General features: G+C 56.7%; 87 protein-coding genes and 4 pseudogenes (1 of these 91 running past the window's edge). 21 read left to right on the top strand and 70 right to left on the bottom strand.

The annotated features are described in order from the left end of the window. Positions 1-316 carry the start of a carbohydrate ABC transporter permease gene (locus EXY20_RS00445; protein WP_135546499.1) on the bottom strand. Its footprint begins 578 nt before the window's first position, so the window shows 316 of its 894 coding nt (coding positions 1-316); the start codon lies at positions 314-316; its stop codon lies beyond the left edge, outside the window. Between the two features lie 29 nt (positions 317-345). Further along, complete coding sequence (locus EXY20_RS00440) at positions 346-1,245, bottom strand: ABC transporter permease (protein WP_235885297.1); 900 nt, start codon at positions 1,243-1,245, stop codon at positions 346-348. Positions 1,246-1,517: 272 nt separating this feature from the next. Between EXY20_RS00440 and EXY20_RS00435 the strand changes: the two genes are divergently transcribed. Further along, a complete protein-coding gene (locus EXY20_RS00435) occupies positions 1,518-3,377 on the top strand; it encodes a sensor histidine kinase (protein ID WP_167858912.1) in 1,860 nt (619 codons plus the stop codon). After that, positions 3,359-4,999, top strand: a complete 1,641-nt coding sequence (locus EXY20_RS00430; RefSeq protein ID WP_135546493.1) for a response regulator transcription factor — start codon at positions 3,359-3,361, stop codon at positions 4,997-4,999. The genes EXY20_RS00435 and EXY20_RS00430 overlap by 19 nt, the downstream gene beginning before the upstream one ends. Before the next feature lie 1,403 nt (positions 5,000-6,402). Here the strand turns inward: EXY20_RS00430 and EXY20_RS00425 are convergent. The 13 genes from EXY20_RS00425 to EXY20_RS00365 all read right to left on the bottom strand — a co-directional run bounded on the left by EXY20_RS00425 (position 6,403) and on the right by EXY20_RS00365 (position 20,845). Further along, on the bottom strand, positions 6,403-7,215 hold the full coding sequence (locus EXY20_RS00425) for a phytanoyl-CoA dioxygenase family protein (protein WP_135546491.1): 813 nt from the start codon (positions 7,213-7,215) through the stop codon (positions 6,403-6,405). Positions 7,216-7,342: 127 nt separating this feature from the next. Beyond that, positions 7,343-8,290, bottom strand: coding sequence for a sugar phosphate isomerase/epimerase family protein (locus EXY20_RS00420; protein ID WP_135546489.1), 948 nt, complete (start codon positions 8,288-8,290; stop codon positions 7,343-7,345). Between the two features lie 176 nt (positions 8,291-8,466). Then, positions 8,467-9,237: a 3-oxoacyl-ACP reductase FabG gene (fabG, locus tag EXY20_RS00415; RefSeq protein ID WP_135546487.1), complete on the bottom strand. Its 771-nt coding sequence runs from the start codon at positions 9,235-9,237 to the stop codon at positions 8,467-8,469. After that, complete coding sequence (locus tag EXY20_RS00410) at positions 9,225-10,286, bottom strand: NAD(P)-dependent oxidoreductase (RefSeq protein WP_135546485.1); 1,062 nt, start codon at positions 10,284-10,286, stop codon at positions 9,225-9,227. The genes fabG and EXY20_RS00410 overlap by 13 nt, the downstream gene beginning before the upstream one ends. 3 nt (positions 10,287-10,289) lie before the next feature. Further along, positions 10,290-11,798 carry a xylulokinase gene (locus EXY20_RS00405; protein WP_135546483.1) on the bottom strand — a complete coding sequence of 503 codons (1,509 nt, stop codon included), beginning with the start codon at positions 11,796-11,798 and terminating at the stop codon, positions 10,290-10,292. 57 nt (positions 11,799-11,855) lie between these two features. After that, positions 11,856-12,632, bottom strand: coding sequence for a DeoR/GlpR family DNA-binding transcription regulator (locus EXY20_RS00400; RefSeq protein ID WP_135546481.1), 777 nt, complete (start codon positions 12,630-12,632; stop codon positions 11,856-11,858). A 178-nt stretch (positions 12,633-12,810) separates the two neighbouring features. Further along, a complete protein-coding gene (locus EXY20_RS00395) occupies positions 12,811-13,563 on the bottom strand; it encodes an SDR family NAD(P)-dependent oxidoreductase (protein ID WP_167858911.1) in 753 nt (250 codons plus the stop codon). 42 nt (positions 13,564-13,605) lie between these two features. After that, on the bottom strand, positions 13,606-14,733 hold the full coding sequence (locus EXY20_RS00390) for a mandelate racemase/muconate lactonizing enzyme family protein (RefSeq protein ID WP_135546477.1): 1,128 nt from the start codon (positions 14,731-14,733) through the stop codon (positions 13,606-13,608). 321 nt (positions 14,734-15,054) lie between these two features. Further along, positions 15,055-15,921 (bottom strand): alpha/beta hydrolase, encoded by an 867-nt coding sequence (locus EXY20_RS00385; RefSeq protein WP_135546475.1) that lies wholly within the window; start codon positions 15,919-15,921, stop codon positions 15,055-15,057. A gap of 129 nt (positions 15,922-16,050) precedes the next feature. Beyond that, positions 16,051-17,067, bottom strand: coding sequence for an HD-GYP domain-containing protein (locus EXY20_RS00380; RefSeq protein ID WP_135546472.1), 1,017 nt, complete (start codon positions 17,065-17,067; stop codon positions 16,051-16,053). 154 nt (positions 17,068-17,221) lie between these two features. Then, a complete protein-coding gene (locus EXY20_RS00375) occupies positions 17,222-18,106 on the bottom strand; it encodes a carbohydrate ABC transporter permease (protein WP_235885296.1) in 885 nt (294 codons plus the stop codon). Between the two features lie 27 nt (positions 18,107-18,133). After that, entirely contained in the window at positions 18,134-19,033 is a 900-nt protein-coding gene (locus tag EXY20_RS00370) for an ABC transporter permease (RefSeq protein ID WP_135546470.1), read from the bottom strand. Between the two features lie 72 nt (positions 19,034-19,105). Then, complete coding sequence (locus tag EXY20_RS00365; protein WP_167858910.1) at positions 19,106-20,845, bottom strand: type 2 periplasmic-binding domain-containing protein; 1,740 nt, start codon at positions 20,843-20,845, stop codon at positions 19,106-19,108. Between the two features lie 259 nt (positions 20,846-21,104). Here EXY20_RS00365 and EXY20_RS00360 point away from each other — a divergent pair, with 259 nt between their 5' ends. The 3 genes from EXY20_RS00360 to EXY20_RS38745 are packed head-to-tail and all read left to right on the top strand — an operon-like array spanning position 21,105 to position 22,018. Next, complete coding sequence (locus EXY20_RS00360; protein WP_135546466.1) at positions 21,105-21,698, top strand: YdeI/OmpD-associated family protein; 594 nt, start codon at positions 21,105-21,107, stop codon at positions 21,696-21,698. Positions 21,699-21,717: 19 nt separating this feature from the next. Then, on the top strand, positions 21,718-21,846 hold the full coding sequence (locus tag EXY20_RS40220) for a hypothetical protein (protein ID WP_268965865.1): 129 nt from the start codon (positions 21,718-21,720) through the stop codon (positions 21,844-21,846). A 13-nt stretch (positions 21,847-21,859) separates the two neighbouring features. Further along, positions 21,860-22,018 (top strand): hypothetical protein, encoded by a 159-nt coding sequence (locus EXY20_RS38745; protein WP_167858909.1) that lies wholly within the window; start codon positions 21,860-21,862, stop codon positions 22,016-22,018. 148 nt (positions 22,019-22,166) lie between these two features. Here the strand turns inward: EXY20_RS38745 and EXY20_RS00355 are convergent, their stop codons facing one another. Together EXY20_RS00355 and EXY20_RS00350 are read right to left on the bottom strand one after the other, a co-directional pair. Continuing rightward, positions 22,167-22,640, bottom strand: a complete 474-nt coding sequence (locus EXY20_RS00355; RefSeq protein ID WP_135546464.1) for a DinB family protein — start codon at positions 22,638-22,640, stop codon at positions 22,167-22,169. A 25-nt stretch (positions 22,641-22,665) separates the two neighbouring features. Beyond that, entirely contained in the window at positions 22,666-23,472 is an 807-nt protein-coding gene (locus EXY20_RS00350) for an AraC family transcriptional regulator (protein WP_135546462.1), read from the bottom strand. Between the two features lie 144 nt (positions 23,473-23,616). On the opposite strand from EXY20_RS00350, the gene EXY20_RS00345 reads away from it, so the two are divergent. The 3 genes from EXY20_RS00345 to EXY20_RS00335 all read left to right on the top strand — a co-directional run bounded on the left by EXY20_RS00345 (position 23,617) and on the right by EXY20_RS00335 (position 29,405). Then, the gene (locus tag EXY20_RS00345; RefSeq protein WP_235885323.1) at positions 23,617-24,825 is read left to right on the top strand and encodes an MFS transporter; all 1,209 of its coding nucleotides are present in this window, start codon (positions 23,617-23,619) and stop codon (positions 24,823-24,825) included. A 131-nt stretch (positions 24,826-24,956) separates the two neighbouring features. Then, positions 24,957-28,064 carry an S-layer homology domain-containing protein gene (locus EXY20_RS00340; protein WP_167858908.1) on the top strand — a complete coding sequence of 1,036 codons (3,108 nt, stop codon included), beginning with the start codon at positions 24,957-24,959 and terminating at the stop codon, positions 28,062-28,064. 456 nt (positions 28,065-28,520) lie between these two features. Continuing rightward, entirely contained in the window at positions 28,521-29,405 is an 885-nt protein-coding gene (locus tag EXY20_RS00335) for a polysaccharide deacetylase family protein (RefSeq protein WP_135546455.1), read from the top strand. Positions 29,406-29,428: 23 nt separating this feature from the next. Here EXY20_RS00335 and EXY20_RS00330 read toward each other — a convergent pair whose 3' ends face one another. The 4 genes from EXY20_RS00330 to EXY20_RS00315 all read right to left on the bottom strand — a co-directional run bounded on the left by EXY20_RS00330 (position 29,429) and on the right by EXY20_RS00315 (position 35,639). Beyond that, a complete protein-coding gene (locus EXY20_RS00330; protein WP_135546453.1) occupies positions 29,429-31,141 on the bottom strand; it encodes a type 2 periplasmic-binding domain-containing protein in 1,713 nt (570 codons plus the stop codon). A 24-nt stretch (positions 31,142-31,165) separates the two neighbouring features. Next, positions 31,166-32,797 carry a response regulator gene (locus EXY20_RS00325; RefSeq protein WP_167858907.1) on the bottom strand — a complete coding sequence of 544 codons (1,632 nt, stop codon included), beginning with the start codon at positions 32,795-32,797 and terminating at the stop codon, positions 31,166-31,168. A gap of 1 nt (position 32,798) precedes the next feature. Beyond that, positions 32,799-34,562: a sensor histidine kinase gene (locus EXY20_RS00320; RefSeq protein ID WP_135546449.1), complete on the bottom strand. Its 1,764-nt coding sequence runs from the start codon at positions 34,560-34,562 to the stop codon at positions 32,799-32,801. A 150-nt stretch (positions 34,563-34,712) separates the two neighbouring features. Then, a complete protein-coding gene (locus EXY20_RS00315) occupies positions 34,713-35,639 on the bottom strand; it encodes a phosphotransferase family protein (protein WP_235885295.1) in 927 nt (308 codons plus the stop codon). A gap of 177 nt (positions 35,640-35,816) precedes the next feature. Here EXY20_RS00315 and EXY20_RS00310 point away from each other — a divergent pair, with 177 nt between their 5' ends. Next, a complete protein-coding gene (locus tag EXY20_RS00310; RefSeq protein ID WP_135546447.1) occupies positions 35,817-36,275 on the top strand; it encodes an SRPBCC family protein in 459 nt (152 codons plus the stop codon). Positions 36,276-36,382: 107 nt separating this feature from the next. On the opposite strand, the gene EXY20_RS00305 is transcribed toward EXY20_RS00310, so the two are convergent. From EXY20_RS00305 to EXY20_RS40565, 15 genes and pseudogenes are all read right to left on the bottom strand, one after another. Further along, positions 36,383-37,294 carry a carbohydrate ABC transporter permease gene (locus EXY20_RS00305; RefSeq protein WP_235885294.1) on the bottom strand — a complete coding sequence of 304 codons (912 nt, stop codon included), beginning with the start codon at positions 37,292-37,294 and terminating at the stop codon, positions 36,383-36,385. A 2-nt stretch (positions 37,295-37,296) separates the two neighbouring features. Further along, on the bottom strand, positions 37,297-38,202 hold the full coding sequence (locus EXY20_RS00300) for an ABC transporter permease (RefSeq protein ID WP_235885293.1): 906 nt from the start codon (positions 38,200-38,202) through the stop codon (positions 37,297-37,299). A 95-nt stretch (positions 38,203-38,297) separates the two neighbouring features. Further along, positions 38,298-40,031 (bottom strand): type 2 periplasmic-binding domain-containing protein, encoded by a 1,734-nt coding sequence (locus EXY20_RS00295; protein ID WP_135546445.1) that lies wholly within the window; start codon positions 40,029-40,031, stop codon positions 38,298-38,300. A gap of 82 nt (positions 40,032-40,113) precedes the next feature. Then, positions 40,114-42,804, bottom strand: a complete 2,691-nt coding sequence (locus tag EXY20_RS00290) for a cache domain-containing sensor histidine kinase (RefSeq protein ID WP_167858906.1) — start codon at positions 42,802-42,804, stop codon at positions 40,114-40,116. A 35-nt stretch (positions 42,805-42,839) separates the two neighbouring features. Then, the gene (locus EXY20_RS00285) at positions 42,840-44,414 is read right to left on the bottom strand and encodes a response regulator (RefSeq protein ID WP_135546441.1); all 1,575 of its coding nucleotides are present in this window, start codon (positions 44,412-44,414) and stop codon (positions 42,840-42,842) included. A 353-nt stretch (positions 44,415-44,767) separates the two neighbouring features. Beyond that, entirely contained in the window at positions 44,768-45,907 is a 1,140-nt protein-coding gene (locus tag EXY20_RS00280; protein ID WP_135546439.1) for a family 10 glycosylhydrolase, read from the bottom strand. 132 nt (positions 45,908-46,039) lie between these two features. Then, a complete protein-coding gene (locus EXY20_RS00275; protein WP_167858905.1) occupies positions 46,040-50,344 on the bottom strand; it encodes a right-handed parallel beta-helix repeat-containing protein in 4,305 nt (1,434 codons plus the stop codon). Positions 50,345-50,637: 293 nt separating this feature from the next. Beyond that, positions 50,638-51,858, bottom strand: coding sequence for an alpha-L-fucosidase (locus EXY20_RS00270; RefSeq protein WP_135546431.1), 1,221 nt, complete (start codon positions 51,856-51,858; stop codon positions 50,638-50,640). 93 nt (positions 51,859-51,951) lie between these two features. After that, complete coding sequence (locus EXY20_RS00265) at positions 51,952-56,046, bottom strand: carbohydrate binding domain-containing protein (RefSeq protein ID WP_135546429.1); 4,095 nt, start codon at positions 56,044-56,046, stop codon at positions 51,952-51,954. Between the two features lie 266 nt (positions 56,047-56,312). Continuing rightward, the gene (locus tag EXY20_RS00260) at positions 56,313-57,884 is read right to left on the bottom strand and encodes an ABC transporter substrate-binding protein (protein WP_135546427.1); all 1,572 of its coding nucleotides are present in this window, start codon (positions 57,882-57,884) and stop codon (positions 56,313-56,315) included. A 131-nt stretch (positions 57,885-58,015) separates the two neighbouring features. Further along, complete coding sequence (locus EXY20_RS00255) at positions 58,016-58,900, bottom strand: carbohydrate ABC transporter permease (RefSeq protein WP_135546425.1); 885 nt, start codon at positions 58,898-58,900, stop codon at positions 58,016-58,018. An 11-nt stretch (positions 58,901-58,911) separates the two neighbouring features. Next, positions 58,912-59,886: an ABC transporter permease gene (locus tag EXY20_RS00250; RefSeq protein ID WP_135546423.1), complete on the bottom strand. Its 975-nt coding sequence runs from the start codon at positions 59,884-59,886 to the stop codon at positions 58,912-58,914. A gap of 101 nt (positions 59,887-59,987) precedes the next feature. Then, positions 59,988-62,306 (bottom strand): AraC family transcriptional regulator, encoded by a 2,319-nt coding sequence (locus tag EXY20_RS00245; protein WP_167858904.1) that lies wholly within the window; start codon positions 62,304-62,306, stop codon positions 59,988-59,990. A 76-nt stretch (positions 62,307-62,382) separates the two neighbouring features. Then, on the bottom strand, positions 62,383-63,339 hold the full coding sequence (locus tag EXY20_RS00240) for a sulfatase-like hydrolase/transferase (protein WP_135546419.1): 957 nt from the start codon (positions 63,337-63,339) through the stop codon (positions 62,383-62,385). A 16-nt stretch (positions 63,340-63,355) separates the two neighbouring features. Continuing rightward, positions 63,356-63,637: pseudogene (locus EXY20_RS40565) on the bottom strand (hypothetical protein); the annotation flags it as partial. A gap of 219 nt (positions 63,638-63,856) precedes the next feature. Between EXY20_RS40565 and EXY20_RS00230 the strand changes: the two are divergent. Then, positions 63,857-64,186 carry a hypothetical protein gene (locus EXY20_RS00230; protein ID WP_135546417.1) on the top strand — a complete coding sequence of 110 codons (330 nt, stop codon included), beginning with the start codon at positions 63,857-63,859 and terminating at the stop codon, positions 64,184-64,186. Positions 64,187-64,295: 109 nt separating this feature from the next. On the opposite strand, the gene EXY20_RS00225 is transcribed toward EXY20_RS00230, so the two are convergent. The 3 genes from EXY20_RS00225 to EXY20_RS00215 all read right to left on the bottom strand — a co-directional run bounded on the left by EXY20_RS00225 (position 64,296) and on the right by EXY20_RS00215 (position 67,195). Beyond that, positions 64,296-64,508, bottom strand: a complete 213-nt coding sequence (locus tag EXY20_RS00225) for a hypothetical protein (RefSeq protein WP_135546415.1) — start codon at positions 64,506-64,508, stop codon at positions 64,296-64,298. A gap of 133 nt (positions 64,509-64,641) precedes the next feature. Continuing rightward, positions 64,642-65,625: a GNAT family N-acetyltransferase gene (locus EXY20_RS00220; protein ID WP_167858903.1), complete on the bottom strand. Its 984-nt coding sequence runs from the start codon at positions 65,623-65,625 to the stop codon at positions 64,642-64,644. 184 nt (positions 65,626-65,809) lie between these two features. Then, positions 65,810-67,195 (bottom strand): family 4 glycosyl hydrolase, encoded by a 1,386-nt coding sequence (locus EXY20_RS00215; RefSeq protein ID WP_135546411.1) that lies wholly within the window; start codon positions 67,193-67,195, stop codon positions 65,810-65,812. Positions 67,196-67,388: 193 nt separating this feature from the next. On the opposite strand from EXY20_RS00215, the gene EXY20_RS00210 reads away from it, so the two are divergent. Continuing rightward, positions 67,389-68,234 carry a helix-turn-helix transcriptional regulator gene (locus EXY20_RS00210; RefSeq protein WP_135546409.1) on the top strand — a complete coding sequence of 282 codons (846 nt, stop codon included), beginning with the start codon at positions 67,389-67,391 and terminating at the stop codon, positions 68,232-68,234. Between the two features lie 54 nt (positions 68,235-68,288). On the opposite strand, the gene EXY20_RS00205 is transcribed toward EXY20_RS00210, so the two are convergent. Then, positions 68,289-69,290, bottom strand: a complete 1,002-nt coding sequence (locus tag EXY20_RS00205) for a VanW family protein (RefSeq protein WP_135546407.1) — start codon at positions 69,288-69,290, stop codon at positions 68,289-68,291. A gap of 82 nt (positions 69,291-69,372) precedes the next feature. Beyond that, positions 69,373-72,117, bottom strand: a complete 2,745-nt coding sequence (locus EXY20_RS00200; RefSeq protein ID WP_135546405.1) for a glycoside hydrolase family 2 protein — start codon at positions 72,115-72,117, stop codon at positions 69,373-69,375. A 147-nt stretch (positions 72,118-72,264) separates the two neighbouring features. Here EXY20_RS00200 and EXY20_RS00195 point away from each other — a divergent pair, with 147 nt between their 5' ends. Continuing rightward, positions 72,265-73,191, top strand: a complete 927-nt coding sequence (locus EXY20_RS00195; protein ID WP_235885291.1) for an ArsR/SmtB family transcription factor — start codon at positions 72,265-72,267, stop codon at positions 73,189-73,191. Positions 73,192-73,263: 72 nt separating this feature from the next. Here EXY20_RS00195 and EXY20_RS00190 read toward each other — a convergent pair whose 3' ends face one another. The 8 genes from EXY20_RS00190 to EXY20_RS00155 form a co-directional block, all read right to left on the bottom strand. Further along, positions 73,264-74,784: an ABC transporter substrate-binding protein gene (locus tag EXY20_RS00190; RefSeq protein WP_135546403.1), complete on the bottom strand. Its 1,521-nt coding sequence runs from the start codon at positions 74,782-74,784 to the stop codon at positions 73,264-73,266. A gap of 95 nt (positions 74,785-74,879) precedes the next feature. Further along, on the bottom strand, positions 74,880-75,788 hold the full coding sequence (locus EXY20_RS00185) for a carbohydrate ABC transporter permease (protein ID WP_135546401.1): 909 nt from the start codon (positions 75,786-75,788) through the stop codon (positions 74,880-74,882). A gap of 19 nt (positions 75,789-75,807) precedes the next feature. Further along, on the bottom strand, positions 75,808-76,728 hold the full coding sequence (locus EXY20_RS00180) for an ABC transporter permease (protein ID WP_135546399.1): 921 nt from the start codon (positions 76,726-76,728) through the stop codon (positions 75,808-75,810). 879 nt (positions 76,729-77,607) lie between these two features. Continuing rightward, on the bottom strand, positions 77,608-79,977 hold the full coding sequence (locus EXY20_RS00175) for a helix-turn-helix domain-containing protein (RefSeq protein ID WP_167858902.1): 2,370 nt from the start codon (positions 79,975-79,977) through the stop codon (positions 77,608-77,610). Between the two features lie 110 nt (positions 79,978-80,087). Next, on the bottom strand, positions 80,088-80,969 hold the full coding sequence (locus EXY20_RS00170) for a cyclic nucleotide-binding domain-containing protein (RefSeq protein WP_135546395.1): 882 nt from the start codon (positions 80,967-80,969) through the stop codon (positions 80,088-80,090). Positions 80,970-81,002: 33 nt separating this feature from the next. After that, the gene (locus EXY20_RS00165) at positions 81,003-82,580 is read right to left on the bottom strand and encodes a DUF3369 domain-containing protein (RefSeq protein ID WP_135546393.1); all 1,578 of its coding nucleotides are present in this window, start codon (positions 82,578-82,580) and stop codon (positions 81,003-81,005) included. Between the two features lie 37 nt (positions 82,581-82,617). Next, a complete protein-coding gene (locus EXY20_RS00160) occupies positions 82,618-84,156 on the bottom strand; it encodes a HAMP domain-containing sensor histidine kinase (RefSeq protein ID WP_135546391.1) in 1,539 nt (512 codons plus the stop codon). 105 nt (positions 84,157-84,261) lie between these two features. After that, positions 84,262-84,969, bottom strand: a complete 708-nt coding sequence (locus EXY20_RS00155) for a GntR family transcriptional regulator (protein WP_135546389.1) — start codon at positions 84,967-84,969, stop codon at positions 84,262-84,264. Positions 84,970-84,973: 4 nt separating this feature from the next. Here EXY20_RS00155 and EXY20_RS00150 point away from each other — a divergent pair, with 4 nt between their 5' ends. From EXY20_RS00150 to EXY20_RS00140, 3 genes are all read left to right on the top strand, one after another. Continuing rightward, positions 84,974-85,603 (top strand): GntR family transcriptional regulator, encoded by a 630-nt coding sequence (locus EXY20_RS00150; protein WP_167858901.1) that lies wholly within the window; start codon positions 84,974-84,976, stop codon positions 85,601-85,603. Positions 85,604-85,680: 77 nt separating this feature from the next. After that, complete coding sequence (locus EXY20_RS00145) at positions 85,681-86,829, top strand: mandelate racemase/muconate lactonizing enzyme family protein (protein WP_135546385.1); 1,149 nt, start codon at positions 85,681-85,683, stop codon at positions 86,827-86,829. A gap of 17 nt (positions 86,830-86,846) precedes the next feature. Further along, positions 86,847-87,614 (top strand): SDR family NAD(P)-dependent oxidoreductase, encoded by a 768-nt coding sequence (locus tag EXY20_RS00140; protein ID WP_135546383.1) that lies wholly within the window; start codon positions 86,847-86,849, stop codon positions 87,612-87,614. Between the two features lie 222 nt (positions 87,615-87,836). On the opposite strand, the pseudogene EXY20_RS00135 reads toward EXY20_RS00140, so the two are convergent. Next, a pseudogene (locus EXY20_RS00135) lies at positions 87,837-88,073 on the bottom strand (sigma factor); the annotation flags it as partial. A 59-nt stretch (positions 88,074-88,132) separates the two neighbouring features. Here EXY20_RS00135 and EXY20_RS00130 point away from each other — a divergent pair. Together EXY20_RS00130 and EXY20_RS00125 are read left to right on the top strand one after the other, a co-directional pair. Next, the gene (locus EXY20_RS00130; RefSeq protein WP_135546381.1) at positions 88,133-90,175 is read left to right on the top strand and encodes a transglycosylase domain-containing protein; all 2,043 of its coding nucleotides are present in this window, start codon (positions 88,133-88,135) and stop codon (positions 90,173-90,175) included. 88 nt (positions 90,176-90,263) lie between these two features. Then, positions 90,264-91,166 (top strand): hypothetical protein, encoded by a 903-nt coding sequence (locus EXY20_RS00125; protein WP_135546379.1) that lies wholly within the window; start codon positions 90,264-90,266, stop codon positions 91,164-91,166. A 151-nt stretch (positions 91,167-91,317) separates the two neighbouring features. Here the strand turns inward: EXY20_RS00125 and EXY20_RS00120 are convergent. Together EXY20_RS00120 and EXY20_RS00115 are read right to left on the bottom strand one after the other, a co-directional pair. After that, a pseudogene (locus tag EXY20_RS00120) lies at positions 91,318-91,737 on the bottom strand (group II intron reverse transcriptase/maturase); the annotation flags it as partial. Then, positions 91,724-92,072: pseudogene (locus EXY20_RS00115) on the bottom strand (L-dopachrome tautomerase-related protein); the annotation flags it as partial. The pseudogenes EXY20_RS00120 and EXY20_RS00115, both read right to left, overlap by 14 nt. Before the next feature lie 152 nt (positions 92,073-92,224). Between EXY20_RS00115 and EXY20_RS00110 the strand changes: the two are divergent. After that, the gene (locus EXY20_RS00110; RefSeq protein ID WP_135546377.1) at positions 92,225-92,782 is read left to right on the top strand and encodes a dihydrofolate reductase family protein; all 558 of its coding nucleotides are present in this window, start codon (positions 92,225-92,227) and stop codon (positions 92,780-92,782) included. Positions 92,783-92,950: 168 nt separating this feature from the next. Here the strand turns inward: EXY20_RS00110 and EXY20_RS00105 are convergent, their stop codons facing one another. From EXY20_RS00105 to sigK, 12 genes are all read right to left on the bottom strand, one after another. After that, positions 92,951-93,682 carry an amino acid ABC transporter permease gene (locus tag EXY20_RS00105; RefSeq protein ID WP_135546375.1) on the bottom strand — a complete coding sequence of 244 codons (732 nt, stop codon included), beginning with the start codon at positions 93,680-93,682 and terminating at the stop codon, positions 92,951-92,953. 14 nt (positions 93,683-93,696) lie between these two features. Further along, the gene (locus EXY20_RS00100) at positions 93,697-94,398 is read right to left on the bottom strand and encodes an amino acid ABC transporter permease (protein ID WP_135546373.1); all 702 of its coding nucleotides are present in this window, start codon (positions 94,396-94,398) and stop codon (positions 93,697-93,699) included. Beyond that, a complete protein-coding gene (locus EXY20_RS00095) occupies positions 94,395-95,300 on the bottom strand; it encodes a transporter substrate-binding domain-containing protein (RefSeq protein WP_167858900.1) in 906 nt (301 codons plus the stop codon). The genes EXY20_RS00100 and EXY20_RS00095 overlap by 4 nt, the downstream gene beginning before the upstream one ends. Before the next feature lie 2 nt (positions 95,301-95,302). Continuing rightward, positions 95,303-96,055: an amino acid ABC transporter ATP-binding protein gene (locus tag EXY20_RS00090; protein WP_135546368.1), complete on the bottom strand. Its 753-nt coding sequence runs from the start codon at positions 96,053-96,055 to the stop codon at positions 95,303-95,305. A gap of 47 nt (positions 96,056-96,102) precedes the next feature. After that, the gene (locus EXY20_RS00085) at positions 96,103-97,425 is read right to left on the bottom strand and encodes an LLM class flavin-dependent oxidoreductase (protein WP_135546366.1); all 1,323 of its coding nucleotides are present in this window, start codon (positions 97,423-97,425) and stop codon (positions 96,103-96,105) included. Next, entirely contained in the window at positions 97,409-98,422 is a 1,014-nt protein-coding gene (locus tag EXY20_RS00080) for an MBL fold metallo-hydrolase (protein WP_135546364.1), read from the bottom strand. The genes EXY20_RS00085 and EXY20_RS00080 overlap by 17 nt, the downstream gene beginning before the upstream one ends. A gap of 61 nt (positions 98,423-98,483) precedes the next feature. After that, entirely contained in the window at positions 98,484-99,674 is a 1,191-nt protein-coding gene (locus EXY20_RS00075) for an aminotransferase-like domain-containing protein (RefSeq protein WP_135546362.1), read from the bottom strand. Positions 99,675-99,686: 12 nt separating this feature from the next. Then, entirely contained in the window at positions 99,687-99,959 is a 273-nt protein-coding gene (locus tag EXY20_RS00070; protein WP_167858899.1) for a YciI family protein, read from the bottom strand. 5 nt (positions 99,960-99,964) lie between these two features. Continuing rightward, entirely contained in the window at positions 99,965-100,201 is a 237-nt protein-coding gene (locus tag EXY20_RS00065; protein WP_135546358.1) for a hypothetical protein, read from the bottom strand. Positions 100,202-100,366: 165 nt separating this feature from the next. Then, positions 100,367-101,407, bottom strand: coding sequence for an NADH:flavin oxidoreductase (locus EXY20_RS00060; protein ID WP_135546356.1), 1,041 nt, complete (start codon positions 101,405-101,407; stop codon positions 100,367-100,369). Between the two features lie 395 nt (positions 101,408-101,802). Then, the gene (locus EXY20_RS00055; RefSeq protein ID WP_135546354.1) at positions 101,803-102,396 is read right to left on the bottom strand and encodes a TetR/AcrR family transcriptional regulator; all 594 of its coding nucleotides are present in this window, start codon (positions 102,394-102,396) and stop codon (positions 101,803-101,805) included. A gap of 441 nt (positions 102,397-102,837) precedes the next feature. Beyond that, the gene (sigK, locus tag EXY20_RS00050) at positions 102,838-103,539 is read right to left on the bottom strand and encodes an RNA polymerase sporulation sigma factor SigK (RefSeq protein WP_135546351.1); all 702 of its coding nucleotides are present in this window, start codon (positions 103,537-103,539) and stop codon (positions 102,838-102,840) included. A 448-nt stretch (positions 103,540-103,987) separates the two neighbouring features. On the opposite strand from sigK, the gene EXY20_RS00045 reads away from it, so the two are divergent. The 3 genes from EXY20_RS00045 to EXY20_RS00035 all read left to right on the top strand — a co-directional run bounded on the left by EXY20_RS00045 (position 103,988) and on the right by EXY20_RS00035 (position 105,792). Continuing rightward, positions 103,988-104,788 carry an HAD family hydrolase gene (locus tag EXY20_RS00045; RefSeq protein WP_135546349.1) on the top strand — a complete coding sequence of 267 codons (801 nt, stop codon included), beginning with the start codon at positions 103,988-103,990 and terminating at the stop codon, positions 104,786-104,788. Between the two features lie 169 nt (positions 104,789-104,957). Continuing rightward, positions 104,958-105,488, top strand: a complete 531-nt coding sequence (locus EXY20_RS00040) for a hypothetical protein (protein WP_135546347.1) — start codon at positions 104,958-104,960, stop codon at positions 105,486-105,488. Between the two features lie 82 nt (positions 105,489-105,570). Further along, positions 105,571-105,792, top strand: a complete 222-nt coding sequence (locus EXY20_RS00035) for a hypothetical protein (RefSeq protein WP_135546345.1) — start codon at positions 105,571-105,573, stop codon at positions 105,790-105,792. Positions 105,793-105,817: 25 nt separating this feature from the next. Here EXY20_RS00035 and EXY20_RS00030 read toward each other — a convergent pair whose 3' ends face one another. From EXY20_RS00030 to EXY20_RS00005, 6 genes are all read right to left on the bottom strand, one after another. Next, positions 105,818-106,531 (bottom strand): response regulator transcription factor, encoded by a 714-nt coding sequence (locus EXY20_RS00030; protein WP_135546343.1) that lies wholly within the window; start codon positions 106,529-106,531, stop codon positions 105,818-105,820. A 159-nt stretch (positions 106,532-106,690) separates the two neighbouring features. After that, positions 106,691-110,137, bottom strand: coding sequence for a response regulator (locus EXY20_RS00025; protein WP_135546340.1), 3,447 nt, complete (start codon positions 110,135-110,137; stop codon positions 106,691-106,693). A gap of 60 nt (positions 110,138-110,197) precedes the next feature. Continuing rightward, on the bottom strand, positions 110,198-111,214 hold the full coding sequence (locus EXY20_RS00020; protein WP_135546338.1) for an aldose 1-epimerase family protein: 1,017 nt from the start codon (positions 111,212-111,214) through the stop codon (positions 110,198-110,200). 110 nt (positions 111,215-111,324) lie between these two features. Beyond that, positions 111,325-111,864 carry a chromate transporter gene (locus EXY20_RS00015; protein WP_135546336.1) on the bottom strand — a complete coding sequence of 180 codons (540 nt, stop codon included), beginning with the start codon at positions 111,862-111,864 and terminating at the stop codon, positions 111,325-111,327. A 53-nt stretch (positions 111,865-111,917) separates the two neighbouring features. Next, positions 111,918-112,592, bottom strand: a complete 675-nt coding sequence (locus EXY20_RS00010; protein WP_235885290.1) for a chromate transporter — start codon at positions 112,590-112,592, stop codon at positions 111,918-111,920. 163 nt (positions 112,593-112,755) lie between these two features. Next, the gene (locus EXY20_RS00005) at positions 112,756-114,567 is read right to left on the bottom strand and encodes a peptidoglycan D,D-transpeptidase FtsI family protein (RefSeq protein WP_167858898.1); all 1,812 of its coding nucleotides are present in this window, start codon (positions 114,565-114,567) and stop codon (positions 112,756-112,758) included. Between the last annotated feature and the right edge of the window lie 776 nt (positions 114,568-115,343).

Here is a 115,343-nt window from a genome sequence, read left to right as displayed (position 1 = left end):
CGATCAGGTCGCGCCGGGACAAAGCGTAGGCGGCGGCAAGCGTGATGATCAGGTTGATGGCGGTGCCGAGCAGCGCATAAAAAATCGTGTTGCGATAGCCGGTCCAGATCGGCTTGAATTCGAATATGCGTTCATATCCTTCGAGCGTAAAGCCCTTCGGCCACAGCCACACTTCGCCAAGCCCCACCTTGACCGGATCGCTGACCGACGCCGCCAAGATGTATACCAGCGGATACAGCACCATAACGGTCACCAGCAGCAGCAGCGCGTTGTTGATCGAATTGAACCATTTGTCTTTTCCCGTATCTTGCAGCATTTCGGACGTCCTCCCGGCGGTTGTTTTCGTTACCACAAGCTGTTCTGCTTCAAGCCGCGCGCAATGCGGTTGACCGTCAGCAGCAAGATGAAATTGATCGCCGAGTTGAACAACCCGACGGCTGCGGCGAAGCTGTATTGCGCTTCCTGAATGCCCCGCTTGTAGACGTATGTGGCGATAATGTTCGAGGAATCCAGATTAAGCGGGTTTTGCATCAGATATACTTTTTCGAAGCCGACGGCCATCAGGTTGCCGACGTCCAGAATGAGCAGAATGACGATCGTCGGGAAAATGCCGGGAATGTTGATGTGCAGGATGCGCTGGAAGCGGGAAGCGCCGTCGATAACCGCCGCTTCGTGCGTCTGCGGATCGATGCCGGCCAGCGCCGCCAAATAGATGATCGAGCTCCAGCCCGCGTGCTGCCATACGCCGGACAGCACGTACACCGTCTTGAACCAGGCCGGACTGGACAGAAACGGAACGGGGTCCTTCCCGAACGCGGCGACGATTTGGCCTACGAGCCCGGTCTGCGGCGACAGGAAAAATACGATCATCGACACGATGACGACGGTCGAAATAAAATGCGGCGCGTAAGTGACCGTCTGCACCGTCTTCTTGAACCGCGCGCCGCGCACTTCGTTCATCATCAGTGCCAGCACGATCGGCACCGGAAAGCCGACGGCCAGCGAGTACAGGCTGAGTTCGAGCGTATTGCGCATCAACTGCCAGAACAAATACGAGTCAAAAAATTCGCTGAAGTGCTTGAAGCCTACCCAGGGACTGTCCAGAATGCCGCGGCTCGGCAAAAAATCCTTGAAGGCAATTTGCAGCCCGTACATCGGCCAGTAATGAAAAAGCAGGAAGTACGCCAGCGCCGGAAGCAGAAACAGATACAGCTCGTAATTTTTGGCAATCGCTTTCCAATTCATCGCGTCAGAGGCTCCTTTGCGCGACAACGTCCTGCCGCCCCGGAGTGCCGCGCCTGCCTTCTCCCGGTTCGGCATCCGTTCGCCGCGTTGTGTCTATGGTCATTGTAAGCGCAGTCATTCGCGCGAAAAGTGCAAATATATGCACAACGATTCCACATATTCGCACTGGGGAGATTCATGGGGAAGCCCGATTGACGGCGGGAGGGAATGTGATTACAATAGGGTCACTCGGCTGTAAGGCCCTGATCATCCGCTTTCCGGGAGGCGCTTTCATGAGTGTGCGCAACGCCGTCGACGGGAGCTTCCGGTTCGCAAGAAGCCTGCTGCATTACCCGGGCAGCATCCAGGCCAAAATATTCGTCACGTTCGCCGTCGTCGTGCTGCTTTCGATAACGGCCGTTTCGCTGACGATGTACTTGCGCTTCTCGCGCACCATCGAGACGAACGCCGTAACCTACGTTTCCGACTCGGTTACGCATGCCAATGAAAACTTCGAAATGATTTTCGGCGATATCGTAAAAATCAGCACGGTCCTCGTCACGAGCAACGAATCCGTAATCGATCCGGTAGTCAGCCGCAAGGACCCGGTTTCCTACGAAGGCTTCCGCGAGCGGCAGAACGCCGAAAGCTTTCTTGCCTCCCTTCTCGCTTACAAAACATACATTTCCCGCATTTCCGTCATCGGCTTGAACGGCAACATCTTTTCCGCCGGCGGCAACATGCTGTTTCGCTCCGTCGTCGACCAGCCGTGGTTTGCCCAGGCGGCCGCTTCCAAGGACAAGCAGATTCTGATCGACGCGCCCGAACGCGGCAGCATCTCGTTCACGCGGATCATCCGCCGAAACAACCAGCCGGTCGGAGTGGCGATGATCGATTTCGACAAAACGTTCATCGGCAAAATATTCGACATCAAGCCGGTAGCCGAAAGCTTGTTTTATGTCGCGGACCCGCTCGGCAACATCATTTTTCGGCCGGAGCGGGTCGATGCCGCGGCCGGGCTGCAGGAATCGGAGCTTGCGTCTTACTTCGAAGCCCCGCACGAAGCGGAACCCAGGCTGCGGCACCAGGTCATTGCGCTCAATGGCGACAAATACATGGCCGTGCAGTACGTGTCGGAAACGACAGGCTGGCTGACGCTCGGGCTGATTCCTTACCATACCCTGCTGAAGGAGGCCGCGGATACCCGCCGCATGATCATACAGTTGGCGCTGGTCGTCTTCATCCTCGTTTTACTCGTTTCCATCGCCCTGTCCAACCGGATGACGCACGGGCTCAAGCATCTCAGCCTGACGATGAGGAAGGTGCGCGAAGGCAATCTGCGCGCCCGTCCGCGCGTGCGCTCGCGGGACGAAATCGGCGAGCTCAGCGAAGGCTTCAACCGGATGATGAACAATATCGATGCGCTGATGCACGATATCGTGGTCAGCGAAAAGGGCAAACGGGACGCGGAGCTGGCGGCGCTGCAAGCGCAGATCAAACCGCATTTCATCTACAACACGCTCGGGACGATCCATAATCTCGCCCGGATGCAAGGCGTGCGCAATATCGAGGAATTGACCGGTTCGTTCGTCGACTTGCTGCGCATGACGCTCGGCCACACGCGGGAAGTCGTTACGATTCGCGAGGAGCTGCGGCATCTGCAAGCCTATATCGGGGTTCAGCGGTACAAATATTTGGATCGGATCGAGTTTGCGTTCGAGGTGGAGGAGGACGTGCTCGAATTTCTGACGATCAAACTGGTGCTGCAGCCGATCGTGGAGAACGCGCTTATTCACGGCGCCGGCGATACGGACAAACCGCTGCGCGTGACGGTGCGGATATACGGGGAATTCGGACGAATCAAGCTCGAAGTGACCGACAACGGCATCGGCATGAACGCCGGCCAGATCGAACGGGCCATGGAAACGGGCGGTGGCGAAAGAAGCTTCAGCGGCATGGGGATCCGCAACGTACATGAACGCATCCGCATGACATATGGCGACGAATACGGGCTCAAGCTGATCAGCGAACCCGGCATGTATACGACCGTCGAGCTTGCTATTCCTATTGTGCGCCGGCAGCCTGCGCAGATCGGAGACCGAAACAAACCGGATGCAGAAATGGAGGCGCCGCCATGTTCAGACGGGTGCTGATCGTAGACGACGAATTGCTCGCCCGCAATGCGCTGCGGTCGGCGATCGATTGGGAAGCGTTCGGCTTTGCGCTGTGCGGAGAAGCCGAGGACGGTATCAAGGCGATTCGCCTGATCGGCGAACTGAACCCGCATATCGCGCTGGTTGACATCGACATGCCCCATATGGACGGCGTTTCGCTCTGCCGGTATATCAGCGAGCATTGCCCGGAAGTGGCGGTCGTCGTGCTGAGCAATTACGACAAGTACGATTACGTGCGCGATACGATGAGCAGCGGAGCGGTCGACTACGTGCTCAAGCACCGGCTCGACGCGGACATGCTGCTCGGCGTGCTGAACCGCGCCTCCGCCCGCGTCAAGCCGGCCGGCTCCGGCGAATCGTGGGCAGGCCGTTCTGGACATGCGGCGGCGATTGTCGACCGGCTGCTGCAAGAAGACGGCGCGCCGCTTCCGCCGCCCGGCAGCGAAGCGGCCGCCCTGCTGCGCCCGTTCGCCGGAAACGCCGTCGTGCTGGCGATGCAGCCGCTCCATCCCGTCCAGTTGGCAGGCAGCCCGGCTGGCGATTCCGAGGACGGGAACACCGGGACCGCACTGTTCCTGCGCTCTGTCGTCGAGCTGTGCCGCCAGCTGGCGGGCGACCCGGCTTCCGCTTACGTTTCGTTCGATGCCGGAAGCGGGCGCATCGTTTTTCTGCTTTCCTACGAGGCATATCGCAGCGAAGCGCCAATCCGCCAGTCCGTACAGGCGCTGACCGACAAGATCGGCCGCACGCTGCGGCTCGTATTCAACATGGGCGCCGCCTTCGGCAGCAGCCCGGTATGCCATGGGCCGGCCGGCAAGCTGCGCGCTTACTGCGTGCTGGCTCACGAGGCGCTCGACCGCAGGCTTGCCGAGCTCGGCAGCCATCCCGCGGCGCAAATCGCGGCTGTTTCGCTGTCGGCAGCCGCCCCCGCCACAGGAAGGACGGCCGCGCTGACGATCAAGCAGGAGAAGGAGCTGCTGGCGGCGATCGTCGTCAGCAGCCAGGTGCAGATCGAACGAATCGTCGACGACGCGTTCGACGCATTCGCCAGGAGAGCGGGCTCGTATGCGCAATTCGTCGCGCTGGTCGAGGAGCTTGTGCATTTGGCCCACCGCGTCGGCAAGAAGGGCGGCGCCGATGTCGGCTGGATCGCCGCCGATCTGGCGGACAAACGGCCGAAGCTGGAGCGGTCGGACGAGGTGCGCGCCTGGGTGAAGACGATCTTCGGACGACTGGTCGCCTTGATCGGCGAGCGGCAGATCGAAGGCAAATATTCGAAGCATGTGGAGGAAGCGATGAGCCTGATTCGCGCGCATTATCGCGACGGCGTGACGCTGGAGGAGGCCGCGGCCACGATCGGCATCACACCGTCGTATTTAAGCCGGCTGTTCAAGGAAGAGACAGGCATGAGCTTCACCGAGTCGATCAATCACCACAAGATCGAGCTGAGCAAGCAATATATCGAAAGCGGCGACCACACGATCAAGGAGCTGTACCGCGGACTCGGCTTCAACAACTACAGCTATTTTTTCAAGGTGTTCAAGGACATCGTCGGCGAAACACCGCAATCGTATGCGAAAAAGTACATGCGCGGCAAGTAACTGCTCACGTTAACGGTGAACATCCGGCGAGCTGATGGCGAACAGCACGGAAGCAAACGGCGAACATCCGGCGAAACCTGCTCCCGCCCCTCGCCCAGCTTTTTAACATCCCGCTGCGCACCGCCGCCGGCGCACGGCCTCTCTGGATCGCCGCCCCTTCTTGCGCCGGATGGCAGAGCGCCGTGGCGGCTACCCTTGCAGCCGCCTTAGCCTTCCCCGGCTTGGCCGGCTGCTGCCAAGCCGACCCCCGACCGGCCGATGCACGCGGCCGGCCTCGCGACACTTGCCGCTCGCCAAGCAGGCACGTTGCACAACACGCCGCATTCCCCCCCTCCGCCAACTAACTATTGGCTTTCGTGCCGCTCCGATCCCGCGTCGGATCGAAACCAGGCTGATTTCTAGCCTTGCAGCGACGTCCGGGGCCAGCGACGGATAGCAATGGCAGAATTAGGCCGTGTTTTATGGCCTATTTCGCTAAAAATGGGCCGTCTCTCCGAAATAGCCAGTGAAATCACTGGCTATTTCGGCCAAAAGGCCTGATTTCGGGGCCTGGCGGAGCAAATAGGCCATGTTTTCACTGGCTATTTCCGTAGAGGCACCCGAAATCGGGCAAATAAGCCATTTTTCACTGGCTATTTGGGTCAGTGACCCAGCCTGCATGATGCCGCGGCCGCAATAGAGGTTCGCAGGATAGTGGCTTCTTGAACCCGCACACAAGCAACGGTGTTTCACGCCGAGAGCGGAGCGGAAGGGTTGCTCCGGAGAAGCGCCAGCGTTCGCCTTTGTTTTCGAATGGCTTCCTTGGCCTCGTTAATTCCGGGCATCCGAAAACAACAAGCGATCGGAGAAGCAACCCTTCCACGCAGCGGACCGCGAGTGAAATGCTGCTTTCCTGCCACGCTCGCCAAACGCCGCCCAAGCGTGCAATGTTGCTTTTTTTGCCCCGCGGCCATCGGGGCAAACGCAATGCCGCGCCCAGCAATCTGGCTTGGCCGGCAACTGCCAAGCCTCCATTGGGGCGGGGCCGATGCAAGGGAAGGCTGGCCTTGTGAGGGAGGACTGCCTATCATGGAGCAGACAATTTGCTTCATGCGCTCTATTCACTCCTCCGCCAACTACCCCCTTGCAAAACAAGCCCTATTTTCTTGCCTATTTCTCCAAAAACGGGCAGCCTCTTCAAAATAACCAGCGAAATCACTGGCTATTTCGCTTGAAGTGCCGATTTGTAGGCGATCTGAGGCAAATAACCAGTGTTTTCACTGGTTATTTCCCCGAGCCGGACGATTTGGGGCAAATAGGCCATTTTTCATGGGCTATTTTGGTTTTGGTTGATCGCCTTTGTTTTTACTATCGAGAAAAGGCCGGCCCCCGTACCGGGAGCCGACCCGCGCTGTATGCCGCATTTAGTGATACACGTCGCCTTGGAACTCGATGCCGCACGGTCCGCCGTTCAAGCTCGGTTCCAGATGGTTCGCTTCGGTACCGTCCGCATGGAACAGCGGCCGGTAATATTCGCTGATGCTGGTCGCCGAGTTGTTGGCGTAGTGGCAAATGAACGCCCGGCGGAACCGGTCCTTCGTTTTGTTGCGGTACGAGCCGTGAATCAGGTTGCCGTTGAAGAACAGCACGTCGCCGGCGTCGAGACGAACCGGCACCGCCTTCTGGTCTTTCGGCGGCTTGACGAAATGGTTCGTGAACGATTCGTTCTCGTCCGCAGAATCCGGGCACACGATATCGTAATCGTGCGTCTTCGGCACAACCAGCAAACCGCCGTTCTCCTCGTCGGCCGCGTCAATCGCCGTCCAGGCGGCAATGCAGTTGCCCGGTTCGACCTTCAGGTAGAAATTGTCCTGGTGCAGCGCCTGTCCGCGCGCGCCCGGCGGCTTGAAGTAAAACATGCTCTGCGCCGCAAGCGGCTCCTCTTCGTACAAATCGCCGAGCACGTCCATCACCGGTTTGTGCAGCATGTAGTTTTTGGCCGTCTGGTTGAACCGGTGCGGGTGCATCACGCGCGGATATCGCTTCAACGGATCGGTGTTTTCCGCGGAAAGGTCCGGCACGAAATGGCCGGGAATCACTTCATGGCTGATTTCATCGAATATGTTCACGATTGTCTTGACATCGTCCGGCGTAAACAACCCTTTCACTACCAAATACCCATCGGTTTCAAATTGCCGCTTCTGCTCTTCCGTCAAGGTTTGCAGTGCATAAGTCATTCTGCTCTCCACCTTTTTGCCTGAAATGGTAACAAGCACGCTTCATACGTACATGATACCGATTTGCGCCGGCGGACGGAATCAACGATGATGTCATGTTCCTATACGATTCTGCTATTATCGCGATTTACCCGAGCAGCGTTTCCTCGCGCGCGCGGAAGTAGGCGGCCGACGAGCTGACGAGCTGCTCCAGTTTCTCCGGGTCGGGCTTGCCGTACATCGCCGGATACGGATCGCCGCCGGGTCCGAGCGGCTCCGGCGTGACGAAGCGGCCTTCCCGGTTGTAGCCAAGCAAGTACAGCGCCATAATGATCGTGTCCAGGTCCATCGATCCGTCGCCCAGCGCACACCGGTTGCTGTCTGCCATGTGCAGATTGACCAGTTGGTCGCCCGCGGCGAGCAGCGCTTCGCCGATATGCGTTTCTTCCGCCTGCATGTGGTACACGTCGGCATTGATATGGGCGATGCCCGGATGGTTGACGGCGCGAATATACGCCTGAGCGTCGGCGATCGTATGCACGAAGCTGACTTCGGCCGAACGAATCGGTTCGATCGCCCCTTTCACACGGTGCCGCGTGAACAGGTCGGCGACCAGCTGCAGCGTCTCCACGCTGCGGGCAAACTCCATCGCATCGTACGCCTTCGGCCGGCCGACGGCCCCGGGCACGACCAGGATGTAGCTGCCGCCCATTTCCTCGGTAAACGCCAGCTCGCGCTTCAAATAATCGACAGCCGCCTGCCGGTGCACCGCCCGGTTGCTGGACAAGTCGTTATCGGCCGAAAACATGCCGCAAACGCCGCTGACCCGAATGCCGTTATCTTCCAGAATGCGTTGCGTCTCAGCCGGCTTGTAGCCGAGATCGGCGCCGTAATGGTTGCCGTGCAGCTCGATGTACGTAATGCCGGCGCGCTGCAGACGGGCCGCGCTGGCGGCCAGCGGCTCCATGCCGAAGCCCCAGTTGCTCCAGGATAAATCGAGCCGCCGCTTCAGCCGCTCCGGCGACTTCCGTTTCAGTTCCTCGAAAGCGCTGCGAATGGCGGCGTTCTTCTGCTCGAATCGTTGCAGGGATGCCATAATCAGGTCTCCTTCTATGTATTGTGCACGGGCATTGTAACAGCGCGAAAAGTCCCCGTTTGCGAACGACCGGCTGCCCGCTCCCTTCTGGTTTTATTATAAGGCCAACCCCCGAATCTGCACATCATCCTTCTTGAACTTCGGCTTTCCTTTTTTGTCTTTTTTGCGCATCCCGCTCACCCCATCACCAGGCCGCCGTTCACATGCAGGTTCAGCCCGGTAATATACGACGCTTCGTCCGAAGCGAGAAAGGCAACCGCATGCGCCACTTCGTCCGGCCGGCCGAGCCTGCGCAGCGGCGTTTGCGCGAGCCATTCCTCCATGCGCCCTTCGCTGCGGGCAGCCAGCATGTCGGTATCGATTCGCCCCGGCGACACCGCATTGACCGTAATGCCGGACGGTCCCAGCTCCTTCGCCAGCGAATAAACGAATCCGAGCAGTCCCGCCTTGGCGGCGGCATAATGGGCGTGGCCGCCCGAACCCGTCAGCGCCGCCTGCGACGAAATCGCGACGATCCGGCCGAAGCCGCCTGCGATCATATGCGGGATGACCGACCGGCAACCGTAGAACGCGCTGTCGAGGTTGGTCGCCAGCACGCGTTCCCATTGCTCGTCCGTCGTATGCGCAATTTCGGCGTCGACCATGATCCCGGCGTTCGGGACGAATACGTCGATCCGGCCCCATTTTGCCGCAACTTCCGTCACGATTGGCTCCATCCCGCCGCGGCCGGACACATCCCCCTGCACGAGCATCGTTTGCCCGCCGCTTCGCTCGATCTGCTCCGCCACTTGCGCCGCAGCCGAACCGCTTGTTTGGTAATGCACCGCAACGGCAAAACCGTCCGCCGCCAGCCGGAGCGCAATAGCGGCCCCGATGCCGCGGGACGCTCCGGTCACGAGCGCAACCTTGCCCGGCGGAACATCGATCCCCCGATTTACGGCCGCCATGCTTCCAGCACCTCCGGGTTGGCAATGCGATGCGGCCGTTCCCCTTGCATGAGGCGAAGGATGTCGTCGGCGACCAGCCGCGAATGATGCTTCGGGATATCGTGGCTGGCGCCGGCCAAATGCGGCGTCAGCACCACATTGTCAAGGCGCAGGAACGGATTGTCCGCACCGATCGGCTCCTCGGGATAAACGTCCAGCGCCGCGCCGGCGATCCGCCGTTCCGCAAGCGCCCGGTAAAGCGCATCGTAGTCCATAATCGCCGCCCGCGCGGTATTGACGAGGTAAGCGGAGCGTTTCATCAGCGACAAGGCGCCGCTTCCGATCAGGCCGGTCGTTTCGGGAGTAACCTTGGCATGGAGGCTGACAAAATCGGCTTCGCTCATCAGCTCCTCCAGCGACGATTTTGTCCCTTCGACGGCTGCGGCGATCGTCTCCGCCGTCACATACGGATCGAAAACAAGCGGCTCCATGCCGAACGCCCGGCCCATTCTTGCGACGACGCGGCCGATTGTGCCGAAGCCGACGATGCCTAGCTTCTTGCCGTGCAGCTCCGGTCCGCCGAAACGATTGAACGGCGCCTGCTCGTCAAGCGACCATTCCGAAGGGCCTTTCAGTTGATCGTTGCGGGAATAAGCAATGCCGGTAATCGCGTCCGTATGTTTGAGCAAATAATCCGTCCGGCCGATATGGCGCGCCAGCGAAAGCAGCAGCCCAAAATTGAATTCCGCGACGGAGACGGCATTGCGACCCGCGCCGGTAAGGACCGGGATGCCGCGTTTCGTCGCCGCCGCGATGTCCACGCTCGCTTCCGGCTCGTTGCGGCAGCAAGCGATAAACCGCAGCCTGCCGCCGGCCGCGTCCAGCACGCGTGCGGTAACCGGCTCGAATTCGATCAGCGCGGCGTCGCTTCCGGCGATGGCTTCGGCCATTTGCGTTTCCGTCAGCTTCTTCTTGTCGAACCCCCAGCCGCCATGAACGACAGACGGAAACAGGCCGCGCAGCCGTTCCAGATCGGCCGCCTCCATTCGGGCGGTATTGAGCAGCTTCATCCGTTATTCCTCCCCGATCAAACGCGACAACGCTTTGAACGAAGCCGCATTTTGTTCGTACAGCGATTTGTACAAGGCGAATTTCCGCGCGTAAAATGGTTCCATGTCGCCGCCGGGTACAACCGTCTGCCGGGAACGGCGAACATGCGTCAACACATGCGCCGCATCCGGATACAATCCGACGGCGATTCCCGCCAGCATGGCGGCGCCGAGCGGCGCGCCTTCCGATCCGTCCAGCACTTCGAGCTCGCGATTCAGTATGTCGGCTTTGATCCGGTTCCATAAGGAGCTTTTCGCCGTGCCGCCGAGCAGCCGCAGCGTACCGAGCCGTTCGCCGTCCCGCTCCATGATGTCGATATTATGGCGCAGCGCAAACGCTGTCCCCTCCATCACCGCACGAATCATATCGCCCCGCGTCGTGCCCAGCGACAAGCCGAAAAACACGCCGCGCGCATCCGAATCCCAGATCGGCGACCGCTCGCCCGCCATGTACGGAAGGAAGATCAGATCGTTCCGGCGCGGCGCCGATTCGGCCTCCGCATTCAAAAATGCGTAGCCGTCCGCGGCCGAACGTTCCCGGCACAATTGGTCCCGCAGCCATTTGAGCGAGGCGCCGGCGGTGCTCATCGCCGCCAGCCGGAGCGTTTGCCCCGGCAATGCGTGCGGCATCGAAATGAACGCCGGCGACACCCGGTCTTGGCGGCTGCTCGTCACGAGCACGCTCGAGGTGCCGGACATCTCGGCGGCGACGCCCGGCTGCGTGACGCCGGCTTCAAGCGCCGCGGCCGCGCCGTCGACGGTGCCGGCGACAACCGGCGTGCCGGCCGGCAGTCCCGTTGCCGCCGCCGCTTCCGCGGTGACCGCACCGACGATGGCGCCGCACGGATGCACCGGCGGCAGCATATGCGCGGAGAGACCGAACGCGTCCAGCACATCCCCCGCCCATCCGCCGCGAGGGACGTCGAACAGTTGGGTGATGCCCGCGTGCGCGGCGTCCATGCCGATCGTCCCGGTCAACCGGTAGTTGATGTAGCCGTTCGTCTGCACGACGAAGCGAGTCCGGGCGTACAGCTTGGGCCGATGGCGCTTGAACCAGAGCAGCTTCGCCGCCGTATAGAAGGAATCCGGCCGGTTGAGCGAATATTCGGCGACTCGCCGCTCGCCAAGCGCGGAGCCAATCTCGGCCGCTTCAAGATCGGCGCGGCGGTCCATCCAGATGAGCGCGCGGCACAGCGGCTTGCCGTCCGCACCGAGCGGCACGAGTCCCGGCGCCTGCGAACTGACGCCAACGGCCGCCACCCGGTGGCGGCCGTCCGCAGCGCCGAGCAACTGCCGGAGCAGGCCGGCAAGCGTCAGCCACCAGTCGTCCGGCTCCTGCTCGGCCCGGAACCGCTCTGGGCGATACGTCGGATACTCCGCTTGCGCCGAGGCAAGCGAATGGCCTGCGGCATCGAACAATACGGCTTTAACCGTCGTCGTCCCGATATCGACGCCTAACACGCAAGGCATCATCGTATTGCGCTCCCTTCCGCTCGGGCCTGCCGCAGACTGCGGCAGACCGCGGCCCCGTTAATTCCGCGCCGCTGCCGCTACGATTACCTTTGCCCCCTGCTGCTCGAACGCTTTGGCATACGACTCGGGCGTTTGGTCGTCCGTCACGAGCGTATGCACCTGATCGATGCGCGCGATCGGGTAAAACGCCGTCTGCCCGAATTTGCTGTAATCCAGCAGCAGCATCAGCTCCCTCGCCGCGCGAATGATCGTTTTTTTCATCCGCGCCTCCTGCTCGTTCGGCTCCAGCAGCCCGTTGTCGAGCGTCAATCCGCGAGTGGAAAGAAACGCTTTGCCGATGACGTATTTGCCGATCATCTCCTCCGCCGATTCCCCGACGAAACAGTAAGACGGCGTGCGCAGGATACCGCCCGTGCAGAACACCGCAACGCCGGGCGAATCTTTCAGCACGTGCACGATTTGCAGCGAATTGGTGACGACGGTCAGCTCGCGCCTGTCTTTCAGCCGGGCGGCAAGCTGCAGGCACGTGCTGCTGGCGTCGAGCGCAATGACTTCGCCGTCTGCAACCAGCTTCGCCGCTTCCTCGGCAATGCGCCGCTTCTCCTCCTGGCGGACCGCGTTGCGCACGGCAAACGGCAGCTCCGCTCCGGGATCGCCAACGCCGATCGCCCCGCCGTGTTCGCGCTTCACCCGGCCTTCCGCTTCCAGCTTCTCGAGATCTTTGCGGATCGTTTCTTCCGTTACGTCAAACCGTTTGCTGAGTTCGGCTACCGTGACCGAGCCCCGATCCCGTGCCAGTTCGGCAATGCCATTGCGGCGTTCGATCGCCAACATGCTGCTGCCCCTCTTCTTCGATAACCTGTTTTCCTCAGTATAATACAAAGAAATTCACAATACGATACCTATTTAAATCTTTTTATTTCTTTTATTTTCTTTGTATGAAAGCATGCCGAACAGGGATTGCCTGTGAAACCGGCAACCGGCAACCGATACCCAAACGCAAAAGTACATTTCACCGCATGTACAACCCGCCGCATACGTCAAGCGTAGTGCCCGTGATATGGCCGCTCGCGGCAGAATCGACCAGGAACAAAATGCTCTGCACCACGTCTTCCGGCTCGCCGATCTTGCCGTCCGGCGTATTGCGCGACAGCCGCTCGCGCATGTCCGGCGTAAACGCGTCGGTCATCGCGCTGCGAAACGGGCCCGGCGCTACCGCATTGACGCGTACGCCCGAAGGAGCGGCCTTGGCGGCGAGCCATTTGGTCAGCGTATGCACCGCGCCTTTGGAAGCGCCGTATGCGGGTGTCGTTACCAGCCCGCCGTTGAAGCCGGCGACCGACCCAACGTTGACGATTGCGCCGCTGCCTCGTTCGATCATACCGCCGAGCACGGCCTGGCAGGCAAAAAACACCGCCTTCGCATTTACCGCAAACACTTCGTCCCACATCGTTTCCGTCACGTCGCGCCAATCGTCGAGCGGACATACCCCCGCCGCGTTGACCAGCATATCGATCCGCCCTTCGCGCCGCCGCACGCTGCCAACCCATTCCTGCAGCTCCGCGGTTTGCCGGATATCGACGTACTCCAGCGCTATCCCCGCTTCGGCAGCAAGCGCCGTACGCCCGTTTTGCTCCGCCCGGCTTTGGTCGAACGCGGTTGCGTATACCTTCGCTCCTTCGGCGACCAGCGCCTTGCAAAGAGCCGCCCCCAGTCCCCCGCTGCCGCCGGTCACAATCGCAATCTGCCCGCTGAATCGTGCCATCTTCCGCATCTCCTTTACTTCTTGAAGTCCCCATGGCTTCCTTTACAAAAAACGCAGCCGGCGCACCGCTTCTTCGTCGATGTCAACGCCAAGTCCCGGCTCCTCCGGCTTGTGCACCCAGCCGTCCCGATGTTCGATCGGATTGCGGGCGATGTCGTGCTGCATCGGATTGCGCAGCGGCTTCAGCTCCATGATTGGCGCCAGCGGCGAAGCGATGGACAAGTGCAGGCTGGCCGCCGTCGTCAGCGCCGAACACCAGCAATGCGTATTGAACTTGCGCCCCGCGCTGCCGACAAGTGCGGCGATTTGCCCGAAACCGGTAATGCCGTCGGTGCGCGCCGGATCGATCGCAATGACGTCGGCGACGCCGGAGCGGATCAGCGCGTCGTACTGGTCGAGCGTCGTCAGCCGCTCGCCGGTGACGATCCGCGCGTTCGTCGCCGCCCGCAGCTCGCGGTAATCGGCCAGCCGGTTCGGCGGGAACGGATCCTCGATCCAGTCGACGCCGTATTCGGCGAACGCTTTCGTCATCTTGACGGCATGCGCGACGTCCCACTTGACGTTGGCGCCGATATCGACCATCAGCTCGGCATCCGGCCCGATCAGCTTGCGCACCTCGCGCACGAAGCCAATGTCGTACTCCATTGTTTGCCCGAGCCTGGCATGGCCGTTTTTGCCGAAGCCGACTTTGCACGAGCGATACCCTGCGGCAAAATAGCCGGCGATTTCGCGGGCGTTTTCTTCATGCGTGGCCAGCTTGGCATGAATGCTTGCATTGGCCGGCAGCTTGTCGCGGCAAGCGCCGCCCAGCAGCTTGTAAAGCGGCTGCTCCAGCGCCTTGCCCTTGATGTCCCATAGCGCCATATCGAGCGCGCTGATCGCGAACGACGCGATGCCGCCTTCGAGCCCGTACCACCACGTATGCTCCTTCAGCCGGTGCCAGTGCGCCAGCGTCTCGAGCGGGTCGGCGCCGAGCAGCAATCGGCCGAGCCCATGCTCGACGACGGCGACGGTTGCCGCCACCGCTTCCGGCCACATCGCCATGCCTTCCCCCCAGCCGACGATTCCTTCGTCGGTTTCCACGCGCACGAACATCGTATGCCGCGTGCTGTTGTAATCGTTGGGCTCGATATACCGCAGGCCCATCGGTTCGATTTTGACAATGCGCATCCTGTTCCTCCTTCATCGCAACGTTGGCGCGTTTAGGGTCGCGGAAACGTTTCCCTTCCCATTATCGCTTCATCCGCCGCATCAGACAAGAGGTACTCGTTAGGCGTCACTCGAAATAAGCCATCTTTTTTTGCCTATTCCGTCAAAAATGGTCCGAATCAGAAAAATAGCCAGCGATTTCGCTGACTATTTCGCTGATAAGCGGCCAATTCGGGGCCGTTTGTTCACAATAGCCAGTGTTTTCACTGGCTATTTCGGTCGAGCCGGTTAAAAATGGGCGAATAGACCATTTTTCATAACCTATTTCGTTTAACTGCGCCCTCACCCTTGCGGCGGCAAAAACCCACGCTCCGTCAAAAACGCGTCGATGCCGGCGACGGCTTGCAGCACGTCGCGCTCCGCCGCCGTGTAATCGAACAACACAAACGCATGGGCCAAATGGCCGTACAACACCAGCTGCGCTTCATTGCCGGCGGCAGTGTACGCTTCGTAGAAACGCTCCGCATCCTCGGGCACGACCACCTCGTCCCGCAAGCCGTGCATGAGCAGCATCGGCGGCTGGCCGGCACGTATGCGATAAAGCGGCGACAGCGCTTTGGCATGCTCGTGCCGCGCCAGCCAGGCGCGAACCGCATCGCCGCCCTCGGCATCGGCTTCGGGCACGAACTTCTTCCACCGCCCGGTAAAATCGACAATCCCGTTGCAGTTGACAACCGCATTCGCCGTCGCCGACACCGACAGATCGTCGCCGGGCGAGTCGTAATCGTCGATCGTCGCCAGACTCGCCGCCAGATGGCCGCCGGCGGAATCGCCAACGGCCGCAATCCGCTGCGGATCGACGCCAAGCTCGCGGGCGTGCCGGCGAATGTAGCGCATCGCGGAGCGGCAATCGGCGATACACGTCTCCACGTCTTGTGCCATTCCGCTTGCAGGCGGCTCCTGATGCTGACGCGGAATCAGCCGATATTCGACGCTGAACGCCACCGCGCCGCGCGCCGCAAACATACGGCTGTGGCGCAGGAACATTTCCGGCTGCCCGCCCTGCCAGCCGCCGCCGTGAATGAAGACGACGGCCGCCCGGTCGTCCCCGTCGCTCCACCCTTCCGGACGGCTCACCAGCAGCCGCAGCCTTCTTCCGTCAATCTCCTTATAGATGATCGTTTCATGCCCAAACGCTGTTTCTGCCATTCAGATGCCCCCTATTACCACAATCAACCGCCCTTCGAGGCGGCCGCTGCCAAATGCCGACACCCTATTTTACCATGCGACTGATCATGAAAAAGCACGATTTGCCGCAACCCGGGGCTCCATTTCCCTTCATCCCACCAAAGCGACGATATTGACGTCCGTGTTCTGGCTCAAGTCGACATAGCTGCCGCCATCCATCTCGATCAGCGGATTGACCAGATCGAACGGATTGACCGCTTTGATCGTGCCCTGCCTGCCGTCGGTCAGCATCACGTCGTTGCCGATGGCCAGTTCCATCATCCGCCGAATGAACAAGCTGCAGATCGCCGGATCCAGCTCGCCGAAGCCTCCGCCCTGCATTTGCCGCACGACCAAATAAAACGGCATCGCGTCCTTGTACACCCGCTTCGACGTCATCGCGTGAAAAATATCGGCTACCGCCACGATTTTGCTGTAATAATCGATCTGATCGCCTTTGATGCCGTAAGGATATCCCGAGCCGTCTTCCCGTTCGTGGTGCTGCAGCGCCACCAGCGCCATCCGCGGCGAAACGTTCGGGGAATTCATAATAATTTCGTAGCCGAAAATCGTGTGCTTCTTCATAATTTCGTATTCTTGTTCGGTATATTTGCCGGGCTTGTTCAGGATGTCGTCCGTGATGTGAATTTTGCCGACGTCATGCAGCGTCGCCGCCGTGCTCAGAAGCGACAGGTCGTCCGCGTTCAGCTGCAGCCATTTGCCGATCAGGGTCGAAATGACGCCGACGCCGATGTTATGGCGGTACGTATAGTCGTCCTTGGCCTGCAGGCCGGACAGCACGCTGAACAAATTGGGAAAATCGGTCGCCTGGTAAATCGTCGGCAAAATCGATTGATTGATTTCCTCCAGCGGAATGCGTTTCTCGTCGCGAATGAGCTGGAACATGCCGCGGATCGTTTCGCTGGCTTTCGTGACGAGCGTTTCGTTCGTTTGCACGCGCGGGGGTTCGAACTCGTATGTGTTCCAGTCGACGCCATGGTTGATGAGCAAGTGAAAATGGCCTGCCGCAAGCGGCGTGTTCGCCGGTACGAGGACAAGGCCGTTGCGGTTGATGATATCCCGCTTGCAGGAGTAGCCCGCTAATTGTTCCGGAGTCAGTCCGTTCATTGCTTCATCACCTTTACGGCCACCTTTTCCATCTCATATGCGTACGTGGTCGCCTCCCATTATACAGATGAAAACTTACAAATTTCTGAAAAAAACGACAAAAACCGCCCAGGACCAAAAAAACGGCCGCGTGCGGTTTATGTTGCGGGATGCATTATTCTTTTACGCTCCCCATGACGATACCGGTCAAAAAGTACCGCTGCAGGAACGGATATACACAGAAGATCGGCAGCGCCCCGAGGAAAATTTGCGCCGAGTGCACCGCACGGTCGTCAAGCTGCATAAGCAACGCCAATTCGGTCGGATCCATCTGTGAATAATCGCGCCGGACGACGACGGTTTGCAGGTAGCTTGCAAGCGGATAATGCTTCGGATTGTTCATGTAGATTAACGCGGAGAACCATTCGTTCCAGTGCCCGACAATGACGAACAGCGCAACCGTAGCGATCGCGGGCAGCGACAGCGGCACGACAATCCGCCATAACATGGTCCAGTGCCCCGCTCCGTCGATAAATCCGGCCTCTGTCAACTCCTTCGGCAGCGAGCGAATGAAGTTCAGCAGCAGAATGACGTTGAACACCGGTACGGCGCCGGGCAAGACGAGCGCCCACATCGTATCCATGAGACCCAGTTCCTTGATGACCAAGTACGTCGGTACGAGCCCGCCGGCAAACAGCATCGTAAACACGAACACCCAGGCATAACCTGTGCGAAAATGGAATTGCGACGATTCCTTGGACAGCGGGTAAGCGGTCAGGATGATCATGAACAGGTTGATGACGGTGCCGAGCAGCACCCGCTCCGCCGCTACACCCATGGAACGGAGGAACGCATCGTTGCCGGCGACGAACCGGTACGAGCGGAGCGTCATTTCCACCGGCCACAGCGTCACTTCCATCGACTGAATCGCGCGAATTGAACTGAACGAGATCGAAAGCACATTGATCAGCGGCAAAATGCAGATCAAGGCAAGCAACGACAGAAACACGTAAAGCAGCGTTTGCGACAGCGTGTGTCGCCAAGTTTTTTCGGTAATCAACGGAAATCCTCCCACCCGGCGCTCATGCTAGAAGATGCGGTAATTGGCGACCCGATACGCGATCAGGTAAGATATCGAAATCATAAAGAACGAGATGACCGATTTGAAAATGCTGACTGCCGTCGCTACGCTGAACTGCGCATTAATCATCGCGAGCCGGTACACATACGTGTCGAGGATGTCCCCCGTCGAATAAACCGACGGGCTGTACAGGTTGAACACCTGCTCGAAGCCCGCGTTCAATACGTTGCCGAGACTGAGCGTCGTCATCAGAATGATGATCGGCAGCATGCCGGGCAGCGTCACGTAGCGCGTCTGCTGCAGCCGCGTTGCGCCATCGATGACAGCCGCCTCGTACAGCGCCGGATTGATGCTGGTGAGCGCAGCCAGGTACACGATCGTGCCGAAGCCGAATTCCTTCCACTCGTTCGTAATGACCATTACATACGGAAACCAGTGCTCATTGCCGAGAAAATAAATCGGCTTGATTCCGATCGAGCTTAGCGTCTGGTTCAGAATGCCCGTGTTCGGCGACAGCACGTCCAGGAGAATGCCGGACAAAATGACCCAAGACAAAAAGTGCGGCATATAAATAACGGTTTGAACGGTTCGTTTAAACCAGCGTTTGCGGATTTCATTCAGCAGCAGCGCCGTTCCGATCGGCGCAATGAGACCTGCTGCAATTTTCATCACGGCGATAACCACCGTGTTGCGAATGACCTGCGTCGTTTGCGGCAAGCTGTACACGTACTTGAAATGCTTAAGTCCGACCCACTCGGAGCCGAACAAGCCGCTCGTCGGCTTAAAATCCTGAAACCCGATGGAAAGACCGGCCATGGGGATGTAGCAGAAGATCAGGACCATCACGAGGCCCGGCAAAATCATCAGATGCATGGGCAGCTCAATCCGCCACTTTTTACGAAACATAACCGGTTCCTCCCGTTCCATGTGAAACGGGGGACGAAAGGCGCCGCCCCCCGTCCCCCTCGCAATTGCGCATCATTTGAAGCTTCCGCTTTCGGCCACTTCCTGCAAAATATCGTTGCCGCCCTGGGCCTTCCATTTGGCGACGAATTCGGTGTCGAACGCGTCGGGCGGCAGGGAGCCCATAATGATTTTGGTGAAGGTCGTCGCTTCCAGGTCGCGCAGCGACGGGCCCTTGGAAACCATCGTCGCCGTCGGCTGCCCGTAGTATGCGGACGTGATGACCATGTTCTTCTTCATGTACTGACCGAGGATGTCGTAAGCGCCGCCTTCCGTCCAAGTCACGTATTGCCACCACTGGGTCAGGTCGCCGCCTTGATACAGCTTGATTTTTTCATAGTACGTCTTGGCCGCTGCCGAAAGCTTGGACGTATCGCCCGATTTCAGCGCTTCGCGTACGGCGGTGCCGTCATTGACGTTCGTGTCGGCGAAGCCGGATTTGACGACCGCCTGGTTGAAAATATCGGCATTTTTGCCATTGACGACGACAGCATGGTATTTTTCGTCCGGATTCGGGCCAAGCAGCTTCTCCATGTACAGGTTCAGCATTTTGATGACGGCTTCCGGGTTTTTGCTGTTCTTGCCCACTACGATAAACTTTTTCGGCAAGCCGGACATGCTTTGCACCATCAGCGGCTTGTCGTCGGCCGAAACGAGCGGATACACTTGCCAGTCTACTTTCGGATCGTCCTTCTTCATGTTGTTGATCGGCCAGGAAGGAACGAATGTGGCGCCGAACGTCATGCCGACTTTTCCGGAGGTGGCGACCGTCGCCGATTTGTTGCCGTCGATCGTGCTAAATTCCGGATTGATCGCACCGGCTTTATACAGTTCCGCAAGCTTGCCTAGCGCCGTCTTTACTTCCGGGAGCGTATCGGCGAGCACCGGTTTGCCGTCCGAGCCCTTGAGGAACATGAGCTGCGTGCCGGAGCCTTTGGCCGGATTGTACGGATAGGCGTGGTATGCGTTGAAGAAACCGTCAAGTCCGGACCAGCCGTTCCACAGGTTGTAGTCGAGGCTGAGGCCGAACGTGTCCTTCTTGCCGTTGCCGTCCGGATCGTCGTTGGCGAACGCGATGGCGATTTTGATCACGTCATCGATCGTTTTGGGCGGCTGCAGACCCAGCTTGTCAAGCCAGTCCTTGCGCACGTAAATCATCTGCATGTCGCTTTGGGCGCCGCCGTCCTGCGCCAGTCCCATCAGCTTGCCGTTGAACGTACCGGCTTGTTTCATAATGCCGCCCGATTGGTCCATCGCTTTTTTCGTCAGGTCGGAAGCGTATTTGTTGTACACGTTCGTCAAGTCGGCGATTTGATTGGCGTCGACCAAAATTTTCAACTGCTGGGGGTCGACTTGGAAAATGTCCGGCAAGTCGTTGGCGACCATCGAGACAGTGATTTTGTTCGCATACTGCGGGTCGGTGACGGCCCACTTGTTCGTCACCTTGATGTTCAGCGAATTCTGGTATTCGCGGTACCAGGTGTTGTTGTCGATCGAGTCGCCATCCGGATATACGGCAGACGGATTCGTGCTGCGCACCGTTGTGATGTTGATCGGCGACGCATATTTGCCGAGCGGGCCGTCCGCTGCCGCCGGAGCCGCGGGGCTTGCCGACGCCGAAGCCGCTGTCGATGACGACGGCGATGCGGAAGACGACGCGCCGGGCTCCTCTTTTTTGCTCGAACATGCCGCGAGCGCGGCGGAAAGCGCCATCATTGCCGCCAAAGCCGAAATACTGGCTTTCTTGCTTGCCATTTCCTTCCCCTCCATGATCTATGCATAATGTTCCTACGCCTTCATTATGCGGTCTGCGCTCTGCGGGGGAAATATTGAACATTGGCTACGCCTTATCCTTTGATGCCATGTTGCGGCGGACGGGGCAATGGAGCGAAATTCGCGGGAAATCGAAGCGAATCGGGAACGGCTGACGGCATGAACGGCACCATTTGTGGTACGATGAGGGGGTAAGCTCGAGCCTTGTCCGGCACCGGGCAACGATGAGAGGGGAATCTGGATGACAACCGTTATAAGGAATCCCAAGGTGGACGGGTTTCTAAGAAAGGCACGCAAGTGGAAGGAAGAATTCGAGCTGCTGCGGGAAATCGCGCTTGGCTGCGGGTTGACCGAAGATTTCAAGTGGATGCATCCCTGCTACACGTTCGGGAACAAAAACATCGTGCTGATCCACGGGTTCAACGAATACTGCGCGCTGTTGTTTCACAAGGGCGCCTTGATCCCGGATGCTCGCGGCATCCTGATCCAGCAGACGGAGCATGTGCAGGCGGCGCGCCAAATCCGCTTCACGGGCGTGGAGGAAATCGCGGCGCAGGCGGACATTGTGCAAGCGTATATCCGGGCAGCGATCGAAGTGGAAAAAGCCGGGCTGCAGGTGAGCTTGAAAAAGACGGAGGATTACGCCGTGCCGGAGGAATTTGCGCGGAAATGCGAAGAAATGCCCGCCTTGAAAGCGGCATTCGCCGCGTTGACGGCGGGGCGGCAAAAGGGGTATTTGTTTTACTTTGCCCAGCCGAAACAATCGAAAACCCGCGCCGCCAGAGTGGACAAATACGTGCCGCACATTCTCGAAGGCAAAGGGTTAAACGATTAGGAAGGGGCTTGTGAATGAAATGAACATTCGATCCTGCACGGACGGCGATCTGCCTCTCCTTGCCGCATTGAACAAGCAGCTGATTGAAGATGAGCGGCACGACAACCCGATTGCGGCACTTTTTCATTGGTCGCGACAGCAGAAGTAAGGGCTACGGGAAGTTGGCGTTTGCGAAGCTGCTTGAAACCGTCGGCGCCGAACAAATCGATATCGAGGTGCTGCATTGGAATGAGGCGGGATACTCGTTCTGGAAGTCGACAGCGATTCAAGCCGGTTTTTCCAGCTTATTTGCTTCGTTCCATGCGACGACAGCGATTTAAGTTGGTTTTTCCGCCTTATTTGCTCCGTTCAGTGCGATGGCAGCGATTTAAGTCGGTTTTTCCGCCTTATTTGCTCCGACTGGGGCACCGACGGCGATTTAAGCCGGTTTTTCCGCCTTATTTGCTCCAATCCCGGCGGCCCGCGTTTTCAGATCGACGTCGAACGATAACGCTCCTGCAACAGATGTTTGGCAATGTAGAAAATTTGCCCCATATGCTCGGAGTAGTGAGCCGCGCATTGGTGCAGCATATCGAGGTTCGTGCGCTCACGGCTGCGAACTTGCTGCTTGCCCAGCAGCGTTTCGTCGGTTATCGTGGCCACCGTTTCGATTACGCTGGCGAATCGTTCCTGCACGATGCGCTCGAGTTCCTCTCTGCGCAAGCAAACGGGCAACAACTCCTCCTCCCGGTTCCGCTGCACTTCCTGCCTCAAAATACCCTTCAAGAACCGCTCCTGGATATTGCCTTCGATATGCCGGATCAAGGTCGCAATACTGTGGCTCGTACGATCCGGACGCCAATTCACCTGCTCGTCGTCAAGCTGCCGCAAAGCCAGCAACAGCCGTCTGCGAATTTCCTCGAATTTGCCGGACAGCCAGTCCCGGTGAAAATCGCCGTTCAACGGCCTCTCCCCTTCTCTGCAAAATTCAATGCCGAAGCCCGCTGCGGTACTGCTCCGGCGTGGCGCCGACCATTTTGACGAACGCGCGGTAAAACTGGCTCGTGCTCGCGAAGCCCATGCGGAAGCTGATCTCCGTCACCGTGGCATCCGAGCTGCCGAGCTGCGCCTTCGCCTCTTCCACGCGCAACACAAGCATGTACTGGTACGGCGTCATGCCAAGGGCAGCCTTGAACGAACGAATAAAATGAAACCGGCTTCGCAGCGCAATTGCGGCCAGCTCGTCGAGCTGGATTTTGTCCGTGAAATGCTCGTGCAAATAATCCAGCGCCCGCGCCAAGTGCCGATCGGCGGCGGAAGCGCTGGCAACGGCGGCATCGCGCAGATGCGCCTGATTGCCCTTCAGCACCCGCGACAAATAATAAAGCACCTGCGTCTCCGTCTCTTGCACCGCAAGCGGCTCCGTTTGCTCGTGCAGCAGCAGTGTCGTCGCCCATTTGCGGAACTGGCCGTTCAGCTTCGCGGGATCGATTCGCTGCCGCTGCTCCGGCTCCCACGACCGCTGCCGATTGAACGACGCGAAGCTGTCCCGGTCGACCTGCAGCACAATGACGCCCATTCCGCCGTCGATGTGAAGCTCGTGCGGCTCCGCCGGGTACTGCACATACCCTTCGCCGCAAGCCAGCTCATACGTGCGGTGCCGCGCCGCGAACCGGCAAGTGCCGTAAATCGGCACCGTAATTTGAAACTCCCGCTCGTGGATATGCGTCGAGTGGCTATGCTCCTGCTCGATTCTCCACAGCTTCATCTGCGGCGTATCGAATTTGACGATCATCGCCCTTCCCCCGCCCTCGCGACTGATATCTCCCCAGTATAGCAAAAGTTGCTTTCATTCGCCGCAATTTTCACGGCGACAGACCGGTCCGATTTTTTTACGATAAAGACTAAAAAAACGGATAGGGTGAACGCAATGAACACGATGAGCACTTCCATGGCCGTACAGCAGTCGGCCAAGCGTACGTCGGTGATGCTGCTGGGCGTCAGCTTCGCGCATTTGCTGAACGACGCGATGCAGGCCGCCGTTCCGGCCGGATTTCCGGTTTTCCGGCAGTCGCTCGATTTGAGCTTTGCCCAGATCGGCTGGGTCGCTTTTACGCTGAACATCACCGCATCGATCCTGCAGCCGCTCATCGGCCGGTATACCGACCGCAAGCCGATGCCGCTGCTGCTGCCGCTGGGCATGCTGTTTACGCTGCTCGGCATGGTCGGTTTGGCGTTTGCGAGCAGCTTCATGCTGCTGCTGGGGGCGGTAGCCCTGGTCGGCGTCGGCTCCTCGATCCTGCATCCAGAATCGTCGCGCGTCGCGCATATGGCCGCAGGCCGAAGCAAAGGGCTCGCCCAATCGATTTTCCAGATTGGCGGCAATACCGGCCAGACGCTGGCGCCGCTGCTGATCGCCTTCTTCATCGTTCCGCGGGGACAAGGCGGCTTCATCTGGCTCGCCACGCTCGCCGTTATCGGCATAGTCGTACAGTTGGCGATCGGCAAGTGGTATAAACGGCAAGTGGCGGCCCGCGAGCGCAAGGACCGGACGGCGCCAACCGCCGAGCGGCGTTTCAGCAACCGGTACGTGACGTTCGTGTTTGCCGTGCTTATTTTGCTCCTGTTTTCCAAGTTCGTCTATTTGGCCAGCATGACGGGGTACTACGTATTCTACGCGATGGAACGGTTCGGCCTGTCGCTGGAGCAAGCTCAGGTATGCCTGTTCGTGCTGCAGTTCGGCGGCATGGTCGGCACGCTGCTCGGCGGTCCGCTGGCGGATCGTTTCGGGCGCAAACCGGTCATTTGGCTGTCGATTTTTGGCACGGCGCCGTTTTCGCTGCTGCTGCCTTATGCCGGCCACGCCTGGGCGATCGTGTTGTGCGCCTGCATTGGCCTGATTCTGATGTCGGGGTTTTCGGTCATTATCGTCTACGCCCAAGAAATGTTGCCGGGACACGTCGGCACCGTTGCCGGGCTGTTCTTCGGCCTGTCGTTCGGCCTCGGCGGGATCGGTTCGGTTGCGCTCGGATGGGCGGCCGACGCCGTCAGCATCTCGACGATGATGCACGTTTGCGCCTGGCTGCCGCTGCTTGGTGCCATCGCTTTCCTGCTGCCCAAGGACAAGTCGATTATGGGCCGCGCCTGAAACTGCCACCCGCAAATGCCTCGCCAATAGCAACTTGTATCTGTCGAAAAATGAAACCAAAATTGAAAAAATTGGTACACCCGACTTATCGTTATGATACAATTGACCTATATGAATCGAGGAGGGTGTTTATGCGATCGCGTTTCAACAACATCATTGCCAAGTGCCTGCTTGTTTGTCTGTTCGCAAGTGCAATCATGGCGGGAAGCTACCTGCCCGCGGCACAAGCCAGCGTCGGACCGGAAGTTACGGCAAACAATACGGAGGAACTCGCCGACTACTTGGCCAATCCGGACGTGACTACGATTAATCTGAATGGTTCCACGACGTACGAGCTTGACGGCACCAAAATCGAACGGAATTTGACCATCAAAGGCAATGGCGCCACGATCCAAGCTAGGAATCCTTTGAGCGATAAAATCATACGTACCGACGACAACACCATTGGCCCCTTTAACGGTGTCAGTGTCCTTCTGGCCGTATACAAGGATTTCAAGCTGGAGAACGTGACGCTGAAGGGAGACTCCGATCCGGGGAACGCGGAGGAAAATCACTTTATCTTCGCCGCCATCGCGGTCAAGGACGGCGGGAGCCTGTCACTGGACACCGTGACATTCAGCGGCTTCTACAACAACGACGACAGTCCCGGCGGTGACGCCAGAAGCTACGGCATTTTTGCCGAACCCGGAGCAACGGCGACTACGGTAAAGCATAGCAGCTTCGGCAGCAGCAACGCGTTTCGTGCCGCCATCGCGATCAGCGGCGGAACGACACTGATCGACAATAACACGTTCGTTGGTACGGATTACCCCAATCGCCTGGAAGCCGACGACGGATACGAATACGGCATCTACTTATACGGCGGCACCGGTACGGTAAAGAAAAACACCATCTCCGGTTTCGACAGCACGCATCAGGACGGATACACAAGCAGCGGCATCGCCACGATCGCCTTTATGGCCGCCGATTATGCCATCTACGGAAACACGCTGCAAGGAAACGGAGCCGGCCTGGATATGCAGGGCACGTGGACGGCTTATTATCCTACCCCCAGGCCGATGAAGCTGCGCTCGAGCGACAGCGATCCGGGGCTTTTGCTCGATTCGACCAACAACGCCGTCACCATAGGCGAAGCACTGAAGGCAGTAAACACCTTCTCGGGAAATTTGTTGTACGACGTCAGTGCGATTGTCGATCAGAGCGACGAAGTGGATCTGCAAAAGACTGACCGTATTAATTCCAGTCCTCAAGTTTTCACCCCGCTCGGCGGGTACAAATCCCCATTCCTGTCGGTCACCGGCGTTCATGCCAACGATGCAACCTTGCTGCTGCCGTGGAACGAGAGTACGGACCCCTACGACAAAAGGGACATTCTGGACGCGGCGACAAACGTGACCATCGAGCGGGAAAACGACGGCCAACTGTTTAACGTCACGGAAGCAACTTACCTTTTAACAGGATTAGCCAACGATTCCATCGGCCGTTACAGGCTGAGAATGACACATATTACCGATCAATCCGTGTCCGTCACCACCTACTCGCAGTGGGTATCGGTCAATACGAACATCGCGCCGGATGTGCCGATAATCGCCACGCCGGCCAACAATTCGAGCTATGAGGACACGTTCCCAACCTTCACCGGCACGGCAGAAGCCGGCAGCACCGTGATCGTGCGCATCGACGGCGTCGATCACGAGGTGCCGGCGAACGGCCTTGGACAATGGACGTACACGCCAACATACCTTGGATACTACGGCTCGCACACCGTGCAAGTGACGGCTCGCGACGCGGCAGGCAACGTATCGGCAGCCGCAACGCTGACGTTTGTGTACCAAACGTCGTATGTCCCGACCTCTTCGCCAACGCCGGCACCTTCGACGACACCGAAGCCGCCGACACGCCAGGTGAATGTCGAAGTAGGTCCGAACGGCCAATCGTCGAACGCCGCCAAAGTGGACATCACCCGTACGACCGGCAAAGACGGCACGCAAACGGATACGGTCCAGCTCGGAAAAGCCAAAGTCGACGAAGCGGCCGGCAAAGCGCAGCAGAACGGCAAAAACACGGTTCGCGTCGTCATCGATGAACTTCCTTCCAGCCTGGCCGACGAACAAATCGTTTCGCTCGACAAGGAAGCGTATGCCGAACTGGCCGGCAAAAAACTCGATCTGGAAATTCAAACCGAACAAGTGACAGTGAAGGTTCCTGCCTCGTCGCTCGACGACTGGTCGTCGAATGACGATTTGTTCTTCCGGCTCGTGCCGGTTCGTTCGTCCGAAGACCGCAGCGTTGCCGAGCGGCGCACCTTGAGCGCGGAGCTGGTGCAGCAGTCGGCTGACGGACGCAACGTACAGCTCGTCGGCACGCCGATGACGATCGAAACGAACTTGCAGAACCGCCCGGTTGCGCTGCGGTTCCCGATCAACGCTTCGGCCGTTCCATCCGGCGCGGCGGAACGCGCGTCGTTCCTTGCCGGCTTGGCCGTCTACATTGAACACAGCGACGGCGACAAGGCGCTGGAACGCGGCACGATCGTTTACGATGCTCAAGGCAACCCGGTCGCGATCGAAATCGGCGTCGACAAGTTCAGTACGTTTACGATCGTTTCGATTGCGCCGGAGAAGCTGACGCACCTACCGTACATCAACGGCTACGAAGACGGCACATTCCGGCCGGAGCAGCCGGTAACGCGCGCCGAGCTGGCCGCTATGCTCGACCGGCTCCAGCCGGGCGCGGCAACCGGAGGCGCGGCCGCGTTCCCGGACGTCCCGGCAGCTTATTGGGGAGCGGCCGCCATCGCGCATGTGCAAGCGGCCGGCCTGATGAAGGGCGATCCGGACGGCTCCTTCCGCCCGGCCGACAATGTAACAAGGGCGGAGCTCGCCGTGATCGCCGGCCGGCTGCAGCCGCAGAAGGCAAGCACCGGGGCATCCGTCGGTTCGGCAGCCGAGCCTGACGACGCAGCCGGCCACTGGGCGGAAGCGGCCATAATGCAAGCCATCGCCAGCGGCTCCTTGCCCGCCCTGCCGGACGGCACGTTCCGGCCGGACCGGCCGGTGACGCGCGCCGAAGCCGTTACGGCGCTGAACCGGCTGTATAGCCGCGGCCCGTTGTCCGGCGTGAAGCCGCCGTTCGCGGATGTGCCCGCTTCGAGCGACGCGGCCGCCGCCATCGCGGAAGCGGCTGTCGCCCACGACGCGTTCCGGCAACCGGACGGCAGCGAAACAGCCGTCAACTGATCTTTGTCGAAACCGTTTGCCGTTTTCCTGTTTCGACCAGGCAGCTTTTCAAAATAAGCCCTGTTTTATTGGCTATTGGGCCGAAAATAGACGCACTCAACAAAATAGCCAGTGAAATCGCTGGCTATTTCGTTGAAAAGTTGAATTTTCGAGCTGTCTGAGCAGAATAGCCAGTGTTTTCACTGGCTATTCTCGACGCAACCCATAAAAAGCGGTAAACAAGCCATTTTTCATGGCCTATTTTGACACAGGCACACAGATGGAGACCCGCAGCGCACCTCGGCGCCGGCGGGTCTTTCGTTGTACTCGGCAGTTTGCTCGCTTATTTTACGCCTCATCCGGCATTTCCCAGTTTTACGGCGCATAAACAAGCCTTCCACGCAAAAACTACTAATTCCGGCAGGCCCTTGACCCTTGAGAGGGAAAATATGGTGTTATAACGGGGAGGCGATACGGATGCGGCGAAAAGAGGTCCGTCCACTGTTGCTGCTGCTGACAGCGGCGGCTTGTTTGCTCCTTATGGGAGGCTGCAAGGAGAATGTCGTTCAGGAGGAAACGCGGGCGCCGGCCACCGTCTCCCCGGCTTTAATCCAGCAAGCGGCGCCGGCAGCGACCGCGCCACGCCCGACCCCAACGCCGGCTCCATCGCCGCCCCCGGTTCCCGCTTCAACGATACCGACGACAGGCCGAACCGCATACTTGACGTTCGACGACGGGCCGTCGGATCATACCGACCGCATCCTGGATATCTTGAAACAGGACGATGTGCGCGCCACCTTCTTCGTCAACGGCAACGCAACGCCGGAAGGCATCCGGCTCTACCGCCGAATCGCTGCGGAAGGCCATGCGATCGGCAATCATACCTACAGCCATTCGTACGCGCGGATTTACGCCTCCGTCCAGGCTTACAAGGCGGATACGGAGAAGCTGAACGATCTGCTCGAACGGGCCGTCGGCTTCCGTCCGGATATGCTTCGTTTCCCGGGCGGGTCGAATAACCGGCTGGCGGACAAGGCGGGCGGCAAAGGGATCATGCGCCGGATCATCGGCTCTATGGAGGCGGAGGGCTATTCGTACGTGGATTGGAACGTCAGCTCGACGGATGCGGCGCAAGCGGTTCAGCCGACAGCGGAAATTGTGGGCGCCGTACTCGGTTCCAGCCGCGGCAAACGGCAAATCATCGTGCTGATGCACGACGCGGCGGGCAAAACGACGACTGTAGAAGCACTGCCCGCCATCATCGACGGCCTGAAAAATCAAGGCTTCCGCTTCGACAAGCTGAGCCGGCATTCGTTTGCGTTCCGCTTCGCCGACGCCAGGACGGGCGCAACACCGCCATAAGCGGCCTGTCGCCGGATCAAGCCCTATTTCATCCCGTCAACCCACTCGTTTACTTCTTTCGTGATCTGGTCGCCGCCTTGCGAGCGCCAATCCTTGACGAACTTGTCGAACAAGTCGATCGGCTCACCCATAATCACTTTCGTCATCATGACCGTTTCCAGATCGCGCAGCGTCGAGCCCCGTTCGATGATCGTCGGCGTCGGCGGACCGAAGAAGGCGTTGACCATAAACCGGTCCGACTTTTTGTATTCGCCGAGAATGGAATAAGAGCCCGTTTCGCCGAATACTTTGTTGACCCACCACTGGCTTTTGTCCCCGTCCCTGTACTTGAGGATGTTCGTGTAGTAGCCGGTTTGCTCCAGGTTCAGCTTCGACGGGTCGTGCGCGCGCAGTGCCGCCGCTACCGCTTCCTGCGCGTCCTGGTTGTTCTCCGGCAAACCGCCGCGAATGGCGGCATAACTGAAAATGTTGAAATTGTCCGTGCCTTCCGTGGCGATATGGTAACGTTCGTCCGCGTTCGGGCCGTAAATTTTATCCATGTACAGATTCAGCATGAGAATGACCGCTTCCGGGTTGGCGAACTTCTTGTTCACGACGTAAAAATCGGAGGGCGCCACATTGGCGATAATCGGCAATGCCGGCTTGCTGTCGGCCGATACGAGCGGGAACAAGCTCCAGTCGGCGTTCGAGTCGGTCATCTGCGTATTGATCAGCGGCCAGTTGGCGTTCCAGTTCGCGCCGAAATGCATGCCGATTTTGCCCGCGACTTCCAGCTCCGACGCTTTCGTGCCGTCCTGCACGGCGAATTCCGGATTGATCGTGCCCGCCGCGTACATTTCCTGCAGCTTGCCGAGCGCCGTGCGAACTTCCGGTTGGATGCCGCCGTACACCAGCTTGCCGCTGCCGTCCTTCAGCCACATCGTTTGGGCGCCGCTGCCGTTGGACGGGTTGTAGGGGTAAGCGTGATACCCGGAGAAGAATCCTTCGAGCCCGGCGTAGCCGTCGAACAAATTTTTGCTCAGGTTCATGCCGTAAGTGTCTTTTTTGCCGTTGCCGTCGGGGTCCAGCTCCGTAAACGCCTTGGCGATGGCGATCACGTCGTCCATCGTTTTCGGCGGAGCCAGATGCAGCCGGGCCAGCCAGTCCGTACGAATCCAGATCATCGCCGCATTGTCGTAGCTGCCGCCGCTGACGGGAATGCCCATCAGCCGGCCGTGCGTGGAGGCGCCCTGGCGGAGGATGCCGCCGGCGAGCGATTTTTTGGTCAATTCGGTCGCATACCGGTTGAACGCATCGGTCAGATCGGCGATTTGACCGCCGTTGATCAGCGACTGGAACTGCTGGGAGTTGACCATGAACAAGTCCGGCAAATCCGCCGACACGATCGACACATTCATTTTTTGCTGGTATTGCGTTTCGTCGATGCTCCACTTGTTGCTCAGCGCGATGCCAAGCATGTCGCGGTACGTATCGGTCCAGATGTTGCGCGAAATCGATTCGCCGGCGGGGTATTTCGTGCCGTTGATCGTTTTGCGCACGATCGACATCGTCAGCGGCGGGTCGAACTTGCCCTGTGCGTTCAGCTCGCTGCGCGCAGATGCCGCATAAGGCGCCTGGCTCCCGTCCGGCTGGGCCGGCTTCGACTTGCCTTCGCCGCCGCGGTCGCACGCGGGCGCAAGCGCAATCGCCAGCACGATCGCGCCGCGCGCCGCCCGTCCGCTCCATGTTGCCGCCATCCGTACCCCTCCTTATGCGCTTGCTTACGCCTTGGCCGTATCGCGGTATTCCTGCGGGGTCAGCCGGGTCGCCTTCTTGAAGAAACGGGTAAAATAAGGCGGCGAATGGTAGCCGAGCATGACGCCGATTTCGAGGATGCGCAGATCGGTATCCCGCAGCAGCTGTTTCGCCTTCTGGATGCGTTGCTCGGCGATGTAATCGGTGACGCTGCGGCCGGTTTTCATTTTGTACAGGCGGGAGAAGTAGAACGGGGCCAAATAAACGATTTCGGCCAGCCGGTTGAGCGATAAATCCTTCTCCAGATTGCCGTGGATAAAATCGTGCACGCGGCGGACGATTTCATCCGACTCGTAGTCGTTTTCATCCTGCGTATGCGCGAACGCAAGCTCGGCAAGGCGGCGAAAATAAGCCGTCACCTCGGCCCACGACGTATGCTCGCGGATCGTAAACAACGCGCCGAGATGGATCGTTTCGGCCAGCGGTTCGACCAGCTCGTGCCGGTTCAGGTACGAAAGGAAGATCGCCCCGAGCCAGTGATGAATTTCCAGCGCAAGCCCCGCTTGGCTGGCCAGTTGGACGGCCCCCGTAATCTCGTCGAACAGCTCGAAAAACTTGCCCGCATCCTTCTGGTCCAAATACGTTTCGAGCAGCTGGATTCGTTTGATTTTGCCCGCGTCCTCGCGGCCGCCGCCGCGCTCGAACAAGTGGCGGTCGGACAGCAGCATTTCCTTGTCCAGCCCCAGTCCCCGGACGAACAGCAGCCGCAGCCGGTCGTACTTGTCCGGCAAGCCGTCCCAATCGCACGGCTCGCTGCCGACGACGAAGGAACAGCTCAGCTTCAGAAAGTCGCGGCACGACGCCTGAATCGATTCGACGATGCCGAGCACGCGGTGGTAAAAGTCGGCCGGCTCCGACTCCGTTTCGCCGATTTGTCGCTTCGGCTGCAGCAGCCACACGAACCGGTCCTGCCGTTCGAGCAGCAGGACAACGTCGAACTGCGGCGCCAGAAACTCTTCGGCGATGTTGTGCACGGCGTACAAAAACAAGGCCTTGTCGCCGGGCTGGATATCGTCCCGCCACCCGTCGACGCGCCCGGCGATGACGTTCACCTTCCGTTCGGCCGCAATCGGCACCTCCAGCTCGCGGAAACGGACCGCTCGCGACGCCGCGGTTGACGGTTCGCCCGCCAGCAGCTCGGCCAAATATTCCTTGCGCAGCGTCGGCAGCGCCGCGGCCAGCTGCGACCTGGCTTTGCCGATCAGCCCTTCGTAGCTGCGTTCTTCGGCGATCAGCGTTATCGCCTTGGCCACGGCAGCGACGATCGGCTCGTCGCCTTCCGTTTTGAGCACATAGTCGAGGGCGCCGCCGCGCAGCGAGCTTTGGATATACGTAAAGTTGTTGTAGCCGGTCAGGAAAATCGTTTTGCAAGCCGGCCACAGCCGTTTGACCGCTTCGGCCAGCTCGATGCCGTTCATGCGCGGCATTTCGATATCGGTCAGCAGCACATCGATGCGCAGCCGCGACGCGACGGCAATCGCGCTGGCGGCGTTGTAGGCGCGGTATACTTCCAGCTCGAACGACTCGTGATTGGCGAACAACTCGTACAGACCGTCGACGATAATCGGCTCGTCATCGACGACAAGCAAGCGTTGCATGTCAGATTCCCCCATTCTCCACTTGTGCCGCGGCGATCGCCAGCTCCACCTTCATCCCGCCCCATTCGCCGCGCGACAGCGACACGCCGCACGTTTCGCCGAACATGAGCTGCAGCCGCCGGTGCACATTGAGCAACCCTGTCGTTTCGCGGTCCGCGCAAAACTCGATCAACTGCAGATTTAGCTCCTGCAGTCGCTCTTCGTCCAGTTCTTCCCCGTTGTCCTCCACGGTGATGATGAGATGGCCCTCCTGCTCCCGAAACCGGATCGTTATCCGGCCATCCTCCAGCTTGCCTTCGAGCCCGTATTTGTAAGCGTTTTCCAGCACCGGTTGCACGATCAGCCGCGGAACGGGCGTCAGCTGCCATACCTCCGGCAGTTCCGCAAAATCGACCTGGATACGGTTCGAGAAGCGAATGTGCTGGATTTCCACATACGTGCGGGAGTGGCGAATCTCTTCGCCGAGCGGCACCTCGTCGGCCGCGCTGCGCGTAATGAACTGGAAATATTGGCCGAGATGCTGGCTGAACCGCATGACGCCGTCGTGATCCTGCACTTTGGCCAGCCGGTACAAGATGAAGTATGTGTTGTACAAAAAATGGGGGTTGATCTGCGATTGCAGCTGCTTCAGCTCCGAGCTCTGGGCGCGAATTTTCTGCTCGTACACCTGGTGGATGAGCACCTTCAGCTTGTCGACCATCGCGTTGAAATGATTGAACAGGTAATAAAATTCGTCATGGCCGCGCGGCGCTTGAACCGGCTCCATCTGACCGTCCTCGACCCGGCGGAACGAACGGACCAGCACGTTGAGCGGCCGGTGGATGAGCCGGAATATCCAGTACGAATACACGACGACCACGAGCAGCGAAATCGCGGACAGCAGCCAGAACAGCTGCCGGTTCGTATCCAGCTTGCCGAACACCTGCTGCTTCGGCACGTATACGCTCAGGAAGCTGCCGAACGAAGGCAAATAACGAAACGCGACCAAATAGGAATCGTTGCCGATCGTTTCCGACACGACGCCTTCGGTCCGGCGCTCGTCGTACTCGCGCTGCAGCAGCCGGGAAATCGGTTCGAACGCGGCAGCGTCCGTGTCGCCTGCGATCGTCCAGCCTTGCGACGGGTTCATCAGAATGGCGCTGGCGTTTCTATAGTTGGTCATTTGCGCCAGCGTCTGTTTCAGCTTGTCGACCGACAGCTCGATCGCCAGCACGTAAGCGGGATCGCGGCCGGGCAGCGGCGGGTCGGGAAACGCCAGGCTCAGGTACAGCCGATCCTGCCAATAGATGAACTCCGCGTTGTCCGGGCGTTTGCCTTTGACTGCCGCGTAATCTTCCGCGATGCTGTCGCTCAGCGGCAAATTGCTTGAGATCGTGCGGCCGATCGTCAAAATATGGGCGCTTACGTTCTCGATATAGACGCTGGAGCTGCGAATGAGCTGCAGCTTGTTCTGTATGTTCAGCACCGTGTCCGACCAGCTGTACGGAGCGAGAATGCCGCCGACGAAGCTGATCTGGCGCAAATCCTTGTCGTTGACGTATTCGCGCTGCAGGGCGAGAATATGATCTTTTTCGTTCTCCAGCGTATTGGCGTAAAAAATGACGCGGGATTCGAGCGAATTGGACAACTCTTCGCCGACGCTCGTTTCGTCCTGCTTGTTCATGACCAGGGCGAGCAAATAAAGCGGGGCCAGCACAAGCAGGAATGCGACAACGAGCTTCGGAAATATCGTATAATGAACCGCGAACCGTTGCCACGGCTTCATGCGGATCTCCCTCCGATTGGTTAGCGGTGACTGCCGGTTCCTGCCGTTTTGCGGCGCATGGCAACTCCATTATCGCGTTGTTGCCGCCGTAGCGCCAGCGCATCTTTTTGACCACGGCTTATCTTTTGATGTCTTTTCGTTTCGGAGCCATCAGCCACGTTGTTTGTACCAGAGCGGCTCCACGCTGGCAAACCGGCGATGGTCGTCCAGCACCGTGCGGATGCGGGCGATCATCGATTCGAGCTGGTCCGGCACCGTCTGCAGTGTCCACGTGATCGTGCCGCCCATGAGCAGCGCGGCATACAACGCGTACAAGTCCCAAAAATCGTGCGGAACTCTCCCGGCGAAATATCCGTCGATTTGCCCGATCGAGAACGGAACGCTCACCTCGCGGCTGAAGTAGGCGATTTTGACGAAATCGTGGTAAGGATCGCCCCAATCGAAACGGTTAAAATCGATCGCCGCCGCATAAGCGCCGCCTTGCACAAGCAAATTGGCGGGATGAAAATCGTCGTGCTGGAATCGGTTCGGCCGCCCGTCCATCAACGTCAGCCGCTGTTCGATGAAGGCTGCGATCGCCTCTTCCTCCGGCAGCTTCACCCCGCAGCGCAAGTAGTGGTCCCACTGTCGGCGATGCTTTTCCTTCCGCCGTGCGGACCAGCTCGCCAATTCGGCCGGCGCCTCCATCTCGTGCATCAGCCTCAGCTCGCGGCCGGCTTCGAGGCCGATCCGGTGCTGCTCGTCTTCGCTCAGCAGCGGCAACCGTTCCGCGGCGTCCTCCCCTTCGACGTATCGCAGCACCATGTAGCAGCAGCCCAGCGCTTGTGCCGTTCCGAACGCAACCGGCTGCGACGTCCGCACCCCCAAACCATGGATGCGGCATACGGTTTCGTATTCCCGGCGTTTGCGTTCGATTTGGTCAAGGGCGGCTGTTCGTAGCACATAAACAGGCGTTATGCCGTCCTCATAGATCAAATATTTTCTATCGCTCGAAAAGCCTTTGCTTATCGGCGCCATCGCGGTCGCATGACGCAACGACGGCATATGCGCCCGCATATCGGATAGCTGCATCGACATCACTTTCGCTCCTTTCATCGGCAACCGGGAGAAATACTTCCATTTTATCATGGATATCCCGCGGTCTACATGTTCGCCTACGTATTTGCTCGCGTTTACGATTCGCCAACGTTACATCGACTTGCATTTGGTATATAATGTTGACGAGCCGCCGACACCACCAATGAGGAGGAAATGATGACCATGGAAGATTTGACGTACGTCACTTACGTAGCTGCGAAACCGGAGGAAGTGTGGAACGCATTTCTTTCGCCGGAAGGAACGAAAGCCGTGTTCTTCGGCAGCGTGCTTCGTTCGACATTCGAAATCGGTTCCCGATACGAATATGTCGGCCCCGGCAGCGATGGCGACGAAACGGTTCACGTTTACGGTACCGTGCTCGAGTTCGAGCCGCACCGGTTGATGAGCTTCACCGAACATGCCGGACCGTCCTACCGCGACAACCACGCCGAGATGGAAACGAGAATGACGTTGACGCTCGAGCCGGTTGGCGGCTGCACGAAGCTGACGCTGGTCAACGACAAGTGGCCGGACAACCATCCTTCCTACGAAAGCACGAAACAAAGCTGGCCAATGATACTCAGCAACATGAAAACGTACATCGAAACGGGAAAAACGCTCGATTTCGGCTGGTAATCAGCAACTCCTCGCAGAACCGATCGCCGGCACACGCCGGTGCGAACGATAAAGCGGCTGCCCGGGAACGGAATTTCTTCCGATCCGGCCAGCCGCTTTGTAATGACTCAACCCTTCAACGAACCAAGCATGATCCCTTTGATGAAATACTTCTGTACGTAAGGATAAGCGAAAATAATCGGGCCGATGGAGACGAGCGATATGGCTGCGCGCACATTGCTCAGGGCCAGCTGCGATTCGATCTTGCTGTTGTATTGCACGATATCCCGCGCCTGGTTGTCGACGGACACGAGCATCTCGCGCAAGATGAACTGGATGACCGTCTTATCCCGATCGCGTATATAGATCATCGCGTCGAACCATGCATTCCAGTGGTGGACGGCCGACCATAACGACACCGTAGCGAGCACGGGCGCCGAAAGCGGCAGGATGATGCTCCATAACAGCTGGAAATCGTTCGCCCCGTCGATAAAGGCCGACTCTTCGAAAGCTTTATCGAGCGACATGAAGTAATTCCGCATGATGATCATGTAAAAAAAACTTAACGCCGTCGGCAAAATCAGCACCCAAAAATTGTCGAGCAACCCGATGCGCTTCACAAGCAAATAAGTCGGGACCAATCCGCCCGAAAAAAACATCGGCACCAGCAAATACACCGTGATGATGCCCCGCAGCGGCAGCTCCCGCTTCGACAGCGGATAGGCGGCGATCACAGTGAAGAGCAGCATGACGCCGGTGCCGATTGCCGTTCGCAGGATCGTATTGACATAGGCCCGGGTCACGTCGGCTGTGGAAAACAGAAACCGGTAAGCCTCCATCCGCCAGGCCGCCGGCCAGAAGTGAAAGCCGAGCGTTGTCGCTTCTGCGGCGTCGGAGAACGAGAGGATGACAAGCTGCCAGAAGGGATACAAAATCGTGAGAGAAAGCACCGTCATAAACGCATAATTGCCGTAATCGAACCACCGACCGCGCCAGCCTCCCAAACGCCGGCCTTCCCGCCGCTGCCACGCTGCCTTCATCGTTACCACACTCCGTGATCATTGAACTTTCGAACGATCGTATTCGTTCCGACCAACAATACGACCCCAACGACATTTTTCAACAAACCGACTGCCGTCGCATAATCCATGCGGAATTCCACAAGACCGACCCGGTACACGTAAGTGTCGATAATATCGCCCACCGCGTACACCAGCGGGTTGTACAGATTCAACACTTGATCGAAGCCGCCGTTCAAGATTTGACCGATCTGCAGAATAAACAAAATGGTCACAACCGGCATGAGGCCCGGCAGCGTAATATGCCGCATCTTCTGCAGCCGGCTGGCCCCGTCCACATTGCTCGCTTCGTACAAATCCGGGGAGATCGAGGAGATCGCCGCCAAATAAATAATCGAAGCCCACCCGGCTTCCTTCCATATGTCGCTGACGATCAAGATCGGCACGAACGCCGTTTTGTTCGCAAGAAAATTGATCGGATTGCCGCCAAACAACGAGATCGCATAGTTGATGATCCCCCGCTGCGGCGACAGCACTTCGACGATCATGCCCGATAAAATAACCCAGGACATAAAATGCGGCAAATACGAAACGCTTTGGGTCAGTTTCTTGAAGCGTTGCGGTTTGATTTCGTTCAAGAGCAAAGCGAAAGCGATCGGGACGGCAAAACCGAATATCAGCTTCAAGCCGGAAATGACAATCGTATTTTTCAGCGCCCGGATGAATAACGAATCGTGAAATAAGGTGCGGAAATGCTCGAACTGGTTCCACTGGCTTGGCCGGATGCCAAGACCGGCATGATACTCCTTGAACGCAATCACGATGCCGGGAAGCGGCATATAATGGAAGACGAATACTTGCGCGAGGGGAAACAACAGCATCAAGTACAATAACCTCATCTTCTTCATTCGAGCCAAATATTCAGCCATAATCTCCCTCCCAAGGCGAAGCGCAGCCCGCTCGACGCAAGAGGGAAGCAGCTTGCATGAGCTGCTGCCCCCCTTTCAGCGTCCTCCGTTATGCTTTATTTTTTCAGCAAGTCCGCCACCTTCGGCGATTTGGCCAATTCCGCAAGCAGCTCCGCGCCGCCGCTGTCCTGCCAGTTTTTCACATAGGCATCCCAGGCCTGGTCGATGTTGACTTCGCCGATGATCGCCTTGAACGTCATTTCGTTCGTCAACGTATCGAGCTTGGCGCCGTATTTGTTTTTCAAATCCGCATACTTGGTTTCATTGAAGTAATCGAAGCGGTACGGACGAATGATTTGCTTCAATCCATAATCGGGATGAAAGAAGTAGTCGTTCACGAGCTTCATCGTTTCGGCCGAAGTGAAGTACGTCATAATCGATTTGGTATTCAATTGATGCGTATAGTAGCCGAAACCGTACTGGCCTTCGTTCGTGACGCCGTCGTTAAAGATCGCCGCCGATCGATAAGGTTCGCCCTGCCATTTGAAGTGGGTGTTCACCTCGCCGTAGCGGGTCAACACTTCTCCCTCTTTATCGAAATTGATGTAATCGAACATTTGCAGGATACGAATCAATTTTTCGTCGCTTACATCTTTGCGGACGGCAAAATGTCTTGCGAAAGTGGTTACCGGAAGATAAGCGCCGGCTCCTTGTTTTCCATCCGGACCGATCGAAGGCGGCGTTATCAATATTTTTGCCGACGTATCTTTTGTCAGCAAATTGCCGACCGGCCGGCCAAGATTGCCGTTGTCCATCGAGGCTCCGCTGTACTCGGCAACGGTAAAACCAACTTTCCCTGTCGCATACTTCTCCCAGCTCTTGCTAATATTTAAAGTGGTGAACTCGGGTTCGATGTATCCTTTTTTGTACCAAACGAACATCGCCTTGAGAAAATCCTTGTATTTCGTCGAGATCGTCGCTTCCACCAGCTTGCCGTTTTCCTCGAAGTTGAAGGTCGCCGAGTTCTGGGTGCCAAGGCCGTAGGCGCCCATCAAGGTGCTGGCCCACCAATACATGCTTTGATTGTTCGGCGTAATCGCAAAAGTATCTTTTTTGCCGTTCCCGTCCGGGTCCCCGTTCACGAAAGCATCGAAAATTTTCGCATTTTCTTCCATCGTGAAAGCTTCCTTCGTGAAGAAAATACGCTCTTTGCCGCCGCTTGTCCCAACCGGCGTCAACGTCCCCTTCGGCTTGATGCCCAGCTTCTCCAGCCAGTCCAACCGATACGTCTGCGCCATGATGAGGCCGGCGACATTTTCGCCGATGCCCGTCAGCGCCGTATACTCCTCGGGCTTGCCGGGCACCGTATTGATCAACCATCCCGTTGCGTTATCATCGAGCATCTTGGCGTACTTCGGCGCGTATTTCTGAATCATCGCCTTGGGGATGGTGCGCAGCAAGCCGTCGTTATACGTTTTGGTGAAGCTGTTGACGAAGAATGTCGCTTCCGGCAAATCGCCGGAGGCGAGCATCAAATTCACTTGATCGGGATTGTTAATATCGATCTTCTTGTTGATCAGCTTGACGTTGAATTTTTCTTCCAGCTTTTTTTGGACAAAATTGTTGTCTTCGATTTTGCCGCGAGCCAGGTTGCCGACCCAACTGATTTCCAGCTTCTTGGAAAAATCCCCCGGCGCATTCGGGTCGGTAGCCGGTTTCGCGCTTGCACCGGTTGGCTTGCTCGAGGAAGCCGTTCCTTCATGCCCCGTATTCCGCGAACAACCGCTCAGCACGGCAGTCGCAGCCAGAATGACCGTACATCCCGCTATGAACCACTTTTTCCGCTTCAAGATGCTGCCCCCTTATTCGAAAATTTGGAACATGTTTATTGTAGTAGTTGGGCATTCGCCCATGTAAAACGATCATTGGCTTCTATAACAAAATCTTTGGCAGTTTCGGAATGTTGATCGTCACGACCGTTCCGTTGTGCAGCTCGCTATCGATCGATAACCCGTATTTGTCGCCATAATGCAGTTTAATTCTGCTGCTGACATTGTAAAGGCCGATCCTGTGATGATCGTTGCGCTGCAAGTTTTGCCGGATTTGCGCAAGCTCCGCCGGCGCAATGCCCGCTCCGTCGTCGGCAACGGTAAACCGGATACAATCGTCCTCGCACGAGCCGTGCACCGTTACCGTCACTTTTTCCGCTTTATGCTGCACGTTATGCTGGATCGCATTTTCGATAATCGGCTGCAAAATCAGTTTGATCGTTTCATAGTTGTTTATCCGTTCGTCGACGAGCCATCTCACTTCCATCCGTTCTTTATACCGATAGGCCATAATGTTGATATAGGCGTTGGCGTAATAAAGCTCTTCCCGCACGGTGGTGGTCATTTTGTCCTGATTGATGCTGTATCGAAACAAACGGCTGAGCGCCGTGATCATTTCCATTGCGCTGTCTTTTTCGCCAAATTCAATCAAATAATTAATATTTTCCAGGGTATTGTAAAGAAAGTGCGGGTTGATTTGCGCTTGCAGGGCCATAATCTGCGTTTCCCGCTTCTCCAGCTCCAGGCGAAGCCATTTATTGCGGGAGGTGACCGCCTCCTCGACCAGGTTCTCCATCCGCATCAGCATGCGGTTGAACGTCTGGCTCAGCTGATCGACTTCATAAATGCCGTAATGATGCGTCAATTCGGAACGATCCGACCGTTCGTCGCGAATCCGCATGACGTACAGGTTCAACTGATGCAGCGGCCGGTGCAAATAGTGGGACATCACGTAGGAAAAGACAAGCACCAGCAAAAAAATAATGACGAGGAAATAAATATCGTCATACAGCAGGTTCATCGTTTGTTGATGCACGTTCGTGTACGGGAAACGAAACACGAAATACCACGGAATACCTTCCAATTGTTTGGTATAATAATAAAACTCGCCCCGTTTCTCCATCTGCATCTCGGCAATCGGTTGATCGAACGATTTGCCGAGCAGTTCCGCCTCCTGATGAGCAACAATCGTATGATGCCGATCGACGATCAGCACCTCGCTCCCGCTTTCTTTAAAGTCGGAGAACAGCTCCGATAAATAAATCCGATCCAGGTCCAGCTTCATAAAACCGATCAGGCCGGCGTTTCCGGAAAAATCGAACACTTGCATCCCAAGCGCGATCGAGCTGAAAGTCTTGTCCGTTTCAACCTGGTAATTGACGCTTCTTCTGGTGGATCGCATCTCTTGCGCGAACGTCTCGTTCATGCTCGTTTTTTGCTTGTATCGATTCGACACGAGCAATTGATTGTTCGCATTGTAAATGCTGACCGTATCGTTGCCAAGACCCAAATAAACATTGTCTTGGATGAGATCTTGCATGCTTGTTTCTTTGGCCGGGTCCGGATGGATGAGGAAGTCGCGGACCAATTGATCGAAGGTCAACCGGGCCAGCACCGTTTCCTTCTGATTGACGAACAGGTTCAGCCGGTCCACGGTTTTGGCGAACAAGGTGCCGTAGGATTCTTTCATTTCGCCGGTGACGATTTTGAACGATTGATTGTAGAACACGATAATGAATACGAACAGCGGCAGCAAAATCGTAATGAGAAAATACAGTAAAAACCGGTCGCGCATGGTGAACAGTCGCGACATTCCCGTTTTGACCGCTATAGGCGCGATACGGTTTTGCAAAAAAGCGTTTTTCTCCACCCATTTCATCAACCGGTGCATGGGCAACAATATGGGTCCGGTAACGAGCCGGGAACAGACGAACGCAAGCGCCGAGCAACCGAGAAAGGTAAGCATGATCAAAACGACGGTCAGCCGCAGCTCTTTTTGCTGGAAATCGGGGTGGATCAAATATTGAATCGTAAATCCTTGAAAGGCGATATCTTTCTCGAGCATATGGATCGGATCGGCGCCAATCGTATTTTTTCCTCGATACAAATAATCGCGCTCCTGACTGAACAAAGCGATATCGTCATGATACGGAATCAACTCCCGGAACGAACCCGGATCAAGCAGCAAAAAAGCCGTTCCATATGGAACGCCCCGGTCGTCCAGCAATGCGCTGTACAAATAAACGTGCCGATTCAGCTTGCCGAGCAGCTCCTTATGCGCGAGAGCAGTGGATTCATCGGGCTGCAACGCTTGATTCGTTTTCCCTGCCGCGACGAATCGTATCCCTTCCGCTTCGGTTTTCAGCACCAGGTTTTCCGTCGTGAAGCCCAAATACGTTTGCAGGGCGCTGTACTGCGAATGGTTGGCCATAATGACAATGTCGCGAATAAAGGCATTGTCTTTTTTGAGGTTGAATAAAAACCCTTCCAACTGCTTCGACAACTCCGATTTGCGGTAAGAATTGGGCTGATCGACTTTCAGCGCCTGAAAATATTCGATCAGCCGCGCATTGCTCCGCAAGTTGTCGAGCGTATTGTAAGCGTCGTTCAGGCTTTTGCTGACATCGTATGAAGCCTGCTTCATCTTGATGGAATTGATCTCCGCCACTTTTTCGTCAATATAGGATTTCGTTTTGGCATAAACAATACTGCTGATAATCAGCAGAAGAACGAGGACAACGGCAAGGGAAAAGAGCAGCAGGAAATTGTTGAATTTCATTTCTATTTTTTTCATTCCGTCCCCCATGACTGTTGTCAATGGATTAGTCGTCAATGGCGTCTCGTGACGTCCTCGCGGTAAACCATCGGGTTTACGCCGACGATCTTTTTAAATATTTTGTTGAAGTAAGAGAGGTTGTTGAAGCCCACCCGAATCGAAACTTCAAACACTTTGTAATCGACATTTTTCATCAATTCCATCGCTTTTTTGATGCGCACCTCGTTGATATAATCGATGAAGTTTTGTCCGGTCTCCTTCTTGAAGAAAGAACTCAAATACGTGATATTGACATGAAGCGCGCCCGCTACATCCTCCAATTTTATTTTCTGCCGGTAATGGGCTTCCACATATTGTTTGGCCAGAACAATCGTGCGATTGACATCCCGAACGGGAGCGGCGCGCAGTTCGAGCGCGATCGCTTCCGCCTTCATCTTGAACCATACCTTCAATTCGTACAGGGTGCGCAAGTTATGAATCGCATCCAACGCTTCCTGCTGGTTGAAGGTCGGCATAACGAGCTGCCTCTCTTCCGCCTTCAGGACGATCCGCATGATCATCTCTACGCACTTCACTTGGATGTCGCGTATGCCGAAGCCCGCACGTTCCAATGCTTGAAAGAAGCCATACACGCGATTGCCGATTTCTTCCGCACGAAATTGAAATATGCTGTGCAACAACCGCTCTGCCGCTTCATTCACCGTTTCCCGGGCCGTAGCGTCGGCAACGTTCGAAACAAACAGATCTTGGCGGAAAATAATCGTATCGAGCCCTTTAAAATAACGGTTGCTATGCGCATAGATCGCTTCGGCATACGAAAGCGCGATTGCCGTCACATCCTGAACCATGTTGCCGACGCCAATCGTTATTTCGCCCGTTGCTTGTCCATCCTCCACATGCTCCATCTCGTTCTTGAACGACTCCAGAAACGGCAGCACATCGGATTTGGCAAGCGGCTTCGAATCATGAATGAACAGGACGAGCGTATTGCCATACAAGATGACGGGAATCCCCCGCTGCGAACAAAGCTCGTTCGCCTTCTTCACGATGCGCTGCCGCACGGAAAGGCCGGGTTCTTTCTTCATCAACTGCTCCATGGAGCAGATTGCAATCCGAACGTAGCGGTTCCTCCCGAGCATACTCGTCTGCTCAAGCTGCGCGGCCAACCTTTGCTCATCCGCATCCGCGCCTTTGAGCAGTCGGATAAGCTGCGCTTCCTTCCGGCTCATCTCGCGCTCGTCCAGATCGTCGCGCCGCAATTCGTCCGCCAAACTGCGGCACAGCTCGATGAATTCGCCCCTCGCAATCGGCTTTAACACGTATCCCTTGACGCCGTAACGAATCGCGTCCTGCGCATACTTAAAATCGTCGTAAGCGCTCATAATGACGACTTTCATGTACGGATATTTCTCGCGGATGCGTTTGACGAGCTCGAGCCCGTTCATCTCCGGCATCAGGAGATCGGTCACGACGACGTGCGGTGCTTCCGCTTCGATCAGCTCCCAAGCCTTCAAGCCGTTCTCGGCGCACGCCATCACTTCAAATCCCATTTCGAACCAGGGGAAAGACTGCATGACCCGCTCCCGCACATGAAGTTCGTCATCAACGATCAAAACTTGATACCGCATCGCTCATCGCCCTCCCTTCGATCTGTTCACCATGACCGCAATGCAAATGAAGCTCCCCGCGGCAAGCCGCGGGGTATCTAACCGTTCAAAACCTTCAAAACCTTTACTCGCTTCGCTCGTCTAGAACAACTCGAACTGCTCATAGCTCGGTTTGCTGTGTAGCTCCACATACTCTTCTACTTTACCTGGCTTGCCTACGTAGTTTTTTGTTACTATTCGGGAATTGGGCCCTTAAATGACCTTATTAAAATGTTACGGAGCGGCCCATTACTTGTCAATGATCTGCCTTTCAAAGGGAAAAGGCTCGTCTAATGACGAACCTTGATCTGATGCGGCTGGTGCGTTCGACTTTCTTAAGAGCGTTCAGCCTGCACGAATCGGTGCAGGGCGTAGGCCAACTCGAAATGAAACGGATCGTTGAAAATATGTACGCCATCCGCCCCTTCCGCGAGGAATTGCTCCAATCTGCCCGTATAATCGAGAATCCCCATTTTCGTGCGGGCAGTGATGACCTTGTTCCCTGACGCGATGGCTTTATCTTCATCTGCCGACAAATCGTGCCCCGAACAGACGGCCTCTTCCCCGAAAATCAATTGGCATTTCCCTCGGGTCATCGCGACAAACGGAGCAAGGTCAAACGTATAGCCGCCATATTCAAACTCTTCGGCCACAATCAAATAATCGATGAGTCCTTCATCGGCCCAAGCCGCGATGTCCAGGCCATATTGCCTGTAGTATCTGCGATCGACTCTTGCCGATATGGGGCGGTTGCCTGCAAGCTCGCGCACTTGACGCATGAACGACGTCATTACGCCGCACTTGCAGGCAATCCAGCGTTCATCGTCTTCCGGCACATCGTGCGGGTCGAATCCGTGTTGCTGGCGGAACGCTTCCACCAATGGCGCATCATAACCGACGAAGATCGAGTGACGGACATAATCGAGGCTGATGCCGTCCACCGGGTAGTTCAGCAGCTCCTTGATCAGCAGCAGGATGCGGTCGCGGTATTCCTGGTAAGCATAGCTGCGTTTGTAATGAAACGACCCGTCTCTGTTGCGGATCCGCACATGGGGCGTATCAAAATATAAGGAATCGTTGTAATTATTCGGCACCCAGTCGCCCATCCACCCGGATGGGTAATCCTGATTCATCCTAATGGACGGAAACAGCGAGACGCCAACATCGCGAGCCTTGCGCACGGCGATGCCCAAAGGGTCGATTCCTTTGCGGGCATACGTGTCCAGCGTTTCGGCAATGATTCGATCGCCCCGCCGTGCGGCAGCCAAGTCGACGCGTTCCCCCCTGCCGAACAGCTCGAAATGATCGGAGAGGAAATTTACTTTGCTCCCCATGTTGACGCACCACTCCAAAATATGAACACCGGTGCCGTGAAAAATGGCAATCGACTTTTCGATTCCGTCCGGTTCGGCATACATGCCAAAGTAGAACCCTTCATGTCCGTCATTGTTAAACATGATCGTCGGTTTCCTCATGACTGCTCCTCCCGAATTCAGCTCGCGTGGTTACCAGTATCATAAGGAATAAACGGGCGATGATGTGAAACGATCCTTGGTTTTTCTAACACGATTTATGGCAACGCGCCAGAACCGTCCGTTCTTCAACCATCAGTTCATCGCTTCGGTTATAGTGATGTCGTCCACGTACAGATCGGCGGCAGCGGCGTTTTTATTCATGTAGATGTAGATCCGCATGCCGACCGCCCCCGCCGGAGCGGTAGCGCTCTTGTTGTGCTCGGTATAGGCCGAAGCCGTGATGTTGCCGAACAGCACGATGTCGCCGCCAATCTGCGTTCCCGCCGCATCGTAGAAGCGGGCGCCGATCGTCGAGGCATAACTGGCGCTGCCGTCGCCTCGCTTGGCCCATAGCAACAAGTCGTATGTGCGCTGCGGCTCAACCGGGATCGACGTCAGCATGACGCCGCCATAACCGGTGCCGAGAACATGCAGCGCCTGCGAACCGTCGTGAGCGTCCGCCGTCGCTTCGAGCCCGCCCCAGTTTTGCCATCCGCTCAGCCAGTTCGTTTGCTCGAAATCCAAGCGGACCGGTTCGGGATTCGGTTCGGTACGGCTCGGATCGGTCGTCACGCCGGCCACTTCGACCAGAGACATCTCGTCCAAATACAGATCGGCCGCGCCTCCGGGCAGCCAGATCACCAGCTTGATCATCCGTGTCCCCGGCTTGGTGGTGAAGTCAAACGACTTTACGGTATAAGCGGTTTCGCTCCACTGCAAAGCAATGATCTGCTGACAATCGTTATATTCCGTGGTACCGGGCGTATATTGTTCGCAGCCGAACGGCACGTTAACCCCTTTGTCCGACTGGTAGCCGATCGCGACGAAGCTGTTGCCGGGATCGCCGTCGCCGCGTTTGCCCGCCATCGAAAGCGTATATTTCGTATTCTCATTGACGCCGACGGTAATATACGTATGTCCATAGCCGTATCCAACCCCGCCGCCATTAGTGACGTGCAAGGCCCGTTGCCCGCTGTATACATCGCCATGGCCGTCCTGCGGCTTCTGGATGATCGTGAAGTTTTTCACGGCATCGTAACCGAGCGCGGTGTTGCTCTCCTCGAAGCCCGGATTCGGAATCAGGTTGGCCGCCTCCCGCAACCCTGCTTCGTCGAGGTAGAAGTTGGAGCCGCCATCGTTGTCAAACAGGACGTCCACGGTCGCCGCGCCAGCCGGCAAAAGGAACTTGACCGATTTGCGCGTATAGACGGTTTCCGTCCAAGTCAATATGGCTTCGGGCTGGTTGTTGATATAATCGCCGGCAGCGTTTCTGGCGCGCACTGCCAAATGGCCGGAACCGCCCGCAGCATATTTCCTGCCCCATGCGGACAACAACAGTTCCTTATTAGCCGCAATCCCTGCGCTCACCTGCTGCGCGCCGCTGCCGCCGCCCGCCACATGCATCGCCCGCTCGCCGCGATAAGCCATCATGGTCGACATTTCCGCATGAACCAGCGTGTTCCAAGCGCCGTCTCCGGACTCGAAGCCTGCGTTGCCGAGCAAATTGTCTCCCGGCTTGGGCGGCGGCGGAGCCGGCAACGTATCGCCAAGGTAGACGAGCCCAAAATCGTCCCCATACACATAGCCGCTTGCCGCCGAAGTTTTCGCCAAATAGATGGTAGCTGCCGTATCTGCCGCGCCGGTGCGGAAAACGATGATTTTGCGAACCCAACCCTGCGCAGTATCTCCTAGCACCTCGTAACTGTCGGCGCCGCCGTAATCCTTTACGCCGATCAGCGCTTCTGCGCCGGCATCCGCCTTCACCCAACCGGCGAATTCAAAGTAAGCGCCCGCCTTCAGTCCGCTGACGCGCTGTTCGACGCCGCTCTTCCCGGCGAGTCGCACGCTGCCTTCTCCCGAACGGGTGAAGCCTTTGTCCTGGCTGATGCTTTCCCCTTGGGACAGCTGGCCGACTGCGTCCATGTCTCCCGTTTTTGTCCACCCGCGCAGATCGTTCGCAACGAAGTAGTGATCGATCATGCCTTCGAAGCCGGCGTTCTGAACCAGGTTGCGCCACGGGTTGTCCGAGAAAACCATCGCAGGCTGCACAGGCGGCTGGACGAAATTGTGCCCGGCCGGACCGTTCGGGAAAACGAGCAAGGAGAAATCCGCGGGACTGGTCGAATTGTTCTTGACTTCGGCCGGACCCGAAACGAACAGACCGTCGGTAAACACGTTGTCGTACACCGACAATTTGTACGTATCGTCCTGGAACACCCATCCCCATGTCGACCGCAGCGAGCCATCCACCCGATTGTCGTAAAACTGGATGTAGTTGGCCGGATGATTGATGAGCACCGCTTGCCCGTTGTCGCCCCTCGTGTTGTAAACGTTGTTGTGGTGAATGATCATGTTGTGGCTGGCGTTGTCCAAATAAATGTAGCCGGCCCCGTCCTGCCCGTCATGGAAATTGTTGTAGCGGATCTCCGTATTCTGATAATCGTTTTTCGCCCAGTGCATCGTTCCGTTGTCGAACGACACCATGCCGCAATAACCGAAATCGTTGTATTCAATTAGCGCGCCGAAAGTCATGTTGCCGCCGATGCATCCCGCGCCTGTGCGCGTCAGCGTATTATGGGCGATATAAGCGTTATGTCCGGCGACGGATACAGCGGTCGTGAATGCGCCGGCGTATCCGATGTCGTGAATGTAGTTGTTGAAAATGACGGCATCGTCGCCTTTGATGTTGAGGCCGTAGCCCGAGCTGTTGTATATTTCCGAATTGCGGAATTCGATGCCGTCTCCCGCAAGTACAAGACCGACATCGAGCTGCGAGGCGTATTTTTTGTCGCTGTCCGCATCGAACCCGTAATCGCGTACGGTCAGTCCGTCGAACTTGACATGATTCATGCCGCTGCCCTGGATGGCGGCGCCGACGATCTGCAAACCCTTGATCTCGATGTGCGAGCGATGATCCAGGTTCAGCGCCGTTTGCCGCGACTTCTTCTCTACGGTATGTCTGCTCGGGCTGTCACCTCCCGGAGCGTACAAATACAGCATGGAATTGGCGCTGTCGTAATACCATTCCTTCGCGGTATCCAACGCTTGCAAGCTGTCGTAGATGTAGTACCGGATCGGGCTCGTCAATCCGGCGTAACCCAGCGTTGTCGGCTCGTCCGGCGCATTGTTCGTCACCGTCAGCGCTCCGGTGGCGCTGTCGTAAGCCTGAATGGGACTGGTCCAGCCGAACCAGTTCACGTACATCCAGACTTTCGCGCCGGTCCAGTTCAGCTGCGGCAGCGCCGGGCTGCCTTGCGCGCTGGAAGGATACAGCGTCGTTGCGTTCGACAGCGCGTTGTTCGCTTGCGCCGGAGAGCGCGTCAGCCACGTGTCCGCATTGGGCCAACGGGCCGGGGTCATCAGTTCGCCGTCCAGAAATACGGCGTTTTTGCTGCCGAGCGCAAGCTCCGTACTCGTCCGGTAAATGTTGCCGGCGTAACGCTCCCAGGTCGAGCGGACCGGTTCCAGCCCGCTGATCGTCACCTTCTCGCCCGGATAGGCGGCATAGACGATCGGCTGCTGCGCCGTTCCGGACCGGGTCGGCGTGACTGTCTCGTAGTACGTCCCGGCGCGAATATAGACGGTATCGCCGGACAACGCCTGATCAGCCGCCCGCTGAATCGTACGAAACGGCTTCTTCAGCGTGCCGGGCGCGATATCGCTGCCGTTCGGGGCTACGTAGTACACAGTCGGATTCGGATTGGGAGTCCCTTCGTCTTCCGATCCGGCAGCCGGTACGACGGTCAGCTCCAGGTCGTCCAAATACAAATCGGCGGAATTGGCGTTTACATAAATTTGCAGCTTAAGCGCTTTCGTGCCTTCCGGCGTTGTAAAAGCCGCTTCCCGGAGCGCATACGCGCCGTCCGTCCAACTCAAGGTCGCCAAAGCATTGCCGATCACCGCGCCGCTGTCTCCCTTGGCAAACACGCTGATGCTGGCCGAGCCGCCGCCGTTCCCGCGCTTGCCCCATACCGCGAATGTATAGGCTTTGGCCGGCTCGGCGTCAACTTGTCTTTCCGCATAACCGTTGCCGTGGAACAGTCCCGCCTTCAGCCCGCCGTGCACATGCTCCGGCGCTTCCGTCACTTCGACCACGGGAGGGCTCGGCGGCGGGTTCTGCATTTGCGATGTCCACCAGCCACTGAAATCTTGCTCGAAGCCGGGATTATCAAGTAGATTGACGACCATGGCCGCTTCGAACAAAGCCACCGCCGCCTGCAATTCACTTGTCGCCTCGTCAAGCTGCGCCTGGGTGGGCTTTGCCGCCCCGGCCGCAAGCTTCGCCAGGGCAATCGCCGCCTGCAGGATATCGAACGACGACTGCGGATATTGGCCGACTCGCGTGCCGACGACCGCCGCGTCAAGTTCCGCCTGCGCTGCGGCAATTGCCGCCTGCAACGCCGCCGGGTTGCCGGGTTTTCCGGGTTTCGGCTTTTCGGGTTTTTCTGGTTTTTCTGGTTTTTCTGGTTTTTCTGGTTTTTCGGGTTTGGACTTCTGCGACGCTTCCCCATGCCCGCTCATATCGGATGCGGCGGCCGCCGCTTGTCGGTTGCCAAGCGGCGATACAACCGATACAACGAGCAAGAGGGAAAGCATCATGACGCATAACCGCCTCGAACCAAGGCGCCAACGGATTTTCACTTGTATTACCTCCCCATTCGATGGAATACCCTATCGCGAATCCCGCATCTTCACCAAACCACTTTCACTACATCAACCTGCTCGGTGCGAAAATTGTCGGGAACTTCGATGGTCAACGTCCGATCCGCGAAAGCGACGGCTGCCTCTTGCCGAATCCACAGCAACGTAACCGACTGCGGGCAGGTTATCCCTTGGATGCGGATGACGCCTTCATGGCAAGGAAGCAAATGACAGTACCACGTATTCCCGCTGCGGGTCGCCGGCACGTTGCACGCTTCCGGTACCGGGATGCCCGTCACTCCGTTCACCGCTTCCCCGTTCATCTTCATCCACTCCTTCAGCTCCAGCATTCTCCGGTAGCACAGCTCGGGCAGCTCGCCGTTGCCGTCGGGCGCAACGTTCAGCAGGTAGTTCCCCTCCCAGGCCCGAACCTTGACGTATCGCGCCAAGACGTACCCGGTTGAGCGGTATCGTTCCTCCTTCATATACCCCCAGCTGCCCGCCGAATCGGTCCAATTCTCGCAAAGTTCCCACCAGCCTTCCGGTTTCTCGGGCGGCAGCTTGCATTCCGGCGTCAAATAGTCGCCATAGCCGTGCATGCGGGGATTTACCACAATGCCGGGCTGCCACGCTCGAATCTGTTCGATCGAGATACAGGGAGGACCCCCATCGAAAAACAACAGATCGATGGGTCCGAAGCAAGTCAGCAGCTCTTCGATCTGGCCGCGCAAATAGGCGTGAAAACGCGTCTCCCATCCATCCGGTTTCGGTTTGTCCGGCCGGTCGAAATGAAACGCCATATACTCCCTGTTGAAGTACCAATCGGGCGGCGAATAATAGAGGCCGACTTTCAAGCCGTGCCTGCGGCAAGCCTCCGCGTAAGCAAGCACCAGATTTTTGCCCTGCATGTGGCTCCGCGTGCCGAAGTCTCCGTAGCGGCTCGGCCACAACGCATACCCTTCATGATGCTTGGCGGTCAGCACCGCATACTTGAATCCCGCTTCCGCAGCCGCGGAGAGCCAGCGGTCGGGGTCATACCGCTTCGGGTTGAAACGATCGGCCAAGGCGAAGTAGTCCCGATGACCGAGCTTGTTCGTCCCTGCCAAATGTTGATCCCAGCTTGTGCCCTGCATCATCCCCCAGGACAGATCGATGCCGCCGTGCACGCTGGACAAGCCCCAATGAAGGAACAATCCCAGCCCCGCTTGGCCGAACCATTGTGCATCGGGATGCGGGTTTCGTCTGTAATCGCCCTGTTTCGGTCGGTCCATCCGGATCGTCTCCTTTCTTCGGCAGGAAATGGAAATGCGGTGCAGGCGAGCCGCAACAGGCTCCCCCGCACCGCAGCATAACGAGTTGCCCGATCAGTTGGCGGTCAAGCTGAAATCATCGATATTCAGGCTGGCTCCGCCCGAGTTGACATACACATACACATCGAGCGATACGGTTCCCGCCGGCGTCGTAAACGTGCCGGCATGCTGCGTATAATTCGTTTCCGACCAATAGATCGCGTTCGATTCGCTGATGACGCCGCCGCCGGCGTTCTTGAACTTGACGCCGATGAACGCCGCGCCGCCGGCGCCGCCCCGTTTGCCCCACGCCGACAGCGTATACGTCGTATTGGCGCTTACCCCGGCGGTAACGGCTTGATAACCGCCGCCCGAAGCCGTCACGTTCAGCGCAGTTGTGCCGCCATGCACATTGGCGGGCGTTTGCGTCGTGGCGAAATTGCCCCAGGAGTTCCAGCTTTGCAAGCTGTTTTCAAATCCCGGATTGGCGAGCAAATTCATCGGGTTCGGCGGATCGGGAACATAACGGCTTGCGACTTCTTCCAGAACAAGATCGTCCACAAACCAGTCCGCCGAATTGGAATCCAGCCAGAACACAAGCTTGATGATATTCGTTCCCGGAAGCGTGGTGAACGTCGCTGTCTTCTGGGTGTAACTCGTCTCCTGCCAGACCAGCTGCACAAACTGGTTGCCGGTGTTATCGGCAAGCGCGGGTCCCCCCGGCGTCGCCTGGTATCCGGTCGCGATGAAAGAAGTACCCGCCGTGCCTGCACTGCGCTTGCCCCATCCCGTAAGCGAATACGTCGTATTGGGACTGACGCCGTGAATGAGGTAGGTATGGGCGTAGCCATTATAAGGCACGACGGCGCTCGTCAGCTTCAATGCCCGATTGCCGCTATGCACTTCGGAACCCGCATTCGTAATGTCAAAATTGTGGTCTGCCACAAAGCCGAGCGGTTGGTTGCTTTGTTCGAACCCGGGGTTCGGGATCAAGTTGATCGCCTGCCTGAGCGCGAAGTCATCCAGGTAGAAGGCGCCGCTTGCGCTGTCTTTGCCAAACTTCACTTCGACCGATGCGGCGCCGGCCGGCATCGTGAATTTCACCGTCTTGCGGGTATAGACGGTCTCGCTCCACGACAGCGCCGCATCAACGCCCGAGCCGCTAATATACTGGCCTGCGCTGTTTTTGGCGCGAACGGTCAACTTGGCGCCGGTGACGCCGGCCGCTCCGAGTTTGCCCCATGCGGACACGATATAATCCGCGCCGGCCACGACGCCGCTGTTCGCATCCTGGTTGCCGCTGCCCGCTGCGCCGCTGTTTACCCGGATCGCTTTGGCGCCATCATGCGCGTTCGCCGTGTCCACTGTTACATTCACGCCATTTGACCATGAACCGTAATCCTGTTCGAACCCGGGATTAGCCAGCAAATTGTCGCCGGGCGCCGGCGGCGGAGGCGGCGGCAACGTTGCGCCGAGGTAGACGAGGCCAAAATCGTCGCCATAAACGTATCCCGAACCCGATGTCGTTTTGTTCAAATAAATCGTCGCGCTCGTCGCTTGCGAACTCGTCTTGAACGTCATGATATTTCGTACCCAGCCGCCTTGCGTGTCGGTAACGGTCGCATAGGTGTCACCGCCTGAAGCGTCGTACAGCTTCGCCCCGATTCTCGCCTGCTCGCCTGTACTCACTTTGGCCCAGCCGGCAAATTCATAATACGTGTTCGGCGCAAGGCCCGTGATCGTCTGTTCGATGCCGTCCTGGCCGCCGCCGAGACGCACGCTTCCTTCGCCTGTGCGGGTAAGGCCATGATCCTGGTTGATGCTTTCCACTCCGGACAGCTGCCCCGCCGCATTCATCGCCCCTGTTTTGGTCCAGTAGCGCAAATCGTTCGGAACCTGGTAATGGTTGATCATTCCCTCGAAACCGGCGTTTCGGACCAGGTTGCGATCCGGATGATTGGTGAAAGAAAGCGCCGGCTCCGTTGGCGGAGTAGTGAAATTATGCCCCGGCGTGCCCCCCGGACCGGTTATCATCGCGAACTCGCCCTGCGCGGTGGAATTATTGCTTACTCTCGCAGGTCCGGTGATGCTGTACCCTTCGGTGAAGACGTTGTCGTAGACGGCCATTTTGTAAGTGTCGTCCTGAAAAACTTGCGCCGAGTTGGCAACGAACGAACCGTCGATCATATTGTTGTAAAACTGAATATAATTGGCCGGCTGATTGATCAGCACGGCGCGTTTGCCGCTGACCGACGTGTTGTACACGGTATTGTGATGGATCAGCAAGTTGCTGCTGGCATTGTCGACGTAGATGTGGGCGGCGCCGTCCTGACCATCATGGAAATAATTGTAGCGAATCTCCGTATTCTGATAGTCGTTTTTGGCCCAGTGCATCGTGCCGTTATCATTGGAAATCATGCCGCAATAGCTGAAATCGTTATACTCGATCAAGGCGCCGAACGTCATATTGCCGCCCGTGCAGGTGGAGCCGGCCCGCTTCAGCGTATTGAAGGAAATATGGGCATTTGCGCCTTCTACGGAAAACGCCGAGGTGAAGGCGCCCGCATAACCGATATCATGAATATAGTTGTTGAAGATGACCGCGTCATTGCCGGTAATGTAGATCCCGTAGCCGGAGCTGTTGTATATTTCCGAATTGCGGAGCTCGATGCCGTCGCCTTTCAGGATCAGCCCGATATCCAATTGGGAGCCGTAACGTCCCGTGCTGTCCGCGTCGTAGCTGTAATTTTTCAATTTCAGCCCATCGAGCCGGATGTGGTTGCTGCTGCTTGCCTTGATCGTGGCTCCGTTGATCGTCAGCCCTTTGATATCGATGTAGGAGAGGCCGTCGAGCGTAAAGGCCGATTCGCGAACCTTCTTCTCGATCGTATAGCCGGAAGGACTGCCACCGTTCGGCGCGTACAAATAGAGCGTTTGCGCGGCTGCGTCGTAGTACCACTCCTTGTTCGTGTCGAGCGCCTGCAGCGAGTCGTAAATATAATATTGAATCGGAGCGTAGTTGCCTACATAGCCCAGCTGGGTATTGCCATCCGGCGCATTGTTCGTCAAAGTCAGTTGACCGTTCGACGAAGCGCTGATCGGACTCGTCCAGCCGATCCAGTTGACATATGCCCATACTTTGGCTCCCGCCCAGTTTAGGTTCGGCATTTGCGGGCCGGTCGCAGCTCCTTTCAGAATCGCCGTCGTGCCGGATGTGGAGGAAGTGGCATTGTCCGCGAGCGCCGGCGATTTATCCAGCCACGAACCTACGTTGGGCCATCTTGCCGGCACCATCATCTCGCCATCGGCAAAAACGGCATTTTTGCTGCCCAGATTCAGCGCTGTTGTCGTCTTGTAAACGTTCCCGCTATGCTGCGTCCAGGTTGACGTGACCCGGGCAAGCCCGCTGATCGTAACCGCTTCGCCGTTGTAAGCTTGGAACGTGATCGGATGGCCGCTCGTTCCGGTGTACGCCGGGGTGACCTCTTCATAATAAGTACCCGCGCGAATATTCACCGTGTCGCCGGCAATGGCTACGCTCGCCGCCTTCTGCACCGTGAGGAACGGGCTCGCCAGCGTCCCCGGATTGCTGTCGTTTCCGTTCGTCGCGACGTAATAATTGGTCCCCGAACCGACAGGAGGCTCGCCGCCCGTCAAGGATACATCGTCCAGAAACAAACCCGCCGCGCCCGAATTGACGTACGCGTACAATTGCAGCGATACCGTTCCCGCAGGCGTCGTGAACGTTCCGGAATGCTGCGTATAGGCAAGCTCCGTCCAATAGATCGCGCTCGATTCGCTGATGACGCCGCCGCCGGCGTTTTTGAACTTGACGCCGATGAACGCCGCGCCGCCTGTGCCGGCCCGCTTCCCCCAGGCAGACAACGTGTACGACGTATTGGCGGTGACCCCTGTCGTAATATCTTGGTAGCCGCCGCCCGGCCCCGTAACGCTCAGCGCGCTGGTGCCGCTGTGCACATTGCCTGACACTTGCGTCGTGGCAATATTTCCCCAAGAGCCCCAGCTTTGCAGTCCGTTCTCGAAGCCCGGATTGCTCGCCAGGTTGACAGGATCGGCAGCCAAGCTGCCGCCGCCGGCCGGAAGCCACAAGCATGCTGCCAACAGCACCATAAGCCACCGTACGCCTTTGCCGAAAGTCCGTCGTTTCATGAAATCACTCCTCCTTTTCCATTGTGCCGACACTTTGGTGGAATTCCTTAGCGACACGACACTTCCCCAATCAGCTCAAATGAATGTCATTCACCTCCTTTCCGACACATACCGCGTTATGTACGCGCGTTCATCACGTCGATTGAGGAAACGTGCCGCGCCGCGGCGGGCTGGCCCCGTTCGCGATCTTCGCAGTCTTGCTGGCGTGCGTGCATAGACTGACACCCGCATCGGCCAATGTCCGTCTACGCACGCAGCGTCAACCTCTATTTCTTCTTGCCGTTTGCGGCTGCCCATTTATCGAGCTGCTCCTGATGCGCCTGATGCAGCTTGTCGAGCCCCGCCTTCTTCTCATTGTCGAGCAATTTGGGCAAATAATCCTTGGGGTTGTAGGTCCCCGTTTCCAATCCCGGCATATATTCCTTCTGCACGGCGCGAATAGCGGCAACTTCCGTTTGCAAGGCCGAATCGTCCGGCCGGAAGGCGATAATCGGCGATACTTCCGCATCCGCGTTCATCTTCTTCGTCTGTTCGACAAGATCGCGCGGCTGTCCGGCTTTGGGCAACGCATTGAACGTATTGCCGAATACCCAATTGATATCCGGCGCATAACCGGCGCCATCGATCGGCGTATAATTGCCATCCACCACTTTGTAATGCTTGCCTTCCACGCCGTAGCACAGGAGTTGATACAGCTTCACATCCGTATTGACCAATTCCAGCAGCATCATCGCGCGCTCCGGGTTCGGCGAAGTGGAGCTGATCCCCTCCATCGTGCCGCTTGCGCCCGAGAATACGGGCGGCGTCATCGGAAGCGTAATGATCGGCTGGTTGTTGCTGCGGCCCGAGATCGTAATGTCGCTTCCCGGGAATACCCCTTGTTCCGCCGTCACCGCAATGTTGCCTTTCGCCTGCAATTTGACGAAGTCCTGTGTCGCCGCAATATCCTGATAAATATACCCTTTCTTATACCAATCGTGCATCAGGTCCAAATAAGCGGCATATTCCGGCGTTTGTTCCCGCTCGATCAGTTTGTAAGGGTCTTGCTTGTAATAAAAGCTGCTTCCGATGTTGCGGATATTGTCCGGGAAGAAGGGGCCGTTGCCGATCGTGCTCGGGAAGGCAAGCGGGATAATGTCCGGCTCGTTGTCCTTGATCTGTTTCAGGAACGGCTCCAAATCCGCTACCGTCTTCACCTTGTTGACATCGAATTTGTACTTGTCGACGAACCGCTTTTGGAAAGCGAATCCCTTCTGCGCAGCGGCGATTTGCAAGCTGAAGATCGCGTAGATCTTATGGTCGCCGGACGATGATCGGATCGAGTCCCAGTACGCTTCCGGCATAATCGAATGGCGCGTTTTCGGCGCATGCTTCTCGAGCAGATCGTCAAGCGGCAGCAGGCCGCCCTTGTCAATCAACGGCTGGTACAGATTCAGCCAGGACCCCGTCGTCCACATAATATCGAATTTTTCCCGCGAGGCGATAATCGGCCCCATCTTGTTGTCGTATTCCGCGAAAGGGATCGGCTTCAGGTGCAGCGTCACGTTCAGCTTCGTGTTTTTTGCCAAATAATCGTTCACCGCATTTTCAACCGTTTGCTGGTCGGCTTGTGCGGCATTGATGCCGTAATACCAGGTCAAATCGACACGCGGCAAATCCGCCTGCGGCTTGTTCGTTTCCGCCGCCGGCGATTTCGACACGCTTGCCGCTGCGGAAGGCGACGATTTATCCCCTGCGTTGTCCTTCGTCGATGAACAGCCCGTTGCGGCGATCAAGCCCGCCAAGCTAAGCAACAGGCCGGCTTTCAGTGTCTTCTTGCTCCATGTGTGGCGTTCCACATACAACCCTCCTCGTATTGGTAAACCATGCACGCGCTTTCATTCGTTTCCCTTGAACTGTTTCCGTTCCTTGCGAACCTCTCGGGTTCACCTCCTTTCAAGCGCAAGGTCTGATTAGCTTGCACAAGCTTCTACCCCTTCAGCGAACCGAGCGTCAGCCCCTGGACAAAAAATTTCTGGAAGAAGGGGAACACGACCAGCATCGGACCCGCCGCTACGACAACCATCGCCATACGCGCGGATTGCGACGGAAGGTTCTTGATGTCGAGGTTGGGAACACCGAGCTGGAACAGGTTCATTTGCAAAATCTCCATGCTGTTCATCATGCGCACGAGCAACAGCTGCAACGGCACATACTTCTGGTTATCGATAAACAATAGCGCGTTGAACCATTCGTTCCAATACGTGAACGAAATCAGCAAGCCCATCGTCGCCATCCCCGGCATCGACAAGGGAACAATAATCCCCATGTAAATCCGCCACTCCCTGGCGCCGTCCATTTTGGCCGACTCGATAATTTCGACCGGAATTCTGCCGAGGAATGCTTTGAGAATCATCACATTCCAGGCGCTGAGCAAACCAGGCATAATCAACGCCCACAGCGTATCTTTCAACCCCAATATCTGCGTCATCAAGATGTAGAAGGGAACAAGCCCGCCGTTAAACAGCATCGTAAAAAAAATGTAAAACGTCGTCACTCGTCGAAAAGCGTAATCCCGCCGGGAAATCACGTAAGCTGTCAGCGAAGAAATCGTCAAGCTTAACAAGACGCCGATGCAGGTCACGGTCACGGTCACAAGATAAGCGCGAACTACCACTTGCGGCACCTTGAATATATAGCGGTAAGCGGTCAGGTCCCATTGCGACGGGATCAAGGAATAACCATGCTGTACAATCGATTGTTCGTTGGAAAACGATATGGATACGACGAGCAGAAACGGAATCAACATGACGACGCTGATCGCCATCAACAAGGTATGAACGGCGAACGTGAACAGCTTTCCATGATTGGCCATTGAGCAATCTCCTAAAACAACGAATTTTCGTCGTTGATTTTGCGAATCGTATAATTTGCCGCGATTACCAGCACGAATCCGACAAGCGATTGATAGAAGCCGACGGCCGCCGTCATCCCCAGGTTGCTGAGCTGCTTCAGCGCCCGGTACACGTAAGTATCGATAATATCCGTACTGGACAACACGAGGGAAGAATTGTTCGGCACAAAATAATGCAAACCGAAGTCTCCTCTGAACATGTTGCCGAGCGACAGAATCGTCAAAATCGAAATAAGCGGCATGAGCATGGGAATCGTTATCTTGATCGCCATCTGCAGCTTCGTAGCGCCATCGATCCGCGCCGCCTCGTAATATTCTTGACTAATCCCCATGATGCCGGCAAAATACAGCAAGGTGCTGAAGCCGATCGCCTTCCATTCGTGAGCGATCGTGAGGATATACGGCCAGACTCCCGATTCGAAATACCATTTGTGCGGCTGCAGCCCGAGCAGCTCCAGCAGATGGTTTAAAAAGCCGGATTCATGATCGAGAAACGCCTGGGCAATATAACCGGCGACAACCCAGGACACGAAATAAGGCAAAAACAATATCGTTTGATGGAGCTTGATCCATCTGCGTCGCAATTCCTGCAACAAGATCGCCAAAATCAGAGCAGCCGCGTTTGTAAAAATGAAATAGGCGAGGGAATACAGCACCGTGTTCCTTGTGATTCTCCATGCGACAGGGGTGCCGAACAAAAACTTGAAATTGTCGAATCCGATCCATTTGCTTCCGAAAATGCCCAGATTGAATTGATAATTTTTGAACGCAATCATAATGCCGAACATCGGCAAGTAGCAAAATACAAAAATATACAGTACGCCCGGAATGGATAACGTAAACAACTCGCTGTTTTTGCGAAATAGCCCGCGTACGCTGCGCTTGCGGATTGCGGGTTTCGCCTCTTTGCCGGATTGCCTCTTGTTCGTTGCGGGATCTGGATTCATTTGCCGTGCTCCTTTCGTGCCCTTATTGTGTGGGCAAGAACACGGCAAAAGATAGTACGAAATCTCGATTTTAATGCGAATTCGGGTACGAATGATCGATTTCAGTCCAACATCGACTTTTTCGTGCGATATTCCTTCGGCGTCGTGCCGTATTTGTTCTTGAACAAGCGAAAAAAGTTGCCGCGATTGCCGAAGCCTACCTTTTCGATAATGTCGTTGATCGTATAAGTGCCGCTTTTCAAATAGTGGACGGCATACTGCAATCGTACTTCATTGATATATTCCGCAATCGAAAGACCCTGGCTCCGTTTGAACAGCTTCCCGATATAAGCGGGAGACATCTTCATGACATCGCCGATTTCCTGCAGGCCCAGATTCAGATTCGTGTAGTTTGCCGTGATGACTTCCTTGATCGTTTCGATCAATATTTCGTTGCGATCCTCCTCGGGACGGGCCGGCTTCGCGTGCACCTCGCGGAATACTTCCGTCAGCATGCAGCGGATCGCATGCAGCGATTGGCCTTCGACAATGCGGCTGATCACATGACTGAAATCGATGGGAACCGCGGCGATTTTATTTTCGCTCCGTTCGTTCGCCGCATTGCGGATCAGAATGCAAACGTGAAGCACCATATAAATCATATAATCGTAATTCAGCGATGCGACATGGTCGAAAATATGCCCGAGCAGCTTATCGAACGTTTCCGCCTGATTGGACTTCACGCTTTCGACCAGCTTCTTCTCCAACTCGCCCGGAAGGTGCACCGTCATATTATTCATATTGGCTGCCACCATGGAGGGGACGATAATCGATTCATTGCCGAATGCAAGCGTATACAACAAATTTTGCGAAACGATCTGGTAGTGGGCGTTCATCGCGGAGCTGTGCGGAATTTTATCGCTGATGGAGACGGAGAAGGTAATATGGTACAGCTTTTTGACGACACTCATCGCTTTGGCAAACCGGATTTTCAAATCGTCATGAATGTGCGCTTGCTCCTGCTCGAACGTGCTGATTACCATAAGCAGCAGGTCATTTTTCATTTCGACGGTTTCGCAGGCATATTTCGGGGCGATAAATTCTTGCGAAATGTTCGCGATCGCGAACAGAAACAGTTTTTTTTCCCGGTAGCTCGCGGCAAGCTCCTTCACCCGGTCGATCTTCATGACACACTGCAGGTACGGCCCCGCAGGGGCGATTTTGAATTTATTCGCGCGCGCAATGTCGGCAAATTGCGTCTCTGTGAGCAGCGGGCTGTCTTGCACGAGCCTGCCCATATAGTAGCTTCTCACCGCATCGTGAGTGGACATCTGCTCCTTTTTCAAGGAATTCAGCTGTTCGATGGTCCTTTTGTACATCGTGGACATATAGGTCAATTCGTTCCCGCGGATTTCCGCCGCTTCTCCCGCCTCCGTGTCTCGTTGCATAATCGTGAACAGCTTGCCGACCGGTCGGTACAGACGAAGCGAGGTGACGAAGGAAGTCAGCAAAGCCAGAAGCAGAAATACGGCCGTCAGCACAATCGATATTTGCTGCAGACGATCGACTTTGCCGACCAGCGCTTCGTACGGCTGGATGCTGATAATTTTCCATCCGTCGATGCCGGCATTCATGTAGTTGATCACCTTATTCCCTCGACCGGAGCGGTAAATGAAATACCCCGTATGTTCGCTGTCAATCACCTGCAGCAGCTTCGTTCGCATGTTGTCGTCCAATCGAAACGTGCTGTCCGGCGAGATCACCGCTCCCTGATGGTCCATGATCAAGACGTTTTCGCTCTCCTGTTCGGACAATTTGTTAATGATCGCGATATTGTCGAATAGCCACTGTGTCTTCATATTGACAACCACCACGCTCTGTCCCGCTTTGTAGGTGATGCCGTCGTAATAGATGGCGGAAAACAAGTCGACTTGTCCGTTCTCGTGAAGACTCATCGGGGTCAGCTTCATGTTTTGGATCGATTTCCCGTCGCTCAACAAATGGCGAAGATTCGCATAGTACACTTGCGCCGGGTCCTGCATCGCGGAATCGCCGCCCCAGATGAACTGGTCCTTGACGCCGTTGTAAACGACGATCGAATGAATAAAGGAGGCATATTTGGCGAAGGTGCTGATCTTCTCCCTGCGCTGGCTGATTTCAAAGCTGTCGAGCACGCTGCCGTTCATCATCTGGATCAAGTCGTTGTCGTACAGCAGGGACAACCCGAGATTTTGAATCATGCCGTTCATGTAGGTCATGTTAAAATCGATTTGCGACAGCACTTTTTTGTTGTTGTCATGCTGCATATTGACAATGATGTTCTCCGACGCGCGAAAGAAGACGAAGGAAAAAATCGTCAGCAGGAGAAAGAACAAAAAGGAAACCGTCAAAATAATGCGCACCAGGTACCGTTTCGATTTGTACGCTTGCCACACCCTCATGTCATTGCCCCTTCTGCTTCGCATATTAATTCCAATATGCCATTTATTCACGACGTCTCCAAGTACGTTTTGGCGATTAAAGTATGAAATGTGGAACACAACCATCGCGAGGCACACCGAAGAGGCCCATGAACGAATTGCCTGATTCCGCCGCCATCCGCTGTTCAGGATGGCAGGGAACTGATGCGGCGGCTATGGCAGCCGCGTGGGCAACCTGCCTTGGCCGGCAACTGCCAAGCCGCCAGTCGGGCCGGGCCGATGCAAGAGAAGGCCGGCCTTGTGAGGATAGCCGATCTTGGAGCAGACACTTTGCTTCATGCGCGCCATTCCCCTTCCGCCAACTTTCACCCAGATCAAGCGTTACAAAATAGGCGATGTTTGATTGCCTATTTCGCCTAAAACGGGCAGTCCAAGCGAAATAGCCAGTGAAATAGTCGCCAAGGTGCCCGGCGATGGCATCCTGGGTGCGCGGATACCCCTCCAGCAACTCGTCGCGGATCATCATGTCGCCGTTGTCGAACGGATGCTCCGGCATGTAATTGGCCGGCAGCGGCGGCTTGTTCGCGCCGCGGTACATGCCGGTCCAAGGCTCCGGCGCAGAGCGCGGATCGTGCGGCGAAAGAAAGCCGACATACAGAAACCAGGGACGGTCCCGCGGTGCCCCCCGCAAAAAACGGGCCGCCGCCTCCGCATGCAGCTCCGTGGCGTTCCCGCTGACCCGCTTGCCGTCCTCCTCGAAATGAAGCGTTTGTTTGGTATCGGTGCATACGCCGGTATCGTCGTAAAACCTTTCGTCGAATCCGACCTCGAGCGGCATACGGTCGTTGTGCCACTTGCCGACGATGCCGGTGCGATACCCTTCCCGCCGGAGCGCCTCCGGCAGCAGCTCGAGCGACCGGTGCAGCGGCTTGCCGAACCAGTCGCAGCCGTTGCGAAGCGCGTTGCAGCCGCTGAGCAGCTCGCCCCGCGCAGGAGTGCATACCGCCGGTAATCCGCTCCCCTTCCCTTGCCCAGGACACGTCGATCTTGCCATGACGCGTCCGCACTTCCCCGCGCGCCCAATCGATGCCTTCGCACCGCGGGTCGAACAGAACCACCGTCAAGCCCGGCTGCAGCTGACGAATGCCGACGATATAATGGCTGAGCAGGATGCCGACGCAGGAGCCGCATGCCTGGGCGTGGTTCTGGACGCGCCGCTCCCCCGGGGCAATCCAGGCTTCCGGCCATGTCGTCACTCCCCGCTGCAGCCACGACCCGTGCCAATCGCGCAGCGCCTGGATCGCTTCGCGGTCGCGGCCGGCGATGAACAAGCTGCCGAATATTTTCTCCATCCAGATCGGGCTGAGCATGTTGACGGTCGGCTGCAGCGGATCGAGCGACTTCGCCACGTGCCGCGCGGCCGCTTCCTGCTGCTCCCGGCTCCCGAGCCCCACGAGCACCGCCATCGCATCGTTTTTTTCGCAAAAAAATTCGCCTGGCCATTGTAATATTTATTATTCCGAGTATAATACTTGGTATAAGGCTTTGACGAACTGAAGGAGCGATTGCCGATGACTTCCCGTATCCAAGCGATTACCGATAAATGGACTGACGATCATCTCGATTTGTTGAATTACGCGATACAGATCGGCGATCGGGAATGGCAGGAGGAACTGATCGGTATGCTGCGCGAGCGGCAGCAGCATGTTCAGGCGGAGTGGCGCGGCATCCAGGAGCGGGAACTGTGGCGCAAGTACGAATCTATCAATCGCAAAATGCTCGTGTTGTTCGCGCAGATGCGCGCCAGCGCCAACCAGATCGAAACGCGGGTGCTGCAGGACGAACTGTGGGAGCTCAAGATCGAGCGGATTCGGATCGCGAAGCAATTGCGGGCGGCTTGATCTTCGAAGGTGCGAAGCTAATAAGCGGGCATGCAGTTGACTGCTCTGCCGCGAAGCGCTCGGGCCGGAGGGCCGGCGATGGCCGGAATTGCCCGGTCAATCGGGGATGTTACGCGGTCATGGCTTTCATGTCGCTCATGGCGGCCATCATCGCCGTCATCATTTCGTCGCATTCCTGCATCTTGGCCATCATCATGCCCATGTCCATATCCATCATGTTCATTTGCTTCATGTTGTCCATCATCATCTTCATGCATTTCATTTTGCCCATCATTTCTTCCATACACATGTTCATCATCATTTCCATCGCCATCTTCTCCATTTCGTTCTCCTCCTCTTCATGATTGGTCGATTGCCATTCCCAGATTACTACATTTTTGCGAAACCGACAATTATTTTATGGTGAAAATAAAGCAAAAGGCTGCCGGGTTCCTCCCGACAGCCTCGTTTGACGATTAAAGCTTGCGCACCATCCGGTAATCGCCGGGTTCCGCGCGGAAGCCGAGCAAATCGCGGTTGATGCGCAGCATCGGACCGTTCAGCGAATCGTTGAACGTACGCATGTAAGGAGCGCCGCAGGCGAGTGCGGTGCGGATGCCCAGCAGCTTCAGGGCGAGGGCAAGATGCCGGCCGCGGTAGTCCTTCAGCACGCAGGTGTACTCGTGATACATCGCGCCGGTTTGCTCGAGCTGCTGCAGCGTCACGACGCCGACGTAACGGTCGCCGTCCATGGCGATGTGGAAAAACTCCGGCCGTACGCCCGGCACCTCGAACGTCCACTTTCGCCATTCCTCGAACCACGGATAGCCGCCGGTATGGCCCGGGATATCGGGATGCGTCGCTTTATACAGCTCATACAGCTTCCGCTCGCTTGCTTCCCCCGGCTCCTCGGCCAACGTGGCAAACCGGATGCCGGCTTGCTCCGCCTTGTCGATCGCTTCGAACAAGCTGCCGCCGTCGAACGTCGCCAGATCCAGCACCGATTGAAACACGTGGCGCTCTTGCACGAACCCGCGCCGGTTCGCAAAGGCAATCGAAGCTTCGTCATCCTCTTGCACGGACTGACTCAGCTTGGACGCTCCTGCGTCTTGCGCCCATGCCAGCAGCTCGACATAGAGGGCGCTGCCGATTCCCCGTCCGCGATGCCCGGCATCCACGACGACCGTTTGGCTCAGCTTCCCCGGCTCCGTCCAGGGAGCGCGCCAGGCGATCGCGTAGGCGACGACCCGGCCCGCTTCGTTCTCCGCCACCCACTTGGGGCGGTCCCATCCGGTCAACTTGTTGTGCTCGTCCTTGCCGAGCTTGCCCGGAGGGATTTTCGCTTCTTCTTCCTGCAGCCGCTGCGCCGTTGTCGGCTCCGGCGAAATTTGGTTGAGCAGTCCCGCAACCGCTTCGTAATCTTCGGGCTGCCTCATCCGGCGAATCGTAAAAACTGCCATCACTTCAGCTCCTTGCCTGGCGAGTGTGAAACGCATCTGCAGCCATTATCTCACCCGCCGGCGGCCAAAGCATGGGAAAATCCGGGTATAGGCAATTTTTCGTGAAAAAGCCCGTCGATAAACGTACGAAAAATCATACACAATGAGAAGTGTCACCTTACCTGAGCCGGAGCGCCGCTTATATCTACTCGTACCAATACGCCGGCAGCGCATCGCGCTCCTGTTCCAACAGCTCGGCGATGATCCGGTCGGCGTCGCCGATCGAGCTGACGAGCGGATCGGTCAGCATCGCCCGGCGCAGCTTGGCGAAGCTGCGTTCGACGACCGCCTCCGCCGTCAGCATGTGCGTATCCAGCACCTGCTCCTGCAAGCCGCGGATGCCGCGCGGCATCTCGCCGACCGGCAGCGGCCGCACGCCGTCCGTCGTTACTTCGCACATCAGCTCGAGGAAAGCGTCGTCGCCCATGTTCGTCACCGCGCCGCGGTTCGGCGTGTTGAGATAAAACGTTTTGCCGAGGCCGCCGACCATATTTTCGATGATGTCGGTCGCATGATCGGGCCCGTACGCCTGCATGTATTCGCCGATCGGCCGCCGGCCGTCGACAAATTCGTCGATTTCCCGCCACATCCCGTCATGCCGCTTGTACCGCTCCTCCGTTTCCCAGATCGACAGCGGCGGAATCGTTTCTTCACTTTTGCCGAGCCCTTGCCAGAAGCGCATATATTCCTTCGTGTGGGCGACACAGGTCGGAATGTAGCCGTAGATCCGGTACAGCTCATAGCCGATCGCATCGTTGTGAACCGACTTGGCCCCCTTGTCCCCGCCGTCGGTGCCAGTTTCGGCAGCCCGGCGCAGCGACTCGGCAATAAGCGGCGCGATGTCGCGGCCGTCGTATTCGGCTTTCAGCAGCCAGGTGAAATGATTGACGCCGGCGATGCGAAAATCGAAGCGGTCCGCGACTTGCGGGGTGTATCCCGCCTGGTCTGCGATCACCCCGGAGCGCAGCAAATAGTTGCGCTTCACATGCGGCATGTGCAGGCCGTCGCACAGCGCGAAGCTTTTCAGCTCCGGCGCGTAGCGGGCGATGGCCATGCCGTTTACGGCCGACGGGTTGATGTAGTTGATCACCCAGGCTTGCGGGCATAACGCCTTGATATCGTCCACGCATGCCATGATGGCGGGAAGCTCGCGCATCGCCCGGAAAATGCCGCCCGGACCGATCGTATCGCCGGAGCACATGCGGATGCCGTATCGCTCGGAGACGGCGCAGTCGATGCCGCGGTATTTGACCGTTTGGTTCGCGAAGCTGAGCACAACGAAATCGGCGCCCGGCAGCACATCCTTGCGCTCCGTCGAACCTTCGATCCGCAGCTTTACGCCGTTGTCCGCCGCCACCATGTTCGCCAGCTTCACCAGCTTGGCGAGCCGCCGCTCGTCCGTGTCGACCAGCGCCAGCGTGCCGTTGTTCAAGTAAGGCGACTGCACCATTTGCCAAATCGATTGCCGGCCGAAAAACAGGCTGCCCGCCCCGAGCACAACCACTTTCGGTTTTGCTTGTCCTTGTTCCATGTTCCTTGTTCGCCAACCTTTCAATGGGAGTTGCCTTTATTGTAAAAAGGCGGGGAACAATTGAACATGGACGGCGGTTACTTAAACATGTCAAATAGTATGATTTTATCGCGTATTATTTTCCCGATGATATAATGATCTAGAGGCATTTATGTCATGAAGTATGAAATCGAAAACGCAGGAGATGGACCGAATGAATCCGGGCGAAGAAAAGCGCGCATGGCATTTGTTCAACGAGTTGTCCGAGCATATGACGCTGCGGATCAATTCGTGCCGGTTGGACGGTCACGATGCGAAGTGGAAGGAAACGAAGCAACATCCCGACTACGATATGTGGTTCGTGCAGGAGGGAGAAATTCATCTGGAGTTGGGCGGTGAAACAGGGGTCGCCAGAAGCGGCGATGCGATCCTCTTCTACCCGAATACCCGTTACACGGCATGGACGGGGGCGCAAGGGTGCCGGTTCGTGTACGTTCATTTCGATTTTGCCATCGGCGGCAATCCGCACAGCCTGAACGGCTTCGAGCTGGCCGGCATCATACCGGAAACGGCCATACGCGAGGAGACGGCGTTGTTCCTCCGTGCATTCGCTTGTTGCGAACGGCAGGAGCCGCTCTCCGGCATCAAGCTCAAAGGCTGCCTGACCCTCGTACTCGCGGCCGTAATCGAACGCGGCGCGCGTGCGGCGGAAGCGCCCGGCACCGCCGAAACGGATTCCGGAGCTTCCCGCCACATGAAGGCGATGCAGCCGCTGTTCGCTTACATTCACGACAACCTGCACCGCCCGATCGCCATTCGCGAGTTGGCCGAGATGGCCGGCATGTCGGAAAAATATTTGATTCGCGTGTTCAAAACGACGGTCGGCATTACGCCGGGCCACTACATGCAGCAAGTCAGGATGAACCGCGCGCGGGAATACGTCCACCGGCGAACGTACACGGTCAAACAAATCGCCGAGCTGCTCGGTTATCCCGATCCGTACACGTTCTCCAAAGCGTTCAAAAAATATTACCGCACGCCGCCGTCCCGGTTCGATTAGGGCGTGTCTGAATTACTCCGAGGGGAACAGATTGTGCCGGTTTTCAGACACGCCCTAAGAACCGCCCGGCGGGGCCGCCGCGCCGTTGTTGCGCTCCAATTCTTCCTGCGGGGCGTTGCGGTCCTCGCTCGTTTCCTCCGGCACCGTCTCCGACATGCCCGGCACTTCGCGCGGCTTGTATTCGATCCGGTCGGACGAATAAATCGAAATCGTGATTGCGCCGTTGCCTGCATACGTGCGAAGCAGGATCGGCTGGTGATACGGATTGCGGAAGCTGAAATCGGGGCCGCCCCAGCTGACTGTAGCATCGCGGCCGGCGAGCACGTAATGCACATGGCGGCTGTGGGAGTAGCGCTGTACGATTTGCAGTCCGGCGCGGTCGGTGGCGTTGAACAGCGTCGACGACACCTGGCAAATGCCGCCGCCGATGCCTTCGGCGAGCTCGCCGCGAACGATGATCGGCGCGCGTTTGTACCCCTTGCCTTCCGTGCGCATGCCGACGGTTTCGTTAAACGAAAACAGCTCGCCGGGGAACACGACAACGTTGTCGAGCGCCTTCGCGGCAAGCGCGATATTGTGCGCGCGCGGCTTGTTGCCCGCGTTGAAATACGTGACGTAGTAACCGATCGGCTTCTCGCGAATATCGGCCAACAGCTCGCTGTCCACGCGCGGATAGTCGTTCAGCACAGGCGCCGCAAACGCCATCGGGCCGCTGCCGTACAAATAGTCGTACACCCGGTCGACGAATTGGCTGCGGTTTAGTTTGCTGCCGACGACTTCGGGCACGATTTGGCCGGCGGTGCCGATCGTGGCGTTTTTCGGCTTGACGTAAACGGTTTGCTCCACCTTGCGCAGCAGCTGCTGCAGCCGGCTTCCGTCGAGAAACGGAGCGACCGGCAGCAGGAACGGCTGCCGCTGCACGCTGGCGATCGGTTTTCCTTGATGACTGATCGTAAGCGACTGATTGCCCCCGTCAGGTGCGGGAGGTGGATGAGGTACGGAAGGTGCGGCAGGTGCGGCAAGCAGCAGCAAGCCGGCTAGAACGATCCGAAGCAACGGGCGCCGGACTCCTTTCGGTTCAAGATATTTTCATACGTTTCCCCGAACCGGCCCCGCTTATGAAAGATTACTGCCGGAACTAACGGCAGCGCACGACAAGATCGATCGGATAACGGCCCGCATTGCGGCCGTACAACGTTAAACCGCCTTCGTTTGCACGCAGCTCCAATCGGAAGGCACGGGCGTCGTTCAGCTTCGCCGCGATTCGCCCCGGAACGCTTGCCCGGCACAAATACCCGTAGGAGCCGGCTTCCTCGAGCGCCGTCGTCTCCTGCTGGTAATGCCAGCTCAGCACCCCGCGGCTGTCGGCGGGATCGTCCGGCAGCACAATCGAGGCGACCGTTTCGCCGTCAATCCGCACCTCGACGCGCGATTCGTGTTTCTCGTCGTCCGTCATGAAGTACGTGTTGGGGTTGTACTCCACCTCGGCCGACGCTCCGTGCATGAAATCGATGCCTGCATCGCGTTGTTTCTCCCCTTCGACGTTGCGGGCAAGCAGCCGTTTGGCTCCCGCTTCGAAAACAATTTCGACATCGCCAAGCAGGTCGATTTGATCCCGTCCGGGGAGCGTCACATCATAAACGAAGGAGCCGCTGCCGCCGCCGTTCGTTTTGTTGCCCTGCAGCGCTTCCCATTGATAAGCGAACGAATGCCCGGCGTAGCTTGCGACCGGTACGGCAAGATCGGCGGGCTCGCTTGAGCCGCGCACGTCGAACGTCGCAAAGTTGCGCATCGCCACGCCGCCCGCTTCGTCGACCAGACGAACGGCCAACACGGCGACGGCGTCTTCCCGCGGCATCGTCACGCGCAGCGGCTCCAGCGGCGAAACGCCGTAGCCTTCCCACTGCACCGTCATTTTGCCGCCGTCCGCAACCGTACATACGCCGAAGCGGTCATACCGCAGCTCCCACTCGACGCTCATCCGCCGGCCGTGATACCGCGGCGAGAAGCTGGAGCGAAACAGCGGCACGTCGAGCACATCGCCGCCGGCCACGGTCCGGCAAGGAGGCGCATCGAATCCGACGAAGTCGGCGGCATGCAAATCGGCGATCGTCATGCCGGGAACAAAAGCTTCGTACCCGAACTGTTTGTCCGAGCCATCCAGCCGGTAGTAGCCGTTAAACTCGTTCGTCACGTCGCGGAACTCGGTGAACACGAAGCCGCATAGCTTGTCGTGCCGGCGAAACTCGTTCAACATGTAGCGATAATGCCAGGCGAGATCGCTGTCGCCGGCCCCACCCTTGATCCCCCAAACATTGCCGCATTCGCTGTTGAGCAGCGGCGCGTCCGTTTGTTCGTTGCCGCCGATATAATTGTGCGTCGAGCCCGGGAACGTTTGCGCCGTTACATCCTCCACATGGTCGCGCAGCTTTTCGTAGCCGTTGATGTAGAAGTGCCACGTATTGAGATCCGTCTCCACATGGTCGCGGTTGCAGGGCGAATTGTCTTCGACGAGCCGCGTCGGATCGAACGCTTTGGCCCGGCGGTACATCGCCCGCACCCATTCCTGTGTTTCCGGCAAATAAGCGTTGCCCGGCTTGGCGCCGTCGCCGGTGAGCGACGTTGCCTGCTCGTTCGTCTTCAGCCCCCACGTTTCGTTGAACATGACCCAACTTAAGATCGACGGGTGATTGATATCGCGTGCGATCACTTCAAACGCTTCGCTTTCGTAGGAAGCGCGCGCCCGTTCGTCCGGTTCGCCCCAGAAGCAAGGCATATCTTCCATGACCAGCAGTCCGAGCTTGTCCGCCCAATACAGCTTGCGCGGCTCCTCCGGCTTGATGTGGATACGAACGAAGTTGAGGCCGAGCCGTTTCATCAAATAAATTTCCGCTTTCATTTCTTCATCCGACGGATACGTAAAATAGCCGGTCTTGTGATACGACTGGTCAAGCGTGCCGTTCAAATAAACCGGTTCGCCGTTCAGCGTGATCCACCGGTAGGAACGATCGCCAAAGCGGGACGAACCGATTTCGCGAATGCCGAAATACGTGGCGATCGTGTCGGTGCCCTGCTCGCCCGCGAGCCGCACTTCGCCTTCGTACAAATAAGGCGAATCCGGGCTCCACAGCTTCGGTTCGGCGACGGTAAACGTTGCTGTCACTTCGTTGTCGCCGGCGGCGAGCTTCACCGCCGCACGGTGCGACACGGCGCCGTCCGCGAAGTCGAAGACCAGCTCGGCCGTTTGTTCGGCCGCGGCGAAGACGTTCGCGACTGCATCGATGCGGCCGTCGATTGCGGTAACGAAGCGCGCCTGACGCACATACGTCTGCGGCCGCGCTTCCAACCACACCGGCTGCCAGATGCCGCGGATTTCGCCGTAGCCTTGTTTGCCGCGCGCCTGCTCGTTGCGGTCAAAATCTTCCGCACGCACGACGATCGTATTGACGCCGTCCGTCCGCCATACATGCGTCGCGTCCAGCTCGAAGCAGCCGTAGCCGCCGCGGTGAGAACCGATCGCTTCGCCGTTGACCCACACGTCGCATGCGTAGTCGACGGCGCCGAAGCGGAGAAAGACGTGCGAGCCGGCAACCGCCGGGCTCCACTGCACCTGCCGGCGATACCAGGCGATGCCGCTTTCATTGCGGCCAATGCCGGAGAGCGGGCTCGCCCACGAGAACGGCACCGTAATCGTTTCGTCGAACGCGGCGCCGGCATCCGTCGCCCAGCCGCCGGTTCGTCCGAGGTCGTCCGCATCGAAGCGGAACGACCAGCTGCCGTTCAGGCTGAGCCAATCGTGGCGCTGCCAATCCGGGCGCGGGTATTCGGGCCGCGGCGCGGGGGCGGATACAAGCGAGCTGACATGCGGAATCGATGCTGACATGAGAAGGACACAACCTTTCGTAATCGGATTGCCCTCAGTGTAGCACCATCATATTATTTTCGCAATATACATTATGAATTTACAATGTAATGAAATCCGTGTACACTTATTACCAAAGATCCTGTCAGCGAAAAAGGAACGATAGCCGTGACTGAACCGAAACAAGAAATGATTCGTTACCCCGCCTCCCGCATCATCGACGTCGCCAAGGCGCTGTCCGGCGACGTGCGCCTGCGCATCCTTGAGGCGCTCGGCGACAAGCCGATGAGCGTCGGCCAGCTTTCCGACGCGCTTGGCGTTGCCCAGCCGACGGTCTCCATCAATGTGCAGATGCTCGAGCAAGCCGAGCTTATCGTCTCCACGCAAGGCGCGAACCGGGAGAAAATATGCGCCGTCACCTGCCGCTCCATCCAGCTCGAATTGCCAGCGAAGCCCGGCGACGGGCTGCACAGGACGGAATCGATCCGGATGCCGATCGGCATGTTTTCGGATTGCCGGATTGCTCCGCCCTGCGGCATGGCGGGGCGCGACGGCGCCCTGCTCGGTTCGGCCGACGACCCGCGCGTTTTCTACATGCCGGAGCGGACGGAGGCATCGCTGCTCTGGTTTTCCGGCGCCGGCTACGTCGAATATTTGTTCGCCAATCCGCTGCCGCCGGGCGTTGGCCTGGACGAGCTTGTTGTCACCGCCGAGCTCTGTTCGGAAGCTTCCGCGTTTCAAATGGATTGGCCGTCGGATATTGCGTTGCTCGTCAACGGCTTGCCGGTCGGCACCTGGACGAGCCCCGGCGATTACGGCGACCGCAAAGGCAAATTGACGCCCGAACGCTGGAAAAGCGGCACCGAATACGGCAGCTTGACCGAGTGGCGGATCACCGGCGACGGCAGCTGCGTGAACGGCCGGCCCGCCGCTGCCGTTACGGTAGCCGATCTGGACCTCGCGTTCAACCGTCCAATACGCGTGCGCTTCGAGGTGCTGCCGGATGCGGCCAACGCGCGCGGGCTCAACCTGTTCGGCGCCGCCTTCGGCGACCACGCGCAGGACATCGTGCTGTCGTTCGTGCGTTATGCGTAGGCGCTCTTGCGCTTGTGCGAACGCGGCAAATCCCTTCGGCCGCAGCCGAAGGGATTCGTTTGGCGCCTCTTGCTATTTTTTGCTGGCGTAATAGGCGTCTAGCTGCTTCTGCGCTTCGGCGACGACTTTGTCGGAGCCTGCGTTTTTCAGCTTCTCCTGGAATTGCGGCAGCACCTTGGCGACGTCCACCGCGCCGGTTTCCAGACCCGGCTTGAATTCGTCGATGACGGATGCGATGTTGGCGATTTCCGACGCTACCGGATCCGGATTGAATTTGAAATCGATGATCGGCGATTTTTCGCTTTCGTTGTTCAGCTTCTCCGTCGTTTTCCACGTATCCGGGTCCTGGCCTTCAAGCAAATAACCGCGGAACACGTTGCCAAAAATCCAGCCGGTATTCGGGTTGTAGCCGCCGTCGGGAATGATGCGCACCATGTTGTCGCCGATTTTCGTATAGTGCTTGTTTTCGACGCCGAAGGCGAGCAGGTTGAACAAGTCCTTGTCGGTATGCAGCAGCTCGATGAACATGAGCGCGCGCTCCGGGTTTTTCGACGTGCGGCTGATCGCGTTGATCGTCGCCGTAATCGCCGCCGGCACCACGTGCGGCTTGACCAGCTGCTTCTTCACGACGTCGATGCCGCTGTTGGCGCGTTTGATTTCCTGCTCCTTGCCTTCCTTGAGCACGTTCGTGACCATAACCGCTTCCTTGCCCAGCTTGCGGATGTCGACGGCGCTTTTCAGCGTCGGCGCGTCCTGGTTGATGTACCCTTTTTGATAATAACCCTGGAGAATTTCCATCGTTTTTTTGTACTGCGGCGTGGAATAGACGCTCAGCACTTTTTTCGGATCGGCGTAGTCGATGACGAGGCCGGAAGCGCGATGGATTTCCTCCAGGTTGTTCGACGTGACGAGGTAGGACCAGAAGCCGGTGCGGTCCATCGGCAGCGGCACGAGATCGGGCTCGCCGGACTTGATTTTGGCCAAAATCGGTTCGAGGTCCTCCAGCTTGTTGATGCTGTTCAGATCGATCGCATACTTGTCGACCAGTCGCTTCTGGATGAAGATGCCGTCGTTCAAATACGAATACTGAATGTTCGGCACGCCGTACAGCTTGCCGTTCACCTTGGTGCCGTTGTACGCGTAATCGGGCAGCGCGCTCTTCAGCTTCGGCGTCGTTTTGGCGATCATGTCGTCAAGCGCAAGGAAGGCGCCCTTCGTCACGTTCTGCAAATAGTCGAAATTCCAGTTGGACGTCCAGGCGATGTCGAACGCCTCGCCGGAAGCAACGACGGTGTTCATTTTTTGCGTGTAATCGCCGATCGCGACCGGGCTCAGCTTGACGGTGGCGTTGATTTTTTGCTTCGTAATTTTGTTCACTTCATCCTGGACCGATTTCAAATCTTTCGGGATTTCGTTCTGCGGGTAGTACCAGACTAGCTCCACTTCCTTCAGCTGCGACGGATCGTTTGCCGCCGGACTGGCGGACGAGCCCGTCGACGAATTGCCGCCGCCGCTGCTGCAAGCCGCCAGCACCAGACTGGCTCCCGCCGCCAGCATCAACCCTGTTCCCCATTTGCGCCCCGCTTTGTTCATTGATTCCATTCCTCCCTGACGTTTTTTATGAAACGGAGCGGCTCGCGGTGCGTCCATCGCACGGAACCGCTTCCGGTACAACCCATGCCGTCGACTCAGCTTTTGACCGAACCGACCGTAAGCCCGGAGACGAAATATTTCTGAAAGGACGGGAACACGAACATCATCGGTCCCGCCGCTAGCACCGCCATCGCCATCCGCGCCGACAAGTTCGGGAACGAGGACAAGTCGATGTCGACGCCCGCCACCCCGATGTTATTGGTCAAAAACTCGATCGTATTCATGATCCGGTACAGCAGCAGCTGCAGCGGGACCAGACCGGGGCTGTCAACGAACAGCAGGCCGAGCCACCAGTCGTTCCAATAGGCAAAAGCGATGAACAACCCGACCGTTGCCAGTGCCGGCAGCGCCAGCGGCAGTACGATCGAAGCGAAAATTCGCATTTCGCGCGCCCCGTCGATTTTGGCCGATTCGTACAGTTCGCCCGGCAGCTTGTCGAGAAAGCCTTTCATAATCAGGATGTAGAACGGATTGAGCAAATAGGGGACAATCAACGCCCACAGCGTGTCCTTCAGGTGCAAATACTGCGTCACAAGAATGTAGAACGGCACCAGGCCGCCGTTGAACAGCATCGTGAACAGCACGTATATGGTAGTGATGCGGCGATACCGATAGTCCTTGCGCGAGATGACATAAGCGCCAAGTGCGGTCATCAGCAATCCCGCCGCCGTCCCGAGCAGCGTCACGGCAATTGTGATCGCATACGCGTTCAGCAATTGGCCCGGACTTTGCAGGATGAGCCGGTAGGCTTTCAGATCGAACGTTTCCGGAATGAGCCGGTAGCCGTGTTGCAGCAACAGCTTCTCGTCCGAAACGGAAATCGACACGACCAGCACCAGCGGCACAACGATCGCCAAACACAACGCGATAAAAAACAGGTGCAGCGCCAGATGGGAAACGTCCCATCGTTTTCCGCGTTCCGCCGCGGCGATGACGGTATTCATGCGACTCCCTTCTCCTTTCTCACCACAATGAGTTGTCGGCGTTGATTCGTTTGATCGCCGCATTCGCCGCCACGACGAGCACGAAGCCGACGACCGACTGATACAGACCAACCGCGGACGACATGCCCAAATCGCCGACGACCCGCAGCGAACGGTACACATACGTATCGATGACGTCGGTTGTCGGGTACAGGAAGCTGACGTCGTTCGGCACGAAGTAGAACAAGCCGAAATCGGCGCGGAACACGTTGCCGACCGCCACGACGAACAAAATGACGATGAGCGGCGTCAGCAGCGGAATCGTGATGTTGCGGATCGTTTGCCATTTGGAAGCGCCGTCGATGCGCGCCGCCTCGTAATAGCTCGGATCGATGCCGATGATGCCGGCAAAATAAATCAGCGTGGAGAAGCCGACCGTTTTCCACAGCTGCACGAGCACAATGATGAACGGCCATACGCGCGGGCTTCTGTACCAGTCCATTTCCTTCATGTCGAAAGAAGCAAGCAGTTGGTTGAGGAAACCGTGCTCGCGGTCCAGCAGCGCCAGGGTCACGTAGCTGACGACGACCCAGGACAGGAAGTAGGGCAGGAACAGCGCCGTCTGGTACACCTTGAGCCATCTGCGCGCCAGCTCGTTCATCAGGATCGCCAGTCCGACCGCAATCGTCGTTGTCAGTACGATAAAACTCATGTTGTACAAAATCGTGTTGCGGGTGACGCGAAACGCATTGTTCGACGCGAAGAAGAAGCGGAAGTTGGCGAAGCCGATCCAGTCGCTGCCCCAGATGCCTTTGGCGTAATTGAATTTCTTGAAGGCGATGACGAGCCCGAGCAAAGGCAAGTAAGAAAAAATAAATTTGAATCCCAGCATCGGCAGCGAAAGCACGAACAGTTCCCGGTTCCGGCGGAACCGCTTCCACTCCTCCATCAGTTTGCCCATATGCCCCTCCCGGCTGCGTTTGTAACCACAGTATAGGGAGCGGACCGGCTGTTTCCTACTGTGCAAATCGGCTTTCACTATGGAAACGGGACTGTAGTTTTCGTCCTACTGTGCGATTGTGCACAGAAAAACCGCCAAACAGGCAGGGATTCGGCGAAATCGGCTCCCGCTGCGCGCGGGGGTTGGGATTCCGATCGCTTCTTTTTTTCCGGATTCTTCGAACGATCAGGCCAAGGGGGAATCCGGAAAACAAAGGCGAACGCTGTCGCTTCTCCATCCCAACCCCCGCTCTCCCCCTCGCCCCGTTTTAAACATCGCCAAGCAGACACCTTGCACCAAACGCGGCATTCTCCCCTCCGCCAACTAAACAAATTTGCTTTCGTGCCGCTCCGATCAAGCGTCCCAAAAAATAGGCCATGTTTTATGGCCTATTTCGCTAAAAACGGGCTGCCTCTCCGAAATAGCCAGTGAAATCACTGGCTATTTCTTTGAAATGGTCGATTTTCGGGCTCCAGGGTTGAGATAGCCAGTGTTTTCACTGGCTATTTCCGACGAGGGAGGCGAAATGGAGCAAATAAGCCATTTTTCATTGGCTATTTGATTCCCCGCCCCGACATGATGCCGCGGCCGTAATAAGAAGCTTCCTTCACACAAGTAGCGGAGCGGAAAGGTTGCTTTGGAGAAGCGTTAGCGTTCGCCTTTGTTTTCGGATGGTTACCTTGGCCTCGTGGATTCCGACCATCCGAAAACAAGAAGCGATCGGAGGAGCAACCCTTCCGCGCAGCGGCCAGAGTGTGAAACGTTGCTTTCCTGTCCCGCGGCCAAAATCAAAAAAAGACCGGCGCCCTATGGACGACCAGTCTTTCCGTTTGCCTGCTTTTACGGCAGCAGGTATAACCCTTTCTTGCGGTACTCGTTCGGCGTTACGCCGGTTTTGCGCTTGAACAGCTTAAAGAAATGGCTTTCGTTCGAGTAGCCGACCTTGCGCATGATTTCCGCTACACTGTACGATTCGTTCTGCAGCAAAACAATCGCATGCTTCATCCGGACTTCGTGAATGTAATCGATCAGCGACACCTGCTCGATTTTTTTGAACAGCCGGCCGACATAGGCCGGGGTCATGCGCATGCTCTCGGCGATAAAAGCAAGGCCCATCTCCGGCTCAATATAGTGCGCTTCCACAATTTCCTTCATCGTGTCGACAAGCACATCCTGCCGGACTGCCTTGTCGCTCGTCCGCTGCCCGGCGATGCCGCCAAACATTCGCATGAGCTGGCGGAACACGTCGTCGAGCGTTTCCTGCTCGAACACCATCTGAAACGCTTTCATATCGATCGCGGCCCGTCCCGCGTCGGGGGTCAGCCGATTGATGTCGTGCACCGTTTGATTGGCGACGACGATGACGTGCAGAATGGCGTTGACCGCCGAATCGTAATCGTGTTTGGCCAATTGCTCGAATATGGCGCTCAGCTTCGCCTCGATCGCCGGCAAGTCGCCGGCGCGAATATGCTCCGCCAGCCTGCGCTCCGCATCGGCGGGAAGCGGCACCCGCTCCGCCGATTCTTGCCGCAGGCGGGCGATGTCGGCGGGCGCGATAATCGCTCGTTTGCCAAGCAGGAGCCGATAGAGCGCGCTTTCTTCCGTTCGGGCATAAACGGCCGACGTTTGCCGAAGATCGCCGTACGTTTCGCTAATCACCGCAGTCAACGAAATGTGATAGTAAGACGCCATCACCTGCTGCAGTTCCTCCATCATGCCGGCGACCGTCGGCATCCAGTCGGCGCCTTCCGGCAAACGCACGATGGCGGCGCAATGATCGCCGCGCATGTCGACCGCTTGCCCGGCGAACGACCGGCCGACGATCTCGTTGCACACGTTCGTCACGGCGAACCGGATGAGCTGCTGCTCCGCTTGCTTGCGCATCGTACAGAACGAACGGTAATCGTCGAACTTGAGCACGATGACGCCGTAACGCGCGCCGGCTTCGCCAAGCTCCGCCGAACCGGTTGCAGGTCCGAACAGTTGCTCCGCTTCCGCCGCCTCGACAGCTTCGCTGTCGGCAAAAAACTGACGCAGCTTGTAATGGTGCACGATCGACCGGTTCACCCGCTGCTTCTCGCGGAACTCGTCCAGCGCAAGCAGCGTCTTCCGGTACACATTCGACATGAACAGAAACTCGTCCTTGACCGGTCCCGGCGGCTCGCCCCGCCCTTCCGGACGGATGGCGTCGAGCAGGCTGTGCACCGGCCGATACAGGCGGACGGCGAACCAGATCGACACGGCGATGGAACAGGCGGCGAACAACCCGAGCATCAGGATAAAAAAACGTTTGATCGTATCGATGGCGCCAAATACCGTCGCGTAAGGCTGGATGTTGATGACGCTGAAGCCGTTCGTCTGCGAGCGGCTGAACGTCACAATCGACTTCACGCCATCGAGCGTTGCCAAGTAATAATCGGTTCCCGCGCCGTGATCGCGGATGCGCGCCGCAATCGCCGAACGGATCGTTTCGCCCGGCAGCCCCTGCTCGCCCGACGTAAAGAACTGGCCGTTCGCATTCATGATATAAAACTGCGTTTGGTCGTTGCCGCCGAGCGTGTTGATCGTACGTACGTTGTCGAACAGCCATTCCGGCCGGATGTTCAGCATCAACAAGCTTTCGCCGGAATGATAAGCGTCCAGCGATTTGTACATGAAGACGGAGAACAAGCGCACAATGCCGCTGTTCGGATCGTAGTCGGTCGGCACCAGCTCCAGCTTGACGACGGGCTCGCCGCTCCGCAGGAAGCGCGCGAGCGCGTTGTTCTCCGCTGCGGCGGCCCAGCTCGGGCCGTTGCCGCAGGAAACCATCGAAGAATCGGCGGTCGAAAAGTAACAGCCGTTGAATCCGTTATAAACAAGCAGCGAATGCAAATAGGAGTTGGAAGCGACGATTTTGTCCATCGTTTCGAGTTTGCCGGTAAGCTCGAACGTCTCCAGCTCGCGCGCGTTCATCAACGTCGTGATGTTGCGGTCGGCAAAGGACGAAATGGCAAGGTTGATGACCATTTGACCGAGATTGTCGATGTTGTAATCGACCTGGCCGAGCACGTTGCGCACCGATTCCTGCTGCAGCTTCATGACCGCGGACTTCGACTTGGCGTACGTGACGCCGAAAAACACGGTCAAAAATGCGACCACCGTCGCCGCAATCGTCAGCAGAATACGCAAAAAGTATTTTTTCGAGCGAATGTCCCCAATCCATTTCATGCGCATCCCCTCCGGCTTGCCCGGCCGATCGTTCGCGTCAACAGGCGAAATGTATGGTGTTTCGCTCTTATGATACCACCGCCTGTCGCCGCCCACAATGATGCAAACGGTCAGGCTTGTAACGATTCGGAAAGTTGTTCGAGCCGCTGCGCCAATTGAGTAACCTCGCCCGTTGCTTCGACCATCTGCCGCGTTGCCTCGGCTTGTTCGATGCTTCGGCGGGCGCTGTCCTCGGACGCTTGGGCGACGCGGGCGATTTTGCCGCCGATTTGTTCGGTGAGCAGCGATATTTTCTCCGCGTTCTCCTTCGACTGCTTGGACAAGTGACGTATTTCTTCGGCAATGACCTGGAAGCCCCGCCCGAATTCTCCGCTTCGGGCTGCTTCGATTCCGGCATTGAGCCCGAGGATGTGAGTTTGCCGGGCGACCTGCTGCAGGAATCCGAGCGTGGATACGATCTGCTCCGACAGCTGCTTCACGTCCTTGACCTCTTCGGCAAGCCGTTTTTCGTTCATCTCGATTTCTGCCGCCGACGCGGCGATATTTTCGATCCCCCGGTGAATGCCGGAGGCGTTGTTGCCGAGATGCGCCGAAACGTCCTGAAGATCGTTGCCGATGCGCTCGGTAAGCTCCTGATTATGATTCCGAATCCGCTGCGACAATGATTTCATGATCCGCATCGCCAATGCGCTATCCTCCGAGACAAGATTCCGGAAGGAAGCTTCGTCAAGCACAACAAGCTTGCTGTTCGCTGCCGCTACCGCCGTGCCGCTGCGCGGCAAACCTTCGAGCAACGACATTTCGCCGAAGAAGTCGCCCGGCGCGAACCTGGCAACCGGAATGCGGGCTCCTCCCGATTGGATATAAATGTCCACCGCCCCTTCTGTCAGCACGTACATGTGCCGGCCCGTTTCGCCTTCGCGGAAAATCGTTTCCCCCTGACGAAAGCTTGCCGCTTCGCCGTTCATCCGTTCCAGCCCTTGTTCCACCATGATAAGCTTGTTCTCCTTTACCCGCTGTTTGCGTCAAAATACCTTGTCATCGGAATATTCGTTGCGAATCCGCACCATGGCGTCGAGGTTGGCCAGGAAAATGTCGACCAGCACGGGATCAAAATGCTTCCCCCGCTCTTCCCGGAACAAGGAGATGATATCCGGCAACTCCCACGCCTTCTTGTACACCCGCTCGCTGCAGAGTGCGTCAAACACGTCGGCGATCGCCGTAATCCGGCCGAAAATGTGGATTTCCTCCCCTTTCAGCCCGTTCGGATAGCCGCTGCCGTCGTACCGTTCGTGGTGCTGATGGGCAATGGTCGCCGCGGCGTTCAGCAGCTTGATCTGCGAATGCTTCAGCATGCTGTGGCCGATCGCGGCATGCGACTTCATGATCCCGAACTCTTCGTCGCTCAGCTTGCCCGGCTTGTTCAAGATACTGTCCGGAATTCCCACCTTGCCGACGTCGTGCATCGGGGAAGCGAGCCGGAGCGTTTCCGTTTCCTCCTCGGACAATCCGTACGACAGCGCGAGCAGCCGGGAATATTCGGCCACCCGCTTGACATGGTAGCCGGTTTCCTTCGACCGCGTCTCCGTTATTTCCCCCATCGTAAAAATGATTTCTTTCTGCGTATTTTCAATCTCTTGGTTGAGGTAAATGTTCTCGAAAGCGATCGTGACGTTGGTGCAGTAAATTTCGATCAGGTAGCGGTCCCACTCGCTTAGCGACTGAAAGCCGTTGAGATAAATCACGTTTTCGATGCCGGTTTTGCTTTGCACATAAATGACGAGCCGGTCATTGAAGAAATGGCTCGTTTTCTCCGTAAACGAGCGTTCGATATCGCCGGCAATCGTATCGTCGACCACATCGCGCAGCTTGTGGCTTTCCGGCACGACAAAGTCGCCGCTCGCCGCAAGAATGAAAATGTCGGACCCGTCCTTGGTCACGGCCAGCGAGCAGTGCAGCGCATTTTTGTGCAGGTGCACGATCGAAGTAAGCTGCGTCAGCACGCCGGAGGCAAATTTTTTCATCGATTGAAGCTCGAAGATCGTCGAAGACGCCTGGATAATTTCCTCCAGCCCGTTTTTGTTGCTTTCGATCACTTTGATGTCGCGGTACGAGCGCAGCGCGGCAACGATCGTCGTGAACAGCTTCTGGCTCGTCAGTTCGGTCTTCTCTTTGTAATCGTTGATATCATATTCCATGATGACCAGCTTCTCCGGCGCCTGGCCCGGCTGCCCGGTGCGCAAAATGATCCGGATCGCGTGGTTGCGAAGCTGTTCGCGTATGTATTTGACCAACTTGAGCCCGGAATCGTCCTCTTCCATGACGACATCCAGCAAAATAACCGCCGTGTCGCGGTGCTCTTCGAGCATCCGTTCCGCTTCGCGCGCCGACGACGCGCCAAGGAACAGCAGCTTCTTGCCGTCGAATTCAAAATCGCTCAGCACGAGCCTCGTGACATGATGCACTTCCGGTTCGTCGTCGGCAATAATAATTTTCCAGTAATCCGTCGCCACCGCTGGCGCGGAGCCCGACTCCTCAGCCTCGTCTTCCAAAAACCACTCTTCCTCGTCCTGCGCTTTCTCGGACAGTATGTCGTCACGCATCGCCCATCCCTCCTCTTTCATTATCGAACGCAGCGCCTTATGCCTTGCGGGCCAATGCGCTCGCACCGCCGGTTTTCGCCACGGAAAATTCGATGGTCACCGTAGTGCCGACTCCGCGTTCGCTTTCGCAGTGAATCGTCCCGCCAAGCGTCTGGGTTGCCAAATTGTATACGATGTGCATGCCAAGCCCCGTTCCGCCGCCGCCGCGATTCGTCGTGAAGAACGGATCGAACATTTTGCTCGCGACGTCGGGCTCCATCCCTTTGCCGTCGTCCGAATAACGAAATGTCAGCTTGTCACCGGACCGGGCGACGGCGATGCGAATCGTCCCTTCGTCGTCCGGTTCGTAGGCGTGGGTGAGCGAATTCATCAGCAAATTCGTCACGATTTGCGAAATGGCGCCGGGGAAGCTCGTAATCTCGATCGATTCGTCACAGTCGACGACGACCTGTTGATGCGTTTTTTTCAGGCGCGGGTGAAGGCTGAGCAGCACTTCTTCCAGGTACTCTTTCACCCGAAACGTACGTCTGGCCTCGCTCGACTGATCGACGGACACCTGCTTGAAGCTGCGCACCAGATCGGAGGCCCGCTGCAAATTCGTCCGAATGATCGCGATCGAATCGCCGATCGTCCGCAGATACGTCTCCACATCTGAGCGTTTCACCTTGTTCTCGCGGAACGAAACCGCGAACTCGTTCGTCTTCTGATCGAGGAACGAAACGGCCGTCACGCCGATGCCGACCGGCGTATTGATTTCATGCGAGATGCCGGCGACCAGGCTTCCGAGCGCAACCATCTTCTCCGATTGCACCAGCTGTTTCTGCGCGTTTTGCAGCTCCTCGTAACGGCTCTCGAGCTTGTGCACCATATCGCGAAAGGCATCGGACAACTCGTTGATTTCGCGGCTGGCGCTGTTCAGCGATAACTGAACATGGCGCTCCCCGTGTTGAACGGCGATTGCCGACTTGCGCAAGATAAGCAGCGGCGAAATCAGCAGCCTCTGGATGACCAGCGACAAGGAGCCGATCGCCACCAGAATGACGAAGCAAGCGACAATAAAAAGCAAACGCCCGCGTTTATTCACGATCGTTTCCTCATGCGACGAGTCCAGGAATACTTCAACGGCGCCAATCGCCGTGCTGCCTTCGAACATCGGCGCCAGCAGCCGCACTTGCGGATTGCCGTTATCGCCTTTGATATGGGAGACGATGTTTTGGCGCCGCTCCAGCAACTCGGCCATATCCGGCGTCGGCGGTTTCGCGCCGATTGCGGCGCTGTCGGTCGAAGCGAGCACGGCGCCGCCCTTGCCGATCAGCGTCAGCTTGACGAGTTTCTCATTCTTGCGGCGGAGGTAATCAAACAGTTGCTGCACGTCTTCGGCCGAATGCGCCTCTTCATAGCGGCCGTTTATCGCCGTGGCGATGCCGTCCAACTGGGACACGTACGTTTCTTCGACCGTCTTGCGCATCGTGTAGAAGTCGAAGCCGACGAAACTGAAAGCCAGCACAATAATGACCAGCGTGAAAATGAGGACAATTTTTTGCCGCATGGATACATTGCGTCGCAGTTCCTCCATCTCCTTCTATGAACGTCTGCATCGACAGAACTATGTTCATAGTAGCATGCTTTGACAAAATGCCACAATAAGCCAACCGCAAAAAATGACGCCATGTCGCCAGCCTTATCGCCATGTCATCTTCAGCGTTCGCAAGTAGTCGAACAACGCGTTGCGGTAAGCTTCCGCATCCAGGCCAAACGATCGAATCAGGACCCCGACTTGCTCATCGGTTTGGGTACGATAAGGAGCAAACCAACGCCCATCATTCCGATGCCAGAATAACCGCGAAATCGAGGATTGATAAGTTTTCGCCATTTCGTTATTGTTACCTAACAGGATCAGCCTGCGAAACAGATCGTACTCAAACGTGAGAAGCTCGCTTGTGTCGGGCACGGAAGCGTCGCGAACCGTTTGGAAAGCTTCCGTCAACTCGCGCGACAGATCGCGCAATTCACCCGGTCTGGTTGCAAACGCCACACTGACCGAAAACAAAGCCATCGCAGCGATCTGATCGAGCAAATCTCCGACCCGCTGCGACGAAGAGTCCAGAACTAGGACGCCATGTTTCGACACGATTCGAAGGTAGCCCTCCCATTCCAGCTGCTGAAGCGCCGCCCTTACGGGGGTGCGGCTCATGTCAAGCTTTTGGCTAAGTCGGACTTCGGAGGTTGCTCCGCCTTTCGTAAGCTCTCCGCTTTCGATCATGGCAAGGATTTGTTCGTATGCTTGTTGACGCAAGGACGGATGACCCAAGCTTCTCTTCCTTCCTGCCGGAATCGTTTTTCTTTTATCGTAAATCAAGAAACCGAAGAAAGGAAGCAAACGAGCCATGTCAATGAACGGCACCACATTGCGGGATGCGGCTTTTCACCGAATCAAAACGAGCATCGTCCAGGGCGAATGGCAAGGAGGGACATTTCTTTCGGAGAAATGGCTAGGCGAGCAGCTGCAAATGAGCAAAACGCCGATTCGTTCGGCTTTGGACCGACTCGAAATGATGGGGCTGGTCAAACTGGTTCCGAATCAGGGATTCGTTGTGCAAGAGATCTCCTTGAAACGAATTTTGGACATTTACGAGCTGAGGCTGGCGCTTGAAACGTTTGCGGTCAGGCAGCTTACCGGCAAGATGGACGAGTCGTTTTTCTCGATTCTCGACGGTAACCTTGCCAAACAAGACGACGCGGCGGCAAGCGGGGACATCGTCCGTTATGTACAGCTGGACCGGCAATTCCACGAAGCGATCGTTGCGGGAATGGCCAACGAGGAATACGCCGAGGCCATGTCGCGAATGCAGGACAAATTTTTGATCGCTGTGCGAACGACGTTCTACAAGAACAAGGAACGCTTGTGGGGCAGCCTGGGCGAACACAGGCAGATTCGGAACGCGCTTGCGGGCGACGATCCGACGGATAGCGAACGATTGATGCGCAATCATATCGAGTTCGTCAAACAAGTCATGCTCTGATGTATACAAGTGTGACATCTTGAGTATCTAATCTTCCCGTGTTACGTTTAACTCATCCTGACGAGGAGGTTGGCAGCATGCGAATTACAGACGTTCGTACATATATAGTCGGAAATCCATGGAAAAACTGGCTGTTCGTACAGGTCGATACAGACGAAGGGATTAGCGGCCTGGGGGAAGGAACGTTAAACGGGCTGGCCAAAACCGTCGAAGCGGCCGTTCACGAGTTGAAGCATCTTGTGCTCGGGATGGACCCGTTCGACGTGGAGACGATCGCGCTCAAACTGATTCGCGACGTTTATTCGGACGGCGGCCAGGTCCAGGGCTCCGCGCTGGCCGCGATCGAAACGGCTTGTTGGGATATTATGGGCAAAGCGACGGGTCAGCCGATCTATAAGCTGCTGGGCGGCAGGTGCCACGACAAGCTGCGCTGCTACGCCAACGGCTGGTATCGGGGAGGCGCGGACGACGAAAGCTTCTACACGCAAGCCAAGGAAGTCGTCGCCAAGGGCTATACGGCGCTGAAGTTCGATCCGTTCGGCGCCGCTTGGCGAACCGTGGAAAGAACCGATTTTGCAGAGGCCATCCGGAACATCGCCGCTGTCCGGCAAGCGGTAGGTCCCGATGTCGATATTTTGATCGAAGGCCATAACCGTTTCAGCGTGCATACGGCGCTGCAATTCGCGGACGCCATGGCTCCGTACAGCCCGACCTGGTTCGAAGCGCCGGTTCCGCCCTATCGTGTCTCTTCGGTCGTCGAAGTGGCGAGACGCAGTCCGGTGCCGGTCGCGTGCGGCGAAGATTATTACAACCGAGAGCAATTCGCCGAGTTGCTGAAGCACGATGCCGTTCACATCATCCAGTTGGAGCCGCAGTTCCTCGGGCTTGGCGCATCGAAGCAAATATGCGGGATGGTCCATGCGCACAACGGGGTGACGGCGCCGCACAGCGCGCAAGGCCCGATCTGCTCCATCGTCTGCTCCCATTTGAACATGGCGACCCCGAATTTTTATTTGCACGAAATCTTTGACGATTTCAACCATTCCTGGGCGCAGGACATCTTCTCTCCTCCGTTCAAAGTCGTTGACGGTTTCTTGGAGCCGCCGGAGCGTCCGGGCCTCGGCGTCGAGATCAACCTGGAGGAAGCGGCCAAATACCCTTACCACCCCGGCCACTGGCTGCCTTTATTCAAGCAGGGCTGGGAAAAGCGGGAGCGAGTCGAGTGAGAAGCGGGGGTGCAGCGATGGGTTGGGAGCATAAAACGGTCATCGTGACAGGCGCAGGCGGCGGAATCGGCCGCGCCATCGCGTTGCGCTTCGCGAGCGCGGGCGCATCGGTCGTCCTTGTCGGCCGGACATATGCCAAAGTGCAAGCCGTAACCGACGAAATAGTGGCCGACGGCGGCCGTGCCATTGCCGTGGCAGCGGACGTGTCCGCGGAAGACGATGTTGCGCGAGTGATTCAAGAGACGCTTCGTTCGTTCGGCCGGATTGACGTCATGGTGAACAATGCCGCCGTCTGTCCGCAGGTCAGATTGCACGACATGAGTTTGTCGCAATGGAATCAAGTCATCACCAACAATTTGACATCCGTATTTTTATTTTGCCGGGCCGTCATCCCTTCGATGCTCGCGCAAGGCGGCGGCGCCATTGTCAACGTCAGCTCCGTTCATGCGCTGGCCACGCTGGACGGCTACGCCGCCTATTCCGCTTCCAAAGCGGGGATCGTTGGCCTTACGAGAGCCATCGCCCTTGATTACGCCAAACAAAATATTCGCGCGAACACGGTATTGCCCGGCGCCGTTCAGACTCCGATGCTGGAGAGCAGCGTAAGGAACCTGGATACGCCGCGCGACGAAATTATGAGGCAGTGGGACCAGTCGCAGCCCATCGGGCGTGTCGGGCAACCGGAAGAGATCGCGGCGGTGGTCCTGTTTGCGGCGAGCGCGGATAATTCGTTCATGACGGGAGCCACCCTCGTCGCCGACGGGGGAATGACGGCAGAATTATAGCGGAAACACTCGGTTAGGGCGATCTTATTTTGAAGATCGCTCTTTTTCTTACGAAACAAACACAAGCTGCTTCAGCCAGCAACCAGCCTGATTGTTGGCTTATGATACTTGATTCCCCTTCAGAGCAACCCTTCCGCTCCGCTATTGGTGTGAAACACAATGGGTAACCAGAATAGCCAACAAAAAATGGCAAAACATGGCTTATTTGCTCCGCGCAGGCCCGACTTCCTTCTCACGATCATCCAATATATCGAGGTTTTTGTAAATTTTCGACTTTTCGATTTTCAGCTGCACTTTTTCCGCGACATCGTCGGCTTCCGTGCCGATCGGGTCGTGCAGCGGCACGTCTTTGCGCGATTTTTTCAGGGAGCGAAGGTGCATGAGAATTTCGTTCTCGATGCAACGCGCGGCAAAGGTGGCCAGCTTCGTGCCTTTGTCCGGGCTGAACGACTCGATCGCCTACGACCCATTCCCTCTCATCGCTGCGAATACCTATAGCACAAACAGGGGGAAGATCAATGGAACGTGAACGATTTCCACAGCAAACAAAAAAAAGCGGCTCTTTGAAACGGCCTTTTTGGAAGAAAGGCCGCTTTTGGGTTGGACTAAGTATGATTACTTTGTCGCTCGGAGCAGCGGCGGTGATATCGCTAGATACCTATATCCGAAGCCTGGATGTCTCAAAGCTCAGCCAACCGCTTCCGATGCCTACCATGATATTGGACCGTTACGGCAGCCCGGCCTCGCAGCTCTCTTCATCGAAAATCGACCCAGTACCGCTATCTCAAATGCCGAAAAGTCTGACCGATGCGGTAATTGCAGTAGAGGACCGAAGGTTCTACGACCATTCCGGCGTCGATATTCAAGCCATTTTTCGTGCAGTGGTGAAAAATACGGTGATGGGAAGCTACTCCGAAGGAGCCAGCACCATAACCCAGCAGCTGGCGAAAAACATGTTTCTCCATGCGGATAAAACGATCGGCCGCAAGCTGCAAGAAGCCGCCTATGCGCTGAAGATCGATAGGACCTACAGCAAGAACGATATATTGGAAACCTATCTAAACAGCATTTACTTCGGCGAAGGAAGCTGGGGTGTGCAAGGGGCGACCAAAACGTATTTCGGCAAAAACGTACAGAATTTAACGCTCCCGGAATCGGCATTGATTGCGGCGCTGCCAAAAGCCCCGAGCAAGTATTCGCCGATGAAAAATGAAGAGCAGGCTTTGGAGCGGCGCAACACGGTACTTGCGTTGATGAAGGATCAGGGAAAAATTACGGAGCAGGATTATGAAAACGCGAAGGCAGCGCCGCTCGGAGTGATCCAAAAACCTCAGACAGACGATTTGAAGGGCCGCTATCCCGCATATGTGGACACCGTTATCCAAGAGGCGGTCGATCTCTATGGGTTTACTGAAGAGCAGTTGCTGACCGGAGGGCTAAAGATTACAACGGCCCTTGATCCGAAGGTGCAAAATGCAGTAACGGACGTCTATCAAGACGATAGTTTGTTTCCCAAAAGCATGGATGGACAGCTCATTCAAAGCGGCGCCGTAGTGCTGGATCAACAAAACGGAGGAATTCGCGCGGTTGCCGGCGGGCGCGGAAACACGGTGTTTCGCGGGTTTAGCCATGCCACTCAAATGCGGCGTCAGCCCGGTTCGAGCTTTAAGCCGATTATCGTATACGGTCCTGCACTCGAAAAAGGTTATACCCCGGCAACCATGCTCTATGACGGCAATCTGAATATCGCCGGTTATCAGCCGGAGGACTGGGATCACCAATCCAGGGGTCAAGTATCGATGGTTGAAGCCATCGTTCGTTCATGGAACATACCACCCGTATGGCTGCTGAACCAGATCGGCATCAATGCCGGCTTGCAGTTTGCCTCCAAGCTCGGCATTGATCTGCCGAAGGCGGATCGCCAGCTGGCTATAGCGCTCGGCGGCCTGTCAGAGGGGGTGTCGCCATTGCAGATGGCTCAAGCATTCAGTGCTTTTGCCGCACAAGGGAACCTGCATAAAGCCCATACGATCGAAAAGATCGAAACGGCCGATGGACATTTGCTGATCAATGCGCAGCCTACGGCACAAAGAGTGATGCAGCCAACCACGGCTGCTAATATGACCTATATGCTGCAGGACGCTGTTGCCCGTGGGACCGGTAAGAATGCGGCGATGAACCGACCGGTCGCTGGCAAATCCGGCACGACCCAGCTGCCGGACACGAAGGAATTTGCCGGGTTGGACGCAAATGCCGCAAAGGACGCATGGTTCGTCGGCTATACGCCGGAGCTTACGGCGGCAATTTGGGTCGGATACGACCATACGGATCGTGATCATTATTTGCTGACTTCTGGTGGGGCTGTCCCTGCTGAGCTGTTTCGTCAAATCATGAGCCGAGCTTTAGCGGATGTGCCGATCGTGCCGTTCCCATCGTCCGCGGTGCAATTCATACAGCAGCAGCCCCCCGCATCCGGTCCAGCCATAGGTCCCCCAGCACCTCCAAAAGCTGCCGATAAAGCCGATGAGAAAAAGAGCAAGGGCAAAGGGAATAAGAAATAACCGCCTTAATGCCCCCCTGAAAATGAGGAATCACCCACGAAAGATATCAAAGACAGGGCTCTAATAAACTTAAATAGGAGTTAAAAAAATGAAAAAATGGGCAAAATGGGGAATCGTATTATTATGCGCCGTCATTATTGCGTTCGGTGTACGTTCGATCGCGGGAGAATCCCAGGCAAACGAAGCTTCGCCGACCGTAACCGGAACGGTCAAAACGATTGATTCCGCGCATGATCAATTAACGGTGACGACCGATGACGGTAGCGACAAAACGATACCGATCTCGAAAACGGTATGGGTTTTCCTTAATGACCATAAAGCACAAATAAGCGATATCGGTGCAGGCGTAAAGGTCGAATTGATTTTAAACGCGAAGAACCAGGCTGCCTATATCAAAGCGGTTACGTTGGACAATCAGAGCAGCGGCGCGGAGCCAACGGTTTCGCCGAGCCCAAGTTCGAACCCGAACCCGAGCCCGACTCCAAACCCAAACGTATCGGCAACCCCATCGACGATGGTGCCGACAGTGGCGGACGCGCCATGGACCGAGCTGCATATCAAGATTGAAGGCAAAGACTTCAACATGGATATTCACGACAAAGGCGACCAAAACAACGGCACGTCGATGATCAAAATGACGCCGAAAGGCCGCGACGGTTTCTTGCTCAAGGGCGATGCCGCAGAGCATTGGATCCGTACGCTGCTGTCCGGTATCGACCTCAAAGCGCCGAATGCGCAACAGCAAGTTTCGACTGCGTTTGCTAACTGGTTCGAGTTAAATGGCATTTCACTGAACGTCAAGATCGAAGTTGAAGCAAAAGAAGCGAAAGCGGACCGCCACGATGACGACGAACAAGGTGAAGATGACGGCGGCAAACCGGGCAAGAAAGACCAGAATAAGCAAGATAAAGGCTCCCAATCCCGCGGTAAAGCGGATGAGAAGGGACATGCCAAGCCGGAAGCAAAAGGTCATGGCGGCATAAACGATTGAGGAGAGCATCTCATCTCAACCGTTCCTGTCAGTGAAGGATAGATGAATGGCGTTTTTCAGCGCTGTGCCACGAACGTTCTCCCGGACCTAAATAGATATCGGAAACGCGGATCTTATTTGCCTTAAAATAACTGTGTGCCTCGACAATATCTTGCAGAAGCGCTTGCTGGAGAAAGCGGTCCAATACGGTCGGGATGCCGAGCAGCCGCACGCCGCCGCCGGGTTTGGGGATTTCCACCCGTTTGACTGGCACCGGTCTGTACGTTCCCGCGAGAAGTTCGGCTTTCACCGTCTCCCAGTGTGTCTTCAGGTACGTTTGTAGCTCGGCTACCGTTTACGATGTCCACGCCGGGCACTCCTCCGTTTTGTAACACTCGCTTGTAGGCGAGTCGAAGGTTTCTCCTTCGAGCATCCGCTCCAGCAGCTCGTTCTGGTCTTTTCGAGAGGAGGGGGCGACTTGTGCCGACATAGAACTCGGCGCTCCGGCATACCCTGGCGGCTTCACCGCTTCTCTTTGCCGTGAGCTCTCTGACGAGATTTTCTGCTGTCTCTGCTCTTCGCGCGAACGCATCGTTTTCCTCAACGACAATAATGGCTCCTGGTCCTCGGGAAGACGAATCCGTTATATAAGCATAACCTGCTTTACCAACACGAAAATCAAATTGGACATCATTCAGATGAGTGGTTGGCAGGACAACATTTTCCGTAAATTCGATTGGCTTACCAATTTAGCGTCTAAACTAGGATAAGGCTGTAATGTACCGCGAACGATTTAAGCCACCGTAAATTTAACATCGTCTCCCCATCTTGGAAGCAAATAAAAATGCGCCCAGTTTCAGAAACAGTAACGCCTGTAGGCATGGCTCCGTAAAATTAAAAAAACGCCTCAAATTTACCGAAATACTTTGTTCAATCTTCTTCGCGAATAGTCTTTCGCACTAAAAAATTCGTGTAAATCGATGATTTTATTATCTCTCATTCGTCTATTAGTTAAAAGGAATAAGTTCATTCGGTGACGATTCAGTTCGACACGGTCATACTATTGGAGGGCGATATAAATGGCTAAGCTGATCTACGCTGCTAACGTATCTTTGGACGGGTACATGGAGGACGAGCACGGTAATATCGATTGGGGGATCTCCGATGACGAGACGTATGCGTTCTGGACTGACCTCCAGCGGCCGATTGGCACCTATTTATACGGTCGCAGAATGTACGGGATGATGGTGTACTGGGAAACGGCGGGCGCCAGCGGCGATCAACCGGAGATAAGGCAGGAATTCGGGCAGATTTGGCGAGCAGCCGAGAAGATCGTTTATTCCCGGACGCTTCAGGCGATTTCAAGCGCCAGGACTAGGATCGAGAGCGAATTCGATCCTGATGCGATCCGGAGACTGAAGGAGTCCTCGGGAGCCGACATTACGATTGGCGGTCCCGAGCTTGCCGGGCAGGCGATGAGGGTTGGTCTGATCGACGAGTGTCATTTGCTTCTTAATCCGATCGTCTTGGGTGGAGGTAAGCGAGCATTGCCGGACAACCTCCGCATGCGGCTCGAACTGCTCGGTGAGCGCCGCTTCCGAAGTGGCGTTGTTCACCTCCACTACCGCGTATTCTGAACGCGACGCAACCAACCAAGGAGACGCAGGAATAGCGCCCTCGCAGTCACGTCGCTGCAATCGGCGCATGCGCCGTGACTGCGAAGGTGTTAGAAAATGCATTATTATTAAGGCCACCGAGAAGGTGGCCCTAATACAGGCGATCGGACGACCGTAATGGTTTTGGCGTCAGGCCCTGCCTTTTTTCGTGTATACAGCCTGATGTTTTTTCTGGTTCCGAAAAAAGTGTTCCAAATACGAGAACAATTTCTCAAACGACAGGATGCAGACCCAATAGACGAGAGCGACAATGACATACATCTCCAGATAGCGATATGTGGCGCCTGCTTCCAGTTTGGCGACTGCCATGATGTCCACGATCTTGATCGTAAACGCCAGCGACGTTTGTTTGAATAAGGAAATGAATAAATTCGCGAAATTCGGAATCGCGCTGACGAGTGCCTGCGGAATGAAAATGCGCATCATTGCCTGCGGCAGCGTCATGCCGATCGAATAAGCGGCTTCCATCTGGCCGTAATCCACAGCATGCAGCGCTGAGTACCACACCTCAGCTTGGTAAGCCGACGTATACAGCGAAAATATAAGCAGTGCGACCAGCGTTTTGTTAAATTCAGACGGTAGCAAGTCGATACCGAACAGCTCATTGACGTAAGTAAACAATTCCGGCAAGCCGAAATAGACCACATACATTTGCACGAGCAGCGGCACACCGCGAAAAATGGAAATATAGGCAGTGGCCATTTGCGCCAATACAGGCACCCGATAAGAACGGACCATGGCGAGCAGATAACCGAACACAAATCCGGCCGCCGCCGACACCAATACCAGCAACAGTGTTCGCGGGAGAGCCTCCAGGATGGCGGGCAGTTTGCTCAACATATAGTCCCAATCCAGCAACATGCGGCTTCTCCCTCCTACGCCTTTCTCGCCATCAGTTTGTATTTCTGTTCGTTGCGGCGTTGGTAATAAGCCAGCAATCGGCCGAACAGCATGGCGCAGAACCAGTAAATAAACGATACGGCCAAATACGTTTCAAGCAGCGTAATCCCGTGCCTGCGCTGGATCATGATTTGTGCCTGGCCCATCAGATCAATGACGCCGACGGTGAATACAAGCGACGATTCCTTGAAGATCGTGATCGCGTTGTTGCCGACGATCGGAATGGCGATGCTCAGCATCTGCGGAATCAGAATGCGCCGCAGCGCTTGGGTATACGACATGCCGATCGCGCTCGCAGCTTCATGCTGCGACGCGGGTACGGCCAAGTAAGCCGAACGGATCACCTCCGATAACACCGCGCCGCAATGCAAGGCGAAGGAAATGACCGCGAACGTAAAGTTGCTCCACGAGCTGACATCGATGCCGATAAGCGGCAACAGCTTGGGCAAACCGTAAAAAATCAAAAACAACTGGACGATGCCGGGCGTGCAGCGCATAAACGAAATATACGCCACAATGGCTTGCGACAAGACCGGAATGCGGAAGATGCGAGCCAAAGCGAGTACGAAGCCGAGCGAGATGCCTCCGATCAGCGTCAGGACGGTAAACGACAACGTCAGCGGCAGCTTGGGAAGAAGCTTCCAAAAGGCGTTAACAAGCTCGGTGACATTAATCATTTGAACTGATACGGCTTGTTCACCGTTTCAAGCGACTGGAACATGTCGATGCCGAACCATTTGACGGAAAGCGCAGGCAGCGTGCCGTCTTTGATCATTTCTTTGGTTACTTCGTCAAATCGCGTCGCAACCGCCGATTTATTTTTGTTGAACAGCACCCAGATCGGCTCCTTCGAGACAAAAGTGGCGATTTTGAGCGGCAGCTTCAACTGGGCGTTAACGTTGTCGAACACGGTCTTGTTCGTCAGGTAAGCGTCGTAGGTGCCTTTGGCTACCCATTGCACCGATTCCGCGTCGGTCACGGCATCGATATCGTTGAACAAAATCGGGTTGTCGGTGTTTTTCTTGTTATAATCGACGACCAGCGTGCGCAAGCCGGTTGATGGACTCATCGGCGTCAATTTTTTGCCCCGCATGTCGTCCAGGCTGTGAATATCGTTGCGGCTGTCTTTGACGATCAACGCGTTCAGTGAATATCCGTATTCCGTCTGGCCGAATAAATATTTCGCTTCGCGCTCCGGGTTGCGGTAATAGAAGTTGGCGGCCAAATCATATTTGCCCGTCTCTACGCCGACCAGCATCGCTTCGCGGGCGATTTGTTCGTACTCGAACTTGATTTCCGGCAGACGCTCGTCCAATAGCTTCAAATATTCGACTGTATAGCCTTCCATGATATTTTTTTCGTTCAGCGAACTGAACGGAGGATTCGGCACCGCGTTTTGCGCCACTTTCAATACGGTTACATTGACGGGAGCAGCCGACGGCGAGCCGCTGGACGGTGCCGGAGAAGCGCTTCCGCTTGCGCTGGGCGAACTGCCCGAAGAGCCGCCGTTCGAACTGGTGCCACATGCCGAGAGTGCCATTACCGCTGCGAGAATCGAGGCTGTCCAATACTTTTTCATATTCATTCTCCTTTGTTGTTGTTCAAGATGCGGTTGCCGATAAACGCTTTTGTCCGCTGCTGTTGCGGGTTGACGAAAATCTGCTGCGGTTCGCCCTGTTCGACGATGTGCCCGTTTTCCATAAACACGACCTGGGTAGAAATATCTCGGGCAAAATTCAATTCATGCGTGACGATTATCATCGTTACGCCTTCCCGGGCGATCTGCTGGATTACCTCCAGCACCTCCCCGACAAGCTCCGGGTCAAGAGCCGACGTCGGCTCGTCAAACAAAATGACTTCCGGGTCAAGCGCCAGCGCCCTTGCGATGCCGACCCGCTGCTGCTGGCCGCCGGACAGCTGCGACGGATAATGATCGGTTTTGTTGGCCAGGCCGACTTTGTTGAGTAGCGCGAGACTTTTGGCCTTCGCCTCTGCCTTGCTCATTTTTTTTACGACCAGCAATCCTTCCATGACGTTTTCCAGGGCGTTCTTGTTGGCGAACAGGTTGTACGATTGAAACACCATTGCGGTTTTGCGTCGCAGCCGCAAAATGTCATGTCGTGTCAGTTTGTCGACATCGACCTTGACGTCACCGATGGCGATCCTCCCCCGATTGGGACGCTCCAGCAAGTTGATGCATCGGAGCAGCGTCGTTTTGCCCGATCCGCTGGGCCCGAGAATCGAAACAACGTCTCCGCGCCGGACCTGCAAGGAGATGCCTTTCAACACTTCCTCCGCACCGAATTTTTTGTGAATATCCTCTATTCGGAGCATACCTCTCTCTCCTCCTCCTCCTTCGACTGTCATTCCCGACGCTCTTTTCAGGTTGTCGCGTACCGATTGCGGACGAAATCAAGCCCCAGATTGCCGCGCAGCGTATTCGCCTCGTATTCCTCCCGGAACAAGCCGCGCTCGCGCAAAATCGGCAATACAAGGTCGATAAACTCGCGCGTACCTTCATAGTAAGGCGGCCAGACGAAGAAGCCGTCGCAGGCTCTTCCTTCGAACCAGGCCTGCATGCGGTCGGCAATTTGTACAGGCGTGCCGACGAACTGGGATTTGGGCGTGCCGTAACGGAATGCGGCTTGGCGCAACGTCAGCCCTTCCTGCTTGGCGGCGTTTTTGATGCGATTGGCCATATAGCTGTATCCTTCGTTCCCTTCGCTTTGCAGATCGGGGAACGGCGCATCCGGGTCGAACTGAAACAAATTGACATTTTTGAAAAACAGCTTAATTTCGGTTAATGCTTCTTCATAAGTAATGTAGGACAGGATGTCGCGGAACTTGGCTTGCGCCTCATCTTCCGTTCGTCCGATGACCGGATTCAGGCCGGCGAAGATAAGAATGTCGTCTTCTTCCCGCCCGACGTTTACGACGCGCTCTTTCAAATCCTTGTAAAACACGTTTGCCTCTTCAAAGGTAATCGGAGTCGTATAGACGCCTTCCGCATATTGCGCGGCAAATTGTTTGCCTGCCTCGGATTGACCCGCCTGGAATATAACTGGCTGCCCTTGTGGGGAACGGTTGATGTTGAGCGGACCGCGCACCTTGAAAAATTCGCCTTCATAGTTCAACGCGTGCAACTTGCTTGGATCATAGAAAATATTGTTCTTTTTGTCGTAGCTGAACGCGTCGTCTTCCCACGAATCCCACAAGCCCTGTACGATGTCCAAATACTCTTTGGCCCGTCGGTATCGTTCGGCATGGCCGTAATGGACGTCGCGGCTGAAATTCAGCGAAGCGCCGCTGAGCGCGGTTGATACGACGTTCCAACCGGCGCGGCCGCCGCTTATTTTGTCAAGCGTCATGAACTGGCGCGCCACGTTGAACGGTTCGCTGTACGAGGTCGAAAGCGTGCCGACCAACCCGATTCGTTTGGTAATGGAAGCGAGCGCGGACAGCAAGGCAATCGGCTCAAACTGATTGAGCGACTTAGGCGCGCTATGTTCGTCGAAGTACAGGCGGTCGGAGAAAAAGATAAAATCGAATTTAGCCGCCTCCGCTTCCTGTGCTTGTCGAATGTGTTCGGCAAAATTAATATTGCCGTCCGGCGGCACGTTCGGGTGCAACCAGGAGGTGCGATAGTGACCGATGCCGAATACGCGGGCACCCAATTTTAATGTTCGGTTACGTTTGTTCGTCATTGCGTGTGTCTCCTTCCGTTGCTGCATATCTGTATTTCAACACGCCTTCTTGCACCGTTTGCTCAATTATTCCCCGCGACAGCGCATAACGAATGCGCGAGATTGTTTCCGTGAAATGGAACCGCTTCTGCACCAATGACGGCACGGGTTCAAACACATCGTAATACGCCTCGTAGGCGGACTTCCACTCGCCCCCGATCAATTGCGCTTCTACCTTGCGCTGGCGCTCGGCGTTCAACTGCCTCAGTTTTTCCAGTCGCTCGGCAAAATGGGAGAACGGCTGGTGATGACCGGGAAAAGCGAGCTGAACGGCATATGGCTGCAGCTTGTCGAGCGAATCAAGGAAGCTGCGGATCGGGTTCGTATCGAACTCGTCCGATACGTAACAAGTATCCGGCAAGCTGTCGGGCATCACCTGGTCGCCGACGAAGATTGCCTGCCATTCCCGGCTGTAAAAGGCGTTGTGTCCGGCGGCATGTCCCGGAATGCCAAGCACCTCGAGCTCGATGTCGCCGACTCGCACCTTGCCGCCTTCATCCAGCACCGTCAAAGACGGCTTCGGCAGCACCCGTGAAATGCTGCTGTCCCATTGTTCGCGCAACTGCTCCACCAGCAGCTGCGGCAAGCCGTTGCGGTAATACGTGTCCAGGAACAGCGGAACGAGCCGCCGCCCTTCTCCCCAAATGCCTTCAATCTGTCGTTTGGCGACGGTCGAAATATAGACGGGAGCGCCGGACTGCTGCTGAAACCAGCCGGCTAAGCCGTAATGATCCGGGTGGTGATGAGTAACCAATATTTGGCGTATCTTTCCAAAGTCGAGTCCGATCCGCGGGCCTGTCTCCTGCCAGAAAGCAACGATTTCCTCCGTATTAAACCCTGGATCGATCAAGGTAAACCCGTCTCCGTCCGGCAGCACATAACTGTTCATCCACGGCGGATTGCCCATGGGAAGGCGGATCTGATAAATCCCGTGCGAATGCAACGTATAGTCGCTCATAACAGACACCTCCGTTCATATATTTGTATTCATATCGTTTTTCTTGGTTATTGGATACGCGTTAACCGGATCTCAGTTGCTTATAGGCTTCTGCCAAACGCTGAATGCCAAGCTCGATTTCGGTTGGCGAGCTGTACGTGAAACACAATCGCAGCGTATTCCTGCCTTCGCGGTTGCCGTAAAACGCGCTGCCGTCCAGCACACTTACGCCATGCCGCTCCGCAAGCCGCGTCAGCTCGGAAACATCCGTAGGCTGCGCGAAGCGAACACAAAGGAAAAATCCTCCTGTAGGCAAACGAACTTCGATAACATTGCCAAAATGTTGTAACAGCGCCGCGACCATGACGTCCCGTTGCGCCTTGTATTGCGACCGGATCCGATCCAGATACGATTGGAAATCGTTGTTTTGCAAAAAAGACGAGACGATCTCTTGCATATACGGGTTCGTTTGCGAACCGCTCATGAATTGCTGGACGTACTTGAGCAATACCGGCGGCACTACGGCCCAGCCCAGACGAACGCCGGGGCCGACGATTTTGGAGAATGTGCCGATATGAATGACATGCTCGGGAGCGAACGTATGGATTGCTGGTTCGAATGCATCCGAGTAGTTCAATTCCATATACGCATCGTCTTCCAAAATATAAAACCCGTACGTCTGTGCCAATTCGGCCAGTTGGCGCCTGCGCTCAACGGTCAGACAGACTCCCGTCGGATTCTGAAAATTCGGCATCACATAGAGCAGTTTCGGTTGCGCTTCGCCCATCTGCGCCCTGCGCTCCAGTTCCTCCCGCAGCGGCTCGACCAAAATGCCGTCCCCGTCTATTTCAAAAGAGCGGATCCGCTCTGCGCCGGCAAGACGGAACATGCGCAACGCTCCGAAAAAGCTTGGATTTTCCACCCATACCTCGTCGCCGGGGTTGCACAAGATGCGCGCTGCAATCTCAATCGCCTGCGCCGCGCCCACCGTTACTTTGATCTGCTCGGGCGGCACTCGGATGTCGATTTGCTCGAGTCGCCCAGCGATCCAATGGGGTAAATACGATATAGCTGAGCCGCCGTAATAATGAAGCCCCTTGCGCCCTTGCTCGAGCGTAGCCTGCCTGGCCGCTTCGGCCAGTTCCTGAATTGGAAACAGATCTGAATGGGGAAAGCCGAAAGACAGATGGACATGATCCGGATCGGCATTTTTCGTGCCGCCCAAGGTGCGGGTCGTTTGCAAATAGCGGTTGTACGAATAATCAACCGGCATACGGAATTCCTCCTAACTGACAGTGCCCCATTTGGCCGCCCATTCGTGAACCTTAAATTCGCGAACTCCATGAATGGCAAACGGAGAACGGGATACAATAAGTTCGACTTCGGCTTGCGATTCGCCGCGGAAAATGATTAACCCGAGAGAGCCATCGACGAATTTGCCATTAGCGATAATCGCTCCTTGCTCGCGCAAATCGTCGAGATACTTCATATGATCGGCAAAATATTGCTCTTTCTTAGAATTGTCCGCCTCGGTTACAAAAACGACAAAATACGACAAAATTCTCACATCTCCAATCGTAATAATACTAATCTATACCGCAATTCTGCATGTGCGGCCTGAAACAAATTAAAACCAACGTTGCCTCTGGGAAGCAGCTTGAAGATCAGCAGCATGCCTTCATCACCAACGGCTAAAAGCGTCTCTTTGATGGAATAGCCAAATAAGAACGAACGCGAAAAAGGCGCACCCCATATGTTTCCCGCTTCAGTCGGGAACGAGATGTGCCTTTGGTTTTCCAATCGGCCATTCCTTTAATTCTATAACCTATAATACCAATATGTCAAGTATGAATTAAGAGCTGACGACGGTATTACCTTCAACACGCGTTTCCGGCGGAGCGGGCGGCGGCGTCATTCACGCGATGCCGCCGCTCCTATTACCGACAGGCTGGTTCTTTATAGGATTCAATACAATGTTTTCACCGCTTCGATCGTAAAGGGGAGCAGCTCGTCGAGCCGGCCGTCGCGAATCTTGCCGGCCCACGCGGGATCGGCCAATATGGCCCTTCCGATGGCTACCAGGTCGAATTCTCCACGCTCCAGCTTTTCAAGCAGCCCGTCGATCTTGGTAATATTCGAGCCCTTCCCTTCTGTAAAGAAACTCATCACTTCCGTTTCCAAGCCGACCGATCCGACCGTAATCGTCGGTATTCCCGTCAACTTTTTGACCCATCCGGCCAGATTCAGCTCGGAGCCTTCGAACTCAGGCTCCCAGAAACGGCGGGTGGAACAGTGGAACATATCGACGCCTGCCGCGGCTAACGGCTCCAAGAACTGATCCAGTTCAGTCGGCGTTGCCACCAATTTGGCCTTATAGTCCGTCGACTTCCATTGCGAGAAGCGCAGGACGATCGGGAAGTCCGGACCGACGGCGCGGCGGCAAGCTTCGATGACTTCGACCGCAAAGCGGGTGCGCTTTACCATGTCGCCGCCATAACGGTCAGTGCGCGGGTTCGTTTTCTCCCAAAAAAATTGGTCGATCAAATATTGGTGTGCGCCGTGAAGCTCGATGCCGTCGAAGCCGAGCCGCTTGGCTTCGGTCGCCGCCTGAGCGAAGGCCTGCACGATGACGGCAATATCTTCAACTGTGTACGCGCCGACTTGGCCGCGGGCTCCCATATGCCAAATCTGCGGGATGATCCGCCCGCCCGCCTCGTGCACATTAGCCACGACGTTCATCCAACCGCTTAATGCGGCTTCGCCGTAGAAATGAGGCACATTGGGCTGATTGGACGAATCTGGATGATCGATGATCGTGCCTTCGGTCACGATCAATCCAACGCCGTTCTCCGCCCTGCGACGGTAATAAGCGGCTACATCCGGACCCGGCACGCCTTCCGGGGAGAACTGGCGGGTCATCGGCGCCATGACGATACGATTGGGCAACGTCAGTTTTCCGGTTGTGAATGGTTGGAACAAAGCTTGAACGGATTTCGAATAGGTCATAGGAACCTCCAAATGGGTTTAATGTCTAATGAACGCGTTCTTGACTGTTAAGTCAAGATTACGGCAAAAAAAAAAAAAAAAAAAAAATGATCCGCAAAGGCTTAGAAAGTTACACAAGGCAAGTCTTTGGAGCAAGCCTCACCTCCCTTATTGAAAGTCTTTTTTTGACCGCGCGGTCAATAAAAACGCAAAAAAACTCGCGACGCATCAAGCGTTTCGCCCGCCCCGACGGACATAGCCGGAATCGACCGTGCCATCCTGTCGTCTCGCATTGTACGAGCGAGCATGCTATCGGCACTGCTATGTCCATTAACAGAAATCGCAGCGGCGAATCCCATCATCCATTCACTGGCTCCGTCTGCCTTCCCTCCGCAGCTTTCCCGGATTGACTGGCTCTATTGGGCGTTCTCCGATACCATTAGCGCAACTGTCGTACGCAGCACCCCTGCGATTTGCTCCCGGGAAGCGCCCGACTTCTCCATCAGCTTCGCCCCGCTAAGCGCGTTGTTCAGGTAAACGGCGAGCTCCTTGCCGGATTGGCGAACTGAAATGAGTCCTTGCTGCTGGCCGTCGCGAATGATCTTCTCAAGAATACGCTCTACCTGTTCGAACATCAACATGACTTCGCGGTTGACTTCCCGATCGTCGTCTCCGAATTCCAGCGAGGAATTAAGCATGAGACATCCCCGACGTAACGCTTCATCGTTCTGATACAACGTAGCGTCGCAGACGGCCTCCAGCTTCTTCAAGGGCGACACCTCCTGGGAGGCTAGTTCTTCCAGACTCGTTATGCTCCGTTCGCGATAAAGCGCCAACGCCTTTAGGAATAAATCCCGCTTGTCGCTGAATACGCAATACAAGCTTTGCTTCTTCACTTGCGTCGTGCGGGTCAAATCTTCATAGGAAGTCGACTTGAAACCTTTCGTCCAGAACACTTCCATGGATTGGTGGAGCGCACGATCGACATCGAATTCTCTTGGTCTGCTCATAGGGGCATCATATCAATTCTTGACCACAAAGTCAATAACTTGCCCCGAGTCGACGCGGCTCGCTTCCCCGATGCTAACGAGCCGGCGTATAGAGCCTTTTATGAGATGTTCGAGATGTTCAATCTACCCACTGGGATCATGTAGAATACTGCCGCGTGCGTCGTCCTAGGTACCTGTTCCAGTTTCTCGGCTTATTCCATCTTCTTATCCGATTATTAATCCGATCAACAGAAGGACTTTAGTAGAAACGCATTATCTCGTTAAAAGTTGCCATCGACTGCTGAACAAAGAAACAAGGCTTTATCAAGCCCTGTCAATTGGATTTCATCTCACTATATTTTGTAACCATATTCCTGAACTTTACCCAGTCCTCAAGTTCTTTTCGATTTTGTTTAGCAGTTCCTCGTTCATCTTCTGCCCCTTCTTATTAATGCTACATTGTCATCGCTTAACTTTATAAAACTCATGGTACAACTTCATGAGTGCTCGTTTCTCGATCCGGGATACATAGGAACGGCTGATGCCAAGCTCTTTGGCAATTTCACGTTGTGTGCGCTCCTCACCGCCATGTTCCAGACCAAACCGGCCGACGACAACTTCTTTTTCGCGATCGTCCAATATATCAAGGTTCTTATAAATCTTCGACTTTTCGATTTTCAACTGCACTTTTTCCGCCACATCGTCTGCTTCCGTACCGAGAATGTCGATTAATGTGATTTCGTTGCCTTCCTTATCCGTTCCGATCGGGTCGTGCAACGAGACATCTTTGCGGGACTTTTTCAACGATCTCAAATGCATTAATATTTCATTCTCAATACATCGAGCCGCAAAAGTAGCCAATTTGGTACCCTTGTCAGGCGAGAACGATTCAATCGCTTTGATCAAACCGATTGTCCCAATCGAGATCAAATCTTCTAAATCCTCTCCTGTATTATCAAATTTTTTTACTATATGCGCGACTAATCGTAGATTATGTTCAATTAGCAGATTGCGCGAATGCTGATTGCCTTCGGCCATCAGCTTGAGGTGCTTCATTTCTTCGATTTCTGATAACGGCTGGGGAAATGCATTGTTCTTGACATATGAGACGAGCAAGGAAAGCTGTTTGATGAATAATGCGATTGCGGCAAATAATCCAGGCACGACTGTCACCCCTTAGAAGTGTTAGTATCAGTTTATGTGGGCTATCGCCCTGCCGTGCCTGTTCGAAGGAAAAATAACTAATTATCCTCAAAAGGGATCATCTTTTTGTCTTTGGAACCTGCATCCTTTAATAAGTTGAACTTTCGATATCATACAACATCTTTTTGCTCGTTGTTATCTTGCAGCACACCTAGATGGCCGAGTACAGTTAAAGCCATACATTACATCGGTTCCTGAATCGGGCCCCCCTTGATGTGCTCACGCGAATGCAAGCGTTCCGGCAGGAACAGCACGCTGCTTTACAGTCTATGTGGGCGGCGGCCCATTTGTGCCTGTACGGGGAAAAGGAAGCAAGCTGCGGCAAAAGCGAGATTTCTCCCCCCGCGGTCTGGTATCTGGTATAATGGATCAACATCCACTACTGCATAAAAAGGAAGGAACCGGTCTCATGTATAAATTGGTTGCCATCGATATTGACGATACGCTGCTTACGGACGACCACCGCATTACGGAAGGAACGAAAGAGGCGCTGAAACGGGCGAGCGAGCGCGGCGTTTTGGTGACGCTGGCCACGGGCCGCATGCATGCGTCGGCCAAAGACATTGCCGCCCAGCTCGGCATGAACGTGCCGCTCATTTCGTATCAGGGCGCGCTTGTCCGCAATCTGCAGGACGACAGCATTTTATATGAACGCAACCTCAGCCGGCCGATTGCCGAAAGCATCTTCGCTTACGCCGCCGAACACGGGCTTCATTTGCAAGCTTACTACGACGACCAGTTGATCGTGCCGGTCGACAATGATAAAGTGCGCGCCTACGCCAAGCTTTCCGCGATTCCGTATACGGTCGACCCCGATTTTGCCAAATATGCGGCTTTGCCGATGACGAAGCTGCTTATCATCGACGAACCGGATGTGCTCGACGAACACATCCCGGTGCTGAAGCAACAGCTTGGCGCCGAAGCGCACATCACCAAATCGAAGCCGAACTTCCTCGAATTCATGCATCCCGAAGGCACGAAAGGCAACGCGCTGCGTTTCCTGGCCGAACATCATTGCGGCTGCACGCTGGCAGAGACGATCGGCATCGGCGACAGCTGGAACGATCTCGACTTGGTCGAGCTGGCCGGACTTGGCGTGGCGATGGGCAATGCGGTTGATCCGCTCAAGTTGGTCGCCGATATCGTCACGTTGACCAATAACGAGGAAGGCGTACGCCATATCGTGGAAACGTATATTTTGCAAGCCTGATCCCGCAACACGACGAACGGCCGACTGGATGGTGCTATCATCCGATCGGCCGTTGCCGTGACTGCTCCCCGCGGCTTCGGACCGTTTGGGATCAGGCCATTCCTTTGGTATAATATGGACAACCCGCGAACGGAACGGACACTTTGCTCTGGAGGAGGCCGCTGCTCGAATGGAAACCGCAATTGCCGCGCTTTGCGCCGCTCTCGTTTGCATCCTGTACCTGCTGCTGGAGCTGTTCCGAACAGCCCGCTTCAATCGTCGGCTGCTGAATCCGCTCAAACATGCCGTTCAGCGTGAGCCGGCACACTTGTCGAACCGACGCATTCGGACACATTATGCCGAACTTTATAAGTACCGCAGCGCCTATTCGCAGCTCACCCGGGAAGAGCTCGGCTACCGGCTGCTTGCGCTTCGCGCCATGGAAGCGTCTCCGCTGCTGTGGCAGTCCGCGGCCGAAGTCGCCTTGTCGGCACTGTTTCCGGCGGCCGCTTTTGGGCTCGGCATAGCGGCTGCCGTTCAGGAGCCCGCGTTTTCCTGGTTCGTTTGGCTGCTGGCCGGCATCGCATTCGGTATCGTCGTATCGCTGTTCGCCGCGTTCCGACTGCATCGCAGAAGCAAGCTGAACATGCACCTGCTGCTCGCCGAAGATGCGCTCCGGGCGAACGGACCGCAATTGTTAACCGCATATGAATCATTTTAATCCGAAACTAATCGAAACCTTATATGCACTTAAACGATTGGCCTTACAATAGGGGCAAGAAGGGTAAGTGGAGGTGGAGACCATGACGAAAGCGGCCATCGCATACAAAAATAAAACGATTCCCGTTCATCGGTACGAAGGCTGCAGCATGACGATGGAGATGCTCCGCGGCAAAATGATGGATATGCAGTACGATTTCGACTTTCGCCGCAAATTGAAGGAAGTGCTGTTCATCGAAATGATTGGCGGTGTCGCCGTGTTCAAATACGCGGACGGCTCCAAGCTGTATCTCGCCGTCTCATGACGGTTCGTCGCAATGGGGGGACGGCTTAGCGCTCGAATTTGTAGCCGACTCCCCATACGGTTTTAATATGCCTGGGTTCCTTCGGATCTCGTTCGATTTTGCGTCGCAGGTTGACGATATGCACATCAATCGCCCGGTCGGTCACATAGGAGTCGAACCCGCGCACCGCCTGGATCAGCTCTTCGCGGCTGAATACTTTGCCGGCGTGCTCGACGAACAGCCGCATGATTTCAAATTCCGAATACGTCGTTTCCACGGTCTGATTGCCGACCGACATCAACCTGCGCAGCGGATCGAGCTTGATCGCCAGCGGCTCCCCGCTTTCCAGCGTCGCTGCCGTTTCCGCTCCGGCAATCGGGATGCCGACTCCTCCGGCCATCCGGCTTCTGCGGATAAGCGCTGCCGCCCGGGCTGTCAGCTCGCGCATGCTGAACGGCTTGGAGATGTAATCGTCCGCCCCCAGCGCAAACGCTTTCACCCGTTCCGATACTTCCGATCGCATTGAAACGATCATCATCGGCACCCGCGTCATGCTGCGAATTTGCGCACAAAGCTCGAATCCGTCAACATCGGGCAGCACCAAATCGAGCAAGATAAGATCCGGTTGGTACGCCTCGATTTCGGTCAGCCCTTCCGTTCCGTTCTCCGCCCGCTTGACCTCGAACCCCTCTTCGCTCAAATACATTGCCAGCATTTCGCCGATCATCATATCGTCTTCAATGAGCAGCACTTTGTCCATCGGGACCTCCATGAGCGAAATGTTAGTCAAATGTTAGCAAATCGCAAGACGATTGCAAGGCCGAACGGAAAAAGCGCGAATTTCGTCGATATTTCCACTATACACCAACGAATTATGAGCGTCTATGAGCAAATTGTTAGCTTTTGATGAGCACCTCTTTCACAAAGCAGCCGCCGAGCGAACGAGTGGCTCCAGCGCCGCTTCCAGCCCGCCCAGCTTGACGTCCGGCCGATCGTCCAGCTCGCCGCGCATTAGCGCCGTTTCCGCCGCTTCCGTTTCGGCGACAAGAGGCAGCGCAGATAAATTCGCTGCCGCTCCTTTCAGCGTGTGCAGCAGTTTCCATGCCGCATCCCGGTCCCCTCGCCCCAGCGTATCGCGCAGACGAGCGATAAAATCGCGGTACTCCGCTGCAAACAACTGCAGCATGCGAAGCAAAATCGTTTCGCGATAGTTCACCCGCTCCAGCGCTTCCTCCAGATCGATGCCGATTACGGCGGCAAGCCGGGGGTGATCGGGTCCGACCGGCGGCTTCTGCCTGACAGCGTCCCGGGCGGATTCCAGCCTTTCCCGGCGATAGAAAGTCGCTTCGGCAATCGCCGCATAAAGCGCTTCGGCATGGAACGGTTTCGTCACCAGGCCATTCATGCCGAGGGCGCGGCAGCGGTCGCTGCTCAGCTTCTGCACGTCGGCCGTCATCGCGATAATCGGCAGCCGGGCCCAGCGCGGATTGGCGCGAATGGCCGCCGTCGCCTCGTAGCCGTCCATCTCCGGCATGTGGATGTCCATGAGCACCACATCCCATTCCGCATCCCGCGCAAGCAAATCCAGCGCCTCGCGACCCGTGCGTACGACACGAACCGTATGCCCCTGCATCGCGAGCAAACCAACCGCCACTTCCTGATTGATCGCATTGTCTTCCGCCAGCAAAATGCGGATGCCGCTTGTTGCCGCGGCGAAGCCCGGCTGAGCCGAGACCGGCAGCAAGGCTCCGGCTGACGCTTCCCGTTCCGCTTGCCTGCCCAGCAGCAGCGCGTGAAGGCAACGAATCAAGCTGCTGCGCGTAAGCGGCTTGACGACGATCGCGGCCGGACGGTAACGTTCCGGCTGGCGCAGCAGTTCTTCCCGGCCGTACGCCGTCGTCACCGCCAGCACCAGGACGCCGGCCCGATCCGCTTCGGCTTTGAAGGTTTGCCAAGTGTCGCTTCCGTACATGTCGGGAGCTTCCATATCGACAAACGCATAGCCGAACCGGCGTCCGTCGTCTGTGAGCAACTCCCGCAGCGCTTCACGCCAGCTGTCGACCGGCTCCGGCACTAAACCTATTTGCGCCAGCATACCGGCCAGATGGCGCCGCATGCGCGCCGAATCTTCCACCAGCAGTGCCCGCAGCGGCGGCGGCAGCGGCAGCCCGGGAGAGACAGTCGGACTTTCCGGCAATTCCGGCGGCAAAACGAACGGCAGCGCAAACGAGAACGTGCTGCCATGTCCGATTGCGCTGCTTACGTCAAGCTGGCCGCCCATCCGTTCGATATAGTGACGGGTAATGACCAGCCCTAGCCCGGTCCCGCCGTATTTGCGATTCGTGGAGCCGTCCGCCTGCGTGAACGGCACGAACAGCTTCGCCAGCTGTTCCTGCGAGATGCCGATGCCGCTGTCTTCTACCGAAAACCGCAGCGCCGCCTGCATGGAAGGCAAGTGCGCCACTTCCAGCTTGATCGCGATGAATCCTTCATGCGTAAATTTGATCGCATTGCTGCACAGATTGAGCAGCACCTGCTCCAGCCGCAGCGGATCGCCGATCAGCACGTCCGGCACCGCCGCGGGAACGTCGAAGATCACGTCGAGCTGACGACTGCCGAGCAGCACGCCAACCGTGCCCGCCAGCCGGCGGATCAGTTCGTCCGGACGGAAGCGGACGCTTTCCATCTGCACCATGCCGGCCTCGATTTTCGAAAAGTCGAGAATATCGGTAATAATTTGCAGCAGGGCATGCGAAGAAGCCGACATCTTCTCCACATAATCCAACTGCAGCTCGCTTAGCTCGGTATTGCGCAGCAATTGCTGCAAACCGATAATACCGTTCAGCGGCGTACGAATTTCATGGCTCATCCGCGCAAGAAAATCGCTTTTGGCCCGATTCGCTTCATCCGCTTCATCTTTGGCGCGCAACAAGTCGGCCTGGATTCGTTTCTGTTCGGTAATATCGCGGAAAATGCCAACCGTGCCCGTCATCCGTCCGTCGGGATCGACCATCCGGGTCACGTTAAGCGTAACGGGAATCAGCGTTCCGTCCCGGTGGACATATTCGCGCTCTTCATCATAGGAGCGCTGGTGCTGCAGCTTGCGGCGAAGCAGATCCACGGCCTCCTGGATGGTGACCTCGGTTTCGGCCGACTTCCGGGCCGCCTTGGCTTCCAGCAAGTCCGGATCGTGGAATACAAGCGGCGTTTGTTTGCCGATCACATCCTCGGCCTTCAAGCCCAGCATCGACTCCGCCTTGGCGTTAAAATAAGAAATGACGAAATTCGCATCGGTGCCGACTATCGCATAATCGTTCTGGTTGAGAATCGCCTCCAGCCGCTCGAACATGTTGCGCAAATTGGCGGCCATGCCGTTGACCGAACGGGCCAATGCGCCGATCTCGTCGTCTCCCGCATCCCGCAGCTTGCCCGCGTCGAGATCCCCGGAAGCCACTTGCTCCGTTACCGTGAGGATACCGCGAATGCGGCGCATCTCTCTCGTCAGAATGACATAAACGAGCAGAGCGAGCAGCAATTCGGCCAACAAGACGGCCAACGCGGTGATCCAGAACAAGGTCGCCACCGGGCGGCGCAGCTCGTTCGTCGGCGCTTCCAGCGCGATTTTCCAACCGGTATGGGCCACTTTGGCGTAGAAGACGGTGCGATTGCCCGATTGAAACGAACCGGATTCATCGCGAGCGGACACCAGGTCTTCAATGTAGGAAGCGCTGCGATCGACCTGCTTCCCGTTCGCTTCGTAGATGACGGTCGCATCCTGCTGCTCGACATACACATGATCGTTCAGCCCCAGCGTAAAATCGGCAAACGGCTTTAACGTATCGTCGACCAGGAAAGCGGCGCTCAGCACACCCACAATCGTATTGTCCATCGCATAAACCGGCACCCGGATCGTAAAAATAAAATACGCCGTATCGTCCTTGCTGATGAAAGGGTCCGACACGACGCTGTTGCCGCCAAGCGCCTCGCGATACGTTGCTTCCTCTCCGACATCGATCACTTTGCCGCTGGTCAGCAGCATCTTGCCGTTTCGATCGGCGAAGCCGAGCGACACCGTTGGCGCCGCTCCGCGTCTGTTTTCGCCGGTCAAATAGTCCAGCTTGGCCTGACTGGTTCCCGAACGCATGACATTCGTATTGCTCATCACCGTCACTTCCGCGAGCCGGGTGGCGATCCAGGCACCGAGGTTGTTTGCTTGCGAGGTTACCTTCATGCCGGCATATTGCTCCAGCGACTGCATGATGCGGGACTTGGCCGCATAATAATTGCTTCCGCCGACGAGCGTCAAACAAACGCCCGTAAGTGCCAGAAGCAGCACGATCAGGCGGGTGCGCAGCGAAGTTTTCATGAGCGGATTCCTCTTTCGTAGCGGAAATCGAACGCGATCCGGCGAAAGCTCCGGCTCCGGTTACCGGCCGAACGAAAATTCGAGCTTAAACTGCCGCGATTCGCCGGGCGCCAGCGACTGCAAGGTGCCCCGCCGCCTTTCGGCCGGGCGCCCTTCGACCAAGGCGTTGGCCGGTTCGATGCCCAGCGCATAGTTGCCGGCAACCGGGCACTTCCACTGGATCAGGCATGGCAGCGTGTCAGCCGAATAAGCAAGCTGTACGGAAACGCCAAGCGCCGCGTTATCCAACCGGACGGTTTGCCGGGGGGACTGCGTAGCTGGCCGGTGATAAAACACGTTTTCGCTGACGCCGATTTGCGCCGCTTCGAATGTATACGCTTCCTCCGCGCCGTAGCCTTCATCTCTCGGTACGATCGTACCTTCGGGAAACGTCAGCCGCAGATCCGGACCGACGAACGGAAACCCGAAATTGCAATGATACAGGACCATCAAGTCGCAGGGCGCGAATCCGACGTTTTCCACACGGTCAGTAACCGTAATCGCATTGACGCCCAGCCGGCTTTCAATCGTTCTGGTCAGCTCCAGATGTTCACCGAAGAAACTCGCCTGACGCACCGTTCCCGTAATGCGCATCTCGTATTCGTCGCCTTGCCAGGAAGCGGAAACGCCAAGCTTCTCTGCGGGAATATGCGAATAACGGCCGTGCAGGCCAAGTGATTCCCCATTCTCCACGGCGGGAGAGCCCATGCTCGTCAACCCGCAAGTCGTCATCAGACCACCCGGAAACGTGCGCAGCCAGCCGGTTCCCTGGGGCTCGTAAAACATCGGATGCGCGTCGCCGACTGCCGACTGGAACGTCAGCGGCACGCCGCCAAGCTCGGCGTAAGACAGATCGAGGCCGCGCGACGGGGTGACACCGTACACGAGGCCTGCGCCCGTCCGTACTTGAAATTGTTCCACGCCGCGTTCGAAGCCGTCGCTCCATTCGTACCGGCGGATGCCGCCGACTTGTTCGACTCGCCCGACATGGGCGAGCAGCTCTCGTTTCGTATAGTCGCGGCCAAACAGTCGCGTCATTCTCAGGCTCCCCTTTCCCGATCAGCGGGATATGATAGTTTTCGGGATTACTTGTCCCCCTAATCATAAACAGGGAAGCGGCTGCGTACAAGAGTGTACGAGCCGCTTTTTCAAGAATAAATCACGATGCCGGCCAGTCCGGACATCAGGAGCACGACGACCGGGTGCAAGCGAAACCGGATTAGCGCAAGCAAGGCGCCGATCAGAATCAGAAACGCCACCAACCCTTGCCAGGCGAAAGTGCCGAGATACCCTCCATTCATACCGAACCGGATCGCCGCATAAACAATCAAACCGCTAACGACCGGGCGCAAGCCGTAGAAGACGGCTTGTACATGCCGATGCCGATGGATTTTGTAAAAAAAAGCCGCCAGGATGATGACGATGATCAGCGAGGGAAGCACGATGCCTGCCGTGGCGCTGAGCGCTCCTGCCAGGCCAGCCGTTTTGTAGCCGACGAATACCGCGCTGTTCGTGGCGATCGGCCCCGGCGCCATCCCCGCGACAGCAACCGCGTCGGTAAATTCGGCGGGAGTCAACCAGCCGTAAGCGACGGCATCTTTTTCGATGACGGGGGTGATCGCATACCCGCCGCCGAACGAAAAACAGCCGATCTTGAAAAACGTCCAAAACAACTGCCATAACGCCATTCGTTTCCCCTCCGCTCGCGCCTGGTGTCAGGTAGCCGGACTAGCCGGACGGATCAAATCCCGTCTGCAACAAAATAATCGGGTACGATGTAATACCCGCTGTCGTCGATATGCAGCGATTCGTCGCCTTCGCTGCCAAGCTTGACGGACATGCCCAGCTTCTGCTTCAGCCAAACGACGGAGACCCCGTATAATGCGCCGGCGACGATCAAGAGCAGCGGATGAACCGGCAAAGCCAGCAGCAGCGCCACTGTAGCGACGGCTGCGCACAAGGTCGCCCGGTCGATAATCGAGGAGCGCGCCATCTTGTAGCCGGCATACAAAATAAGCGCGATAATGCCCGAACGCAGGCCGATAAACGCCGCCTCCACCTTGGCATTGTCGCGTGTGAAGGCATACAGGAACGACAGTCCGATCACGATCAGAAACGTGGGCAGCGTCATGCCGATCACCGCAACGATCGCCCCGGCCAGTCCGCCAAGCCGGAATCCGATAAAGGCGGCCGCATTGACGCCGATGCCGCCCGGCGCCGAACCGGCGATCGAAAGCACCTCGGCCATTTCCTTCTCGGCGATCCATTTGCGGCGCGCCACAACTTCGCGTTCGATCGCCGGAATCATCGCATACCCGCCGCCGAACGTAATCGGACTTATCGCAGCAAACGACAAAAACAGAAGCCACAGCTTCTTCCATCTATTGTCTGCCACTGCCACCATCGATCCGTTCATCGGCTCCGCCCCATTTTCAATCTTCTTGTTTCCAGTATACATGAGTTAATTTCATTTTGGAATAAAGATTTTTGGAAAAGGGGCAAATTATAAAAAAATCCGCATCCAGTGGCTGTGAATTCCGATTAAAACGAGGTGAATTAAAGGGGATATGAACTACTTTTTATTCATTTTGATTTTTAGTTGCCAAAATATCGAATACTTCGCGGAAGACAGCTTGCGCTTCTCCCGATTTGCCGGGCGGCATGTGCGGCAAAGCTACTGCCACCGCATACAGCGGCTTCGCCGCAGGTCCATAGCCGATAAACCATTGGCTGACCTGCCCTTTCGTGACCGGAGCCTCTTGAGCCGTGCCCGATTTCCCTGCCAGCTTCCATTTGGCGCGCTGCAGGCTTTGGCCGGTGCCGTGGTCGACGACGTCGCGCATCCAGCCGGCGAGCTTGACGGCCGTTGCCGGCGTAATGCCGTGGCCGCGTTTCACCCGATATTCGCGGTCGAAGGTGAATAACGGCTCGCCTGTGGCGTAAGCGATTCGCGATACGACGCGCGGTTCGCGCACGGCGCCGCCACCGAGCAGCGTTACGACCATATTGGCCGCGGCTAGCGGCGTCAGACGCACGTCGCGCTGGCCGATTGCCGTTTGCGCGCGCACGCCTTCGTCGTCCTGCAGCGTGGCCGGTTCGAACAGGCGGCATTCCTGCTCGGCGTCAAATTGCGAGAACGTTGCTTGCCCCGGCGTTTTGCCTTGCCAGCCGACTGTGCCGAGCACGCCGAGCTTGGCCGCATACGTTGCCAACTGGCGCGAGGACAGCGGTTTCATCGCTTTGGCAAACGCGATATTGCACGATTCGGCATATGCTTCCCGCAGCGTAATTTCGCCGTGGCCGCCCGGCTGCCAGCAGGAGAAGCCGAAGCGGCCCAGCTCGCCGGCGCATTCGAACGTGTCGCCGGAGCGAACCAACTTCTCGTCCAGCAGTGCCGCCGCGACCACGGTTTTGTAAATCGAGCCTGGCGGCATCGCTTGCAAAGCGCGGTTTGCCCAGTTGTCGGCAGCACCGATCGGTTCGTCCGGCGCAAAAGCGGGCCGGCTGGCCATTGCCACAACATCCGCATTCGCTGCGTCGAGCACGACGACCGCCCCTTCCGCGATGCCGCGCCGCTGCAGCATCGCTTCGATTTGCCGCTGCACTTCAAGGCGCAGCGTCGTTTCGATGCGCAGCGGGTATTTGTCGTTTCCTGGCGCCATGCGGCGATAATGCAGCCCGTTCAGCGGATTGTCGCGGCCGTCGCGGAACAAGGCGATCGAGGTCGCGCCCACGCCTTGCAAATAGGACTGGAACGTACGCTCCAGTCCCGCTGCGCCAATCTCTGCAGCTAGCGCCAGCCTGCCGCTGCTCAGCTCGTTTGCGAATTCCGTTCGCAGCCGCTCGGGGTGTTGGGCCATGAAGCCGACCAACTGCCCTGCCGCAAACGGCTCGGGGTATCGCTCGCGGAAGCTGGTCAATGTCGCCCCCGCGACATGAAGCTTCGCTGCAAGCTCGGCTTGCTCCGGCGTGAGCCGCAGCGGCTCGCCGTTCGGCTGCGGCCATAGCTGCGGCTGCTTGAGGTTGGCCGCGAACGACTGCCATTGTCGTTCGTTGGTGTGCAGCAGCCGGATCAGTTGCTGCCGTTCGTCGGCCTCGTCTGCCGCGGCGCCGGCCGTTGCCGGAAAGACGAGCAGCCCTTGTGCAGTGCGGCCGGTGATCGGGGAGCCGAATCGATCGTAGAAGTCGCCGCGCCCCGTATCGATCACGAACGCATGAGTGCGCTGTTTCACGGCAAACGCCGCCAAATCGCCGCCGGCCGGAGCCCAGCCGAGCATCGGCAGCACCTGCAGCACGAACAGCCTTCCGGCGTATAGCAGCAGCACTGCCGTTACGCCCAGCAAAAACAAAAATAGCCGCCGCTGGTCCATCGGTTTCACTCGCTTCCGCATTCTTGTTGCCTTCCTTCTCATTATGTCCGGCAGACGAAGGCTCATACGTCGGTGCGGCCGGTACAAGGATTAGGCGGGGCCAGCGCCGGCTAGCTTCTAGCGATAAGGAGGTGAGGCGAACGCCGCTGCGCGGGAGGGTTAGTTCTCCGATCGCTCTTGTTGCCGGATTTTTTTGATCTTCACCCCTTGGCGGTGAAAATCCGTCAACAAAGGCGACCGCTCCGCTTCTCCCTCTCACCTCATTTGAAAAGTAATTTTCCGGTTGTTCCCTCTTCCGGCTATCTTCAAGCGATAAGAGGGTGAGGCATTCGCCGCTGCGCGGGAGGGTTAGTTCTCCGATCGCTCTTGTTGCCGGATTTTTTTGATCTTCACCCCTTGGCGGTGAAAATCCGTCAACAAAGGCGACCGCTCCGCTTCTCCGAACCAACCCTCCCGCTCCGCTCTCCCTCTCACCGTAATTTTCCGCTATTCCTAAGCCGGACCATTTTACACAGCCCCCCATTCGCTGCAATGTAGGCTAGATTCTTGTTCAAGCAGTATCGAACAAGCGAAATGATCCTCAAAACCAACCATCTTTGCAAATAGCCCATAAGAAATGGCTTATTCAGATTATTTCAGCAATAATGTTGATGACGTACAATAGTGTGTGTAACCAAGATTTGGAGCCTAGCCAGGCAACAAAAAAGTAGGGTATTCTCGGGATGGTCAAAGTCACCAAGAAAGGAACCCTACTCGATGACTACTATAGCGGAAAAAGCATTCCATGATCTACTTGA

The sequence above is a fragment of the Paenibacillus cymbidii genome (assembly GCF_004764705.1).
GTDB lineage: Bacteria > Bacillota > Bacilli > Paenibacillales > NBRC-103111 > Paenibacillus_AN > Paenibacillus_AN cymbidii.
Note: the sequence above shows the minus strand (reverse complement) of the source record. Positions and strands in the feature narration are given on the sequence as shown.

What these genes read in the sequence shown, in the direction of transcription:
- EXY20_RS00175 (WP_167858902.1), bottom strand. Translation starts at nt 79,977, where the DNA reads ATGAAATGGATTGGGGACATTCGCTCGAAAAAATACTTTTTGCGTATT.
- EXY20_RS00340 (WP_167858908.1), top strand. Translation starts at nt 24,957, where the DNA reads ATGCGATCGCGTTTCAACAACATCATTGCCAAGTGCCTGCTTGTTTGT.
- EXY20_RS00230 (WP_135546417.1), top strand. Translation starts at nt 63,857, where the DNA reads ATGACTTCCCGTATCCAAGCGATTACCGATAAATGGACTGACGATCAT.
- EXY20_RS00330 (WP_135546453.1), bottom strand. Translation starts at nt 31,141, where the DNA reads ATGGCGGCAACATGGAGCGGACGGGCGGCGCGCGGCGCGATCGTGCTG.
- EXY20_RS00030 (WP_135546343.1), bottom strand. Translation starts at nt 106,531, where the DNA reads ATGGACAAAGTGCTGCTCATTGAAGACGATATGATGATCGGCGAAATG.
- EXY20_RS00385 (WP_135546475.1), bottom strand. Translation starts at nt 15,921, where the DNA reads ATGGCAGAAACAGCGTTTGGGCATGAAACGATCATCTATAAGGAGATT.
- EXY20_RS00005 (WP_167858898.1), bottom strand. Translation starts at nt 114,567, where the DNA reads ATGCGGAAGCGAGTGAAACCGATGGACCAGCGGCGGCTATTTTTGTTT.
- EXY20_RS00105 (WP_135546375.1), bottom strand. Translation starts at nt 93,682, where the DNA reads ATGTTGCTGGATTGGGACTATATGTTGAGCAAACTGCCCGCCATCCTG.
- EXY20_RS00110 (WP_135546377.1), top strand. Translation starts at nt 92,225, where the DNA reads ATGGCTAAGCTGATCTACGCTGCTAACGTATCTTTGGACGGGTACATG.
- EXY20_RS00165 (WP_135546393.1), bottom strand. Translation starts at nt 82,580, where the DNA reads ATGCGTGACGACATACTGTCCGAGAAAGCGCAGGACGAGGAAGAGTGG.
- EXY20_RS00200 (WP_135546405.1), bottom strand. Translation starts at nt 72,117, where the DNA reads ATGTCAGCATCGATTCCGCATGTCAGCTCGCTTGTATCCGCCCCCGCG.
- EXY20_RS00075 (WP_135546362.1), bottom strand. Translation starts at nt 99,674, where the DNA reads ATGCCGGTTGATTATTCGTACAACCGCTATTTGCAAACGACCCGCACC.
- EXY20_RS00250 (WP_135546423.1), bottom strand. Translation starts at nt 59,886, where the DNA reads ATGAATCCAGATCCCGCAACGAACAAGAGGCAATCCGGCAAAGAGGCG.
- EXY20_RS00055 (WP_135546354.1), bottom strand. Translation starts at nt 102,396, where the DNA reads ATGAGCAGACCAAGAGAATTCGATGTCGATCGTGCGCTCCACCAATCC.
- EXY20_RS00190 (WP_135546403.1), bottom strand. Translation starts at nt 74,784, where the DNA reads ATGAACAAAGCGGGGCGCAAATGGGGAACAGGGTTGATGCTGGCGGCG.
- EXY20_RS00160 (WP_135546391.1), bottom strand. Translation starts at nt 84,156, where the DNA reads ATGGAGGAACTGCGACGCAATGTATCCATGCGGCAAAAAATTGTCCTC.
- EXY20_RS40220 (WP_268965865.1), top strand. Translation starts at nt 21,718, where the DNA reads ATGAACATTCGATCCTGCACGGACGGCGATCTGCCTCTCCTTGCCGCA.
- EXY20_RS00395 (WP_167858911.1), bottom strand. Translation starts at nt 13,563, where the DNA reads ATGGCACGATTCAGCGGGCAGATTGCGATTGTGACCGGCGGCAGCGGG.
- EXY20_RS00215 (WP_135546411.1), bottom strand. Translation starts at nt 67,195, where the DNA reads ATGGAACAAGGACAAGCAAAACCGAAAGTGGTTGTGCTCGGGGCGGGC.
- EXY20_RS00285 (WP_135546441.1), bottom strand. Translation starts at nt 44,414, where the DNA reads ATGCGGTATCAAGTTTTGATCGTTGATGACGAACTTCATGTGCGGGAG.
- EXY20_RS00320 (WP_135546449.1), bottom strand. Translation starts at nt 34,562, where the DNA reads ATGAAGCCGTGGCAACGGTTCGCGGTTCATTATACGATATTTCCGAAG.
- EXY20_RS00220 (WP_167858903.1), bottom strand. Translation starts at nt 65,625, where the DNA reads ATGGCAGTTTTTACGATTCGCCGGATGAGGCAGCCCGAAGATTACGAA.
- EXY20_RS00060 (WP_135546356.1), bottom strand. Translation starts at nt 101,407, where the DNA reads ATGACCTATTCGAAATCCGTTCAAGCTTTGTTCCAACCATTCACAACC.
- EXY20_RS00290 (WP_167858906.1), bottom strand. Translation starts at nt 42,804, where the DNA reads ATGAAAAAAATAGAAATGAAATTCAACAATTTCCTGCTGCTCTTTTCC.
- EXY20_RS00210 (WP_135546409.1), top strand. Translation starts at nt 67,389, where the DNA reads ATGAATCCGGGCGAAGAAAAGCGCGCATGGCATTTGTTCAACGAGTTG.
- EXY20_RS00310 (WP_135546447.1), top strand. Translation starts at nt 35,817, where the DNA reads ATGACCATGGAAGATTTGACGTACGTCACTTACGTAGCTGCGAAACCG.
- EXY20_RS00080 (WP_135546364.1), bottom strand. Translation starts at nt 98,422, where the DNA reads ATGAGCGACTATACGTTGCATTCGCACGGGATTTATCAGATCCGCCTT.
- EXY20_RS00410 (WP_135546485.1), bottom strand. Translation starts at nt 10,286, where the DNA reads ATGAAGCTGCTCAATACCGCCCGAATGGAGGCGGCCGATCTGGAACGG.
- EXY20_RS00085 (WP_135546366.1), bottom strand. Translation starts at nt 97,425, where the DNA reads ATGACGAACAAACGTAACCGAACATTAAAATTGGGTGCCCGCGTATTC.
- EXY20_RS00405 (WP_135546483.1), bottom strand. Translation starts at nt 11,798, where the DNA reads ATGATGCCTTGCGTGTTAGGCGTCGATATCGGGACGACGACGGTTAAA.
- EXY20_RS00155 (WP_135546389.1), bottom strand. Translation starts at nt 84,969, where the DNA reads ATGGCTCGTTTGCTTCCTTTCTTCGGTTTCTTGATTTACGATAAAAGA.
- EXY20_RS00435 (WP_167858912.1), top strand. Translation starts at nt 1,518, where the DNA reads ATGAGTGTGCGCAACGCCGTCGACGGGAGCTTCCGGTTCGCAAGAAGC.
- EXY20_RS00140 (WP_135546383.1), top strand. Translation starts at nt 86,847, where the DNA reads ATGGGTTGGGAGCATAAAACGGTCATCGTGACAGGCGCAGGCGGCGGA.
- EXY20_RS00270 (WP_135546431.1), bottom strand. Translation starts at nt 51,858, where the DNA reads ATGGACCGACCGAAACAGGGCGATTACAGACGAAACCCGCATCCCGAT.
- EXY20_RS00180 (WP_135546399.1), bottom strand. Translation starts at nt 76,728, where the DNA reads ATGGGCAAACTGATGGAGGAGTGGAAGCGGTTCCGCCGGAACCGGGAA.
- EXY20_RS00380 (WP_135546472.1), bottom strand. Translation starts at nt 17,067, where the DNA reads ATGAACGGACTGACTCCGGAACAATTAGCGGGCTACTCCTGCAAGCGG.
- EXY20_RS00170 (WP_135546395.1), bottom strand. Translation starts at nt 80,969, where the DNA reads ATGGTGGAACAAGGGCTGGAACGGATGAACGGCGAAGCGGCAAGCTTT.
- EXY20_RS00345 (WP_235885323.1), top strand. Translation starts at nt 23,617, where the DNA reads ATGAGCACTTCCATGGCCGTACAGCAGTCGGCCAAGCGTACGTCGGTG.
- EXY20_RS00125 (WP_135546379.1), top strand. Translation starts at nt 90,264, where the DNA reads ATGAAAAAATGGGCAAAATGGGGAATCGTATTATTATGCGCCGTCATT.
- EXY20_RS00400 (WP_135546481.1), bottom strand. Translation starts at nt 12,632, where the DNA reads ATGTTGGCGATCGAACGCCGCAATGGCATTGCCGAACTGGCACGGGAT.
- EXY20_RS00010 (WP_235885290.1), bottom strand. Translation starts at nt 112,592, where the DNA reads ATGAACGGATCGATGGTGGCAGTGGCAGACAATAGATGGAAGAAGCTG.
- EXY20_RS00315 (WP_235885295.1), bottom strand. Translation starts at nt 35,639, where the DNA reads ATGTCGATGCAGCTATCCGATATGCGGGCGCATATGCCGTCGTTGCGT.
- EXY20_RS00370 (WP_135546470.1), bottom strand. Translation starts at nt 19,033, where the DNA reads ATGTTTCGTAAAAAGTGGCGGATTGAGCTGCCCATGCATCTGATGATT.
- EXY20_RS00245 (WP_167858904.1), bottom strand. Translation starts at nt 62,306, where the DNA reads ATGAGGGTGTGGCAAGCGTACAAATCGAAACGGTACCTGGTGCGCATT.
- EXY20_RS00040 (WP_135546347.1), top strand. Translation starts at nt 104,958, where the DNA reads ATGGAAACCGCAATTGCCGCGCTTTGCGCCGCTCTCGTTTGCATCCTG.
- EXY20_RS00440 (WP_235885297.1), bottom strand. Translation starts at nt 1,245, where the DNA reads ATGAATTGGAAAGCGATTGCCAAAAATTACGAGCTGTATCTGTTTCTG.
- EXY20_RS00150 (WP_167858901.1), top strand. Translation starts at nt 84,974, where the DNA reads ATGAACGGCACCACATTGCGGGATGCGGCTTTTCACCGAATCAAAACG.
- EXY20_RS00185 (WP_135546401.1), bottom strand. Translation starts at nt 75,788, where the DNA reads ATGAATACCGTCATCGCCGCGGCGGAACGCGGAAAACGATGGGACGTT.
- EXY20_RS00265 (WP_135546429.1), bottom strand. Translation starts at nt 56,046, where the DNA reads ATGAAACGACGGACTTTCGGCAAAGGCGTACGGTGGCTTATGGTGCTG.
- EXY20_RS00145 (WP_135546385.1), top strand. Translation starts at nt 85,681, where the DNA reads ATGCGAATTACAGACGTTCGTACATATATAGTCGGAAATCCATGGAAA.
- EXY20_RS00090 (WP_135546368.1), bottom strand. Translation starts at nt 96,055, where the DNA reads ATGCTCCGAATAGAGGATATTCACAAAAAATTCGGTGCGGAGGAAGTG.
- EXY20_RS00095 (WP_167858900.1), bottom strand. Translation starts at nt 95,300, where the DNA reads ATGAAAAAGTATTGGACAGCCTCGATTCTCGCAGCGGTAATGGCACTC.
- EXY20_RS00335 (WP_135546455.1), top strand. Translation starts at nt 28,521, where the DNA reads ATGCGGCGAAAAGAGGTCCGTCCACTGTTGCTGCTGCTGACAGCGGCG.
- EXY20_RS00390 (WP_135546477.1), bottom strand. Translation starts at nt 14,733, where the DNA reads ATGCGCATTGTCAAAATCGAACCGATGGGCCTGCGGTATATCGAGCCC.
- EXY20_RS00365 (WP_167858910.1), bottom strand. Translation starts at nt 20,845, where the DNA reads ATGGCAAGCAAGAAAGCCAGTATTTCGGCTTTGGCGGCAATGATGGCG.
- EXY20_RS00300 (WP_235885293.1), bottom strand. Translation starts at nt 38,202, where the DNA reads ATGGCTGAATATTTGGCTCGAATGAAGAAGATGAGGTTATTGTACTTG.
- EXY20_RS00420 (WP_135546489.1), bottom strand. Translation starts at nt 8,290, where the DNA reads ATGGCATCCCTGCAACGATTCGAGCAGAAGAACGCCGCCATTCGCAGC.
- EXY20_RS00255 (WP_135546425.1), bottom strand. Translation starts at nt 58,900, where the DNA reads ATGGCCAATCATGGAAAGCTGTTCACGTTCGCCGTTCATACCTTGTTG.
- EXY20_RS00225 (WP_135546415.1), bottom strand. Translation starts at nt 64,508, where the DNA reads ATGGAGAAGATGGCGATGGAAATGATGATGAACATGTGTATGGAAGAA.
- EXY20_RS00035 (WP_135546345.1), top strand. Translation starts at nt 105,571, where the DNA reads ATGACGAAAGCGGCCATCGCATACAAAAATAAAACGATTCCCGTTCAT.
- EXY20_RS00045 (WP_135546349.1), top strand. Translation starts at nt 103,988, where the DNA reads ATGTATAAATTGGTTGCCATCGATATTGACGATACGCTGCTTACGGAC.
- EXY20_RS00280 (WP_135546439.1), bottom strand. Translation starts at nt 45,907, where the DNA reads ATGAGGAAACCGACGATCATGTTTAACAATGACGGACATGAAGGGTTC.
- EXY20_RS00350 (WP_135546462.1), bottom strand. Translation starts at nt 23,472, where the DNA reads ATGATCGTCAAATTCGATACGCCGCAGATGAAGCTGTGGAGAATCGAG.
- fabG (WP_135546487.1), bottom strand. Translation starts at nt 9,237, where the DNA reads ATGGCGGCCGTAAATCGGGGGATCGATGTTCCGCCGGGCAAGGTTGCG.
- EXY20_RS00015 (WP_135546336.1), bottom strand. Translation starts at nt 111,864, where the DNA reads ATGGCGTTATGGCAGTTGTTTTGGACGTTTTTCAAGATCGGCTGTTTT.
- EXY20_RS00425 (WP_135546491.1), bottom strand. Translation starts at nt 7,215, where the DNA reads ATGACTTATGCACTGCAAACCTTGACGGAAGAGCAGAAGCGGCAATTT.
- EXY20_RS00430 (WP_135546493.1), top strand. Translation starts at nt 3,359, where the DNA reads ATGTTCAGACGGGTGCTGATCGTAGACGACGAATTGCTCGCCCGCAAT.
- EXY20_RS00025 (WP_135546340.1), bottom strand. Translation starts at nt 110,137, where the DNA reads ATGAAAACTTCGCTGCGCACCCGCCTGATCGTGCTGCTTCTGGCACTT.
- EXY20_RS00240 (WP_135546419.1), bottom strand. Translation starts at nt 63,339, where the DNA reads ATGGCAAGATCGACGTGTCCTGGGCAAGGGAAGGGGAGCGGATTACCG.
- EXY20_RS00305 (WP_235885294.1), bottom strand. Translation starts at nt 37,294, where the DNA reads ATGAAGGCAGCGTGGCAGCGGCGGGAAGGCCGGCGTTTGGGAGGCTGG.
- EXY20_RS00100 (WP_135546373.1), bottom strand. Translation starts at nt 94,398, where the DNA reads ATGATTAATGTCACCGAGCTTGTTAACGCCTTTTGGAAGCTTCTTCCC.
- EXY20_RS00325 (WP_167858907.1), bottom strand. Translation starts at nt 32,797, where the DNA reads ATGCAACGCTTGCTTGTCGTCGATGACGAGCCGATTATCGTCGACGGT.
- EXY20_RS00020 (WP_135546338.1), bottom strand. Translation starts at nt 111,214, where the DNA reads ATGACGCGACTGTTTGGCCGCGACTATACGAAACGAGAGCTGCTCGCC.
- EXY20_RS00130 (WP_135546381.1), top strand. Translation starts at nt 88,133, where the DNA reads ATGGAACGTGAACGATTTCCACAGCAAACAAAAAAAAGCGGCTCTTTG.
- EXY20_RS00360 (WP_135546466.1), top strand. Translation starts at nt 21,105, where the DNA reads ATGACAACCGTTATAAGGAATCCCAAGGTGGACGGGTTTCTAAGAAAG.